Raw genomic sequence first — 115,343 nt, forward strand, 5'->3', positions numbered from 1 at the left:
AAAGGAGACATGCCTATGACGAATGTCCGCAAAAATTCCGCCAAACTGACCCGTGAGGACTTGAAAATCGCGCCCGATTCCCCTACAATGAAATTGTCCGAAACCCCTGCCGTAGAACCTTCTGACCAGACCAGCAAAACCGTCCGACACGCCCCGCTCGTTTACCGGGTGGAGGAGATTGCCCAACTGTTGGCGATCTCCAACCGTGCTGCGTACAATCTGTGCAACACCACGAAAGACTTCAAGGTGATCCGCCTCGGTACCAGCATCCGGGTAAGCAAGCAGAGCTTCGATGATTGGTTTGCTGCGGTCTGAGGGAGGGAACATCTATGGCATCTATTATGAAACGTGGCAACACGTATTCCGTCCGATACAACTACAAAGATCATGCTGGCAAGCCCTGCAAGGGCTGGGAAACCTTCAAGACCAAGGCCGAAGCGCAGGAGCGCAAGATCACGGTGGAGAAGGAACTGCTGGACGGCACCTTCCTCGTGCCCGACACCATGACGGTCGAGGAGATGCTGTACAAGTGGATCCCCATTCAGTCCAGCAAACACAAGTGGTCTCCCAAGACCTACACCCAATCTGTGGCGATGGTGCAGAACCTCATCGTGCCGTATATCGGAAAGCGGAAGGTGCAAGACCTCCGCACCTATGACATTGAGCAGTTCTACGCCACCCTGAGCCAGACCCCTTGCGGCCAGTACGTTCACGGCGAAAAGCAGGAGCTGACGGAAAATCAGAAGAAACGGCTGTTATCCAGCACGTCCATTCACGAAGTCCACACGCTCCTGAAGACCGCCTTTTCGTATGCCGTTGACTGGGATCTGATTCACAAGTCACCTACTCCCCGTGAAGCACCCAAGATCAATACCGAAGAACGCACCATCTGGGATGAGCGCACCATGTTGGCGGCGCTGCAGACCATCGAGAACCCTGCCCTGCATCTGGCGGTGCACATGAGCATGATCCTCTCCTTGCGAGAGGGTGAGATCCTCGGCTTACAGCCGAGTGATCTGGACTTTGACGCAGCAGACGGACGGGGAACCATCTCGGTGAACAAAGCCCTGCAGCGTGCCGACAAGGTCGCCTTGTCCAAGATTGATCCTACCCAGATCTACCACACCTTCCCGGACAGACGGGAGGGGAGCAAGTCCTCGCTGATTCTCAAGCGGACTAAGACCAAAAAATCCAACCGCATCCTGTACATGACCAAGCCCTTGAAAGAGGAGCTTCTGGCATGGCTGGAAAAGATGAAGCAGGACGAGCAGAGCGCCCCGGAAAAGTACAGCAACTGCGGTCAGCTGTTCCGCTTACCAGACGGCTTACCCATTGCCCCGGACGTTCTGACCAAGTGGTATCGTATGTGGCGGGCAGAGCACCCAGAGTTTGAGAAGATCGTGTTCCACGGTCTGCGCCATTCCAGTGCCACCTACCAGCTGCTGCAGTCTGGCGGTGACTTCAAGTCGGTGCAGGGCAACACCGGCCATGCAACCGCCACCGTCCTGATGGACACCTACGCCCACACGCAGGACAAACCCCGGTTGGAGTTGACCGAGAAGATCGAAGCCGACTTCTACACGCAGGATGTGGCCGGTGCAAAGCCGCAGGAACCCCCGGAAAGCAAAACGCCGGTGGCAACAAAAATCACGGGTAAAATGATCCTTGAAGCCATCCGGCAGATGGACGCAGAGGAACGCCGCGAGCTGACGCGGGTGCTCTTCGCGTAAAAGATTCTTTTTTGTGCAGCGAAATACACGCTGTGCAAGCGATGCAAAGAGTTCATGGCTTTTTTGTAAAGTGTGCAGGAGATGTGCAAAAGTGTGCAGACTCTGCCAGAAAAACAAAAAAGCCATGAAATCTTTCGATTTCACGGCATTTTCTGGTGCGATGGAAGGGACTCGAACCCCCGGCCTACTGATTCGTAGCGCACGCCGGGCGATTCCCTCAATTTTTGGAAGTTACGTTTTATCGTTAATTCTTTACGAGGCATCGCAGATTTTTAGCTTCGAGTTTCTGCACCCTTTGTCCGATTTTGCAACGATTTGCACCCTTTGCACGTTTTGAAACCGTGCAAAAACCGTGCAGAAACCGTGCACTTACTCCCGGACAAACTAAAAACCACTTCATCCGACAACGACTTGACGGCATTGGTTCGAGTGACCGCACACCATAAATCAAGTCTTGGAGGATACAACTATGACGAAATTGCTTTCCTGCCGCTACAACATGGACACCAACCGGGTGGAGGCCCGGTTCGAGGATGGCACCACTCTTACCATTGACTGCATCGCCATCGAGGAAGAGTACGGTGGCACCCCGGTACAGCGGGCAGAGCTGGACTGGATGCTCTACAATAAGCCCTTGGAGTACGCACAGATGGTGCTGAGAGGGGAGATGGAGCACTATCTGTCGCTGGGGTGTGACCACGGCAGGCTGGAAGATTGAGCCTTAGAAAACGCGCGGCAAAACCGCTAATCGCGCGGCGCGCATTCTTTTCAGCGTAAATTCAGCGTAAACCATGCCAAGTCAGCGTATTTTCAGCGTAAATCCCGGAAAGTCAGCGTAAGAATCAGCGCAAAATTTTACTTAACGCTTTTATACTTTGTACTTTGGCCTACTCCATCGACCTGTAATAGGCCTTTCTTACATCTCTAACGCAGGATATCATGTAGTAAATTTTATAACCGCCACAGACTAATGAACACCTTTTCGCCGGTCAGTTCTCCAAGGCACCTTGCCCACTGGGCAAGGGTCTGTTCATCCGCATACCAAACGGTATCGTTTTTTCGGCCCTCGGTGTAAGAAAAATACAGTGCCCCGCTGCTCTCATCTCGCTCTGGGGTCACACCCGCTTTTTCTGCCAGCGCCTTTGCCTCTGCCGCGCGGCACTGGGTTGCCGTTGTTCCATCGTTCTCCCAGATATAACCGCCATTGGCCAGCGCATAAGAGATGTTCGGCAACACACGGAATTTTTCGTATATCTGTTGCAAGAATGCAAAATCGGCTTTGGGACCCGGCACGGTGCCATTGCCGTAAAGGTTATAACACATCACCACATATTCTGCCCCTGCCGGGAAATCCAGCTGCTCCACCGGCGTGCTTGGTTCCAGCACGATCCGCACCTTCAACCCGGCATCCTCTGCCAGCAGCAGCAGTTTTTCTTCAAACTTCAGGAACGCCTGCCACAGATCCAGATCCTTACGGATCTTTTCGTAGTCGATCTCAATGCCGTCAAACCCGTTTTCACTTGCCAGCCGAACCAGTTGCTCCGCATGGCTTTGTGCGGCTTCGTCCGTGCCAAGAACTTTTTGCAGGATAGCTGTATCCTTCTGGGTGGTCTTGCCGTTCTCCGTCACATCGTTCACGATGGACAGGTAGACCGTTTTATTTTTAGTCTGCTCCCTGCGCCGGATCTTTTTCAGCATCCGGGTGGTCGGCTCCGGGATCGTCACCTCACCATTCTGGAACGATGCCGCAAACAAGCTGATCTCGTCCACCTTTTCCGCTTCATCCTGCAGCACCTCTATGTCACCGGCACAGTCCCAGTAAGTGCTCCAAATTGTCAGCTGTGTGCTCTCCGGCACCAGCGCCTCCACCTCTTGCACAGTACAGGTATCCGGTTCCACTGTTTCCGGCTCTTCCGCTGTTTTATGTCCCATGCATCCGGTTAGAAATGGCAGACACAGCAAAGCTGCAAGCGCTCTTTCCAAAATGTTCATACCCTCTCCTTACAAGTTCTCAATAAACCAGTTCAGCGTAGCGTTCCACGCATTCTGAATTACATCCAGTACCTTTGCCCAGCCGTGCAGACAGTTGTCGTACAGAGTTATATCCCCGGCGGTGATGGTCAGATTTTTGAACACACCGTCATACACGTCGTCCGCAACATTGCGCTGACTGTAACCCCAGCCGCCCCAGCTTGCGCCCAGTGCAATCCCCCCTGCATCCTGTACCGAAACATCCACTGCGCCGGTCACATCTTCCCCATTCACCAGCACACGCAGGGTATCGCCCTGCAGCTGGATCTTAAGGTTCGTATCGCCCTGCTCGTTGATCTGGATATCCGCCACATATTCTTCAGCGCCCTGCGCCACCGTATCGGCCTGCTGCTGGCCGGCTTTGCGGGCGGCAGCATAAAACACAAGGCTGTCTGCCGCACTGTCCGCAAATCGGCCACGCATCGTGTATTCTGCGGTCAGTGCGTCCCGGTCATCCTCTTCCACAGAGATCCGCTCCTCTGCGGGAACAAGATCGTGCAAATCCAGTTCAAACAGATCACTGCGTGAGCCGCCGTCCTTTTCCGAGACGACCAGATGATCGTTCTGCAGCGATACCATGATGCAGCGGCTTCGTTCCTCGTTTGCCCGCAGATAAATCGTCTGCGTTCCAATTTTGTTGCCTTGTAAGTCCACAGATACCTGTACATCCTCTGCGTCGGCGTTTTTCAAAGTGACAACACCTTCGCCCTGCGGCAGACTGGTCAGGACGATACGACCCGTTTTATACTCCACTGCACCGCTTTTCAGCAGCCAGTTTTCACTTTCCTGCTCTGCAAGAGCCTGACTGCCCTTTACAAAGAGGATGCTGCTCTTCTGACCCTCCGGCAGATCGTCCCACAAGCGCATCAACAGGTGGTTTGTGCTCCAGCAAGCCTGCGGCTGGATGCGGGTAAGATCGTACAGAGAGGATCCCTTGTTGTTGCAGGAATAACCATCCCGGTTGAAGTTCATCTCAAACAGATCTTCGATGTTTTCCGCATTCACAGCGCTGACGCTGGCATTGTTGCCAAAGCGGCCCGTATTGGAGTGCATCAGGCAGTACAGCTTTGGCACACTGCCCAACTGTTCAGTGTAGATCTGCTCCATATAGCGGTAGTCCTGCGTGATGCGGTGCTCCATAGCAGTGCGGCTCTCCACAGGGATGCGATCCTTATCCCTGATATAGTCCATCAGGTAATGGTTGTAGTCCCGGCCAAGGTACTGGTTCACCCGCACAAATTCATCGCTGGTCATCTGTCCCAGAAACCGGCCGTACCGGTCATAGCTGTTGATGTACGAAAGTCGGTAGCCGTTGGTGCCCAGCTCCCAGAAGCCGTTTTTCTCCAGATTTTTTAGATCCTTTGCCGAGAGAAATTTCGGATCCTTTTCCGCAAACTTATCGGCATAGCTCAGGATCGTAGCCTTGAAGTTGTATTTTTCCAAGATCTTGCTGGCAAACAGCGCCGTATCCCGGCGGCCATCCTCAAACATGAGGAACAGCGCCTTATCCGGCAGAGCGGTTCCGTTCTGATAATAGTTCAGGATGTCCTGCTGGCTGACCGTAACATAGCCCAGATCGTGCAGAGCTTTGAGCTGTTCATCCAGCTGTTTTGTCGAGATCAGGGTATCCGTGCCCTGACGATCCACGCCAAAGTAGGACACGACAATAAAGCCGTTGTCCGCTCCGCTGACGATGGCCGGGTTGGAAGGGTCATAGGGCTCGTAGCTCTTACTGATGCTCAGCGCACGGATGGCGGCAAAAAGCACCGCCAGAAGCACCAGCCCTTCCAATATGGTTCGCACGATCTTGATCTTGTCTTTTCGTGTTTCTATTTTATACATTTGCGTGCTTTCCCCGTTTGTTCTCTGCGTGTTTTCCTGCGCTGGGCGCAGCGTGCTTTTCACCGGAGACTGCGTCCGCCTTGGCTCTCGTTCCCTCGTTTTTTTCTATGGCATCCGGCTCAGCTGTATCCACCGGAGCATTTTTGTGCCGCTGACGCTTTTCTTTTTCCTTCACGTCGCTTGGGGTCATGCGCGTTCCCCATGTAGACTTCCAGAAAGTGACCCATGCAAGCGGCATCTGCCACAGCAAAACCACCTCGTAGTACAGGCAGAACAAAAAGCCGAAGTACCATGTAGAGCTCTTGCGGAAAAACAGCTGCGCAATGCTCATCATCAGCGACATCAGAAGCAGACCCACAAGGAAGGTTGTAGGGAAAATGTGCTGCGTGAACGGCACATAAAACAGATTGTATGCCACCACAATGGGTGCAAGAATGGGCACCAGCAGGCCGATGTAGAAATTCAGTGCAGCAAACGGCTCCTTGCGCCACATGAACGCACCTGCCATCAGGGATTCCCGCAACCATGAGCGCTTCCATCGCATCTGCTGCTTGAGAAAAACCTTCTGCTTGTTGGGCACGATGGTAGAGCAGACCGCCGTATCCTGATAATAGGTGCGGTGATGGCTCAGCACAAAATTCGTCATGGCGCGGTCATCGCCGAATGTGGCCTTATGTCCCAGAAATTTCTGGTTCAGCCACGCTTCCTCATGCTCCTTGACGATGGACTTCCGGTAGCAGGAGAGAGGACCAGAAAGGCAGGTGACCGTATCAAACAGTGCCTCGGACGCCTTCATAACGCGGAATGCGATATAATAACGGACAGACTGCATCTTGGTCAGGCTGTTGGTATAGGTGTTGGCCACATCGGTGCGCCCGGCCACGCCACCCATCTTCGGGTCCTTGAACGGCTGCACCAGATTCACCACCGCATAGGGATCCAGAAAGCTGTCTGAATCCACAAAAATCACAAACTCGCCCTTTGCCACATCCACGCCGCGGCACAATGCCGCACGCTTGCCAGCGTTCTGCTCCTGCACGATATAGGACAGCCGGTTTCGGATATCCGTGCGTTCTCCCTCGGCAGAGGCTATTTTTTCAATGGTATCCTTGATCACCTCCACCGAGCGGTCAGTGGAGCAGTCATCCACCACGATCACCTCCAGCTTATCCGGCGGATAGCTTTGGTTCATACAGGAGATGATCGTGCGGCTGATCCATGTTTCCTCGTTGAAGCAGGGGATAATAATAGTCACGCTGGGCTTGAACGCCGGGTCGATCTTTACCGGGCGGTACAGTGCACCGAAGGCATACCGGGTAAGCAGGAACATAGCCGCAATGATGCTGTAAGAGTACATGACGGCATTGTACTTGAAGTAGATCACGCTCTCGCTGCGCATCAGCACTACCATCATGCTGATGAACAGCAGCAGGATCACACTGCTCACATACAGATAGCGATCCTTATGGCGGTGCATATATGTACCCAGGTCCTCAGCAAATTCAAAACCGGCGCAGGTCTCGCCATCCCGCTCAAAAACGCGCACACAGGAAGCTGCCGTATGGATCGACATCTCGTGGCCTTCCGGCATACTTCCGGGCGGGATATCGAACCGCAGCTCTGTTTCTGAAGCTTCCTTCAGCTGCTCTGCATCCTCTTTTTCCAGCCGGACAAGAATACCCGTTTCGGAGATATCGCGGCTCTCGCCCTTCAGCGTGTGTGCCTTGCCGTCCTGATCTCTGAAATCTACTGTGACCGGAAACTTTGACTTATACCGGATGCCGGACTTGCGCTTTTTCATCACCGCATCCACATCGTTTGGATCGTCCACAACACCGCGTCGGTCAAAGGACGTACGCTGTCCGGTGGGATCCGGTACGTCCGGCAGGATACGCCGGTCTAGCCGCTCACTGAGCAGAATGTCCCCGTCAAATGTTTCCAGCGTCACGTTTTTCTTTTTATCCGCGGTATGTTTTTCTGCCTTTTTTCGAAAAAAACTCACGCTTTTCTCCTTATCAAAAAATCCAATATCATCCGACCGTATGTGTTCGGAGATAATCGACCCACAGAGTATATCCAGCAGGCTTGAGGTGATATCCATCTTCCTGTGCGATTTCTGCTTTTAGATTTCCATTTTCATCTGCCAGCACATCCCACAAATCCAGATAGTAGCAATTTTTTTCTTGTGCAATTAAAGCCAATTCCTGATTAACTTGTTTCAATCTTGTCTGATTCAATCCAGGATGCTCCACAGAGGCAGAAAGCTGCACAGGCGTAATAGATTGAATGTAAATCGTTGCCCCAGGCACCGCCTGCGCAACCGCATCCAGCATAAGACGATAATATGCAAGAAAGCCGTTATAATCGCCGTCTGAACCTAATACATTGGTGCCAAGCAAAATATAGACCGCTTTCGGATTTTGTGCCGCAAGCTTTTCCAGCGGTTTCTCCGATGTGCCATCTTCCCGCATACAAGTCATATCGGTTGCAATGGCATTGGGGCCGATGCCCTTATATGCACAGAACTTCGCATTGGGCAAACCAGTTTTATAGGATTCCATTCCAAGCGTCAAACTATCGCCTATAAAAGTAACATCATCGAAATAGTTCAGAGGGACTGCTGTCGTTTCAGGAACTGTTACAACGCCATTCAAAACCTTGCCCAACACGATTTTGACCAGCTTGCACCCGCTTGCGCTGATTGCTTCACTGACCGCATCCGACGCAGTTTCGCTCGGCATCAAAACAACATCTGATTCCGAATTATATCGCCATTTCGCATATTTCTCCCATGCATTCAAGTAATTCATCATTGCGTCAAACGTCTGTGGATAGTCATCTGATGGTTTATATGCAATGCCAATTCTATTTCCTTCTTTTAGTGTTTTCTCTACCGCATCTGGGCAGTTCATAAGTTCATTCAGCGTCAGAAAGAACATTCCTTTGGCATCTGGATCTTTTACTTTAGCGATCGTGCTGACCGCTGCAGCTTTTCCACCCATTCCGTACTGCGAAAATCCCTCCGAACGCTCACTTGTGTAAACCATATTCTCTACTGTTGCCAGCTTGTGGTCATTCTGTTTGCGCAGGGCGCTGAGCTCCTGCGGGGTCAGTGTGGGCAGCGTACCGGATTTTTGGATCACTGTTGCCAGATCTGTCAGTTGCAGTCCGGCCTGCTCTGCCTGCTGCTTCAGGGCGGAAAGGTGCTCTGTGTCCAGTGTGTCCAACAGATACAACGAGCCTGCCTGCATTTGCTCCGGATTTTCCGGCATCACGATCTTTGTGTTCAGCAGACGCGCCGCAACCCGGAGCGAAGTCAGAGCCTCTGCATCGGTCTGCGCATCGGCAAGCACCAGTCCGGAAGCACTTTCAAATGTGCAAAGTGCATCGTACAGCTTATCGAATACTGCCGTGCGGGAAAGGCCCTTCAGCTGCTCTGCAGGCAGATACAGACCAACGCTGCACCCTGCCGCTTCCAGCCTTGCAAGCTCCTCGCTGCGCGCAGCGGCTTCTTCCGCTGTGGCGAAATAGGTCGCAGTTATATTCTGCTGCGTCAGAATTTCCAGTGCAGCATCCATGCCGTCCGCAGACGGCAGTGTTCTGATCGCCACACCTGCCTGCTTTTGATTTGTCAGACAGCTGCGGTAAATCGGAGCCATCTCGGCATCCGCTGCCTCCGCTTCGCTCCGCAGCACATCCAGCCCCTTTACGCGGCTAAAACGGCTTACATATTCCGTTTTCATATCCTGCGCTTTCAGTGCCTGCACCAGCCAGTTCACCTGTGTCAGAATATCTGCTTTTTCGTCTTCCGGCTGCTTGGTATCGTCCAGCTCCGGCTGCTTGTCGATGGCAGGCTTTTCAGCGGTGACAGCGTCTTCGTTCTGTATTTCTTCCGCTACGCCTCGCAGGTTGACCACCACAACGGCATCGCCCTGCAATCCGGCCACAAAGCTCTCCGCATCGGCGGCAGCTTCAAAGCTGCTCTCGCTCAGCACATGGCTGTCTGCCGCCTGCACCACCGCTTCATAGCCACTGACAGACGCCGCCCGCAGCACATCGCCGGTCAATGCGGTACTGCTGCAATACAGCAGCGGAACGCTCTCGTTCGCCGCTGTGGCAATAGCCTCGCGGGATTTAAGCATGGTGCTCACCATTTCCTGCGTGGTCCTGGTATGCAGGTTGCTTTCGCCCGCCGCGCCATTGCTCAGCAGGTCGTTCCCCTCCGCCAGCATATCCGTAAGAAAGTCCTCATTATCCAGTGCCTCGGCAGCTGAAAGGGCAAAGCTAGCCTTCAGTCCATTCTGCTTTATCAGCTCCAGAACAGCATGGTTCGTGTCCGCTTCCTCCGTCAGACCCACGAACACAAGACCCACGCGGGTGGTTTCACCCGGAGCGCCCTGAATGATATCAGCCGGAGCACTCTCGCTCAGACCCTTCAGCGCCAGCTCCACCGCATTACTTCCCGTCTCGATGGTGCCGTCCACATTCGCTACGGCATCCGAAAGATAGGTGCGATTGTGGTAGTACAGCAGCCAGACCACTGCAGCCGCAATGCACAGACCCAGCAGAACGCCCAGCAGCGCCAGGCTGCGGACCCGCCTGCGTTTCGTCACATTCTCCACCATGTAATTTCAAGCTCCTTCAACTGCGACACCGGCCATTCGCCTTTTACATCCAGCAGCACACGCTTTGCCCCGCCATCCGGGCGGAACAGTGCCATCAGTCCGGGCAATCCCATTTCACGGAACTGCCGGTGCGCCACCGCGTGCAGAATGCAGTCGGCGTTTTCCACCTGCTCCAAATCGGTCAGCGCAACGCCATATTCCTTCTGTACCAGCGCCTTGTCTGCACAGGGATCCACTACAACAGGGCAGATGCCGTACTCTTCCAAAGTATGTACAATGTCGGCCACCCGGGTATTACGGACATCCGGGCAGTTTTCCTTAAAGGTGAACCCAAGGATCACCACACGGGCCTGCGCCGGTGCAAGCCCGGCCTGCACCATCTTTTTTACCGCCATCTCTGCCACGAAGCGCCCCATGGAATCGTTCATTCTGCGGCCGGCTGCCACGATCTGACTTTCATAGCCCACCTGATGCGCCTTGTAAATAAAGTAATAGGGATCCACCCCGATGCAGTGGCCGCCCACCAGCCCCGGGCGAAAACCCAGTGCATTCCACTTGGTGTTCATGCCGTCCACAACTTCGTTGGTATCGATTCCAATTTTTTCAAAGACCTCCGCCGCCTCGTTCATGAATGCTATATTGATATCCCGCTGGCTGTTTTCTACCAGCTTGATCGCTTCAGCAGTTTTGATGGAGGAGACCGGGAAGGTACCGGCGTCAATGATCCTGTCGTAGACGTTCTTTACCTTTGTCAGTGTTTCCGCGTCCATGCCCGAAACGATTTTTTGGATGGTGCGCAGCGTATGGACTTTGTCGCTCGGATTGATGCGTTCCGGCGAATATCCGATCTTGAAGTCTGTGCCGCCCTTCAGTCCACTTTCTTGCTCCAGGACCGGCAGACAGAGTTCCTCTGTCACGCCGGGGTAGACCGTGCTCTCATAGACCACCGTTGCGCCCAGCTTCAGGTTACGCCCCACCGTACGGCTGGCCGAAATGACCGGGGTCAGATCTGGGGTATTGTCCGGGTGGATCGGCGTCGGAACTGCCACAATGACGAAATCCGCCTGCCGGAGCTCCGCTTCCTTTGCTGTAAAATGAACAGAGCTGGCCGCAACAGCTGCATCACCAACTTCTGTTGTCACGTCCTCGCCCTTGCAGTAACGTGCAATTTTCTGTGCATCAACATCATATCCGATCACATCCATGATCTCCGAAAAGGCAACTGCCAGCGGCAAGCCCACATAGCCCAAACCGACCACAGCCAGCTTGCCTTCAAAAGCTTCTGTTTGATGACTCATTTTACACTTCCTCCATTTCGAATCACTTGGTACCTTTTGATAGAGCCGATTATTATCTCATGTTCTCCTAAATTTTTTAAACACTGTATTTTTTTCATTATATCGCTTTTTTGCAGATGCCGCAAGACATTTTTTAAGCATCACATTACTTCCATACAGGGAATTCGCTTGTCGTTCCTCTTGTCACGGCCATGGGCCAGCGGATCAGCGCACTGGCCGAGTATGAGCAGCGCAGTTGATGGGCGTTTCTCTTGGGTTTCCAAAGGGGTGCGGGTCGCCAGTGGCGACCTCAAAATGCAGCGCATTTTGAAGCACCTGACCGAGCCGACAGGCGAGAGGCAGTACCCCTTTGGCACACGACTTTGCCTGCAAAGTCTAGTGTGTTACACCTTGGTTCCGGCTGACGCGGAAAAGGGGCTGCGAAAGGCTCCGGCAAGCACCTGTTCTGTGGCAGAAGGATGCGCGGATGGGCGTTGCTATTGACGGTCTCCGCCCGCCCAGCGCAGGCTTGCAGAGGAACCAATGGTGTACGTTCTCCCGTCCTGCCGCAGCAGCGTTTCCCCTATAAGGCGCAGGGCAAATGATCAGCGTCTGTGCTTGCCCCGGTTGCCTGCAAGTGTCCCCGGTTTCAGCATTGCCGTTTTATAAAGAATCTTCTTTATCAGCTTTCTTTCATCTTCTGTCAGCTTATCGTAGTTGATGCCGATCGCCTTCAATGCCGTTCGGATCTTCTTTTCATCCGCAGACCCTTCAAGTTTCTGTGCATCCTCCAGTTCCTTCATCAGGTTGTCGATCATTGCACCATCCGAAGTGGTCTTGTCCTTGCGGTGTTCCGTCTTGATGTTCTTCAGGATAGCCACCAACTCGTCATACAAGACCCGGCCAAAGTACTCATCTTCATCGATCTGCCCCAGCTTCAAGGTGCTCATGTACAGATCATTTTCATCTGCTGCATACTTCTTTTTCAGCATTTGCCGGGTCGCTTCCAGACCAGCATTGAGGTTTTGAATGTTTGCGCTGACATATCCATCCACATAGATTTCCAGATCGGTCATGAACCGCCGGAAATTCTCATGCACGATCAGTTCGCACAGCAGCCGATGATTGAATTTTCCATTCCTTAATACGTCCACTGCGCCATCGCTCAGATGCAAGTCCGAAAGGACTGCATCTGGGCGTTTTTTGTTTTCCGTCACACCCAGCAGGTAGTCGGTGGTCACGCCATAGAACTCAGCCAGCGTTGTCACCGCATAAATGCTGAGGTCGGTCACATCGTCGCTCTCATATTTCGACAGTGCCGATTTGGACAGACCCGTCTGCTCTGCCAGCGTTTCCAACTTCAGATTCCGCTCCACACGCAGGTCTTTGAGCCGTTCTCCCAGTGTCAGCTTGATGTTCATGGTCGCACCTCCGATGTTTTTTGCACAGTATACCACTTCCGGCGGTTCCTGTCCATAAGCGTGGAATTTTGCAGTTTCTGCACCTGTTTTCCGACATTATGGATATACGGCACAGCGGCCATAGAGGTGCTATCCTATAGACAGAAAGAAAACATATTAACTCCCCCGCAGCGAACATATTAAGGGCTTCCCGCGAAAGCCCTCTGAAATATCTTTCATAACAGGACCTTGACAACAGAATGACCGTCCGAACTGCCCAGACCGCCAAGACCTCCCATCGGGGGAGCGAGCGCCCTGCATGGGGCCGACACAAAGTCCAAAAAGATTTCCTGTCGGGAGGCAGCAAGGGAGACCGGCTTCACCGAAGTTCCCATTTGGGGAACACCGGTGACCTCGAACGTGGCAGGGATCAAAACGATCCGTGCCAAAGCCTTTGAGCAAAGGAGAAATTTTGAGTTTACAGAGTATCGAGGTTTTGAATGAACTCAATTTCTTTTCCTAAACTAATCCATTTTTCCTGTATATATTGAAAAGGACTATTTGTGTCTGGAAATCTCATCAACAATCCTTCTAAGAAGGTCGCATAGTTTCTTCTCAGCGGCTTTAACGACCTGTGCATTATTCTGTGATTCAATCCAGAATATGGGTAAAAATAATACCGAATATCAATAAAGCCTAATGCTGACAAATGCACCAGATATTCTTCAATCGCACAGCGGAGAAGATCTTCCTCGGGTGAAAATTTGACCTTTCCCTTCTTTTTCCAAATATAGACAAACTTTGGGTTCAACAGTCCTTCCCGACAGCCCGCAAAATAGCAATATATTCTCGCACTATTCACATCGTCATATTGCCATTGATAGAACACTTTTTCAAATAAAATCGTTTGCCAGATTCTCCGGTCACAATTAAACACGACCTCTCCAAAGACTGGGATATTCAAAAAGAAAGGTATCTCATCTGTTGTCTTAAACCTCAGATTGTAGATTCCCAGACGATTGATGCAATTCAGAACGGCAGTATCCGCCCCTTTGGTTTTAGCCTTGCAGCTCAAATAATACGGTTCATCCGTGTGAAGCCGTTCTACTTCAACATCGATCTGCTCCCGGAGCCTTTGCTGTTCTTGTATCCAACTCTCCTGCTGTTCCTCCCGCTTTTTCCGTTCTTCCTGCTCCTTTAGTATCTTTATGCGATTTTGTTGATATTCTATTTCAAGTTCTCGGTTTCGCTCACAGAGTTTTTTGATTCCCTCATTTTCGCTCGGGTGGTAGATCCATGTTTTGTTTTCAACGTTTTCTACCAGATTGTTCCTCAGTTTTTTCTCAAAATCATTTATCGAGTCTGTTTCTTCCTCTTTATAGTCTTTTATAAAATCAGCAATATTGATTTCTACTGTTGGCATCTGCGCCATTTTTATCTTGCTATATTTTTCCGCATCAACATAGTGCGTTACGGCAATCTCAATAAGGATATTTTTTCGCTCTCGAAAAATGCAAACATCCGGCTTGAATCCATCAAACGGCACTTCTGTTTTAGCATTTTGATAGTGAAGCTTAAACTTTTCTCCCAACAATAATGGCTCTTGCTGTTTATAGTCCTCCACATTGCGATCAGGATCATTTTGTTCCGATATCGTCACTGGGGGCAGCCAAATATATTCGCTCTTGCAAACGATTTCTTTTGCTATTTTATGAAGTCCGCTTTCATTTGCTTCATCTGCCGAACACGTTGTTCTTCCTTCTTCTGCCAAATGTGCAAAGTGTGCAGTCTTTTTTCCGCGCCCCAATTTAGCAACCAAAGGGTGACCGCAACAGAGACAAATGCACTCACACGCCTTTCCTCTATCTTTTTCCACCATCTCAGAGATGTGTACCACTTGATTAGATTCTTCTTTTAAGGCGAAATAAATCATTCCGCTATGATTCAATTCCATATTCTGCACCTCTGCAACGTTCCAAAGAAACCGTTTTTATCATTCTAACATACTTTTTCCTCTTGTCTATCATTTGATACTACTTTTCATGGGCATCGAGCCGCTTGTCCACCCCTGCCCGTAAAAAGTGCATTTTTTCACGGAAGAAGTTCGTACAACCTGTACGGTCTGTACTTGTACGCACCTGTACGGCGAATTGAAGCAAATTAAAACGTGTTATCGTTTATATTTCAGATTTCCGTACACCGTACAGACCGTACGGGTTATTTGAGGTCCGTACAGATTTTTTTGTACACCCCAAGAAGGAGCGTGATCTATGAAAGCCCAATACGGCATTTTAAGGTTCAAAAAGTATAAGGGGCCAGCAATCAGCCCCATCGAAGCCCACAACGAGCGCACCAAGGAGCAGTACGCCAGCAACCCGGACATCGACACGAGCCGGAGCCGCTACAACCTCCATCTGGTGCAGCCACAGGGCAGGTACCGGGAAGAAGCCGACCGCATGATAGCCGCCGCCCACTGCCGTGTCCGCAAGGACAGCGTGCGAGTGGTGGAAGCACTCGTCACCGCCAGCCCGGAGTTTTTCAAAGGCAAGACGCACAGCGAAGTCAAGGCGTACTTTGCGTACGCCCTGAAATTTTTGGAGGGCAGACAGCACCCGGATACCTTTCTCTCTGCCGTTGTCCACATGGATGAGAAAACGCCCCACCTGCACCTCTGTTTTGTGCCCTTGACCGCTGACGGGCGGCTGAGCGCCAAAGAGATCATCGGCAACCGCAAGAACCTTGTGAAGTGGCAGGACGAGTTCTGGCAGCACATGGTCAAGCAGTATCCGGAACTGGAGCGTGGCGAAAGCGCCAGCCAGACCGGGCGAGAGCACATCCCGCCCCGCATCTTCAAGGAGATGACCCAGCTGACCAAGCAGAAGGAGCAGTTGGATGCCCTGCTGGTGGGTATCACCCCCTTCAACGGCAAGAGCCGTGCGGCGGAGATCAGCAAGGTGCTGGACAGCTATATCCCCAACGTGGCACGGATGAAGGACCAGCTGCGAAAGTATAACGTAGCCTTCACCAAGACCGCCGCCGAAAACGAAAAGTTAAAAGAGAAGAACAAGACGCTCTCTGCCTCGCTGGACAAAGCGAAGGAAGGGAGCGTCTTGAAGCGTCTGGAGGATGCCAAGCTGCGGCAGGACTACGAAGCCGCCCTGAAAACGCTGGACAGCATCCCGCCGGAGGTCATTCGTTTTTATGAGAACCGCAGCACGCAGGAATCTGCGATGCGCCACGATAAGTAAGGAGAACTGCCTATGTGTAATAAAATGTACGAGAATGTGAAATCTTTTGATTATACGAAAAAGTCCTTGCAGTCGGACTCTGATCCGGCTACAATGGAGGTGGTCACTCGAACCAATGCCGTCAAGTCTCCGACCAACAGCCCTGAGACCACTAAGCTGGTGTACACGGTAAAGGAGGTCGCACAGATGCTGGCCATCAGCCAGCGCGCCGCCTACAACCTGTGCAACAGCACCACCGAATTCCGTGTCCTGCGGGCAGGCGGAAGCATCCGCATCCCGAAAGACAGCTTCGATGCGTGGCTCTACCGGGCAGCTTGATAAGGAGGCAAATCTATGGCATATATCACGAAACGCGGCAGTTCTTACAGTGTCCGCTACACCTATCAGGACGAGCACGGCAAGAGCTGCGACAAATGGGAAAGCTTTCCCACTAAGGAGGAGGCGGTGAAACGCCAGAAGCAGATCGAGCATGAGCTGGCGACCGGCAATTTCCTGATCCCGTCCGCCGTGACGGTGGCAGAGTTCCTGATGGACTGGCTGCCCAAGCAGTGCAGCAAGCACAAGTGGGCACCCAAGACCTACCAGTCCAATCTGGCGCTCATCCAGAACCTCATCATCCCCTATATCGGGGAGATGCAGATGCAGAAGCTGCGGCCCTACCACATCGAAGCCCTGTACGACACCCTGAGCAAGACCCCCTGCGGGCAGTATGTGGGCGGCAAGCGGCGAGACCTCTCGCCCAAGCAGCAGAAGCGCACCCTCTCCGGCACCACCCTCCATGAAGTCCACCAGTTGCTGCACAATTCCTTTCTGCTGGCGGTGGAGTGGGGCATCCTCATCAAAAGCCCCGTCCCGGTGGAAGCGCCCAAAAAGACCACCCAAGAGCGCAGCATCTGGGAGGTGGAGGAGATGCGGGCAGCGCTGGACAGCATGGAGGACCCCATCCTGCATCTGGCGGTGCACCTGACGCTGGTGGGTGCGCTGCGGGAAGGGGAGGTGGCAGGTCTGACCCCGGAGGACATCGACTTTGATGCTGCCAACGGCATGGGCACCTTCACCGTCAACCGTTCCATGCAGCGGGTGCAGAAGGACACGCTGGCGCAGGTGGACAAGGGCTGCATCCTCCGCATCTTCCCGGACAAGCTGGAGGGCAGCAAGACCTCCCTTATCCTGAAGGACACAAAGACGGAAGCCTCCTGCCGCACCATCTTTATGACCGCTGCCTTGCGGGAGGAGCTGAAGCAGTGGCTGGAACGGCTGAAACGGGAAGAAACCCTCGACCCGGAACGATACCGCAACAGCGGGATGCTGCTGCGGCTCCCCAACGGTCTGGCGGTAGAGCCGGTGCTCATCCGCAAGAAGTTCCTGAAATGGCAGGACACACACCCGGAGTTTCCTCGCATCGTGTTCCACGGTCTGCGCCATTCCAGTGCCACCTACCAGTTAATGATCTCCGGCGGCGACATCAAGGCGGTGCAGGGGACCACTGGTCACGCCAGTGCGGATATGCTGGTGAACACCTACGCCCATATCCAGCAGTCCTCCCGTGTAGAGCTGGGCAAGAAGTTTGAAAGCGGCTTCTATGCCAAGCCCGACACCTCCAGCCCGCAGGCTGTACCCGCCGCAGGCGAACCTACCATCTCCATGACGGCTCTTTTGGAATTGCTGAAGGATGCCGACCCGGAAATGAAGGCAAAACTCCGCTTAGCACTGCTCACCTGATGCAAAAAAGGGCACTGATTGCAAAGCAATACAGCGCCCTACATAATCGGACATGGAAAACACCGACCGTGCAAAAACCGTGCAGAAACCGTGCAGCCATGGCTTACAAAACAAAAAAGCCATGAAATCTTTCGATTTCACGGCATTTTCTGGTGCGATGGAAGGGACTCGAACCCCCGGCCTACTGATTCGTAGTCAGTCACTCTATCCAGCTGAGCTACCAACGCATACGTTCCGTTCGGAACATGATGTATTTTATCACGAAGTGCGGGGTTTGTCAACAGCTTTTTTAAAATATTTTTATATTTTCCAAAAAAGAACGTCTTTTCTTTGATTTTACTGCGTTTTTTCTGTAAACCTTCTGCCGTCCCGGCGCAAAAGCGGCATTTACAGCCGTTTTTCGCCCGCCGGGCGGGGGAGAGCGGGCGTGGTGCTCAGCCCTCCTGCGCCAGCTGGCGGGCAATCTTTACGCCGGTGGGGGTGGCGGCAAGACCGCCCTGACCAGTCTCGCGCAGGTCGGGGGAGAGCAGGCTGCCCACGCGGCCCATGGCATCGATGACCTCATCGCAGGGGATGGCGTAGTCCACCCCAGCCAGCGCCATGTTGGCGCAGGAGACCGCATTCACCGCGCCCACCACGTTGCGCTTGATGCAGGGCACCTCCACCAGACCGGCCACGGGGTCGCAGACCAGCCCCAGCAGGTTGCCCAGTGCCATGGCGGCGGCGGCAGCGCACTGCTCCGGGGTGCCGCCCTTCAGGTTACACAGGGCGGCGGCAGCCATGGCGCTGGCAGCGCCCACCTCGGCCTGACAGCCGCCCTCTGCGCCCGCCAGCGTGGCGCGGGCAGCGATGACCTGCCCGAAGCCCGCCGCAACATACAGTGCATCGCAGACGGTGTCCTCGTCTGCCTGTCCGGCGCGCGCCAGCGGCAGCAGCACCGCCGGCAGCACCCCGCAGCTGCCCGCCGTGGGCGCGGCTACGATGCGCTTCATGCAGGCGTTGCACTCGGCGGTCTTCAGGGCTTCCGCTGTTACTGCGGCCAGATAGTCATCGCCCAGCAGGCGTCCCTGCTGCCACGCCTGCTCTACCTTGGCGGCATCGCCGCCGGAAAGGCCGCTGCGGCTGCGCTGCGCGGGGTCGTATTCCTGACTGGTGGCCTGCATCACCTGCCACAGGTGCCGCATGGCGGCGCGGCTGTGTGCCTCGGTCAGGCGGCTCTCCTCCAAATCGCTGCGCAGCACCGCTTCTGCCAGCGTGATCTTCTGGCTGCGGGCAGCGGCCAGCATCTCTTCACAGGACAAAAATGCCATGGCTCATTCCTCCGTTTCTTCCGGCTCGTCCACGTTCAGGCAGGTCACCTTCAGCAGACCCGGCATTACCGCCAGCTGCCGCTCCAGCGCGTGGGGGATGTGGGAGTCGCACTCCAGCACCATCACCGCATAGCCGCCCGCAGCGGCGCGGAATACCTGCATGGACGCAATATTGATGCGCCGCAGTGCCAGCGCCATGGTCACCTCGGCAATGCAGCCGGGGGTGTCCTCGTTGTGGATGATGAGGGTGTTGCTGTCCCCGCCAAAATCCGCCGGTACGCCGTCAATTTCTGTGACACGGATGCGTCCGCCGCCCACCGACGCCGCCTTGAGCGAAAGCTGCCGCCCGGTGCGGCTGGTCAGGGTGAGCACGGCGGTGTTGGGGTGGGCAGAGCGCAGCTCTACCGGGTGGATGCTGAACTGCATTCCCTGCTGCGCAGCCAGCGCAAAGCTATCCGGCAGGCGGGGGTCGTCCGGGCGCAGACCCAGCAGCCCCGCCACCAGTGCGCGGTCGGTGCCGTGGCCCTTGCCGGTGGTGGCAAAGCTGCCGTACAGGCCGATGTCTGCCTGCGCCGGAACCTCGCCCAGAAGCTTTTGTGCGGTATAACCGATCTTTGCCGCACCGGCGGTGTGGCTGGAGGAGGGTCCGATCATCACCGGGCCCAAAACATCAAATAATCGCATAGGGGACAGCCTTCCTTTCCTGAGGGTTTTCCCACTTTTGCGCGGCAGCTGCTGCCGCAAAACGCGCTTTTTTCCTGTTTGAATGGACAAAAATTGCCAAAACGGCACATTTTTATCAAGTTTATTATACCGCTTTTGCTGCACTTGTGCTATAATAACTTTACTAATGTTTGAAAATGTCCCCAAAATGGCGTTCCGGCTGCTGCCTTGGCAGCGCCGCCCCGCCGCCAAGGGAACAACACGGAGGGTAGATCCTATGAAACTGGTAAGCGTGGAAACTCCTGAAAAGAGTGTCTGCAAAATGACCTTCAGCGCTACGGCTGAGGAACTGGAGGCCGCCTCCAACGCGGTCTATGAGCGCACCCGCGCCACTTACACCATCAAGGGCTTCCAGAAGGGCGAGGCCGACCGCGCACAGATCGAAGCTGACCGCGGCGAGCACACCTTCTGGTACGATGCCATCAACGACCTGATGGATCAGGATGTGCCTGCTTTGTACGAGGCTGCTTTAAAGGAACACGGCTTTGCGCCGGTGGATGATCCCAGCTATGATCTGGTAAGTGTGAAAAAGGATGAGGGCTTTGTGGCTACCGCCACCGTGGCGCTGCAGCCCGAGCTGAAGCTGACCAAGACCACCGGCTTTACCTCCCAGTGCGTCACCCCGGAGGTGACCGACAAGGAGATCGACACGGTGCTGGAGCGCCGCCGCAACTACGCCGCAGAGCTGGTGCCCCACAAGGGCCCCGCTGTAAAGGGCAATGTGGTGCACATGGACTTTGAGGGTCTTTTGGACGGTGTGGCCTTTAAGGGCGGCACGGCAAAGGATCAGTCCGTGCAGCTGGGCAGCGGCCGCATGATCCCCGGTTTCGAGGACGGCATTCTGGGCCACAAGGCAGGGGACGAGTTCGAGATCAACGTCACCTTCCCCCAGAACTACCCCAACAAGGAGCTGGCGGGCAAGCCTGTCGTGTTCAAGATCAAGCTGCATGACGTGTGCGTGCGTCAGCTGCCCGCCCTGAACAGCGACTTTGCCAAGAAGATGGGCAAGGAGACCATGGAGGAGTACCGCGCCTTCGTGAAGCAGCAGTTGTTTGACGGCCGCCACGGCGGTGCGCTGAACCACGCCAAGGACATGATCCTTGGTCAGCTAGCGGATGCTGCAGAGGGCGAGATCCCCAGCATTCTGGTGGAAAACGCCTACCAGCAGCAGATGCAGGTCATCCAGCAGCAGCTGCAGATGCAGCGCATGAGCCTGAACACCTACCTGAGCCAGATCCATGAGACCCGCGAGAGCTTTACTGCCAAGGTGCGTGCCGCCGCAGAAAAGAACACCCGCGCCCGCATGGCACTGCTGCAGATCGCACAGCAGGAGAACCTGCTGCCCACCGATGAGGAGATCGACAAGCAGCTGGCTGAGCGCGCCGAAAAGACCAAAAAGACGGTGGAGGAGATCAAGGCCAGCACCGACGTTGCCGCCCTGCGCCGCAACGAGGGCATCCGCAAGGCTGCCGACTGGGTCATCGACCACTCCACCATCGAGGAAAAGGTAGAGAGCAAGTAAGCGCTGACGGTTTGGAATGCGCTCCGCTTCGCTTTGCGCACACACAGCGGAATTATTATTTTTAATAGAGCAATGCCGGGCGGTCTGCGGACCGCCCGGCATTGCATTTTCACGGGAAAGGCCGTAAAGGAGAACTGCATTCCCTTCTGTGAAAAATGAACCGGGAAAATCCGCAGATTTTCCCGGTTCTCAAATTTAAAATTGTTTTTCCTCTATTGATGCGCAGAGCAGCGCGGCGCGCATTTAAATCGTTTTTCAGGTCAAGAGGTTGAAGCCCATAATGACCACGCCAAGCACCACCAGCACTACGCCGGTGGCGCGATTCAGGGTCTTGGGGGCAGCCTTGTTGGCAAACACGGCGGCAATGCGCGCCCACAGCAGGGTGAACACCACGCACAGCGCCCATACCAGCCAATCGGGCGTGCCGCCGATCATAAAGTGGGACACCGCACCGGTCAGGGCGGTAAAGGTCATGATGAACACGCTGGTGCCCACGGCGGTTTTCAGCTCGTACCCCAGCACGCTGGTGAGGATAAGCAGCATCATCATGCCGCCGCCCGCGCCGATAAAGCCGCAGATGAAGCCGATGAGCACGCCGCACACCACCGACTGCACCGCACGTTTTTGTGCGCTGACCCCCTGCATGGCTTCCTTGGTGGTCATCACCGGGCGCAGGATGAACTTGACACCCAACAAGAAGGTCATGAACACCGAGAAGCCGCCCATAGTGGCCGAGGGCACCTTGCTGGCCACCCAGCTGCCCACCACCGTAAAGGTAAGCACGCTTGCCATCATGATCAGGCCGTTTTTGATGTCCAGATTCTTGTTTTTATGGTAGGTATAGGCAGACACCGCGCTGGCCAGCACATCCGAGGAAAGGGCAATACCCACCGCCATGTAGGGGTCCATGTGCAGAAAGGTGATCAGCATGGGGCTGATGACCGCCGCCGCGCTCATACCGGCAAAGCCGGTGCCAAGGCCGGCACCCATGCCGGCAAAAAAGGTGACAAGCACCGTAAACAGCAAGTGCATTTTATCCATTCTCCTTTAAGATCTCGTCCAGATTTTTCCCGATGACCTCCATGGTGCGGAAAAACGTCTCCCGGGTGGGAGCGTCCGTGTTGTCCAGCAGGCGGGCAAAAAAGCGCTCCTGCACCTCGCGCCCCCGTGCGATGACCGGCTGCGCCTTTTCGGTGCACAGCAGCTGGGTCTTGCGGCGGTCGCCCGCCACGGCGCGGCGCTCCAGATACCCCTCCTGCACCAGACGATCCACGTTTACCGACACAAGGTTTGCTTTGATCTTGCGGATCTCCACGATATCCCGGGCGGTGGTACAGTCCGGGTTGTTGGCTAAAAACATCAGGATATCAAAGGCGGTCTGGGGCAGCTTGAGTTCCTGACACAGCGGCTTGCACATGGCGTTGTACGCCTGCGCAGTCTTGAAGCTGATCTCTATGGTAGGGTTCATGCGGCGCTCCTTTTGTTCTTATATAGACAGTTCATTTTTGAAGTATTATAGTACAGATGAAGGGAGATGTCAAGAGAAAAAAGGGTCCTGAAAAGCCTACGGCTTTTCAGGACCCAAAAATCGAACTAGTATTTCAGAACACCGCCACGACGACCAGGCGCACCAGCAGGGCGCACAGCCATGCCACGGCGCACTGGTTGACCACCATGATGGTAGCCCACTTGCCGCCAAGCTCCCGCTTGACCGACGCCACCGCCGCGATGCAGGGGGTGTACAGCAGGCAGAACACCAGCAGGGGTGCGGCCTGCGCCGGGGTAAGGGCTGTGGTCAGGGCAGCCGTAGAGCCGAAGAGGATGAGCAGCGAGGACACCACGCTCTCCTTGGCCATAAAGCCGGTGATGAGGGCGGTGGAGATGCGCCAGTCCGCAAAGCCCAGCGGGGCAAACAGCGGGGCAATATCGCCCGCGATGCGCGCCAGAATGCTGGCCTGCGGGTCGGCGGTCAGCCGCAGCTGCAAATCAAAGTTCTGCAGGAACCAGATGACGATGGTGGCGGCAAAGATGACCGTAAAGGCCTTCTGTAAGAAGTCCCGCGCCTTTTCCCACAGCAGCTGCGCCACGTTTTTCAGGCCGGGCAGGCGGTAGTTGGGCAGCTCCATGACAAAGGGCACGGCCTCGCCCTTGAACACGGTGCTCTTGAGCAGCAGCGCCGCCAGCACGCCCACCAGAATGCCGGTGAAGTACAGCAGCACCATCACAAGCCCCGCGTACTTGGGGAAGAACGCCGCCGCAAACAGGCTGTAGATGGGCAGCTTTGCGGAGCAGCTCATGAACGGGGTGAGCAGGATAGTCATTTTGCGGTCGCGCTCCGAGGGCAGGGTGCGGCTTGCCATCACGCCGGGCACGGTGCAGCCAAAGCCGATGAGCATGGGCACGATGCTGCGGCCGGACAGGCCGATGCGGCGCAGCAGCTTATCCATCACAAAGGCGACACGCGCCATGTAGCCGGTATCCTCCAGCATGGAGAGGAAGAAGAACAGCACCACGATGATGGGCAGAAAGCTCAGCACGCTGCCCACGCCGGTAAAGATGCCGTCGATGACCAGCGAGTGCACCGCCGCATTGACGTTCCAGTTGGTCAGGGCGGTGTCCACAACGCCGGTCAGGGCGTCGATGCCCATCTCCATGAGGTTCTGGAAGAACAGGCCGATGACATTGAAGGTGAGGAAGAACACCAGACCCATGATGGCGATAAACGCCGGGATGGCGGTGTACTTGCCGGTAAGGAACTTGTCGATACGGTTGGAGCGCAGCTGCTCCTTGCTCTCGTGGGGCTTGACCACCGTCTGCGCCACCAGCTCCTGAATGAAGGAGAAGCGCATATCCGCAATGGCGGCGGCGCGGTCCAGCCCGCGCTCCTGCTCCATCTGCACGATGATATGCTCGATCATTTCTTTTTCGTTTTGGTCCAGCTTCAGGGCTTCCTCAATGCGGGGGTCACCCTCCACCAGCTTGGTGGCGGCAAACCGCACCGGGATGCCCGCCGCCTTGGCGTGATCCTCGATGAGGTGCTGGATGCCGTGGATGCAGCGGTGCACCGCGCCGCCGTGGTCGTCCTCACTGCAAAAATCCATCCGCCCGGGGCGTTCCTGATACTTTGCCACATGGACGGCGTGGTCTACCAGCTCGTCCACGCCCTCGTTCTTGGCGGCGGAGATGGGGATGACCGGGATGCCCAGCATGGCTTCCATCTTGTTGATGCGCACCGTGCCGCCGTTGCCGCGCATCTCGTCCATCATGTTCAGCGCCAGCACCATGGGGATGTCCAGTTCCATCAGCTGCATCGTCAGGTAAAGGTTGCGCTCGATGTTGGTGGCGTCCACGATATTGATAATGCCGGTGGGCTTTTCGCCGATGATGAACTGCCGGGTGACGATCTCCTCGCTGGAATAGGGAGACATGGAGTAGATGCCCGGCAGGTCGGTGACTTCGGTCTCCGGGTGTCCCTTGATGGCGCCGCTCTTGCGGTCCACCGTCACACCCGGAAAGTTGCCCACGTGCTGGTTGGAGCCGGTGAGCTGGTTGAACAGGGTGGTCTTGCCGCAGTTCTGGTTGCCCGCCAGCGCAAAGGTCAGGGTCTTATCCTCCGGCAGGGGATGCTCCCCCTCCTTGGTGTGGTACTTGCCGCCCTCGCCAAGACCCGGGTGCTCCACCATTTTTTCCGCCACCGGGGCGTGCACCGCCGGGGTCTTTTCGGTGGGGGTCACGGTGATCTGTGCCGCGTCATCCAGACGCAGGGTCAGCTCATAGCCGTGGATGCGCAGCTCCATGGGGTCGCCCATGGGTGCCAGCTTTACCAGCGTGACCTCTGCCCCGGGGATCAGACCCATATCCAGAAAATGCTGCCGCAGTGCGCCCGCACCGCCCACAGCATCTACTATGGCGCTTTTGCCGATCTGTAACTCTTTTAACGTCATATCCGTCTGCCTTCTTTTATATGTACTGTTCCTGCATGTTAGTCTGTGTTAACAAATGTAGTATAGGCTAACTGGCAGCGGATGTCAATAGAGAATATGGGGGAGTTGCTCGGCGGGCAGCATCCTCGCCCTCTCCGTCTTTGCTTCGCAAATCCACCTCTCCCAAAGGGAGAGGCCTTGGCAAAGAGATAAACTTTGCGTGGACTGCCAAGGGCTCCCACTTTGGGGGAGCTGGCGCGTAAGCGCCTGAGAGGGCGAGCCCGCTAAAGTTAAAATGGTAACAAAAAAGCACCGCACACTCTCAGGCGAGAATATGCGGTGCTCCGGTTCAAATCATTATTACTTCATGGTATGGTAGCCATCGGGGTTGTTCTTCTGCCAGTTCCAGCTGTCGGCGCACATCTCATCGATGCCGTACTCAGCCACCCAGCCCAGCTCGTTCTTAGCCTTGGTGGGGTCGGCGTAGCACTCGGCGATGTCGCCGGGGCGGCGCGGGTCGATGACGTAGGGGATCTCCTTGCCGCAGGCCTTGGAGAAGGCGTGGATGACATCCAGCACGCTGTAGCCCTTGCCGGTGCCCAGATTGCAGATGAAGAGACCGCAGCCGGTCTCCAGCTTGCGGATGGCGCACACATGGCCCCGGGCCAGATCCACAACGTGGATGTAGTCACGCACACCGGTGCCGTCCGGGGTGGGGTAGTCGTTGCCAAAGACGTGTACCTTTTCCAGCTTGCCCACAGCCACCTTGGCGATGTAGGGCATCAGGTTATTGGGGATACCGTTGGGATCCTCGCCGATCAGGCCGCTCTTGTGGGCACCGATGGGGTTGAAGTAGCGCAGCAGCGCCACATTCAGGCTGGGGTCTGCATGGCAGACGTCCTGCAGAATGCGCTCGGTAAAGGCCTTGGTAGTGCCATAGGGGTTGGTGGTAGCGCCCACAGGGAAGTCCTCGGTGATGGGCACACTGGCGGGGTCGCCGTAGACGGTAGCGGAGGAGCTGAACACGAAGTTGTGGCAGTCATGATGGCGCATCACGTCCAGAATGACCAGCGTGCAGTTGAGGTTATTATAGTAGTACTCGATGGGCTTGGACACGCTCTCGCCCACAGCCTTGTAGGCTGCAAACTGGATGACAGCGGTGATGTCCGGGCACTCGGAGAAGATCTTCTCCACATCCTCATGGCGGGTCATGTCTGCATTGTAGAAGCGGAAGTCCTTGCCGGTGATCTGCTTGACCCGATCCAGAACCACGGGAGAAGCGTTATAATAGTTATCTGCCACTACGATATCGTAGCCAGCGTTCAACAGTTCGATGCAGGTGTGGCTGCCGATGTAGCCGGCACCGCCGGAAACCAAAATTGCCATAGCCGAGTACCTCTCTCACATAGTATTTCTTGCTTTTTCTCTTTGCGCCGGGCGCTGCCCGGTCTGCTTAAAGAATACCGCTTTTTGCCGCCGACTGCAAGGGGCGCTTTCTTTATTCAGATATATTTTTGTTGCATATTCGTACAGTACACATTTGATTGACAGAGATTTTTCGCATTATTCACATGGAGAGAATGCGCCGTTTGTGCAAAACATAGAAATGGAGAGGGAAACTCCCTCGCCCTCTCCGTCACGGCATACGCCGTGCCACCTCTCCCAAAGGGAGAGGCTTTGGCAGTCCACACAAAGTTCCCGGTTTTGCCAAGGGCTCTCCCTTTGGGAGAGCTGGCAAAGCCGACAGGCTTTGACTGAGAGGGCGAGCCCGCTATAAGCAACACCATTTACGCAAAAAACGCCTGCCGGAGCAGACGTTTTTTGCGTGATGTATCCTTTTTAAAGTTTTCCGCACTGCTTGCCGGTGAAGAACCGCAGGGTGGTGGTGGCGCGGAACACCTTGCCTGCGCGCAGCACCGTGGAGGGGAACTCCGGGTGAGAGGGGCTGCACGGATAGTGCTGGGTCTCCAGTGCAAAGCCGCCGTACTTGCGCAGGGGCTCGCCGCCCTTGCCCGGGGCGGGGCAGTCCTGCAAAAAGTTGCCGGTATACAGCTGGATGCCCGGCTGGGTGGTGTACAGCTTCATGCTGATGCCGGTCTTATCGCTGGTAGCCCATGCGCAGATGCTCTGGCTGGAGCCGCGTGCGCGGTCGATGACATAGCAGTGGTCGTAGCCGCCGCCCACCATGGTGGTCTGGGAGAAGCCGGTGTCGATTTCCTTGCCGATAAGCTTGCCGGCGGTAAAGTCCATGGGGGTGTTCGCCACGGGCAGGATATTGCCGGTAGGGCAGGTGGTATTGTTGCCTTCCAGATAGCGGGAAGCGTAGATGCGCAGCTTCTGGTTCAGCACATCGCCGCCGCCATCCAGATTGAAGTAGCTGTGGTTGGTCAGGTTTACAAGGGTGTCGGCGTCCGAGGACACACGGTAGTCCATGCGGAAGGTGTTGTCGTCGGTGAGGGTATAGCGCACCGCGATCTTCAGCGTGCCGGGAAAACCGTCCTCACCGTCGGGGCTTACGGCTTCCATCAGCAGGGTATCGCCGAAGTATTTCACCTCATAGATTTTCCGGGAAAAACAGCCGTGCAGGTGGTTTTCGCCGTTGTTTTTTTCCAGCTGGTAGGTCTTGCCGCCCAGCGTAAAGACGGCGTTTTCGATGCGGTTGGCATAGCGCCCCACAAAAGCACCGCAGCAGGTGCTGCCGGACGAGGTGAAGTCGTTTTCGTAATCTGCCATGGTGTCGTGACCCAGCACCACATCCACCGGGCCGTTTTTGGCCGGGACGATGATATTTTTGATCACGCAGCCGTAATCCAGCACACTGACGGACATTCCGCCGGGGTTCGAGAGGATGTACTCGGTAACATTAGCGCCCTCTTTGGTCACACCGAAGGGCTTAGAACGGATCTGTGCCATTGGGCCTCGCCTCCTAAAGCTTTTTTCGGAAATGCAAAAGGGGCAGACTGCCCCCTTTTGCATTTTGTCTGTATTTATGATTATATCACAGTTTTACAGTTTTGTGTTGGATTCCTTTTAGAATTACCATCCAATTTTTACGGCGATTTTTTGTTGGAATCATCGAAAGTGCCCACAATAGCGCTGCTGGCGGCGCGTCTGCGGAGAAAAAAATTGTTGTATAAGGGTAGCATCCTCGCCCTCTCAGTCATCTCGCTTTGCTCGATGCCAGCTCCCCCAAAGTGGGAGCCCTTGGCAGTCCACACAAACTTCATCTCTTTGCCAAGGCCTCTCCCTTTGGGAGAGGTGGATTTGCGAAGCAAAGACGGAGAGGGCGAGCCCGCTAAAATCCAAATCGTCCCGTCTGCGGGCAGACAGCCAAAAAGCGCCCCGCACTTCCGGTGGAAATGCGGGACGCTTTGGTGATACGGGCTGTATGCCTTATGCTTCCGGCTGAGGCTGTGCCGCAGAGGACTGGGCGGCAATGAACTCGGCGGCATCGTCCGGGATGTCGTCCAAATCCTCGTCGCTGCCGATGTCCACGTTGAGCGGCGGCTTCTTGAACAGGATATCGTACAGGATCGGCACGATATACAGGGTCATCAGGGTGGCGTAGCTCAGACCGCAGATGATGACGATGGCCATGCCGCTCATCAGCTGGCTTGCCATATCGTTGCTGAGCACCATTTGCAGCATCGCCAGCACGGTGGTCAGGGTGGTCATCAGGATGGGGCGCATACGGGTCTTGCCGGTAGCCACCAGCGCGGCGCGGCGCTCCATGCCGCCCATGCGCAGCTGGTTGGCGTAGTCCACGAACACGATGCCGTTGTTGACGACTGTACCCATCAGCACGATGAAGCCCATCATGGAGATCATGGTCAGCTGCTGGCCGGTGAGCAGCAAGCCCAGCAGACCGCCGGTAAAGGCCAGCGGCACGGTAAACAGCACGATGAAGGGGGACAGCAGGCTCTGGAACTGTGCCACCATGACAAGGTACACAAAGGGCAGAGCCAGTGCCATCCACTGGATCATTTCGTCAGTCATATAGTTGACGCTGTCGCTCTCGCCGCCCATGGAGAAGGAGCAGCCTTCCGGCATCTCGTCGGTGAGGGCAAAGGCATCCAGCGCCTTTTTCACGGCACGCGCCTGCACCGTGGTGTTGTAGCCCGGGGCAGTCTCGGCGGTGACGGTAACGTACTGGTTCTGGTTCTCGCTGGTGATGGAGTCCGGCGCGGTGCCGGTGGTCCAGCTGGCGATATCTGCCAGTGTGCAGGTACCGGTGGCGGTGGTGCCGTCTGCGGACATGACGGTGGTCTCAAAGGTCATGTCCATCATGTTTTCCTTGGTCAGCGGGTCCAGATTGTTGCTGATCTGCACATCCATAGTGGTGCCGTCCACGGTAACAGGGGTCTGTGCCGTGGTGGTGGTGGTCAGCTTTGCCGCGATCTGCTGGTACACCTGTGCAACGGTCAGACCGTAGGCACGCACCTTGTCGCGGTCCACCTGCAGGATGATGGTGGAATCACCCGCACCCAGACCGTTGGTGGCATTCTGGAAGCCATCGGTGTTGTTCACGATGTCCATGACCTTCTCGGACAGGGCGGTCAGGGTCTCGGCATCAGTGCCGTAGATCTTGATGGTCAGACCGGTGGACAGCTGGCTGGTCAGGTCATCCGTCATGCCGTACTGCTTGACGGTGGCGGTGCAGTCCGCCACCCCTGCCACGGCTTCCTCCATGGCTTTGCAGGCGGCGTCGATCTTGGAAGAGGAGAGATCCTCGTTGAGCTTGACGTTGATCTTATACTTGCCGTAACCGTTGGCGGCGTTCAGCAGGTCGGTGATGGCAGAGGGCAGGCCGAGGTTGGAAACATCCATGCCCGCCACGGTGTTGTCGGGGGTAATGCCTACCTCCTCCACGCCGTCCACGGCCATCACAGCCTGCACCACTTTACCGGCCACATCGTAGGACTCGTCCTTCGAGAGGGTGTCGGTAGTGGAAAGGGTGATCATGGCCTCGTTACTGGTGCTGGTGGGCAGCAGCACGATGCCCATGGAGACCACCCGCCAGCAGCAGAACACCAGCAGCAGCACAGCGGCTGCCAGCGGCACAAAGCGCTTTTGCAGCGCCTTTTCCAGACTGCGGCCGTAGGCGTCCTGAATTTTATCGAACCATGCCAGCTTTTTGGGCTGGGCGTTCTTCAGCACGGTAGCCGAAGCGGCGGGCACCACGGTCAGTGCCACGATGAGGGAAGCCATCAGGCAGTAGCCGATGCACAGGGACATGGGGCCCATCAGGCTGCGGATGAGGCTGGCAGAGAACACCGCCGGCAGGAACACGCACACCGAGGTAAGGGTAGACGCCACAACAGACATACCCACCTGACGCGCACCCTGCACCGCAGCGCGGGCGGCGGGCACGCCGCGGCCGCGCAGACGATAGATATTCTCGATGACGACCACCGAGTTATCCACCAGCATACCAATGCCCAGCGAAAGACCGGCCAGCGTCATAACGTTCAGGTCAAGCCCGGTGAAGTACATCAGCACCACGGCGCACAGCACCGACAGGGGGATACTGACACCGACCACCAGCGTAGGCTTGACGTCCTTCAGGAAGATGGCCAGCACGATGATGGCCAATGCGGCACCCACCAGCATACTGGTGAGGATGCTCTTGATCAGGATGCTGATGTAGTTGCCCTGATTGGACAGCACCACAACGTGCAGCCCCTCATACTGGGCTTCCAGCTCCTTGAAAGCGTCCAGACAGTTGGCGGATACGTCACCTGCGCTGGAGCTGTCGTCCTTGTAAATTTTCAGCACCGAAGCCTGCTCGCCGTTCAGGCGGGTGTAGCTGTCGGCGGCGTTGTCGATGATCTCCACGTCTGCCACGTCGGAAAGGCGCACGTCGCCGTAGCCCTCCACATGGAGCAGCAGTGCACCGCGGATATCCTCCACGCTGTCGTATTCCTCGCCCACCTTCAGCAGCCACGACTCGCCGCTTTCGTCCTTGACGTAACCGGCGGGCATGGAAAAGTTCTGGGCATAGATGAGGGTGGCAAGGGTCTTGATATCCAGCTGCTTGGTCACATCGGCGCTGGCAAGCGCCTTTTCCTTGGCGGTCTCGTACTGGGTCTTGGCCTCGTTGAGCTGCTTTTCGTACTCGTTCAGCTGCTCGCGGGCTTCGGTAAACTGCATATAGGCAGCCAGCTGCTGCTGGGTAAAGCTGCCCAGTGCGTTGGAGAACTCGGTCATCATGCCGGGCACGTTGTCCATGGCCTTGATGGTGTCCTCCAGCGTCTTATAGATGACATTCAGGCTGTCCTGCAATTGCAGCTCGTCTACCAGATCCTCGGCGCCCTCACCCTGTGCGCCGGTCTCGGTGTTGATGCGGTTCTGCAGGGTCTGCAAAGCAGAGGAAAGCTTATCGGTGATATCGCGCAGCTCGGACACGATCTCGATCAAAGAATCGATATCCCGCATACCGGTGCTGTTGAACTTATCCAGAACGCGCTGCAAGCCGGCCTGCACTTCGATGAGTGCCTGCTGCACCTCGGGCTCCTTGACCACGGCGATCAGGTTGTTGACGCTTTGCAGCAGCGCTTCGGCCTGTTTGCGCACCACCTCTACGGCGCTGCCGACATCAGAGCTCAGGGTGCCCATGACCGTGTTGGACACGGTATTGCCGAAGTTTTTGAACTGTTTATCGTATTCTGCGCGGCCGGCCTTGATCTTGGCCTCGGCATCCTCCAGCTGGGCGTGCGCCGCTTCCAGCTGGCTGTCGATGAGCTCCATCAGCTTTTCGTTGATGGCATCCACCTTTTCCTGATTCAGCTGCACCTGCACCAGCTGCTCCACAAGGCCGCTGGCGGACACGCTGGACACACCGCCCTTGCGCTGGACGTAGGGGGTCATGGTGTTCTTGATAAAATCAGAAAGGTCGTACACCGAACTGCCCTCGCGGCTGACAGCCACGGTCATAAAGGCGTTCATGTTCATGCTGTACTGCACGATAGAAGGAGTCAGTGCGGTCTCCGGCAGGTCGCTTTTGGCCTGATCCAGTTTGTTGGACACCTGCACCAGTGCGCTGTTCATGTCCGTGTCATCCACGAACTGCATCAGCAGCAGGCTGTAGTTTTCGGCCGAGGTGGCGGTGATCTTTGAAACACCGGGCACCGTAAGCGCATTTTGCAGCACGTCCGAGACCTCGGTCTCCACACGCTCCGGGCTGGCGCCGGGATACACGGTGACCACCATCAGGTACGGTGTGCTGACATCCGGCAGCAGGTTGGTCTTCATCTTGGTGATCGACACAAAGCCGAGCATCAGCACCATGATGACTGCAACCAGCACCGTAAATGGTTTTTTGACACTGAATTTTTCCATCTTATCCTACCGTTTCTCTGCCGCACCGCCCGGCGCAACAGTTCCTCCCTCTTTATGGGGCAATGGGTTCCTAACATTCCTATTATACACGCAAGGCGTATGCTTTCAATAGCGGGGCGGCGAATCTTTTGCGAAAGTTCTGTCAAAATCTGCAAAACGCACAACTTTGCCGCCCCAAAACCGGCATTCTGTCTGCTTTCCTCCCTTCTGCCGCCGGACAGAATTCCGACACCTTTCCCGTACTGCATACGGTTGAGCGGGGTGTATCATTGCAGGGGAGGGGAAAAAATTGGGGATGTACCCCGCAAGCGTCCTCGCCCTCTCCGTCACGGCTTACGCCGTGCCACCTCTCCCAAAGGGAGAGGCCTTGGCAAAAAGATGAAGTTTGCGGGGACTGCCAAGGGCTCTCCCTTTGGGAGAGCTGTCACCGTAGGTGACTGAGAGGGCGAGGATGCTAACCGCAGCGCCGCGCTTTCGCAGAAAGCGGCGCTGCAAATGCCGTTTTCCGTTACGACCCCTCCCGTGAAAATGCGTTTGGAGCGCTCCGCAGAGCGCGACAAACGCGAAATTTAAAATATTCTTTCCGCTGAATATGCGCAAAGCGAACGCGGAGGGCATTTCCAATCGTCCCGCCGTGGGGCGCAAAGACTTTTCTTTTTGCATAGAAATGTGCTTTTGATTATGGTATACTAACAGCATACTGAAAAAGTTGCCCCTTGTAAGGGGCTTATCCGATACAAAAACGAGGAACACTATGAAAAAAGTCATTTCGGTCCGTTTTAAGGAAAACGGCAAAAGCTATTATTTTGATCCCGGCGATGCTGCTATCCACACCGGGGAATACGTTATTGTGGAAACTGCCCGCGGCGTGGAGTGCGGCGAGGTGGTGCAGGGCGTGCGGGAGCTGGCGGATGCCGCCGTCCCCAAGGCGCTGAAGCCCATCACCCGCATGGCCGACAGCGTAGATATCCGCCGGATGCGCCAGAACCGCGAGGACGAAAAACGCGCCTTCCACACCTGTCAGGAGTGCATCGTCCGCCACGGGCTGGAGATGAAGCTGGTGGAGGCCGAGTACACGCTGGACCGCTCCAAGATCATGTTCTACTTCACCGCCGACGGACGGGTGGACTTCCGGGAGCTGGTCAAGGATCTGGCAGGCATCTTCCACACCCGCATCGAGCTGCGCCAGATCGGCGTGCGCGACGAGAGCAAGATGATCGGCGGTCTGGGCATCTGCGGTCAGCCTTTCTGCTGCAGCCGCTTTTTAAAGGATTTCCAGCCCGTTTCCATCAAGATGGCAAAGGAGCAGGGACTTTCGCTGAACCCCACCAAGATCAGCGGTGCCTGCGGCCGTCTGATGTGCTGCCTTGCCTACGAGGAAAGCGCCTACGAGTACCTGAACAGCATCATGCCCATGGTGGGCAGCACGGTGCGCACCCCGGACGGTCTGGGCACCGTGCTGGAGGTGAACCCGGTGTCCGGCTACCTGCGGGTGCGCTGCGGCACCGAGAGCCTTGCGCCCCGGTACTACAAGGTGGGCGTGTGCGAGTATGTGAGCGGCGGCAAGCGCCCGCCCCGCCGTCCCGACCCGGACGATGATTACTCCGGCGTGCGCAACCCCGCCCCGGTGGTGGCAAGCTCCGACGACGAAAAGCGCCCCGCCTGCCCCCGCCGCCGCGCAAGTGAAAAGGAATAAGCACCCATAGAGAGCGATTTTCCGGTAAGGGGCTGTTGTTGCACATGGTCAGCGGACTCGCCCTCTCAGGCGCTAACGCGCCAGCTCTCCCAAAGGGAGAGCCTTTGGCAGTCCCCGCAGACTTCATCTCTTTGCCAAGGCCTCTCCCTTTGGGAGAGGTGGATTTGCGAAGCAAAGACGGAGAGGGCGAGCAAGCTAAAGTAAAAGTATCTGCAAATAAATGCTGACTTTCTGGATTTAGGAGCGAATATAAAAGGGACAAGCGTTAAGCTTTGAGATGAACATCCGGGCGGTTAGTATTATAAAACTAACTAGGCTTCGTGATTTTCGCTAAAAATCTCCGGCAATTTTGGCTATAAGTTAGGCCGTGCTTTTGTGCAACCCCACAAAATATTTTATTTTGTGGTTGTGGCAGCACGGTTAGTCTTGCCTTTTCCGGCCTGCTTTGTTAGAATGCAGACAAGGATACAAATTCCGGGGGGCGTGCGTGGCCGTGCCAAGGTACGTTTCTTCATACATTACATCGGCACGGGATAAAAAAGGAGAGTTTATTATGGCACACAAGGTTTCTGACGCATGTGTTGGCTGCGGCGCTTGCGAGGGCGCTTGCCCGGTTGGCGCTATCACCATCGAGAACGGCGCTGCAGTTGTGAACGCTGATTCCTGCATCGATTGCGGTGCTTGCGAGGGTGCTTGCCCCACTGGTGCAATCGCTGCTGAATAATCAGTAGTTTTTGCTGAAAACGCATCAAAAAGGACTGCTGCACATCTGTGCAGCAGTCCTTTTTTGTGGTATCATAAAGTAAATTCATGAAAAACGCAGTTCGGCGCGTCCGCAGACGCGCCGAACTGCTGAATCAAAAACATTTTTCCGCCGCACATGGCCAAAGCACACGCGGTGGCCATTCCAAATCGTCCGCGCCAAAAAAGAGGCACTGCGCAAAACACTGCGCAGCCGCCCCGCTTTTTGTTTCATGCACAAATTCCGCAGGAAAATACCCTGCATTTTTTGGAAGGGAAACGGCACACTGTCTATGGAACATTCTACGGAAGTTTTGTATAATAGAACTATGGTCTACTGCGCCCCGGAGCACCGGTTCGGCTCGGATGCGCTGCTGCTGGCACGCTTCTGTGAGCCGAAACGCGGCCAGAAAGCCGCAGACCTGTGCTCCGGCTGCGGCATCGTGGCGCTGGAATGGCACGACCGGGGGCACCGCGGCCCCTGCACCGCGCTGGAATTGCAGCCCGAGGGCAGTGCCCTGCTGGCGGCAGCGGTGGAAGAGCAGCAGCTTACCCACATCACCCCCGCCTGTGCCGACCTGCGCACATGGCGGCAGGACGAGGGTCAATTTGACGTGTGTGCGTGCAATCCCCCTTATTTTACCGAGGGGCCGCAGAGCAAAAACGCCGCCCACGCCCTTGCCCGGCACGAAAACACCTGCGCTTTGGAGGATGTCTGTGCCTGCGGCTTCCGGCTTTTGAAGGACGGCGGGCGGCTGGCGCTGTGCCACCGCCCCGAGCGGCTGGCTGAGGTGCTTGCCGTGCTGCGCGCCCACCGGCTGGAACCCAAGCGGCTGGCCTTTGTGAAGAACGCCCCGGAAAACGCCCCGTGGCTGTTCCTTGTGGAAGCCCAGAAGAACCGTAAAACCGGCCTGCGGGTGGAGCCGGACGTGCTCATCCGCGCCGGTGCGGCGCTGTACGGACGATAAATTCAGGAGGTAATTATGGCAGGAACTCTCTACATCGTGGCGACCCCCATCGGCAATCTGGAGGATATGCCGCCCCGGGTGGCTGCCACCTTTGGCGCGGCAGACTTTATCGCCGCCGAGGACACCCGCGTGACCATGAAGCTGCTGAATTATCTGGGACTGAAAAAGCCCATGGTCAGCTACTACGAGCACGCTTTGCAGAAGGGCGAAGCCATTTTGCAGCGCATCGAGGCAGGGGAGAGCTGCGCCTTGTGCAGTGACGCCGGAATGCCCTGCGTGTCCGACCCGGGCGAGGTCATCGTGCGGGACGCGCTGGCGCGGGGCATCAAGGTGGTACCCATCCCGGCCGCTTCTGCCTGCGTTACGGCGCTGGCGGTCTCCGGGCAGGACACCTCCCGCTGGGTGTTCGAGGGCTTTCTGCCGGTGAACCGCAAGCAGAAAAAGGAGCGTCTGGCCGAGCTTTTGCAGGAAAAGCGCACGGTCATCTTTTACGAAGCGCCCCACAAGCTGCGCACCACGCTGGACGATCTGACCGCCGCCTTTGGCGCAGAGCGCAGCATTACCCTGTGCCGGGAGCTGACCAAGCTCCACGAGGAGATCTGGAAAACCACCTTGGGCGAAGCCGTGGAGCACTACCGCGCCGCCGAGCCCCGGGGCGAGTATGTGCTGGTGATGGCGGGTGCGCCCGCCGGTGCCGCCGAGGAAGAGGAGCTGACCCTGGAGCAGGCGGCGCAGCGTGCTTTTGCGCTGACCAGCGAGGGCTTCAGCGCTTCTGCCGCCGCCAAGGCTGCTGCACAGGGCACAGCCTATTCCAAGAGCGAAGTGTACAAGCAGCTGCTGCTGTTGCAGCAGGCTGCCGAATGAGTATAGAGGAGGATATCTTTCCGTGACAAAACTACTGGTCCTGAGCGACAGCCACGGCGCGCGTGACGCCATTAAGCGCATTTTGAGCAAAGAGCAGAACAACGTGGATGCCGTGATCTTTTTGGGGGACGGTCTGCGGGATCTGGAACAGGCGCTGGCCTTTTTCCCCCATCTGCGGGTATATTCCGTGGCCGGCAACTGCGATTTTGGTGCACTGGAGCCGCTGGACGGCTTGGCAGGCTTCGATCAGACGGTGGTTTTCTATACACATGGCCATATGTACGGTGTAAAATACGATCTGGATACGTTGGCAGACGCTGCCGCCGCCCGGGGCGCAGAGGTGGCGCTGTTCGGCCACTCCCACATCCCCCACGCAGAGCAGCGGGGCAATGTATTTTTGTTCAACCCCGGCTCCTGCGGGCGCTGCTACACCGGCCCGGACACCTACGGTCTGCTGACGCTGGAAAACGGCGCAGTGACCGCCTATGAGCACAAAGAGGTACCCAAGCAATGAGCATCAACGAGGTGCGCTATCTGCCGGAATGCGGCAGCACCAACGCCTATGTAAAGGAACATTTTGAAGAGTTCGGCCCGGTGGCGGCGGTGTATACCCAAAACCAGACCGCCGGGCGCGGGCGGCTTGGCCGCAGCTGGGTAAACGCCGAGGGCAAGGCGCTGTACTACACGGTGGCCATCAAGGAGCCGCTGGCGCAGCCCGCCACCCTGCCGCTGCTGGCAAGCCTTGCGGTGCGCCGCCAGCTGCAGCTGCGCTATGGCGTGGACTGCCAGATCAAGTGGCCCAACGACCTTTTGCTGAACGGTAAAAAGATCGTGGGCATCCTGTGCGAGAGCGTGAGCTACGGCTACCAGCAGCAGGGGCGCGGCATTTTGTGCGGCATTGGCATCAACCTTGCCCAGCCCCAGAGCTATTTTGACGCCGCCGACCTGCCCCACGGCACCTCGCTGGCACTGCAGGGCGCAGCGGTGGATCTTGCCACCGACCCCGCATGGCTGGCGGAGGGGCTGACAGATTTCGGCTTTGACCGCAATCTGTACACCTTTGCCCGGGACGGCTTTGCGCCCTTCCGGGAGGAGTACAAAGCCGCCTGCATCAATCTGGGCCGCCGGGTCACCTTTGACCTGCCGGACGGCAGTCAGGGCGCAGGCGAAGCCGTGGATGTGGACGCCGAAGGGCGTTTAGTGGTGCGCACCGATGCCGGGGAACAGCACGTTTTCACCGGGGAAGTGTCGGTGCACGGCATCTACGGAGCAGTATAAAGGATAAAAGCGCCTGTCCGGCTTCGCCGGACAGGCGCTTTACGCTTCCTATCTTCTCCGTTTCATCTGGCGGCGGCGCTGGTTGAGGGTCAGCCCGCCGCCGCAGCGCAGGGTGACAAAGCCCAGTGCGCACAAAATCAAAATCAGAGCGCAGAGCAGCAGCAGGGTGGCTTTGATATCGGTGCGGAAGTCCGACACATACTCCCGGTGGGTCACAAGGTCTACCTGTCCCACCTCGTAGCCGTCCAGATAGACGGTAGCGGTGCCCAGCTTCTGACCTTCCTTGACGGTAGCGGAGACGCGCTCGGGCAGGTCGAAGGAATAGCTTACCTTATCATCGCTGTGGCCGTAGCCGCTGACCGGCGCGGCGGCGTACAGCTCCACCACCGGCTCGGTGCGGCACTTGTTCAGGTCTACGGTGGTCAGCACGGTCTTGGTATCCACCAGCGGACGGTCGGCAAAGCTGGCAAACGCCCAGTCGAACAGGTCGTCGCACTCGGTAAACAGGTGCTCCAGCGTGTCGCAGCCAAGGATCACCAGCCCGTAGCTGTGGCCGTCCTGCTGGGCAAAGGCCACGATACAGCGGCCTGCCAGCGTGGTAAAGCCGCCCTTGACCCACTGGACATACTCCCGGTAGTTTGAGCTTTCGCTGTTCATCAGGCTGTTGGAGCTGCTGATGGTACGCTCTTCCTTGCGCAGATTGGTGGCAGGCATCACATAGCTGGCAGTGCCCGCCACCTGTGCAAAGGTCTGGTTCTCCGCGCAGGCGGCGGCGATCTTTGCCAGATCCTGCGCGGTGGACACGTTGCCGTAGTCAAACAGGCCGTGGGCACAGGTAAAGTTCGTGCCGGTGCAGCCCAGTTCTGCCGCCTTGGCGTTCATCTGCTGCACAAAGCCCACCACGCTGCCCCCCACGTCCCACGCGATGACGCTGGCGGCGTCGTTGGCGCTGACGATGAGCATGGCGTTCAGCAGGTCGATGCGGCGCACGGTCTCGCCGATGCGCAGCCCTATGGTGGTGCCGTTGGCGTTCTGGATATCCTTGAACTCCTGCGTCAGGTCGGTGGGCACGGTCACTTCACCGTTCAGGTCCTTGCCGCTTTCCACCAGCAGCAGGGCGGTCATCAGCTTGGTCAGGCTTGCCACATATTTCTGCTGGTCGGCGTTCTGACTCAGGATGGTCTTGCCGGTGTCCGCGTTGAACAGATACACCGACTCGGTCTCGGTAGCGGTCTGGACGGGCATGGGGTATGCCGCAAACCCCGGCAGCGCTGCCGAAAGAGCCACTGCCAATGTGAGCACCAGCGCCGCCAGCCGGCGGCAGAACGTGTTATGAAGCATGAGCGTACCCCCTTGAATCCCGCTCCGGCAAAACCGGCGCGCACATTTTTGTTCCTTACTTATAAGAATACCATAAAAGAACCAAAAGAGAAAGGTGGTTTTTAACAATGTTCTTATCCTTTTGTGGAAAAACGCCCCGCGATGAGGGCGCAGCTTTTGTAGCTCCCAGCGCCACCGTGCAGGGGGATGTGGTTTTAAAGCCCGGCTCTACCGTCTGGTACGGCGCGGTGCTGCGCGGCGATGACGGCACGCTGACCATCGGCAAAAACAGCAACGTGCAGGACAACGCGGTGCTGCACTGCGACATTGGCGGCTGCGTGACCCTTGGCGAAAACGTCACGGTAGGGCACTGCGCACTGGTGCACGGCTGCACCGTAGGGGACGGCAGTCTGATCGGGATGCACGCCACATTGCTGAACCACTGCGTGGTGGGCAAAAACTGCATCATCGGGGCAGGGGCGCTTGTGCCGGAGGGCATGGTCATCCCGGACAATTCGGTGGCGGTGGGCGTGCCCGCCCGGGTCATCAAGCAGGTGAGCGCGGCGCAGGTGGAAGCCAACCTGCACAATGCTGCCCATTATGTGGAGCACGGCAGACTGCACGCGGAGCAGATGAAAAACGGGTGAGAGTGCGGCGCTGCGCGGGGGAATCAACCTCGCCCTCTCAGGCGCTTTCGCGCCAGCTCTCCCAAAGGGAGAGCCCTTGGCAGTCCACACAAGCTTCATCTCTTTGCCAAGGCCTCTCCCTTTGGGAGAGGTGGATGCGAACGCAGTGAGCAGACGGAGAGGGCGAGCACGCTGCCCATCAGAACACGCGCGACTTCTCAAACGTTTCATTTTGTATTTTTTTCGCAGTGCGGTACAAAGTTTCAGGAACTTTTTTGATTTTTCACAAAAATGTAATGACTTTTTTCGTAAAATCGGGTATACTGTATCTTGCAGGGACAGTGGGGCCGCAACCACTTCCCCGCACATGATTCCTCCTCACACCAAAGCAATACCCCAAACAAGAACCCCCTCCGGTGTACCGCAAGCGCCGGAGGGGGTTCTTGTTGTTTCGTTATTTTTTCAAAGGGTACGCAGCTTTGCCGCAAACACCGAGAGCACCACTTTGGGGTTCACCTGTGCGCCCAGCCGCTGCAAGGCGGCATCTGCCAGACGCACCGCCTGCCGCGCCTGTGTGCCCTGCACCGGGGCGCGGGGACTGCTGCGCAGACCAGCTGCTGCCACGGCGCGAAAATCGGTCAGCAGGGCGGCTGCGGCGGCTTTATCCTTTTCGTAAGCGGCAAGCAGCACGGCGGCGGTGTAGCTGTCCCGGGCGGCGGCAGCGCGGGCAAGTTCCAGCGCCTTTTCTACCTGTGCGGCGCGGGCTTCGTCCCGGGCGACCGCCAGCACCGTGCCGATATGACCATCGAACAGCTCACTGTACAGTGCGGCTGTTTTTTTATCCACCCCCTGCGCCGCGCAGTAGCGGGTGCAGTCGGCGGGGGACACCGGTGCCACCGCAAAGCTGACGCAGCGGCTGCGGATGGTGGGCAGCACGCTGGCCAGCGAATCCGCCGTGAGCAGGAACAGCACCCCCTCCGGCGGCTCTTCCATGACCTTGAGCAGGGCGTTGGCGGATTCCTCGTTCATCCGCTCCACATGGTACAAAAGCACCGCGCGCCCCTCGGCGGAAAGGCTGGTGTTGAAAATTTCGCTGCGCATGGCGGTGACCTGACCGACCAGATACTTCCCGCCGCTGCCCATACCGGACACCGAGATGGCTTCCCGCACGATGCCGGTCTCCACCGTGCCGCTGTCGCGCTTACCGGCCTTTGCCACGGCGCGGCAGCACTCGCCGCGCAAAAGGGCTTCGGCGGCGGCACCGCCTGCCGGGTAGAGGTAGTCGGCGGCGATGCAGCGGGCGGCAAAGCCGGTGCCAAGACCGGCTTCGCCCACCAGCAGCACACTATGGGTCAGCCGGCGGGTGGCCAGCATCTGCTGCACGCTGGTTTTCAGTTCTGCGTTGCCTTCCATGCGGTCCAGCATCATGATGGGGGTACTCCTTTTGTGAGACGTAAGACGATTTAAAATGGCTTCCGCTGCGCTCTAGCCATGTTCAGCGGAAAGATTATTTTATATTTCGCAATTCTGGAAAATCTGCGGAGCTTGTCGGGGCAAAGCCCCTCCATCTGCTAACGCAGACCGCTCTGCCGCTTAAAAGCCCCACTGGGGCTTTCATTGCTACGCAAACGCGGATTTTCCAGAATTGCCTTTTCACGGGTAGGGTCGTGGAGGAAAACGGCAGCTGCCGCGCTTGTTTCCTGCGGAAACAGCCGCGCAGTGGGCAGCTGGCTCGCCCTCTCCGTCACGGCTTACGCCGTGCCACACTCCCCCTTTTGTCGCTGCGCGACATCTTCCCCCGGAGCGGGGGAAGTCTTTCCTCAAAGGGAGAGGCTCTGGCGAAACCGGAAACTTTGCCGCTATGCCAAGGGCTCTCCCTTTGGGAGAGCTGGCAAGCCCGACAGGGCTTGACTGAGAGGGCGAGGACGCTTCACGGGAGGATTTACCTTCTATTCTTCCTCTTCCACTGCTCCCGGCGCACCCATGCGCGGAGAGAGCGGTAGGCCATGGGGGCAAAGAAGAGCCAGACGTTGAGCATGGACAGCAGATAGTCCAGCTTGCCGGGCAGGGAAGCGCCCAGAAAGCTGAACACCCACAGCACAGCCGCAAAAATGCCGAAGTACTTCACCCGGATGGGGATGACAAAGAAGAGCAGCAGCTGCACCTCCGGGTACAGCATGGCAAAGGCCAGCAGCAGTGAGAGGGACAGGCAGTAGGTGCTGGCGGTCACGCCGGTGAGCAGACAGCCCAGCACTGTGCCCAGCACGCCGGACAGCAGATACACCGTGTAGCGGAAATCGCCCCACTCCCGTTCCAGCGCCGTACCGACGAACCATGTGAAGTAGATGCCCAGCACCACGCTGAGGATGCTGCCGCCGGAAAAGGGGATGAATATAAAGCTGATCACCCGCCAGATCTGCCCCTGCAGCAGCAGGCTGCGGCTGAGCCCCAGCCAGTAGGGGATGGTGCGGTCAACAAACAGCTCGATGGCCAGCACTAAGATCTGCCCCGCCACCAGAATATTGGTCAGGTTCGGGATGCCATAGCGGCCATACTTGCGCTCCAGCCTGTTCAGCCAGTTGTTCATGTGTTTCGCCTCCGTTGCGGGATGCCCCGCCAGTTTCATGTTACTCCTATTTTACCATGACAGGCCCCCGCATTCAAGAAAATCCACGCGGAAGGCGTTGAAATCAACTTTCGCAGCTTGCCCCAGAGCAAAAGCCTTCACCCCTTGGGGGGAAGGTGGCGCGTAGCGCCGGATGAGGGGTAACTACGGCAACAGCGCCCTCATCAGTCACCTGCGGTGACAGCTTCCCCCGTCCGGGGGAAGCCTTCAGCGGAAAACCGATTTTTTCACCCCGCAGCCGCCGGGGTGTGGAAAAGGCGGAAAAAACACAGCATTCATGCGGGTTTTAAGTCCCAAAACGACAACCGGAAATTGTATAGACTATCCGTTCTGGAATGAACTTTTCACTTTTTCCACCGGGTTTTCCACCGTTTTTGTGAAAAAGAAGCGCAGTTTCCAACGATGTTTTCCACCTTTTCCACATAGTTTTCCACATCCAGTGGAGGAAAGTCCTATACAAGCCGTAATGGATGCCGCCGCATTCTGGAAGTTTCTGGGCTAAAATGTGGGCATTCTGCCTTTTATAAAAAAGAAAGTCGAAGGTTTTTCTTTTGTTTTTACAGTTTACTCCGGCTTACGGTTTTGCTTTTCTCCAATCTGGAATTTTGCCCCGGGCAGTTTTCCACAAACCGCCGGGGAGAAAAACCCGGTGTGGAAAACGGACACAAACAGCGGTTTTCCACACTGGAAAAAGCTGCTGCACAAGGGTAGCATCCTCGCCCTCTCAGTCACCTTCGGTGCCAGCTCTCCCAAAGGGAGAGCCTTTGGCAGTCCACGCAAACTTCATCTCTTTGCCAAGGCCTCTCCCTTTGGGAGAGGTGGATGCGAACGCAGTGAGCAGACGGAGAGGGCGAGGATTCTAAAAAAGCACCCCGGACAAGCGAGTTTGCTTGTCCGGGGTGCAGTAGCTGACAGCTTACATCATATTGCGGAACACCAGCTGTGCGATCTGGAAATAGAGGATCAGGCTGCAGGCGTCCACAATGGTGGTGATGAAGGGGGTAGCCATAATAGCGGGGTCGGCACCCAGCTTTTTGGCGGCAAGCGGCAGCATACCGCCCACCAGTTTTGCCAGAATGACGCTGAAGAACAGCGACACGCTGACCACGATGGCGTAGCCCATCACGTTGGCGTACTGACCGGGGAAGAGGAAGGTGTACATCAGGTAGATGCGCAGGCCGTTCACAACGCCCAGCACCGCGCCCACGATGGCAGACACCCGCAGCTCCTTGGCCAGCACCCGCACAAAGTCGGCGGGCTCTACCTCGCCCAGTGCCAGACCGCGCACCATCAGGGTGCTGATCTGGTTGCCGCAGTTACCGGCGGTATCCATCAGCATGGGCATGAAGGACACCAGCAGCGGCAGGCTGACAAAGGCTTCCTCGTAGTGGGTGGTGACCATGCCGGTAAAAGTAGCGGACAGCATCAGGATCAGCAGCCACGGGATGCGCTGCTTGGCGTGGGTCCACACGCTGGTGCCAAAGTAGGTGGTGGCGTCGTCATCCGGGAGAATGGCGGCCATCTTCTGCATATCCTCGGTGCTCTCGTCGGTCAGAACGTCAATAGCATCGTCGATGGTGATGATACCCACGAACATCCCCTCGTTGTCCAAAACGGGCATGGCGGTAAAGTCGTAGCGCTGCATCTCACGGGCCACGAACTCCTGATCGTCGGTGACCTTCACGGTGACCAGATTGTCCTCCATGATCTCCGTGATGGGGGTCTTGGGGTCTGCCAGCAGCAGATTGCGGGCCGAGACAACGCCCTGCAGCCGGTTGCTCTCCACCACATAGCAGGTGTAGACGGTCTCGGCATTCTCGCCCTGCTTGCGGATGGCGGCAAAAGCCTGTTCCACCGTCATATCCATGCGCAGACGCACATATTCCGGGGTCATCAGGCTGCCGGCAGAGCTTTCCGGGTAGTTCAGCAGCTTGTTCAGGCTCTCGCGGGTCTCCCGGGAGGATTTTTCCAGCACCCGCTTGACCACGCCTGCGGGCATATCTTCCAGCAGGTCGGCGGCATCGTCAAGGCTCATCTCCTCGATGGCGCTCACCAGTTCCACGTCCGAGAAGGCGTTTACCAGATCGTCCCGGGCTTCGTCGGACATATAGGCAAAGGCTTCGGTGGCAACTTCCTTTTTCAGCAGACGGAACACCACCAGACGGTTGTTCTCGTCCAGTTCTTCCAGCAGCTCGGCAAGGTCGGCGGGCTGCTCTTCCTCGGTCACCTCGCGCAGCTTGACGTACTGCTTTTTGATCAGCAGCTTCAGCAGACGGCTCTTGGTCAGCATCTCGGGGTTTGCCTTGACCTCTTCGTCATTGGCTTCCTCCCGCTCTGCCTCCCGCATATCCTGCTTCAGATCCTCGGTGGCTTCCTCGTTCAGATCCTCCGCCAGCTTCTGACGCACCTCGGCGGGAATATCGGCGGGCAGCTCCTGCACCGGCAGGTTCTGTTCCGTGTTGGTTTCCAGCTTCTTTTCTTCCATTTCCATGGGCTACCTCCTCTGGGCACTATACGGCGCGGAGGGCTTTCTCCGCGCCGGAGGATGCAGCAGGTCGGGAAACAAAAAACGCGCCGCCCGGTGCCGGAATGCCGCAAAAGCAGCCGTTTCCGCGCACGCAAAGCCGCGCCTTTCCTATGCCGGGGGCTTTTTATAAGCCGCCGGGGGCAAAAAGGCGAACGCAGTACTTTTTGTTGTCCGATCTACCGCATCGGTGGAGCTACTTCGACTATGATCAGGGTCCATTGTCCTGCGTTCACCTCCCAGTTTTCGTAAATTCCGCAGCCGCAGCACCCGCGCCGGGCGCTGCATTGGCTATATCCTTTTTTATTATAGCGCCGCAAAAAAAGGGGGTCAACCCTAAAGCGAGGTTTTGCAAAGATTTTTATCGCAAGGCAAGAAATCAGTGCAACATTCAAACAGCATATTTGCGATATGCAATTCAACGTTGTTGCCGCTGCATTAAAAAGTTGAATTGCAATACGGCGTCTTACAGAAACAAAACACCCTTCTCCGTGTTGCGGCACACAGAGAAGGGTGTTTTGCTTGGATATTGCCTTGGTGTGAGGAGGAATCATGTTACTTGGGAAGTGGTTGCGGCCCCGCTTCCCATGGCAAAAGTATAACAGCTTTCACCATTCATTTCGTTAAGAAGCTATGAAGAAACTGTAAAAAGGAAGCGGAAAATTCTGGAAGATTTTGTGATAAGCTTTTTGGTTGACGTTCGGTTGCAGAGATGCTAAAATGAAACTGTAAAAGCAGCCATGAAGGAGGTACTCTTATGAGCGATTGTGCATTTTTGAACAACAGCGGTAATTTTACCGCGTTCACCTACAACGGCAGAACCATCCGGTTCCGCACACCTTCTTCGCTGGAACGTTACACGGATATTCTGGAATGGGACAAGGGCTATCTTGTAGTCATGGCAAAATACAAGGGTGCTCCCGCAGAAGAAGAGTATATCGATCTGGTTCCCATCCTGAACAATTTGTATATTGATGCCGATGCTTTTTTAAAGCCGATCCGAAAGGTAGAGTTGCAATATGCCTGATATTTTAAGCGTTGCTGACCACGCAGACATGATCGTAAATGGCTATGCCTTTTCAAAAAGCAATGATTCTGTCCGTGTTTTGAATTTGAATAACCCCGCAAGTGCCTGTGTACTGTCTGCCGATGGAAAGGTACTGGAAACCACCATGGATGATATTGAATTAGCCATTGTTCAGGACTATTACAGCCGGAACCGGAAGCATCTGGAGGAATCGTAATGCCGAAATATTATGATTTCAAAATTTGCGGTTACTATCTTTATTTTACCGCGCACTGCATCATTGAATGTATGCACGTCCATGCCAGTGACCGTAAATTGACTGAGGGCGGTTCTGCAAAATTCTTTGTAAAAAGCAATGGAGACACTGTGATACAAAATCGCGGGGTGCTGACCGACAGGGAACTGAGCAAGATTCAAAGTTTCATCAAAGACAACTATAAGGAAATGTACCTCAAGTGGGCATCTATGAGCGAAAATGGTTTCTTTGGCGAGAACTGATGCAAAATTAAATTCAGCAAGTGCTGCTGCACCGGACAACGTGCAGCAGCACTTGCTGTTTTTTTTTACAAAAAAATACGCCCCGGTCACCTTGCGGTGAGCGGGGCGCTAAAAACTGATGCAGTTTTTTCACTGAGACAAGATCCCTGCAAAGCAGGTCTTATGCCGCAGGCGGAGCAAGGTATCTGCACGCAGACCTTATGCTCCTGACACACGCGGGGTGTGCTCTCAAGGGCCCTCGCGGGCGCTTTGGTATCTCAAGCCCCTGCGCAAAAGGCGGGGAATGAAATCAGGTTTTTCGACCGTTCTGTCAGGTACAGGGCAAAACGTTCAGCCTGTTCTGTGCACGGCAAAGGCAAATTCCACAGTTCCGCACCGCTGCATTGCGCAGTAACCGCCGATGCGGGGCTGCCGCTCTTCACACGGGAAAGAGCAGGAGCCGCTGGTTCATTTGGTGTCTCTGCCGCTGCTTTGAAACAGCTTACTTGTACAGCTCGACCAGACGGGTCAGGTGCTCGTAGCGGTCGTTTGCAACCTCCTGGTTGCGAGCGAACAGCTCCTTAGCACGCTCGGGGAAGGCGCGAGTCAGACGGCTGTAACGGGTCTCGTTTGCCAGCAGAGCCTGATACTTCTCGTTGTCCACAGCCTTGGAGGTCAGGGTGAAGGGGTTCTTGCCCTGAGCCTTGTTGGCGGGGTTGAAGGTGAACAGGTTCCAGTAGCCAGCCTCGACTGCCTTCTTCATCTCGTTCTGGCAGTTGGTCATGCCGCCCTTGACACCGTGCAGCTCGCAGGGAGCGTAGCCGATGATCAGAGAGGGGCCGGGGTAAGCCTCAGCCTCGGCAATCGCCTTGACAGCCTGGTTCATGTTAGCGCCCAGAGCGATCTGAGCAACATAGATGTAACCGTAGGTCATTGCGATCTCGGACAGGCTCTTCTTGCTGATCTCCTTACCCGCAGCAGCGAACTGGCAGACCTCGCCGATGTTGGAGGCCTTGGAAGCCTGTCCACCGGTGTTGGAGTACATCTCAGTATCGAAGACCATCACGTTGACATCCTCGCCGGAAGCCAGAACGTGATCCAGACCGCCGAAGCCGATGTCGTATGCCCAGCCGTCGCCGCCGAAGATCCAGACGGACTTCTTGGCGATGTACTGCTTGCTCTTCAGGATCTCTGCAGACTTCTCGCAGCCGGCAGCAGCAGCCTTCTCCAGCTCAGCGATCAGGGCCTTTGCGGGCTCGTCGTTGGCCTTGGTGTTGTTCTTGGTAGCCATGAACTGCTCGAAAGCAGCCTTCAGCTCAGCAGAAGCCTTGTCGGAACCAGCAACCTCTGCGATCTCCTTGATCAGGTTCTCGCGGACGGTCTTCTGGCCGATGTACAGGCCCAGACCATGCTCTGCGTTATCCTCGAACAGGGAGTTGCACCATGCAGGACCATGGCCGCTGTCCTTGTTGACGGTGTACGGAGAGATGGAAGCGGTGCCGCCCCAGATAGAGGAGCAGCCGGTAGCGTTGGAGATGTACATCTTCTCGCCGAACAGCTGAGTGATCAGGCGAGCGTAAGAGGTCTCGGCACAGCCTGCGCAGGAGCCAGAGAACTCCAGCAGGGGCTGGTTGAACTGAGAGCCCATAACGGTGTCATCAGCCATCTTGGTAGCCTTCTTGGAGATGTTGGCCACGCAGTAGTCAAAGACTGCCTGCTGATCGGCCTGGCTGTCCTGAGGAACCATGGTGATAGCCTTGGTGGGGCAGACGGTGACGCACTCGCCGCAGCCCATGCAGTCCAGCGGAGAAACAGCCATAACAAACTTGTACTCGGGGGTCAGCTTGTTATCGCGGCTCTTGGTCTGGGCAGGAGCAGCTGCCAGCTCGTCAGCGGTCAGCAGGAAGGGACGGATGGTTGCATGAGAGCACACGAATGCACACTGGTTGCAGCCAACGCACTTTGCAGCATCCCACTCGGGGACGTTGACAGCAGTGCCGCGCTTCTCGTATGCAGAAGCGCCCTGCTCCCACTCGCCGTTTGCATTTGCCACGAAGGAGGAGACAGGCAGGCTGTCGCCATCCATACGGGCAATGGGCTCCATGACGTCGCGGATCTGCTTGACCAGTTCCGGACGGCCAGCCAGAGCCTTGGGTGCGGGATCAGCCTCGGGGTTGGACCAGGATGCGGGCACGTCTACCTTGTGGATAGCGTCAACGCCTGCGTCAATGGCCTTCCAGTTCATCTCAACGACGTCCTGGCCCTTCTTGCCGTAGCTCTTCTGAGCGGCCTGCTTCATGAAGTTGATGGCGTCATCAATGGGCATGACGTCAGCCAGCTTGAAGAATGCAGACTGCAGGATGGTGTTGGTGCGCTTGCCCATGCCGATCTCGATAGCCTTATCGATAGCATTGATGGTATACAGCTGGATGTTGTTGTCAGCGATATACTTCTTTGCCTCGGCGTTCAGGTGCTGGCCCAGCTCCTCATCGGACCACTGGCAGTTGATCATGAACACGCCGCCGGGCTTGACATCTTGGACCATCTTCATGCCCATGTGGATGTAAGCGGGGTTGTGGCAGGCCACGAAGTCAGCCTGGTTGATGTAGTAGGGGCTGCGGATGGGCTTGTCGCCGAAACGCAGGTGGCTGATGGTCACGCCGCCGGTCTTCTTGGAGTCATACTGGAAGTATGCCTGAACATACTTGTCGGTATGGTCGCCAATGATCTTGACGGAGTTCTTGTTTGCGCCGACGGTGCCGTCGCCGCCCAGACCCCAGAACTTGCACTCCTTGGTGCCAGCAGCTGCGGTGATGGGAGCGGGCTTGACCTCGGGCAGGGACAGGAAGGTGACGTCATCGGTGATACCCAGAGTGAAACGCTCCTTCGGCTGATCCTTCTCCAGCTCCTTGAACAGAGCGAAGATGGAGGACGGGGGAGTGTCCTTGCTGCCCAGACCGTAGCGGCCGCCGGTCAGAACGACATCGTTCAGGCCAGCCTCACGCAGGGTAGCGGCAACATCCAGATACAGGGGCTCGCCCAGAGAGCCGGGCTCCTTGGTGCGGTCCAGCACAGCCACCTTCTTGGCGGTCTTGGGCAGGACCTTCAGCAGAGCGGAGGACACCCAGGGACGGTACAGGCGGACCTTGATGATACCGACCTTCTCGCCCTTGGCGTTCAGGTAGTCGATGACCTCGTCAGCAACGTCGCAGATGGAGCCCATAGCCACGATCACACGGTCAGCATCGGCTGCGCCGTAGTAGTTGAACAGATCGTAGTTGGTGCCCAGCTTTGCGTTGATCTTAGCCATGTACTTCTCAACAACAGCCGGCAGAGCGTTGTAAACGCTGTTGCAGGCCTCGCGGTGCTGGAAGAACACGTCGCCGTTCTCGTGGGAACCGCGCATCTTGGGGCTTTCGGGGTTCAGAGCCTTCTTGCGGAACTCCTCAACAGCCTCCATGTTGCACATTTCCTTCAGATCAGCGTAGTCCCACTTCTCGATCTTCTGGTACTCGTGAGAGGTACGGAAGCCATCGAAGAAGTTCAGGAAGGGAACCTTGCCCTCGATGGCGCACAGATGTGCGACAGGGGACAGATCCATAACTTCCTGCACGCTGCTCTCGACCAGCATTGCAAAGCCGGTCTGGCGGCAAGCCATAACGTCGCTGTGATCACCAAAGATGTTCAGGGACTGGGTAGCAACGGTACGTGCAGAAACATCGAACACGCAGGGCAGCTGCTCAGCAGCGATCTTGTACATGTTGGGGATCATCAGCAGCAGGCCCTGAGAAGCGGTGAAGGTGGTGGTAACAGCACCTGCACCCAGAGAGCCGTGGACAGCACCAGCGGCGCCGGCCTCGGACTCCATCTCAACGACCTTGACCTGGTTGCCGAAGATGTTCTTCTGGCCGGCTGCAGACCACTGGTCCACAGAGTCAGCCATCGGAGAAGACGGGGTAATGGGGTAGATGGCAGCCACGTCCGTGTAGGCATACGCTACATGGGCGGCAGCGGTATTGCCATCCATAGTTTGCTTTGCTCTAGGCATTTTTCTTCCTCCATTATTCAGAATTTGGTACCTTTTGCGCGGGGCAATATGCCCGCTGGGACCGGAGAACCCCATAAAAGGCACTATTGCTTGTATACTATAATAGCAGATTCCGGCAATAAAGTAAACGCAAACCGCCCGACAAACGCACCAAAAATTAAGAAATTTTTTAGCGGTTTTGTACTTTCTTTAGTGCGCTAAAGCAAGCAGTGATGCTGATTTTCGGTTTTTGCCCACCGTCGCTTCCAGAAATTGTGATTTTTTTCGCGAAAGGAAACTCCCTCAGTCAAAACCTGACGGTTTTGCCAGCTCCCTCGGGGAGGGAGCCTCTGGCGCGCCCGCAAGCTTTTCGCTTTAGCCGGAAACTTTGCCGCTATGCCAAAGGCCCCATCTTAGAGGGGGCTGGCATCGCGCAGCGATGACTGGGGGAGTTCAGGCAAGCGTCCTCGCCCTCTCCGTCTTTGCTTCGCAAATCCACACTCCCCCTTTTGTCGCTTTGCGACATCTTCCCCCGGCGCGGGGGAAGTCTTTCCTCAAAGGGAGAGGCCTTGGCAAAGAGATGAAGTTTGCGGGGACTGCCAAGGGCTCCCACTTTGGGGGAGCTGGCAAAGCCGACAGGCTTTGACTGAGAGGGCGAGCCAGCTAAAGGTTTTCCCTCTCCTCTTGTATTTATCATATCTTTATTGACAACAAACCGCACTTTGCCGTAAACTGAGAGCATAAAACCGGCGCTGCGCCGGAAAAGGGGCGTAAAACAAATGAACGATACCGTACACTTTGAAAAAACTCTCTCCAGCGAGACCCTGTTCGAGGGGCGGGTCATCACCCTGACCAAGGACACCGCGCTGCTGGAAAACGGCAAGACCGCTACCCGCGAGGTGGTGCACCACCACGGCGGCGCCTGCATCCTGCCTTATTTTGCAGACGGCTCCATCTGCATGGTGCGGCAGTTCCGCTATGCCATGCAGCAGCAGCTGTGGGAGCTGCCCGCCGGTAAGCTGGAAAAGGGCGAGGACCCCTTTGCAGCTGCCAAACGGGAGCTGGAAGAGGAGTGCGGTCTGACCGCCGACAACTACATCTCGCTGGGCGAATTCTACCCCACCGTGGGCTACGATACCGAGGTCATCTACACATGGGTCGCCACCGGTCTGCACGAGACCAAGATGCACCTTGATGCGGACGAGTTCCTGACTCCCGACCGGGTGCCGCTGGAAAAGGCGTATCAGATGGTCATGAGCGGCGAGATCAAGGACGGCAAGACCATTGCGGGCATCCTGAAGCTGAAGGCTCTGCTGGCCGAGGGCAAGCTGTGATCTTATACGAGGATGCCGCCCTTGTGGTGCTGGACAAGCCTGCCGGGCTTTCCAGCGAGGAGGGCGTGCCCGCCGCGCTGCGCGCCCACTGGAACGCGCCCGATGCCTTTGTGGGGGTGGTGCACCGGTTGGACACCGGTGTGTCCGGGTTGATGGTCTATGCCCGCACCCCGGCAGCTGCCGCCGCCCTGAGCCGTCAGGTCACCCAAAGTCAGGACGCCTACGCCGTGCAGGATGGCCGCGCCGAGGGCAAAGCCGCCGCGCCGCAGTTCGTCAAGCAGTACCGCGCCGTCCTCGCCGGTGTGCCGGACGCGCAGCTGCCCGCCGCCGGAGTGCTGCGGGACTACCTGTTCAAGGACAGCCGCAAGGGCAGGGTGTTCCCGGTCAGCCGTTCCCGCAAGGGGGTGCGGGAGGCGGTGCTGGAATACCGCATCCTTGCCACGGCAGGGGAGAACAGCCTTGCCGAGATCACCCTGCACACCGGGCGCACCCATCAGATCCGGGTACAGTTTGCCAGCCGCAAACACCCGCTGTACGGCGACGGCAAATACGGCAGCCGCCAGAAGGGCAGCATCGCCCTGCAAAGCTGCGGCCTGCGCTTTGTGCACCCGGACACCGGCAAGCCCATGGCCTTTTCTCTGCCCCTGCCCGCCGCCGCACCGTGGAAGGAGTTTTTGGAATTAGGTGAGTGATATGGAACAGCAATACAAGACTGATGCCGAAATTTACGCCGTGCTGGAGCGGGAGATCATCGATCTGACCATCCGTCCCGGTTCTGCGCTGAGTGAGAATCCGCTGTGCACCCGGTTCGGTGCGCCGCGCTCCATGATCCGGGTGGTGCTGCAAAAACTGCAGGAAAACGGGCTGGTGCGCATCGTGCCCTACAAGGGCACCACCGTCACCCGGCTGAACCGGCGCATCGTGGACGAGCTGATCTACGAGCGCACCGCTGTGGAGGGGCGCATCCTGCGCGATTTTGCCCCCATCGCCACCCCGGCGCAGCGGGCGCAGATCCGTGCGCGGGTGGACGCATACGAAGCCCTTGCCCGCGCCGAGAACCCGGACTTCAACAAGCTGTACGAAGCCGACTGCCGCCTGCACGAGACGTGGTTTTCTGCCATGGACAAGATGTACCTGTGGAGCACCCTGCAGAACGCCCACGCCGATTACAGCCGTTTCCGTATGCTGGACACCATGACCACCGGCGGGTTGGACGAGGTGATTGCCGACCACCGCAACCTGCTGAACGCCATCGAGCGGTGCGACCTTGCCGCCTTTGAGCCGCTGGTGGAGCGGCACCTATACGGCGGTATCCGCCGCCTTGGCAGCAAGCTGACCAAGGAATACGCCGACTTTTTTGAGCCGGAGACCGTGAAATAATGCCAAATTGTTCCACGGGGAACAAAGACGAAAAACTCCCCCAGTCATCGCTACGCGATGCCAGACTCCCCCTTTTGTCACCTGCGGTGACATCTTCCCCCGGAGCGGGGGAAGTCGTCCTCTGGGATGGGGCCTTTGGCATGGCGATAAACTTTCCGGTCAAACCGTGAAGTTTCCGGTTCCGCCAGAGGCTCCCTCCCCGAGGGAGCTGTCGCGGCGTATGCCGTGACTGAGGGAGTTAAAGCAAAAAGCCCGGAGTGTCCGCAGACGCTCCGGGCTTTTTATATTCAGAACACCCCGGTGATGAAGATCTCCAGTCCGATGCCGATAAGGATGACGCCGCCCAGGATATTCGCCTTGCCGGAAAGCTGTGTGCCGAACTTTTTGCCGATGCGCAGACCCGCCATGCAGAGGATGAAGGTGACCACCGCAATGATGATAGCAGCGGTGAGCGCCATCAGCCAGCCGTATTCCGAGATGGTAAAGCCCACCGAGAGCGCATCAATGCTGGTGGCGACACCCTGCATGAACAGCGCCCCGGCGCTGAGCTCTGCCGCTTCTTCGGCTTCCTCGCCGTGGATACCGTCCATCAGCATCTTGCCGCCGATGTAGCTCAGCAGCGCCAGCGCGATCCACGGGATCAGGGTCTCGAAGGACGCAAACAGCTCCACGATGGTATGCACGCACACCCAGCCGATCATAGGCATTGCGGCCTGAAAAATGCCAAAAGTGCCCGCGATTTTGCACATCGTGCCCTTGTTCATTTTAGGGTCGTGCAGGCCGTTTGCCATGGACACCGAAAACGCATCCATCGCAAGCCCCACGCCCAGCAAAACGCTGTTGAGAAAAAACACAAAACTCCATTCCATTCTGTCTGCCTCCTGTTTGTTGACCGTAATCCAAACCAAAACAAAACCCGGCCCCGGGCGCATTGTACGTCCGGGACCGGGTGATTTTTTGAGATCCACTCCATGTGCACGGGCGCAGCAAACACGCACCAAAACACATGAGTCTCGCAAATGAAAGCAAGCCAGACTGAAACAGTCATTATGTTGACTTGCTGCGCTCTGCAAAGCGCCTGCTACTCCCCCACGGGTATTGTGATTTCGTTTATTCTAGCACAGTTCCAAGGGGAAGTCCAGACAAACCTGACGGTAGGAACGCGCAAAAAATGCGCTTTCCACCGGGCGAGACGATTTAGAATGCCCGCCGCGTGCGCTTTGGGCATTTTCAGCGGAAAAATCATTTGATATTTCGGGTTTCAGGAAAGTCTGCGGACTTTCCTGAAACCCATTTTCACAGGAGAGGGCGTAGAGGAAAACGGCAGTTGCAGCGCCGCTTTCTACGAAAGCGCGGCGCTGCGGGAAGCGTCCTCGCCCTCTCCGTCACGGCTTACGCCGTGCCACCTCTCCCAAAGGGAGAGGCCTTGGCAAAAAGATGAAGTCCGTGTGGACTGCCAAGGGCTCCCCCTTTGGGGGAGCTGGCAAATCCGAAGGATTTGACTGAGAGGGCGAGCCTGCTTCAGTAAAACAATCAACAGCAAAGAGTTCCTGTTTCAGCTCAATTATTCCTTCTCCTCGGGGTCTGCCTCCGGGGCTTCGGTGGCGGCAGCAGCATCGGCGGCTTCCATCTCGGCCAGCTGCTCGGCGGTGGGCTCGGCATCGGCTTCGGAAGCATCGATCTTCTCGGTCTGTGCTTCGTCGTCGTGGTCGGTGCGTGCCAGCACCATCACCTTGTCGTTCTCGCCCAGACGCATCACCCGCACGCCGGAGCCGTAGCGGCTCTGCAGCGGGATCTCGTTGGCGTGCAGGCGGATGATGATGCCCTCCTGACTGCTCAGCAGCACGTCATCCACGTCATCCACGATCTTCACGGCGGCAACCTTGTCGCGGCTCACATCGTAGTTGCGGATGCCCTTGCCGCCGCGGGCGGTGATGCGGTAGGTGTCGATATCCGAGCGGCGTCCCTTGCCGTTCTCGGTCACGGTCAGCACCGTGCCGCCCTCGCGGCAGATGCACACGCCGACAACTTCGTCGCCCTCTGCCAGACGGATGGCGCGCACGCCGTGGCCGTTACGGCCCATCGGGCGGGCGTTTTCCTCGTTGAAGCGGATGGCCTGACCGTTGCGGGTGGCAACGATGAGCATATCGTGGCCGGAGGTCAGGCGGGTCCATGCCAAGGCATCGCCCTCGTTCAGGGCAATGCCGATCAGGCCGCTCTTGCGGATGTTGGCGTACTGCTCCAGCGGGGTGCGCTTGATCAGACCCTGCTTAGTGACCATGGTCACATAGCCGCCCGACTGCTCGGCGTCCTTGCTCTGGCAGATCATATTGGTGACCTTTTCGCCCTCCGCCAGCTGCAGCAGGTTGACGATGTTCATGCCCTTGCTGGTGCGGCTGCCCTCGGCGATGGTGTAGCCCTTGATGCGGAACAGGCGGCCCCGGTCGGTGACAAAGAGCACATAGTCGTGGGTGGAGCCTACGAACATCTCCTGCACGATATCCTCTTCCTTGCGGGTCATGCCGGAGATGCCGCGTCCGCCGCGGCGCTGTGCCTGATAGGTGGCCTTGAGCTGACGCTTGATATAACCGGCTTCGGTCAGGGTGTAGACGCACTGTTCCTCGGCGATCAGATCCTCGATATCCACCTCACCGGTCACGGACTGGATCTCGGTGCGGCGCTCGTCGCCGAAGCGCTTCTTCATTTCCAGCAGCTCGTCCTTGACGATGGCAAGCACCCGGGCGTCATCCGCCAGAATAGCTTCCCAGTCCTCGATCTTGGCGCGCAGGCCGGCCAGTTCTTCCTCGATCTTCAAAATTTCCAGACCAGCCAGACGGCCCAGCTGCAGCTTGACGATGGCGTCTGCCTGCGGGTCATCAAAGCCGAACTGCTCCATGATGGCAGCCTTGGCTTCTGCCATGCCGCCCTTGCAGGCGCGGATGGTGGCGATCAGCTCGTCCACGATATCGGTGGCCTTCTTCAGACCTTCCAGAATGTGGGCGCGCTCCTTGGCCTTTTTCAGGTCGTACTGGGTGCGGCGGCGCACCACTTCATCCTGAAACTCCACATACTTCTGCAGCATCTGCTTCAGGGTGAGCACCTTGGGCACCTTATGGTCGATGGCCAGCATAATGACGCCCACGGTATCCTGCAGCTGGGTGTACTGGTACAGCTGGTTCAGGATGACCTGTGCATTGGCGTCCTTGCGGATATCCACCACGATGCGCATACCCTTGCGGTTGGTCTCATCGTTCAGGCCGGTAATGCCCTCGATGCGCTTTTCCTTGACAAGGTCTGCCATGTGCTCGATGAGACGCGCCTTGTTGACCATATAGGGGATCTCGGTAATGACGATCTGGGTGCGGCCGTTCTTGGTCTCCTCAATGGTGGCGCGGCCGCGCAGGGTGATCTTGCCGCGTCCGGTGGCGTAGGCGGCGCGGATGCCGCTGCGTCCCATGATGATGCCGGCAGTGGGGAAGTCCGGTCCCTTGATGTGCTCCATCAGGCCGGGCAGGTCGATGTCCGGGTCATCGATATAGGCGATGCAGCCGTCAATGACTTCGCTCAGGTTGTGGGGCGGGATGTTGGTGGCCATACCGACCGCAATGCCCTGACTGCCGTTGACCAGCAGGTTCGGGAAGCGGCAGGGCAGCACGCTGGGCTCCTTTTTGGTCTCGTCAAAGTTGGGGTCCCAGTCGATGGTATCCTTCTCGATATCGGTCAGCATCTCCACCGCCATGCGGCTCATGCGGGCTTCGGTGTAACGGTAAGCAGCCGGGGGGTCGCCGTCCACAGAACCAAAGTTACCCTGACCATCCACCAGCGGATAGCGCAGCGAGAAATCCTGTGCCAGACGTACCATGGCATCGTAGACCGATGCGTCGCCGTGGGGGTGGTAAGAGCCCAGCACTGCACCAACGGTATCGGCAGATTTGCGGTATGCATGGCTGGGGTCGTTGCCGCGCTCATGCATGGTGTACAGAATGCGGCGATGGACGGGTTTCAAGCCGTCCCGCACATCGGGCAGGGCGCGGGACACGATGACCGACATGGAATAATCCAGGAAGGCCGTTTCGATCTCCTTTTTGACATCGCGGATGATCTTTTTGGTTCCGCTGCCCGGTATCATCACATAATCTTCTTCCATTTGTTCCTCCGTAGGGTTTGACCCTCTCTTTTGTACAGGAAAGGGATTTTTTTCTCGGAAAACAGCCTCGCCCTCTCAGGCGCTTACGCGCCAGATTCCCCCTTTTGTCGCTGCGCGACATCTTCCCCCGGCGCGGGGGAAGTCTTTCCTCAAAGTGGGAGCCCTTGGCAGTCCACGCAAAGTTTATCTTTTTGCCAAGGCCTCTCCCTTTGGGAGAGGTGGCAGTGAGCGAAGCGAACTGACGGAGAGGGCGAGCACGCTTACACGTCCAGCTTTGCGTACTGGGCGTTGGTCTCGATAAAGCGGCGGCGGGGCTCCACCTGATCGCCCATCAGGATGGTAAAGGCTTCGTCAGCCTTTTCGGCATCCTCGATGGTGATCTGCACGATGACCCGGTTGTCCGGGTTCATGGTGGTCTCCCACAGCTGCTCGGGGTTCATCTCACCAAGGCCCTTATAGCGGTTCACCTTTGCGCCGGGCATCTCCTGCGAGAGGATGGCCATTTCCGCATCGTTGTAGGCGTACTTGATGGTGTTGCCCTTCTGCACCTTGAACAGGGGCGGCTGTGCCACATACACATGCCCCTGCTCGATGAGGGGGCGCATATAGCGGAAGAAGAAGGTCAGCATCAGGGTGCAGATGTGGGAACCGTCCACGTCCGCATCGGCCATGATGAACACCTTGTCATACCGCAGCTTGGAGATATCGAACTCGTCACCGATGCCGCAGCCCAGCGCCAGCACCACCGGCATCAGCTTGTCGTTGCCGTAAATTTTATCGGCGCGGGCCTTTTCCACGTTCAGCATCTTGCCCCACAGCGGCAGAATGGCCTGAATGGCAGAGTCGCGTCCCATCTTGGCAGAGCCGCCTGCAGAGTCGCCCTCGACGATGAAGATTTCGGTACGGCTGGGGTCTTTTTCGCGGCAGTCTGCCAGCTTGCCGGGCATCCGGCTGGTCTCCAGCGCGCTCTTGCGGCGCACCAGTTCGCGCGCCTTTTTGGCGGCGGCGCGGGCGCGGGCGGCCTGCGTTGCTTTTTCAAAAATAGCCTTTGCCACGCCGGGGTTCTCCTCAAAGAACTCCATCAGCTTGGAGTAGACCATGTTGGAAACGAGGGTGCGGATCTCGGTATTGCCCAGCTTTGCCTTGGTCTGGCCTTCAAATTCGGCTTCCTGCAGCTTGACCGAGATGACGCAGATCAGACCTTCGCGCACGTCTGCGCCGGACAGGTTCTCGTCCTTGTCCTTCAGCAGGCCGTGGCTGCGGCCGTAATCGTTGAACACGCGGGTCAGGCTGGCCTTGAAGCCCTCTTCGTGGGTACCGCCGTCCGGGGTGTTGACGTTGTTGGCAAAGCTCAGCAGCAGCTCGTTGTAGCTGGAATTGTACTGCAAGGCGATCTCTGCCACGCCGCGGTCGGTCTGCCCCTTGAGGTAGATGACGTTGGGGTGCAGCACTTCCAGCTTGCGCTTTTCGCCCAGATAGGTGACAAAGCTCTTGATGCCGCCCTCGTAGCACATCACCTCGGAGCGGTAGCAGGGGTCGCCCTCCTGACCGTCCTCCAGCACGGGGGTGTACAGCTGACGCTCATCGGTCAGGGTGATCTTGACACCGGCGTTCAGGAAGCTTTCCTCCCGCAGGCGCTTTTCCAGCGTGTCGAAGTCGTAGACGGTGGTGTCCTTGAACATCTCCGGGTCGGGCTTGAAGGTGACCCGGGTGCCGGTGACGCCCTCGGCTACCGTGCCGATGCATTTGAGTGCGCCGTCCGGGTCGCCGCGCCGGAAGGTCTGCTCGTACTCCTTGCCGTCGCGGCGCACATTGACGGTGAGCCACTCGGAGCAGGCGTTGACTACCGAAGCGCCCACGCCGTGCAGACCGCCGGCCACCTTGTAGCCGGAATTCTCGCCGCCGAACTTGCCGCCGGCGTGCAGGATGGTGTACACCACGGTGACGGCGGGCAGACCGGTATCGGCCTGAATGTCCACGGGGATGCCGCGGCCGTTATCGGTGACCTGAATGATATTGTCCTTCAGGATCTTGACCTCGATGTGGTCGCAGTAACCGGCCAGCGCCTCGTCAATGGCGTTGTCCACGATCTCGTACACCAGATGATGCAGACCGCGCTCACCGGTGGAGCCGATATACATACCCGGGCGCTTGCGCACCGCTTCCAGACCCTTCAGCACCTGGATCTCGCTGGCGTTATACTCGTGGTCGGTCGCGGTATCGGCATTTGTACTGGTAATGATTTCTTCTGCCATATCCTTTCTCCCTTTTGTTCATTTTTGCGTTTGTTTTTTCAAATTATAGCAAAGCGGGAACCGGTACACCATGGTGTACTTTTTTCTCGCCGTTTTGTTGTGTTTTCACGCGCTGCCCGCAGCGGGCGTTCCGGCTGGCACGGTGCAGCTTTCCGGGCAGTTCCGGGGCTTTCCCATCCCTCTTTTTTCTGTGGATCTTCCGCCCGTTTTCCGCAAATTTCACTCCACCATCTTTTGCGCTCTGCGGCGCATGGCGGCGCTGGACAGCTCCGAAAGATACACCGCATCCACCAGCCCTCCGTCTGCCAGCACATAGCACTGGGGCAGCTCGTCCGAAAGACTGACCACCGCCCCGTTCTTCTGGGCGTAATTCAGAAACTCCCGCCCCCGGGGAGAGGTGGTGGTGGTCTCCAGATCAAAGATGCCAATGATATCACGGTCGTTCAGGACATAGTCCCGCCCCAGATGAATATACATACTGTATTTTCTCCCGTGTCTTTTGTTTGCATAAAATCCGCGAAATTGTAGTTTTTATGCAATGCTTTCTGCAACATTCCTCTATGCCGTCAGACCCGGTTCAGCACCCCGCCGTCCATGCGGTACACCTCGCCGTCGGTCTTTAAAAAGTCCGTGTCATCGCAGCTGGTCACAAAGGTCTGCTTTTCCTTCATGCAGGTGAGCAGATACTGCTTGCGCCCTTCGTCCAGCTCGCTCAGCACATCATCCAGCAGCAGTACCGGGTGCTCCCCGGTGATCTGCGCCGCTGCTGCGGCTTCCGCCATTTTCAGGCTCAGCACCACGCTGCGCTGCTGTCCCTGACTGGCATACACCCGGGCGGGTTGGTCGTCCAGCAGCAGCTCCAGGTCCTCGCGGTGGATGCCGCACAGGCTCTGCCCGGCGCGCAGCTCCTCCTCCTGCCGCTGGCGCAGCAGTGCGGCAAGCCCGCCCGGTGCAAACTGGGCGGCATAGCGGATGCTCATCCGCTCCGCCCCATGGGAAAGTTCTGCATAGTTGGCACAGGCGCGGGGAGCAAGCAGTGTCAGATACTCCCGCCGCCGCTGCTGCAAGGCCTCGCCCTGCGCGGCAAGCTCGGTATTGAGCACCTCCAACAGGGTGCGCTTTTCCGCATAGGGGCGCTCCTGCCCGTTTGCAGAGTGGCGTAGCAGCGCATTTTTTTGCTGTAATACCCGCACATAGCGGCGGTAGCTGGCCAGATACCCGGGGTACAGCTGGCACAGCGCAGCGTCCAGAAATTTACGCCGCCCTTCCGGAGCCCCCTTGACAAGGCTCAGGTGGCCGGGGTCGAACACCACCGCCGGAAAGCTGCCCGCCAGTGCTGCCGCCCGCTTGGGCGCTGCGCCGTTTACTGCCGCATAGCGGCCGGGCTTTGCGGCTTCCGGGGTGCCCACGGTCATGCGGATATGGGCAGGCTCAGCGGGCTCGCAGCCCTCGGGCCGGTCCCGCTGGGTGTCGGCTTCCAGCACCGCGAATGCTTCTCCCCGGCGCACAAGCTCGGCATCCTTGCCGCCCCGGAAGCTTTTGCCGCCGGTCAGCAGCCAGATGGCTTCCAGAAGGTTCGTTTTACCCTGCCCGTTGTTGCCGCAGATGACGGTAAGCTCCCGGCCGGGCTCCAGCCGTGCCGCACAAATATTGCGATAGTTCTGTACTTCCAGCGAAAGCAGACGCATTTACTGACCCTGCCCGATCTCTACGCTCTGCCCGTCCAGCTCGATGATATCCCCGGCGCGGCACTTTTTGCCCCGCATGGTGCACACCTCGCCGTTCACTTTCACAGCACCGCCCTGCACCAGCTCCTTGGCTTCGCCGCCGGTCTCGCACAGGCCGGCAAATTTGAGCAGGGCATCCAGCTTGATAAACTCGGTATGAATAAGAATCTTCTGCATAAAACGCGCTCCTTAGTCGTTTTTAAACCGTACCGGCAGTACCAGATACAAAAAGTCGTTGCCCTCTACCGGCAGCACCTTCACCGGGCTCAAGGGGCCGCTGATCTCCATGCGCACCTGCTCGGTGCGGGCGTTGCGCAGCGCATCCAGCAGATAGCGGTTGTTGAAGCCGATCTCCACCTCATCGCCCTCGCAGGCGGCGCTGAACTCGTCCACCACGCGGCCAAGGTTCGTCTGGCAGCGCACCACGACTTTACCCTCTGTAAAGGAGATGCGGAGGGGATTTTTTAAACGCTCTGTAATAATCAGGGAAGCACGCTCGATGGTGGAGATGAAGTCCTTGGTGTCGATGGTCACCCGGGTGCGGCTTCCGGCGGGGATGACGTTGCGGTAATTCAGGAACTCGCCCTCGATCAGGCGGCTCATGATGGTGTAACCGGCGGTGGTGAACACCACATAGCGGCGGTTGGCACTGATGTGCACGTCCTCCTCGTCATCGTTGGCCAGCAGGTGGGACACCTCGGTCATGGTCTTGCTGGGCACGATGATGCGGATATCCTTCACGGCGGTGATGGGACGCTCCACGATGGCAAGGCGGTAGCCGTCCAGCGCCACCATAGTCAGCTTGTCCAGCTCGATCTCGAACAGCTCGCCGGTGTGGGCGGGTTTTTTCTCGTCCTGACTGACAGCGTACAAGGTGCGTTCGATCATGTCCCGCAGCACGCCGGTCTTGATGGTCAGGGTCTGCTCCGCGCCGGTGTTGGGCAGATCCGGGAAATCGGTGGCGGGCATGGACTGGATCTCGAACTGTGCCACGCCGCTCTGGATGGTGGTCTTGCCGTTATCGGCAGCCACAATGCTGATCTGACCTGCCGGCATCCGGCTGATCATGCTGCTGAGCAGCTTTGCATTCAGTACGATCTCGCCGGGCTCCTTGATGTTGGCTTCGATGGTGGTCACAATGCCCATTTCCAGATCGTAGCCGGTCAGGGTGAGCTGAAAACCTTCGGCCTTCAGCAGAATGCCCTCCAGCACCGGGATGGACGAGCGCATGGTGACAGCTTTGGAAACGCCGTCGATGGCTGCACTGAGCAGCGTTTTATCGCAGACGATGTTCAAAACAGTATCTCTCCTTTTTTCACACTTCCGGCGGAATATCTGTCCTTTGGGCTGCTGCCGGAAGGCAGTAATATATTGAACTTGTTGTAGTAACCGTAGTAGGGGGTGGGGAAGATGTTGAAAACCCGGAAATGTCTTGCCGGGATGCGGGGCTTTGGCTTTCCACCGGGTTGTGGAAGGCTCGTGAAGGAAATGTTGAAAGGTGGGGAACGGTGTTTCTTTCCACAGCCGATGTGAAGAACTGATGTTAAATGTTGAAAACTAAGTGGAAAGTGTGGAAAGCTTCGCCTTTTTGCCACAAGATATAGGCGTATTTTCCCCTTTTTGTTCCGGTTTCTCCCCATATTTTGGGGTCACACCCTGAAATGAGTATGACTTTTGTCCAGTTTTCCCCCGGTTTAAGCCTTCACGTTCTTGATGATATCGCTCACGGTCTCCCGCAGATGCTGGTCGTTCTTCATGTCCCGCTCCATGGTCTTGAGGGAGTAGACGATGGTGGAGTGGTCGCGGCCGGAGAATTCCCGCCCGATCTCCTCCATGCTCATGCCGGTGACTTCCCGCAGGATATAGATGGCAACGCGCCGGGCGGAAGCCACGTTGGCGTTGCGCTTGGTGCCCCGGATGTCGGCAGGGGACACGTTGAAGGTGCGGGATACCTCGCCGATGATCTTTTCGATGGTCACCGGCACCGGCTGGGTCTCGTTGAGGATATCCTTGATGGCGTTCTGTGCCACGCTGATCACCGGCTGGATGCCCTCCAGCATATAATAGGCGTTCAGCTTTTTCACTGCGCCCTCCAGCTGGCGGATGTTGTTTTTCAGGTGGTTGGCAATGAACTCTGCCACGTCCTCGGGCAGGTCCAGATGCAGCAGCTCTGCCTTGCGCTTCACGATGGCAACGCGGGTCTCAAAATCCGGCGGCTGCACATCGGCGGTCAGACCCCACTCAAAGCGGGTGCGCAGACGCTCCTCCAGGCTCTTGATCTCCTTGGCGGGGCGATCGGAAGCGATGACGATCTGCTTGTGGGCGTCATGCAGGGAGTTGAAGGTGTGGAAGAACTCTTCCTGCGTGGACTCCTTGCCCGCGATGAACTGGATATCGTCCACCAGCAAAAGGTCTGCCACGCGGTACTTCATGCGGAAGTCCTCGGTGCTGCCGGCGCGGATGGCAGCGATCAGCTCGTTGGTGAACTGCTCGCAGGTGACATACATGATGACGAAATCGGGGTGGGTGCGCTTGATCTCGGTCTGAATGGCGGTCAGCAGATGGGTCTTGCCAAGGCCGGAGCCGCCGTAGATGAACAGGGGGTTATAGGCCCCGGAGGGGTTTGCCGCCACAGCCTGCGCAGCAGCAAACGCAAACTGGTTGGACGGCCCCTTGATGAAGTTTTCGAAGGTGAACTCGTAGTTGCCCTGCGGGGAGGCGGGGTTTGCCTCGTACTGCTGGGCCAGCACTACTTCGTGGGGCGGGGTGCTGGGCACCACAAGGGTGATGTCCACATCAAAGCCCAGCACGGACTTGAAGGCCTCCTTGAGCAGGCCAAGGTACCGGTCGGTGACGATCTTGCAGATAAAATCGTTGCGCACCGACAGGGTGATATGGCTGGAGTCCTCAAAGCTGATGGGCTCCAACCCGTCGATATAGAGATTGTACGTTGGCTCGGCCATCTGCGCCTTGCAGTACATCTGGGCCGCTTCTAAAACGTCCTTGAAAGAATCCATAAAACATCCACTCCATTGAATCGGTCGAAGTTTTCAACAATGCTGCTGATACCACGTTAGTATACCACAAAAATCTCCCTGCGTCTATATTACTATAATGTAATTTATAATACATAAGATAAGATGGTACAGCAGCCTTGTGGAAAAACGCCAAAAAGACCACAATATCTGGTAGAAAAAAGTTTTCCACAGCAAAATGGTGAAAAAGTTGAAAAGCTTTTAACAGAAAAATCAGAAAAAAGTTTGCAGAAAACTGCAAAAAATGCTTGACAGAACGTCATACTATGCGATATACTGTTGAATTGCAAGCCTGTCCCCAATCTGGGACCGATCAAGACCCCATACCGGGGATAAGTTTTTACGGAGGATACAACCATGAAGAGAACTTTTCAGCCCAAGAAGCGTCAGCGCAAGGAAGTTCATGGCTTTCTGACCCGCATGAGCACCAAGAACGGCCGTAAGGTCATCAATGCTCGCCGTGCAAAGGGCCGCAAGAGCCTGACTGTCTGATCTCTGCCTTGCAGGTGAGATCCGGCGCAGAAATGAATATGCGCACAAAAGACCGCTGATATCCCATTGGCGGTCTTATTTTTTTACCCGTCAAAAGTTTTTTCGTAAAAATGCCCGGATGGGCTTTTAAACTGCAAAAATTTTTGATATACTGGCTAAAGAGTGCACCCATGTGCACCCGGACGAAAGGAGGTGCCGATGTTATGCGTTATCGTCCGATCCGCCGCAACAGCGAGTTTGGCCGTGTGTACGCCCGCGGCAAGTCCTATGTGAACCCGGCACTGGTACTGTATGTGCTCAAGACCCGCGGCCGCAACACCCGGGTGGGCCTGACCGCCACCAAAAAAATCGGCCACGCCGTGCAGCGCAACCGCGCCCGCCGCGTGATGAAAGCCGCCATCGACGAGCATCTGGATCACAATATCGGCGGCTACGATCTGATCTTCGTGGCCCGGGGCATGACCCCCAAGCTGAAAAGCTGGCAGCTGAGCAGCGTTGTGGCAAAGCTGTTTGCCCAGGCCGGTCTGCCGGATAAGGCCAAGCGCCCGGACGCAAAGCCGCCCGCCACCGTGCCCCCTGCCCGCAAACAAAAGCCGGAGCCCCGCGTGTGAACCGGCTGCAAATGCTCTGCCGCAGGGCGCTGTGCGTGCCCATCCGCATCTACCAGTACACCCTCAGCCCATGGATCGGCCGCAGCTGCCGGTTTTCGCCCAGCTGCAGCAACTACACCATGCAGGCCATCCTGACCCACGGCTGTGTAAAGGGCATTCTGCTGGGCGCATGGCGCATTGCCCGGTGCAATCCGCTGGGCAAGTGGGGTTACGACCCCGTGCCGCCGCCCGGCCGCTGGCAAAGCCCCGCCCGCAACCTGCAGCCCGCAAAGCTGTTTTACACACGGCACAAGCGAAAGGTGGAAAAATAGAGGTTTCCTGCGCAGAGCGTAGTCGCGTGTTTAAAATTTAATGCTTTTTGCAAAGTGCATCGCCGCCGGGTATGTACTCTTTTGCGCGCACAAAAGAGTACCAGAAAAGCGCCCGCTACTTTCGAAGCGCGGGAGGCACGAACCAGGGGCTGCTCGCCCCTGGTAACCCCAAAGCGGTTGGGCTCCATACAAAAAATCCAAGCCGCTGCGCTAGAGGATTTTTTGTGTTCCGCCGGTTTGAAGTCGCTGCGCGACGGCCACAGCCGGCCGCAGCAAATGCCGTTTTTCGTTACGACCCTCTCCGGTGAAAATGCAAATCGAAAAAATCCGCAGATTTTTTCGATTTGCGAAATTAAAATTTTATTTCCGCTATTTATGGCCAGAGCAAAGCGGCGGCCATTTTAGATAATAAAGCTTCTTATGACGCGCTGCACTGTGGGCGGCGTGTCCTACGATAAAAAATAATGCGTCCCGGGCCACAGCCGGGGCAGAATGGACAAAGGTATGAACTTCTTTTACATCCTGAGCGGTCCTCTCGGCTATGTCATGGAGTGGATCTACAAGCTGCTGCCGAACTACGGCTGGGACATCATCCTCTTCACCCTGCTCATCAACATCGTCAAGATCCCCCTGCAGACCAGCCAGCAGAAGAGCATGGCGAAAATGTCTGCTTTCCAGCCCATGATCGCGGAGATCCAGACCAAGTACAAGGATAAGCCCGAAAAGCAGCAGGAAGAGCTGATGAAACTGCAGCAGGACTTTGGCTATAAGCCCACGGCCGGTTGCGTGCCCATGCTGCTGAATTTCCTTGTCATGTTTGGTGTTATCGGCGTGGTGTATAACCCGCTGGAGCGTATTTTCCACATCAGCGCCGCTGCACTGGCCAGTGCAGGTGAGGCCTTGACCGCCGCCGGCATCTCCTTTACCGCCATCACCCGCGATACCAACATCATCGCCGAGGTGGTTGCCGGCAACAGCGGCGTGCTGGGCTGCTTTACCGCACAGCAGATCGCTACCATCACCGAGTTCAGCCAGCACATGAACTTCCTTGGCATCGACCTGACCCGCATCCCGCAGATCGGTCTGTCTCTGGACATCGTGCTGCCGCTGCTGTCGGTCATCACCATGTTCCTGTCCACCCATATCAGCATGAAGGCCTCCGGCCAGCAGATGCAGGGCAGCATGAAGCTGACCATGTACATGATGCCGCTGATGTACCTGTTCTTCTGCTTTACCTTCCCTCTGGCATTCTCTCTGTACTACGTCATTTCCAACATCGTTATGACCGTACAGACTCAGGTCATGCGCAAGTTCTACGACCCCGAGAAGATGCGCAAGGAAGTGGAAGCGGAGATCGCCGCCAAGCGCAAGCAGGAAAAGCGCGGTGTGAAGAACACCACCATCACGGTGACCGACCCCAAGACCGGCAAGAGCGTGGAAAAGAACCTTTCCGCCAGCGAGATGAACAAGCGTCGGCTGGAGTATGCCCGTCAGCTGGACGCCGAGCGCTACAAGGACGAGCGCACCGTGCCGCTGAGTGAGCTTGACAAGCAGGATAAACAGTAACAAGGGAGGTAAACGGTTATGATCCGTACACAGGAATCCACCGGCAAGACGGTGGACGAAGCCCGCGCCAAAGCCTGCGCCCTGCTGGGCGTGCAGGCCGACGATCTGAATGTCAGCTATGAAGTGCTGGAAATGCCCCAAAAGACCGGTTTTCTGGGCTTAAAGACCACCCCCGCCAAGGTGCGCGTGAGCGTGGAACTGCCGGATGCCCCCGCTGCTGCACCCGCAAAGCCGGTGGAGCCGGTGGCAGAGCAGCCTGTTGAGACTGCCGCCCCCGTGCAGGAGACTGCTCCCGTGGCAGAGGAAACGCCCGCTGCTGTGGCAGAGCCTGCCGCTCCCGCCGCAGAGCAGCCCGCCGAAGCTGCCGAGGAGGCAGAAGAGGTGGAAGTGCCCATCGTCATCGAGGAGAACGCCAAGGTGAAGGCCGCTGTGGACTATCTGCGGGAAGTCATCACCCTGATGGGCGTGGAGAACGTGACCTTCAGCGCCGTGCAGAAGGGCGAAGCCACCATCATCCGTCTGGACGGTGAAAAGCTGGGCGCCCTCATCGGCCGCCGTGGCGAGACCATGGAGAGCCTGTCCTATCTGGCAAGCCTTGTGGCAAACCGTCTGGAAGGCGATTACATCAAGCTGGGTCTGGACGTTGCAGGCTACCGCGATAAGCGCGAGAGCGACCTGACCGCACTGGCACAGCGCATTGGCGCCAAGGTGCGCAAGACCGGCCGCAGCTTTGCCATGGAGCCCATGAACCCCTACGAGCGCCGCATCATCCACTCTGCCATCAGCAAGATGGAGGGTGTGCGCAGCGAGAGCAAGGGCGAGGGCCGTGACCGCCGCGTGGTCATCTACTCCACCGCACCGGATGCTCAGACCGAGAATACCTACGGCGAGCGCCGTGGCCGTGGCGGCAACCGGAATGGCCGTCGTCCCGGCGGCAACCGCAATGGCGGTTATCGCGGTGAGCGCCGCAGCAATGGCGGCTACCGTGGCAACCGCAGCGGTGCACCCCGCGGCCCGCGTCCGTCCAGCGTGCCGGAGCGCACCTACGCCCCCCGCGACGCCGAGAGCGCAGCACCCGTAGCACCCAAGCGCACCGAGCGCGTGGACGACTTTGCAGATTTCAGCTTCGGCAAGATCGAGCTGTGATCGGCAGGTTTCAATAAAACCATGCAGCGCCCCGCATTTCCACCGGAAGTGCGGGGCGCTTTTTGATATTATGAGCGCACGCCGAGGGATGTTCTCTTTTGACACCAAAAGAGAACCAGAAAAGTGCCAGCGATTTCGACGCGCTGGAGCCACGAAAAAGGGGCTGCTCGCCCCTTTTAACCCCAAAGAAGTGGGCTACGCCGGAAAAAACTGAAGATTCACGCCTGTTCGGCGTGAAGATCTTTTAACCGTTTTTTCCGGCTCCGCCGATTTATAGCCCCTCAGTCGCTGCGCGACAGCTCCCCCAAGGGGGAGCGGGTACGCCCGCAAGCTTTGCGCTTCAGCCGGAAACAGTGACGCCATGCCAAAGGCTCCCTCCTCGAGGGAGCTGGCGAGCGGTAGCGAGACTGAGAGGGTTCGTTCTCAGGCAAGCATCCTCGCCCTCTCCGTCTTTGCTTCGCAAATCCACCTCTCCCAAAGGGAGAGGCTCTGGCGAAACCACAAACTCTGCACTTGAGCCTGAAACTATACCGCTATGCCAAGGGCTCTCCCTTTGGGAGAGCTGGCAAGCCCGACAGGGCTTGACTGAGAGGGCGAGGATGCTGCCCGCCATTTTCCATCCTTTTTTCCACAAACATTTTGGAAGATGTGGAAAAACCGCGCGGCGGGTGTATCTTTTTGCGCAAAAACGTGGTAAAATAAACTGTAAAATCAGAAAGTGTGCGCTGCGGCAGGTCTGCCGTACCAGGCGCACCAGCATAGCGCACCCGTAAGACGGGTGCGCGGAAAGGATGCAGTATGCAGGGATCGACCATTGCCGCCATCGCAACGCCCCCCGGGGCGGGCGGCATTGCTGTGGTGCGCCTGTCCGGCGCAGAGAGCTATGCCGTGGCGGCCCGGGTGTTCCACCCGGCAAACCCGGCAAAAAAGGTGGAACAGGCTAAGGGCTACACCGCACTGTTCGGGCATTTCGTGGACAGGGAAGAAGCCTTTGACGAGGGCGTCGCCCTGTTTTTCCGCGCACCCCACAGCTACACCGGCGAGGACGTGGTGGAGCTTTCCTGCCACGGCGGCAGCGCGGTGGCGCGGCGGCTGGTGGAAGCCTGCCTTGCAGCGGGCGCGCAGCCTGCCGCCCCCGGCGAGTACACCCGCCGTGCCTTTCTGAACGGCAAGCTGGGTCTGACCCAGGCCGAAGCGGTCATGGACTTGATTGCGGCAGACGGGCGGCAGGGGGCAGCGCTGGCTAACGCCGCGCTGGGCGGTGCGCTGGCGAAAAAGATCAACGCCCAGAAAGCCCAGCTGACCGCCCTGCAGGCGCATCTGGCTGCTTGGGTGGACTTCCCGGAGGAGGATGTGCCGGAGCTGGACCCCGCCCATCTGCGCACCGTGCTGGGCGCAGTGCAGCAGGAGCTGGACGGCCTTATCCGTAGTTACGATGCCGGTGCGGTGCTGCGCGAGGGTGTGGACTGCGCCATCGTGGGACGCCCCAACGCGGGCAAGTCTACCTTGCTGAACCTGCTGGCAGGCTTCGACCGTGCCATCGTCACCCCGGTAGCGGGCACTACCCGCGATGTGGTGGAGCAGGCGGTGCAGCTGGGGGATATCCGGCTGAACCTCTTCGACACCGCCGGTCTGCGGGAGACCGAGGACGCGATTGAAGCCGAGGGCATTCGCCGCAGCTGGGAAAAACTGGAAGAAGCCGGGCTGATCCTTGCCGTCTTTGACGGCTCCGAGCCGCCCAGCCGGGAGGACTTGGCGCTGGCGCAGCGCTGCGCCGGTCGTCCCGCCATCGCCCTTGTCAACAAGGAGGATAAGCCCACCCAGTTCGATGCGGAGCTCATCGCCCCGTATTTTGCCATGGTGCTGCCGGTCTGCTGTCGGGAAGAGGGGAGCCGCAAGGTCATCGCCGCTGCGGTGGCGCGGCTGCTGGGCACGGGCAGCATCGACCCCCACGCCGCCAGCCTGTCCGGGCAGCGGCAGCTTTCTGCCGCCCTCCGCGCCCGGGACGCCGTAGCCGGTGCACTGGATGCCGCCGGCGGCGGCTTTGGTCTGGACGCCGTTTCGGTCTGCGTGGATGACGCGCTGGACGCCCTCTGCGACCTGACTGGCGAAAACGCTTCGGAAGCCGTCATTGAACAGGTGTTCGAGCGGTTCTGTGTGGGGAAATAAATTCAAATCATTGATTAGAGGAAACCCGAAAGTATATGAACCACTTAGGAGATTATGATGTCATCGTCATCGGCGCTGGCCATGCGGGCATCGAAGCCGCCCACGCAGCTGCTGTGCTGGGCGCAAAAACGGCTGTCTTTACCATGAGTCTGGACGCCATCGGCAATATGCCCTGCAATCCCAGCATTGGCGGCACCGCCAAGGGCACGCTGGTGCGGGAGGTGGACGCGCTGGGCGGCGTGATGGGTCTGGCGGCAGACGCCACCTATCTGCAAAGCCGGATGCTGAACAAGGGCAAAGGCCCCGCCGTGCACGCGCTGCGGGTGCAGACCGACCGCCGCCGCTACAACGAATACATGAAGCACGCGCTGGAACAGACCCCGGGGCTGGCCATCCATCAGGCCGAGGTGGTGGCGCTGGAAGTGGAAAACGGCCATGTGAAGGGCGTTGTCACCCAGCTGCACGGCGAATACACCGCCAAGTGCGTGGTGCTTGCCACCGGCACGAACCTCGGCGGCAAAATTTTTGTGGGCGATGCGTGGTATGCCTCCGGCCCGGACGGCATGCACGCCGCCAACGCCCTGACCGACAGCCTGAAAGCCGCCGGTCTGCCGCTGCGCCGGTTCAAGACCGGCACCCCCGCCCGGGTGCACCGCCGCAGTATTGATTTTTCCAAGCTGGAATGCCAGCCCGGCGACCCGGACAGCGAATTGCAGCCTTTCAGCTTCCTGACCGATGCCCCCATGCACAACAAGGTAGAGTGCTGGATCGCCTACACGAACCCCGAGACCCACAAGATCATTCTGGACAACATCCAGCGCAGCCCGCTGTATGGCGGCATGATCGAGGGCGTCGGCCCGCGCTACTGCCCCTCCATTGAGGATAAGGTGGTGCGCTTCTCCGGGAAAGACCGTCACCCGCTGTTCGTAGAGCCCTGCGGCGAGAACACCGAGGAAATGTATTTGCAGGGTGCATCCAGCAGCCTGCCGGAGGATGTGCAGAACGCCTTTTATCACAGCATCAAAGGCTTTGAGCATCTGGAGATCATGCGCCCTGCCTACGCCATCGAGTATGACTGCGTAGACCCCACCAGTCTGGAAGCCACGCTGGAAAGCAAGGTGGTGCGGGGTCTGTACGGGGCAGGGCAGTTCAACGGCACCTCCGGCTACGAGGAAGCCGCCGCGCAGGGTCTGCTGGCGGGACTGAACGCCGCCCGCAACGCGCTGGGCTTAGAGCAGCTGGTGCTGCCCCGGCACACCAGCTATCTGGGCACACTGGTGGACGACCTTGTGACCAAGGGCGTCATGGACCCCTACCGCATGATGACCAGCCGCAGCGAGTACCGGCTGACCCTGCGGCAGGACAACGCCGACCAGCGCCTGACCCCCATCGGCAGGGAATACGGCCTTGTGCAGGATGACCGCTGGGCAAAGTACCAGCACACCCAGAACATTTTGGAAGCCGAGCGCCGCCGCCTGCACGAGACGCATCTGCGCACCGCAGACCTGCGCGCCGCCATGGAAGCCGCCGGTCTTGCCCCCGCCGCCGAGGGCGGCATTGCCGAGGAGCTGCTGCGCCGTCCCGAGATCAGCTACCCGCTGGTGGCGGGCATCATCGGCTGGGGAGAGGAGATCACCCCCATGCTGGCGGAGCGGCTGGAAACGGAAATCAAGTACGCCGGTTACATCGCCCGGCAGGACCGGATGATCCGGGAGGTGGCACGCCACGAAAAGACCCTCATCCCGGAGGATTTCGAGTATGCCGCCCTGACCGGCCTGACGCTGGAAGCCCGGGAAAAGCTTGCCCGCATCCGTCCCCGCAATCTGGGGCAGGCGGGGCGCATCCCCGGCGTTTCACCCTCCGATGTGGCGCAGCTGAGCATCGCACTGGCAGGGAAACAACAAAAATAATACGAAATTGCGATAAAATAAACGATTGTGCTACCCCAACCACCCGACAGAAAGGAAAACACCAATGATCGACAAACAGCGTCTGGAAGCAAAATGTTCCACATGGAACATCACCCTTACCGGCACCCAGCTGGATCAGCTGGACGCCTTTGCCCAGATCCTTGTAGACTACAACCAGAAGGTCAACCTGACCGCCATCACCGACCCGGAGGGCATCGAGGATAAGCATTTCCTCGACAGCCTGCTGTTTGCCAGCCAGCCGGAGGTTGCCGGGCGCATGGTGGACGTGGGTGCCGGGGCGGGCTTTCCGGGCATCGTGACCAAGATCTTCAAGCCGGAGCTGGAACTGACCCTGATGGAGCCCACCGGCAAGCGGGTGGAATTTTTGAAGTACGCCTGCGCCCAGCTGGGTCTGACCGGGGTGGAGTTTGCCAAGGAGCGCGCCGAGGAAGCTGCCCGCAAGATTTGGCGGGAACAGTTTGATCTTGCTTCTGCCCGCGCCGTGGCAGCCCTGCCCATGCTGGCAGAATACTGCCTGCCGCTGGTAAAAGTGGGCGGCAACTTCCTTGCCATGAAGGGCGCATCCGGGGAAGAGGAGCTGACCGCAGCCCGGGGTGCTATCAAAAAGCTGGGCGGCGAGTACCGCGAGACCCGCACCCTGCACCTGCCCGGCGGCGACACCCGCACGCTGATTTTGTGCAAAAAGATTTCGCAAACTCCGACAGCATACCCCAGAAACGGCGGTAAAATTGCAAAAAGCCCGCTGAAATAACGCATAACCTGACGCAACCTGTAAGACCCTGCCGAACGAAATTTCTGGCGGGGTCTTTCTTTGTGTGCTACACTGAAGCTGAACAGGTTTTCCACGATTTCCCGGAGAAATGTGGAAAAACCGAAGGCTTATTTCACAGGAAAGGGGCAGCATCATGTTTGAACGCAAGAAACCGTCCGGGAAATTACTCTCTCTGCCCATCGACCAGATCCACCCATCGCCCTTTCAGGCGCGGAAAAGCTTTGACGAGCAGGAGCTGACGGCGCTGGCGCAGAGCATCCGGGAAAACGGTCTGCTCCAGCCGGTCACGGTGCGCAAGGCGGCAGAGGGCTACGAGCTGGTGGCAGGGGAGCGGCGGCTGCGCGCCTGCCAGCTGGCAAAGATGACCACCATCCCCGCCATCCTGTGCAGCTACGCCGACGACCGCACCGCTGCGCTGGGTCTGCTGGAAAACATCCAGCGCGCCGACCTGAACCCCTTTGAGCAGGCGCAGGGGCTGCGGGATGTGATGGTGCTGTGGGACTGCACCCAAGCCGAAGCCGCCAAGCGTCTGGGCATGGCGCAGCCCACCTTTGCCAACAAGCTGCGGCTGTTGCAGCTGACGGCAGACCAGCGGCAGTTCGTGCTGGACAACAACCTCACCGAGCGCCACGCCCGGGCGGTGCTGCGCCTGCCGGAGAACCGCCGCAGCGAAGCGCTCATCACCATTGCCAAGCGCCGCCTGAACGCCCGCCAGACCGACAGCTACATCGAGCAGCTGCTGAACAGCCCGCCCAAGCCCGGGCACCGCATCTCCATGGTGCGGGACGTGCGCATCTTTGTCAACACCATCGACCACGCCATCCGGCTGATGACCGACAACGGCGTGCCCGCCACCGCCCACCGGGAAGAGAAGGACGGCTACATCGAGTACACCGTCCGCATCCCCACCGCCGCCGCGGAGAAGTGAATTGTTCCATGTGGAACAGGGAAGGAAAGGTTTCTGCTTGCCGCAAGCGTGCAAAGACGCTCCGCTGGGCCAGAGGCAGGGAGGGGTGTTCCGACTCCCCCCTCCCTACCTCTGGACTCCACCCACCCCGCAACGGGCCAAGGGCTGCACGCCCTTGACAATCCCAAAGAAGAAGTCGAAGCACAAAAAAGCTAGAGCTGCGGCAGTCGGCGCTATCGCTTTAACGCTTTTTTCGCTTCTCCATCCATAGCCCCTCAGTCGCTGCGCGACAGCTCCCCCCGGGGGAGCGAGCGCACCCGGAAGCTTTGCACTTCAGCCAGAAACTCTCCCGCCATGCCAAAGGCCCCATCCCAGAGGGGGCTGTCTGCGCAGCAGACTGGGGGAGTTTTGGCAGATACCCCCTCAGGCGCTACGCGCCAGCTCCCCCAAGGGGACGCCTTTGCGCTATGCCGGAAACTTTATCGCCACCGCTAAAAGCCGTCCTCTTGGGGAAGCTGGCATCGCGCAGCGATGACTGGGGGAGTTTTCTCCCGCGCAAAGCCTTTTTTCCGCTTTCCCACCCCCAAAAGTTAAAAATCCAGCTGAAAAACGCTCCAGATGGTTCAAAAAACAATTTGGATGTGTTATACTAGAAGCCAAGGTGCCTGCCGGACGGGGAAACCGGCGGGCACGACTGCGTGTTCCACGTGGAACAAATCTTTCCCCGGGAGGAAGAAAAGCGCGTGGCAAAAATTGTAGCGATCGCAAACCAGAAGGGCGGAGTGGGCAAAACCACCACCGCCGTCAACCTTTCGTCCTGTGTAGCGGCACTGGGCAAAAAGGTGCTTATCGTAGACCTTGACCCGCAGGGCAACACCACCACCGGCTATGGCATCCCAAAGCGCAGCGTGGAAGCGGGCACCTATGAGGTGCTCATCGGCAGGGCAACGGCGGCGCAGGCCATCCGGCACACCGAGTACCGCACCGATGTCATCGGCTCCAACACCCGGCTGGCCGGTGCCAGCTTGGAAATGATCGACCTGCCCGGCCGCGAGGGGCGTCTGCGCAAGGCGCTGGCTGAGGTGCAGAAGGACTACGACTTCATCTTTATCGACTGCCCGCCCAGTCTGGATCTGCTCACCCTCAACGGCCTGAGCGCCTGCGACAGTGTGCTCATCCCGGTGCAGTGCGAGTACTATGCGCTGGAAGGATTGTCGGAGCTCATCAGCACCCTCAAGACCATCCGCAAAAAGTATAACCCGTATCTGGATATCGAGGGCGTGGTGTTCACCATGTTCTCGCTGCGGTACAACCTGACCGTGCAGGTGGTGGAGCAGGTGCAGAAGTACTTCGGCTCCAAGGTGTACAAGACCACCATCCCGCGCTCCATCCGCATTTCGGAAGCGCCCAGCTACGGCCAGCCCATCAATTTCTACGAGCCGAAGGGCAAGGGCAGCGAAGCCTACATGGACTTGGCAATCGAATTTGTCAAGCACAACCGCCCGCAGGAACCTAAAAAGTCCCGCGCAAAGGCTGCACCCGCCGCAGAGCCGGCGAAAAATGCTCTGGAAGATTAAAACAGGGGGAACAAGGTAAACAATGGCAAGAGGAAAAGGAGGGCTCGGACGCGGGCTGGACAGTCTGTTTGAGGACGCAGCACCGGTCTTTGAGTCAGAGCACGCAGCGGTGGAAACATTGCCGCTGCGCGAGATCGAGCCGGACCCCGACCAGCCCCGCAAGACCTTTGAGCAGGAGACCCTCAGCGAACTGGCTGCCAGCATCGCCGAGCACGGCTTATTGCAGCCCATCGCGGTGCGTCCGAGACCTATGGGCGGCTACAGCATCGTGGCGGGCGAGCGCCGCTGGCGCGCCTCCCGCATGGCGGGTCTTACCGAGGTGCCGGTGGTCATCAAGGACGTGTCCGACGAGCAGGCCATGGAGCTGGCGCTGGTGGAAAATTTGCAGCGGGAGGATCTGGACCCGGTGGAAGAAGCTGCCGGTATCCGGGAGCTGATGACCCGCTGCGACCTGACACAGGAGCAGGCCGCCCGCAAGCTGGGCAAGAGCCGCAGCGCACTGGCAAACAGTCTGCGTCTGCTCAACTTACCGGAAACGGTGCTGGAGCTGCTGAAGAGCGGTTTTATCAATACCGGCCACGCCAAGGTGGTGCTGGGTCTGCCCACACCGGAATTGCAGGCCGAAGCCGCGCAGATCATCGCGGACAACCAGCTGAACGTCCGTCAGGCCGAGGCGCTTTGCAAAAAGATGGCAAAGCCCGCCAAGGAACCCCGCGAACCCGCACCCCGCGGCACTTTGCCGGTGGAGGTGGAAGAGAGCCTGAAACAGGTGCTGGGCAGCGAGGTGAACGTGGCCTACCACGGCGGCAAGGGCAAGCTGACGGTGCATTTTTACTCCGACGAGCAGCTGCGCGCCTTTGCAAACCTGCTGGGACAGTACCAGATGGAAACCGAATAATCATGCGATCCAAGGCGGGAACAGCCGCCTTTGAACGGCAGCGGAAAGCCGCAAGTGCACCGCTGCAAGCCCAATAGAGTTAAGGAGAGTCAATCATGCTGGATATCAAATTTGTCCGCGAGAACCCGGACGCCGTTAAGGAAAACATCAAAAAGAAGTTTCAGGATGCAAAGCTGCCGCTGGTGGACGAGGTCATCGAGAAGGATGCCAAGTACCGTGCAGCCCTGAAGGAAGTGGAGGCCCTGAAGGCCGCCCGCAACAAGCTGAGCAAGGCCAACGGCCCGTTGTTCGGCCAGCTGAAGAAGTGCACCGACGAGGCACAGAAGGCTGAGCTGCAGGCACAGATCGATGCCAACAACGCCGCCGTCAAGGCTGACGCTGACAAGATGGCAGAGCTGGAGAAGGAAGAGGAGGAACTGTCCGCCCGCATTCAGGAGATCATGTACTCCATTCCCCAGATGATCGACCCCAGCGTGCCCATCGGCCCGGACGATACCTATAACGTGGAAGCCCAGCGCTTCGGCGAGCCTGTCGTGCCGGATTTCCCCATCCCGTACCACACCGAGATCATGGAGAGCTTTGACGGCATTGATATGGACGCCGCAGGCCGTGTGGCCGGCAACGGCTTCTACTACCTGCTGGGCAACATTGCACGCCTGCACGAAGCTGTGCTGGCCTACGCCCGCGACTTTATGATCAACAAGGGCTTCACCTACGTCATCCCGCCCTTCATGATGCACGGCAACGTGGTGCAGGGCGTCATGTCCTTCCCTGAGATGGACGCCATGATGTACAAGATCGAGGGTGAGGATCTGTACCTCATCGGCACCAGCGAGCACACCATGATCGGCCGCTTCATCGACCAGACGCTGGACGAGAGCAAGATGCCCCTGACCCTGACCTCTTACAGCCCCTGCTTCCGCAAGGAGAAGGGCGCACACGGCATCGAGGAGCGCGGCATCTACCGTATCCACCAGTTCGAGAAGCAGGAGATGATCGTGGTCTGCCGCCCCGAGGAGAGCGCCGACTGGTACGAGAAGCTGTGGCAGATGTCCGTGGAGCTGTTCCGCAGCATGGAGATCCCCGTGCGCCAGCTGAACTGCTGCTCCGGCGATCTGGCTGACCTGAAGGTCAAGAGCTGCGATATCGAAGCTTGGAGCCCCCGCCAGCAGAAGTACTTCGAGGTCTGCTCCTGCTCCAACCTGGGTGATGCACAGGCACGCCGCCTGCACATCCGCATCAAGGGCAAGGACGGCAAGACCTATCTGGCACACACCCTGAACAACACCTGCGTGGCACCTCCGCGTATGCTGATCGCCTTCCTGGAGAACCATCTGCAGGCCGACGGCAGTGTGACCATCCCCGAAGTGCTGCAGCCGTACATGGGCGGGCTGAAGGTCATGGTCCCCACCAATAAGAAGGACTAAAACTGCACCGGGTTTTCCACAACCGGGCAGAAAAAGGTTGAAAAAAGCACCGCTTTCCGCACAGGGAAGCGGTGCTTTTTTCGTGGGAAGCGGGAGCTTAACTCCCTCAGTCAAAACCTGACGGTTTTGCCAGCTCCCTCTGGGAGGGAGCCTCTGGCGCGCCCGCAAACTTCGCACTTTAGCCGGAAACTTTGCCGCTATGCCAAAGGCCCCATCCTAGAGGGGGCTGTCGAGCGCAGCGAGACTGGGGGAGTTTTTCCCGCAAAACTGACAAGAAATCCTATATTTCAACGCACCTATGCAAATAAATTAAGAATATCAAAAAACTGCAAAATTTTTTGAAAATATGTGTTGACAAAAGGGGCATCTATGGATATAATAATAAAGCACCGTTCAAGTGCAAGCTAAATATGTGGCGGTATAGCTCAGTTGGCTAGAGCATTCGGTTCATACCCGAAGTGTCACCGGTTCAAATCCAGTTACCGCTACCACGTTACAGAGTTTCGCTAAGATAAGGGGGACGGTCGTCCGCAGTAGTGGACGATGAAAGTCGGAGGTTTTAGCGAAGCTCTGTATTTGTAAGGCCCGTTGGTCAAGCGGTTAAGACACGGCCCTTTCACGGCTGTAACATGGGTTCGATTCCCGTACGGGTCATAAAAACGCCTTTGCGCATTGCGCAAGGGCGTTTTTAATTTGACCCGTACGGGAATCGAACAGGGCGGCGGTGCGCAGCACCGCAACCAAAGCCCCAGTGGGGCTTTGGTTAGCCCGCGGGTCCCAATCAGTAGGAATGTCTACCGTGGATGCTGCAGCCCGCCTTTACGCCCTTTCTGTGAAAAAGGTGTAGCGGAATGTCCGCAGATATTCCGCTACACCGAACTATAAAATATTTTACCGGTTCCTCTCCTGCACATACCGCAGGATATCCTCCGGCACCTCTGCCAGTGCATCGGCACCGGCGGCGGTCAGCTCGGCGCGGCCGCGGAAGCCCCACAGCGCGCCCATGGCGGGCAACTGGGCGTTGTGCCCGGTGAGGATATCCACGTCGCTGTCGCCCACAAAAAGGGTGGCGGCGGGGTCTGCGCCCAGCTCAGCCATCAGGGCATACAGCCCGGTGGGGTCGGGCTTGGTGGGCACGCCCGGGCGGTTGCCCCGCACGGCGTCAAAGCGGCCGGTGCCAAAGTAGTGGGCAATGATGCCGCCGCACAGGGCATCCGCCTTGTTGGAGAACACCGCGCACTGGATGCCCTCGGCCTTCAGTGCGTCCAGCAGCGCCGGAATGCCGGGGTAGGGGGCGGTCTTGTCCTCCTTGTGGGCATCGTACCGGGCGGTGAACTGCGCCAGCGTAGCCGCCAGCTGCGCCGGGGTGCGGGCGTCAGCGGGGGAGAACCGATCCACCAGCTTGGGGATGCCGTTGCCCACCATCATCTTGAACTGCGCCACCGTAAAGGTGGGCCAGCCATTTTGGGCACACACCCAGTTGCCGGCATCGGCAAGGTCGTCGATGGTGTTCAGCAGGGTGCCGTCCAGATCAAATAATACAGTCTTTATCATAAAATAATCTCCGTTGATCTGTGATACAAAAAATGCCCCGCCGACCGTAGGTTCAGCGGGGCATCGCAAGTATACTTCTATATCTCCAGAAAATCAAGAGCCGCCAGCGGCACGCTGCGCACCGTGACCTTTTCTTTGCCGGGGAATACAAGGGTCAGATTGGCGCGCTGCACCGTCACCGCCCAAGGAGATTGCAACGCGGTAAAGCCGGTGTCCGGGTGGAATACGCACAGCTGGTGCAGATGGAACCGGTGCTGCCGACAGAGCAGCAGCTGTCCCTGCTGCTGCCATACGCCCTCCCGGTGCCAGCCCACGGCGGCAGCGCCCAGCAGCGCGGCAAACACCCCGGTGGGGATGAGCAGCGGCAGGGTAAGGGCAGGCAGGGTAGTGCGGGAGACCGCCGTCAGCAGCAGACAGAGCCCCAGCGGGATGCCCGCCGGCAAAAAGAACACCATGCTGCGGTCGGTGGTGTCGGCGCGGGTGTCCGGGGGCAGCTGCGCCATCTCGGGCAGCAGCTCCCGCAGCAGCGGGGTGCCCTCCCGCCAGACGAACAAAGGCAGCTCCGGGCGGCACGCCCCTGCCGAGACGAACACCGGGCAGTAATGCAGCGCCCAAGTGGCGGGGGAGCGGCGCAGGTCGGCGTAGTTCAGCTGGCTGAGCCGTAACCGCATCTCGTACCGGCGTACAAGCCCGCCTCGGCTGCCAAGCTGGGTATCGGTGCGCCAGACCGTATAATGCACCGCCTGCAAAGCGCTGCGCACCAGACTGATGCAGAACAGGGTGCCCGCCAGCACCAGCAGCCACGCCGCGCCCAGCGGCAGCCAGCGGGCGGCAAGCGCCGCCAGCTGTCCCAGCTGCGCAAGGGCAGCGGTCTGGGCGTCCGGGGCGTAGCTCTGGGTCTGGTGGATAGCCAGCCACCACAAAAACAGGGTGGACAGGCCGTTGGCACCCAGCACCGTAAAGGCCAGCTTTTCGCCGCCCTTGGGCGCGTGCCACAGCGGGTCTGTCACCGGCAGCAGCACATCGGCAAGCTCCTCGGCCTGCTGCCGGGTAAGATATAGGGTAATGGTCTGTGTCTGCCCCACAGGGTACAGCACCACCCGGCAGGCACCGGTCAGGCGGTAGACCAGCGGCTGCTCCAGCACCAGCGCCGCCAGTCCCTCGGTGCGCAGGGCGCGGTCCAGCCGCACGCCAAGCCGCCAGCTGACGTGCACTGTGCCCTCGGCATCCACCTGCCAGCGGCTGCCGTAGTACACCGCCCAGCACACGGCGCTGATAAACACCAGCAGCACAAGCTCCTGCCGCAGCGCCGCACGCAGGGCGTCCCAGTTGCGGTCAAAAAGCACCTGTACCAGCGGCAGAAGGTACACAAGCAAAGTCTTGCGCAGCAGATGCAGCGCCGCCAGCGGGTGGAAGTGCTTTTCCCGGTTCATACATTGCCCTCCATCAGCACCGCTGCCAGCGCGGTGGCCTGTGCGGCGGGGATGCCGGGCAGCACCAATTGCAGCCCCGGGCTGCGCACAAGGAGCACAGTGCACCCTGCCGCCCACAGCAGCGGGGTGCGCAGCAGCTGCACCCCGGTGACCGCCCGGCGCGGGATGCGGTGCAGCACAGGGATAGCCACTCCGGCCTGCACCGTGACGCTGTCTGCCGTCAGGGCGGCGACAAAGCTGCAGCAGCGCGCCCGGACAAGCGCCACCAGCGCCGCCCATACAGCGCAAAAGACCGCGCCTGCCCACACGCTCTGCCAGAAGGCAAAGGGCGCGCAGACCAGCCCGGGCACAGCTGCCCAGACGCAGAGCACCCGGCGGGCGCGGGGCGGCAGCACCAGCGCAGTGCGCAGCAGCTCCTGCTCGCTCATTTGTGGGAGGAAAGACCCCACGCATCCATCAGCAGATGCAGGGTGTCGTCCTGTGTCAGGCACAGCAGCCGGTCCCACGGCAGCAGCACCGTGCTGCCGTGAGGGATGATGAACTCGGTATCCCGGGTGATGCTGACCAGAATGGCATCGCCGGGAATGGGGATCTCCTTGATCTCCTTGCCCGCAAACTGAAAGTCCTCCGGCAGCAAAATTTCATTCAGGCTGGCAGTGCCGCCGCCCAGGGACAGCAGCTGCCGGATGGTGTCGGTCTCGATCTCCCGCTCCAGAATGTGGCTCAGGTTGTCGGTGCCGCACACCACGGTATCTACGCCCAGCGTGTGCAGGATGTCCCGGTTTTTGGGGTTGGAAGCGCGCGCCACGGTGCGGTTCACGCCGAACTCCCGCTTGGCGATCTGGCACGCCACCAGATTGGTCTCGTCGGTGTTGGTCACCGCCACAAAGGCGTCGCAGCTGGCCACATCGGCGGTGCGCAGGGTGTCAAAGCTCAAGGAGTCGCCGCAGATGACCGGGATATCCAGCGTATCCGCAAGGGTACGGCACAGCGCCTCCTGCGGCTCGATGATGGTCACCTTATGGCGGTGGGACAGCAGGCTTTGGGCAAGATACATGCCCACCCGGCCGCCGCCGGCAATACAAACTTTCATATCGTTACCTCATTCTACGGTCTGTAAAGCAAAAACAGGCTGTTTTACTTGGAAAGTGCCCGGAACACCGACTGCTCGGTCAGCACGGTGGGGCAGATGGTCTCCAGCTCGTAGGCCTTGTGGTATAAAATTTGCAGATGCGGGTCGGACACCCGGCAGATGACCTTATCCCGGCGGAAGATGTTCTTTGCCAGCTGCGCCGCCATCAGGTTCACCGAGTCCTCCTCGGTCACCGCCGCCACGGCGTCGCAGTTCTCCACGCCGCCCCGGCGCAGGGTGTCCGGGTCGGTAGGGTCGCCCACAAGGGCAGTGCCGTGAAAGGTATAATCGTCAAAGGCATCCAGACGCTTGAGCTGCTCGGGATCCTTTTCCACCACCGAGATATCATGGCCGATGCGTTCCAGATCGCGGATCAGCGCCGCACCTACCTGATCGCAGCCGATCACCAGTATGTTCATGAAGGTTCACCTCGTTGTTCTCAGAGCTTTCTGCGCCGGGCGCAGAAAGCGGACAGACTTCTTATTTTTATAGTATAGCACATTTCCCGGGGCAGATAAATACAGCGCCCGGGGGAAAATTTCTATAATCTGTATGCACAGCGGCTCATAGTATGGTATACTGGAACTGCTTTTGAAAAAACTACGCACCCAGCGGGGTGCTGCAGGAGGGATTTATTACGTTTTTCGAGATCATCAAAGCGATCCTGATGGGTATCGTGGAGGGCATTACCGAGTGGCTGCCCATCTCCTCCACCGGTCACATGATTTTGGTGGAGCAGGTCGTCAAGTTCAATGCCAGTGAAGAATTCATGTCCATGTTCCGGGTGGTCATCCAGCTGGGTGCCATTCTGGCCGTGGTGGTGCTGTTCTGGAATAAGCTGTGGCCCTTCGGGCTGCGGCAGGGCAAGGTCATCTCCAAGCCCAGCGTGTGGAACCTGTGGTTCAAGGTGGTAGCTGCCACCCTGCCGGTGCTGGTCATCAGCCCACTGGACGATTGGATGGAGGCACACTTCTATAACTACATCACCGTAGCCGCCATGCTGATCCTGTACGGCGTGCTCTTCCTTGTGGTGGAGAACCGCCGCACCACGCCCCGGGTCACAAAGCTGGAACAGATCAGCTACCGGGACGCGCTGCTCATCGGCGTGTGGCAGTGCCTTGCCATCATCCCCGGCACCTCCCGCTCCGGCGCTACCATCGTGGGTGGTCTGCTGCTGGGGCTCTCCCGCGCCTGCGTGGCAGAGTTCACCTTCTATCTGGCCATCCCGGTCATGGCGGGTGCATCCCTGCTTAAGGTGGTCAAGTTCGCGATTTCCAGCGTATCCATCACCGGCACCGAGATCGCTGTGCTGCTGGTGGGCTGCGTTGTGGCCTTTGTGGTCAGCCTTGCAGCCATCCGCTTCCTGATGGACTACGTCAAGCGCCACGACTTCAAGTTCTTCGGCATCTACCGCATCGTGCTGGGTGCCATCGTGCTGGCTGTGGCGGCCATCACCGCGCTGGCATAAGATATGATAAAACAAGGGGCTGTTGCTTGCGCAACAGCCCCTGTTTTGATAGGAACGCTCACTCTTCCGCTTTTTTCACCTTTACGCGCCACTTGTGGGACATATACTCCGAGCGCAGCTTGTTGGTAACAAAGGTCTGGCTGCTGTACAGGCCGTGGTGGCCGGAGAGCATAAAGCAGATACCGCAGCCCAGCGCGATGAGCTCCAGCCCCGCGCCGCTGAACAGCTCAAAGCCCAGCAGGATGGAGGGGATCAGGACGTTGGTGGCACCGCAGAAGATGGACACCAGCCCCACCGCCGCCGCAAATTCGGCGGGCAGACCCAGCAGCGGGCCGACCACGCAGCCGAAGGTAGCGCCCACAAAAAAGCTGGGCACCACCTCGCCGCCCTTGAACCCGCAGGCAAGGGTCAGCGCGGTGAGGAAGATCTTGCACAGAAAATCCCACGGCAGCGCCTGTCCCTGCTCCACGGCAGCAATGATGACGCCCATGCCCGCGCCGTTATAGCGCCCCACGCCGAAGAGATAGGAAAAGCCGATGACCAGCACGCCGCCCGCAAAGACCCGCACCCACGGGTTCGGGAGAAGCTTTGGCACAGTGTGCTCCATGAAGTGGAGGGTGTAGCAGAACAGGCGGGAAACGGCAGCGCAGGCCACACCCAGCACGATGACCAGCAGGGCGGTGCGGACATTCAGCTCCGGTGCAGTGAGGGCAAAGTGGGTGGGTGCGATGCCAAAGGCCAGCGAGCAGCCGTAGGCGATGAGGGCAGAGGTAAAGGCCGGGACAAAGGCAGCGGTAAAGGTCAGGCCCACATCCTCCACCATCATGGCAAAGCAGGCCGCCGCCAGCGGGGTGCCGAACAGGGCAGAGAAGAACGCAGCCATGCCGCTGATGGTGGCGGTGCGGCGGTCGTGGTCTTTCAGCCGCAGCAGGGTGCCGAGGTTCCAGCCGATGCTGCCGCCCATCTGCAGCGCAGCGCCCTCGCGGCCGGCAGAGCCGCCGCACAGGTGGGTGAGCACCGTGCCCAGAAAGATAGCGGGCACCAGCAGGATGCTGACCGGCTCGCCGCTCTGCACGGCGCGGAGAACGTTGTTGGTGCCCACACCCTCGCACTTTGTTACCTTATAAAGGGCATTGATGAGCAGACCCGCCACAGGCAAAAGGAACAGCAGCCAGGGCTGCGCGGCGCGCAGCTCGGTGGCGTGCTCGACAGCAAGGTGGAACAAGGTGCCCAGAAATCCACAGAGCAGACCCATGGGGACTGCCAGAAAGAACCATTGCAGCGCCACCCGCAGGGCGGCTTTCGCTTCGTGCCAGAATGTATCAAAATCGTTCATAGACATAACTCCTGTATCTTGACGTCCGTTCCGTTTTTTGGAACCGCTATAAGATAACACCGCAGGGCAGGGCTGTCAACCCCAAAATGGGCAGAGAAAAACGGCGCTGCTCCATTTTCTGTTTACACCGCTCGCCCGGGTGTGCTATACTGAAGGCAGTACCGCACAATTCCCGCCTGACGGCTCAAGCACCGTTCCGGCGGCTGCGGCACGGCATCTGCGTTGCCAAAATGCTCGATAATACACAAAGTATTATCTGCGCTTTTGGCTTAGCATCTGCCGCACCTCGCTCGCCGTATCGGCACTTGGAATCATGTGGTATTGCCTGAACAAAAGAGAGCCCGCGCGGCAGACGCCGCCGGAAAGATATGGGAGGAAAAACACCATGGAAGCATCCAAAGTTTACTATACGGATTTCCGCTGTCCGGTGGGCACCAGCCTGCTGGAAAAGCTGCGCCGGGTGTGCATTGCCGCCGGCATCAAGGACATCGACATGGACGGCCGGTTCGTGGCCATCAAGATGCACTTCGGCGAGCTGGGCAATCTGGCTTTTCTGCGCCCCAACTACGCCAAGGTGGTGGCAGACCTGTGCAAGGAGCAGGGCGGTATGCCCTTCCTGACCGACTGCAACACCCTGTACCCGGGCAGCCGCAAGAACGCGCTGGAGCACCTGAGCTGCGCCCAGCTGAACGGCTTCTGGCCCATGACCACCGGCTGTCAGGTGATCATCGGTGACGGTCTGCGCGGCACGGACGAGGTGGAAGTGCCGGTGCCGAACGGCGAATACTGCAAGACCGCAAAAATCGGCCGCGCCATCATGGATGCGGACGTGTTCATCAGCCTGACCCACTTCAAGGGCCACGAGTCCACCGGCTTCGGCGGTGCGCTCAAGAATATCGGTATGGGCTGCGGCTCCCGCGCGGGCAAGATGGAGCAGCACGCCGCCGGCAAGCCCGCCGTGCAGGAGGGGCTGTGCCGCGGCTGCCACCGCTGCGCCAAGGAGTGCGGCTCGGATGCCATTACTTACAATGCCGAAAACAAGGCGGTCATCGACTACGACAAGTGCAAGGGCTGCGGCCGCTGCATCGGCGCGTGCAGCTTTGACGCCATCTATTCTCCCAACGACTGTGCCAACGAGCTGCTGGACCGCAAGATGGCGGAGTATGCCGCCGCAGTCTGCCACGACCGTCCCTGCTTCCATATTTCTCTGGTGCAGGACATCAGCCCCAACTGCGACTGCCACTGCGAGAACGATGCGCCCATCCTGCCGGATATCGGCATCTTTGCGTCCTTCGACCCGGTGGCGCTGGACCAGGCCTGCGTGGACGCCTGCCTGAACTCCGCCCCGCTGCCCAACAGCCAGCTGGGCGCAAACCTTGCAAAGCCGGGCTGGAACTGCTACCACGACAACTTCAAGGACTCCAACCCCAACATCGAGTGGAAGGCCACCCTTGAACAGGCCGAGAAGGTGGGCATGGGCACCCGCCAGTATGTGCTGAAAAAGGTATAAAAATCAGAAACAGAAGGGATGCTGCACATGGTCAGCATCCTCGCCCTCTCAGCCATCGCTTCGCGATGCCAGCTCCCCCAAAGTGGGAGCCCTTGGCAGTCCACGCAGACTTCATCTTTCTGCCAAGGCCTCTCCCTTTGGGAGAGGTGTCACCGTAGGTGACGGAGAGGGCGAGCCCGCTAAAGAAAAAGCATCTGCAACAAAATCGCTGATTCTGAAATTCAGAAGCGATGGTTGCAGATGCTTTTTTGTTTTATTAAGCTTCGCCGTTCGTCTCCGGCACGATATCGTCCAGCACAGCTTGCAGCGCCTGCCAGTTTTTCAGGGTACAGCCGGGCAGGGTGTCAGCGTCCAGCCCTGCATCCGCGATGCGGTCGGTCATGCTGTCCTTGTCGCTGAGCAGATCCAGCGCGGCGTCCTTGATCAGCGGCCATGCTTCGGCAAAGCCCTCCTGCTGGTTGTCGGTCAGGCCGTCGTACCAGCTGTAAAAGGCATCCTGAATGGCCTCCGGGGAGCGGCTGGACATCCGCGCGTCCTCGGCCCAGTGCAGCAGCGATGCCGCCGCGATGACCGATTTCAAGGAGCAGCCGGATACGCCGGGCCCCCAGCCCAGACAAGGCGCAAAGGCGTTTTCTGTGTCGGTGATGGAGAACACCGAGTTCTCGTCAAAGTTGCCGGGGTTCAGCTCCCCGGTGTTGGCTTCTGTGGTGGAGGAGGGCAGCGTGCTGCTGCCGGAAGCGGATGCGCTGTCCGAGGCGGGCGCAGCGCTGGATGCGGGGCTGCTTGCAGAGCCGCCGCAGGCTGTCAGCAGACAGCCCAGGAAAGCGGCGCACAGCAGCAGCGCAAGGGAGCGGATATATTTCGATGTCATAAGAAAAACCTCCGTAACTGGTGCTCCGGCAAGCCGCCGGAGCAAAGCGGGATCTACACCCTAAGTATACGTTCTGCGCACGGCGTTGTCAATCGTTCTGCGCAGGACGAATTTCAAGCAGCACCTGTGCAGGATATACAAAAATGCAGCTTGAATTTCGGGCAGTTCCACGCATTGACATTCTCCGCGCTGGCTCGTATAATCAAAAGCAGACAAGTGAATTTATCAGTGCGTGTAACTGTTCGATCAGGCATGAGCATCAGAGGGAAGGCGGCAACGGCATCCCTTTGGTTCTTGTGCCCTTTTCTTTTTATAAAAGCTGCGGCATGGAAGCGGAGGAGTGCGGCGATGCAGGCTGTAAAGGTATTCAATAACAATGCGGTGTCGGTGGTCATGCCGGACGGCAGGGAAGCCATTCTCGTGGGCAACGGGCTTGGGTTTGGCCGCCGCCCGGGGGACGTGATCGACAAAAGCCGCGTTTCCAAGGTGTACTATGTGCAGAACGAGCTGCAGACCAAGTTCCTCAAGATGCTGGATAACGTTACCCCGCAGGTGATGCAGGCCGCCGAGCGCATCTCGCTGGCGGCAGAGGAGCAGGGCATCCTGCTCAGCAGCAAAAGCACCATCTCGCTGGTGGACCACATCAGTTTTGCGCTGGAACGTGTGGAAAAGGGCACCTTTCTGCCTAACCTCATGCTCTCGGAGACCCGGATGCTGTACCCGAAGGAGTACGCAGTGGGGCAAAGGGCGCTGGAACTTGTCCGGCAGTTCTGCGGCGTACAGCTGCCGGAGGACGAAGCGGGCTACATTGCCCTGCATCTGGTAGCCGGTGCGGCGGACGGTGCGCTGGCCTATGATACCGTAAAGTTCGTCAAGGCGGTCAAGGAGATCATCTGCGATACCTATCACTGCACCTTTGAGGAAGAAAGCCTTGAGACCACCCGCCTGACCGTACACCTCAAGTTTCTGGCGGCGCGCATTCTGCGGCACACTCCCTGGCAGGACGCCGGGCTGGAATCCATGTATACGGTGCTTTTGCAGCGCGACAGCCGCAACGAGGTGTGCTTACAGCGCATCAATGCCTATCTGCGGCAGGAATTTGATTACGAGCTGGATCATCAGGAGCAGGTCTATCTGCTCATCCACCTGACCAAGATCGTTGGCTAAAATGCTTCAACAGGGCGTCCGGAAGCCCTGCGGAATAGAAATCATCCCCCAAAACCGTCAAGTCAAAAAGTGAGGAGTATTACACGATGAAAGAAAAAGTCATGAATGGCTTGGAAAAGTTCTCCAAAGCCATGCTCTCACCGCTGTCGTATATCTCGGCAGCAGGCCTGATCCTTGTGCTGGGTGCATTGCTTACCAGCACAAGCCTTAGCGCGATGATCCCCGTTCTGCAGTGGACCCCCATCAAGCTGCTGGGACAGCTGATCTACAACTGCATCATGGTCATCATCAACAACCTCAGCCTGATGTTCTGCGTGGGCATCGCAGCAGCGCTTGCCAAAAAGAACAAGCAGCAGGCTGCCATCATCGGCCTGATGAGCTATTTTATGTACCTGACCGCCGGCAATGTCACCCTGACCCAGCTGGGTATGCTGGCAGAGCCTGACCCGATGGTGGGTCTGTACGGCACCGGTCAGTCCACCGTGTTCGGCATCCAGACGGTGGATATGGGCGTGTTTGGCGGCATCCTGCTGGGTCTGGTCTGCGGCTGGGTGTACAACCGCACCTGTGAAAAGCAGTTCAAGGGCATCATCACCCAGATCTACTCCGGCAACCGCTGGTCCTTTACCTGCATGGTGGTCTTTTCCATCCTGTTCGGCTTTGGCTCCTGCTTCTTCTGGCCGCCGGTGCAGAACGTGATCAGCGCACTGACCGACCTGATCGCCACCTCCGGCAACTTCGGCCTGTTCCTGTACGGCTTCTTGGAGCGCTTCCTCATCCCCACCGGCCTGCACCACCTCATCTACACCCCCTTCCAGTTCTCTGCACTGGGCAACAGCCTGACCGTGGGCGATGCCACCTACACCGGCTCCTACATCGTCATGATGATGGAGTACAGCATGGGTCTGCCCTTCTCGGACGGCATCGTGTGGATGTACACCGGCTTCACCAAGACCTTCGGCTACTTTGGCATCGTGGCGGCCTTCATCTTCTGCGCCCGCAAGGAGAACCGCAAAAAGACCGCTGCCGTTCTGGTGCCGCTGGCCTTTACCGCTTCTCTGGCTTCCATCACCGAGCCGCTGGACTTTATGTTCTGCTTCACTGCTCCCATCCTGTGGGTGGCACACGCCTGCATTTCCGGCTTGTTCATCGTGCTGCTGCACATCTTCCATGTCACCGGCTTTACCACCAACCTCCTCGGCTCGGTGCTGATGAACCTTTCCGCCGGTGCAGATAAGACCAACTATCCCACCCTGTACCTGCTGGCGCTGTGCCAGATCGCAGTGTACTTTGTGGTGTTCACCCTGCTGATCAAGGCCTTTAACCTGCACACCCCCGGCCGGGAAGAGGTGAGCACCGAGACCGCGGGGAGCGATGCACCCGCCAAGAAGGCAAGCGTGAAGAACGCTGCCGAGGTGCAGTGCGTCATCGATGGTCTGGGCGGCAAGGAGAACATCCTGTCGGTGGACAACTGCTTCACCCGTCTGCGGGTAAACATCAAGGACCCCGCAAAGCTGGACGAAGCTGCCATCAACAAGCTGCCGAACAGCGGCATCGTGAAAAAGGGTACCGATATCCAGATCGTTTACGGTCTGCAGGTAGCCGATATCAAGCGTGCTGTGGAAGCACAGCTGGAAAACCAGTAAACCGCTTTTCCGTGCCCCGGCGGACTGCGCCGGGCTAACCTGAAAATACAAAAAAGGAGCGTTTATACTATGGTCATTACCATCGCTGGCGGCGGTAGCACTTTTACCGCCGGTATCGTCAAATCCATCGCCCTGCGCCGGGAAGAACTGGAAGTGGACGAGATCCGTCTGTTCGACATCAACAAGGAGCGGCAGGACAAGGTTGCCGTTGTGGTGGACTGGGTCCTGCACAAGGAACTGAATACCGACATCAAGCTGGTGGTCACCACCGATGTGCAGCAGGCTTACACTGACACCTCTTTTGTGTTTGCCCAGATGCGCGTGGGCGGCTACGCCATGCGGGAGCAGGACGAAAAGATCCCCCTGCGCCACGGCTGCGTGGGACAGGAGACCTGCGGCTGCGGCGGCATGGCCTACGGAATGCGCACCATCTTCCCCATGATCAAGCTGATCGACGATGTGGAAAAGTATGCCAAGAAGGACTACTGGATCCTGAACTACTCCAACCCCGCCGCCATCGTATCCGAAGCCTGCCGCAAGCTGCGCCCGAAGGCACGGATCATCAACATCTGTGATATGCCCATCGCCATCATTGACGTGGTGGCAGCTGCCATGGGCATCCAGAACAAGAAGGAGATCGTTTACGATTACTTTGGTCTGAACCACTTTGGCTGGTTCACCTCCATCCAGTACCACGGCGAGGATCTGATGCCCAAGCTGCGCGCCTACATCAAGGAGAACAAGATCCTTCTGCCGGAAAGCTACCTCAAGGGCATGGGCGCGCTGACCTCTTCCAGCAGCCAGAACCGCCACACCAAGGGCAGCTGGTACTATGTGTGGAAGGGCGAGTACGAGATCATGGAAAACTTCCCGGAGTACCTGCCCAACACCTACCTGAACTACTATCTGCAGGCCAAGGAGTTCGTGGAGCACTCGGACCCGAACCACACCCGCGCCAACGAGGTGGAGGAGACCCGCGAAAAGAACCTGTTCGACGGCATCGACCACTACCTCAAGACCGGCGAAGTGGACGCCAACACCTTCTATGCCGGCAGCCACGGCGACTGGATCGCAGATCTTTCCGCTGCGCTGAAGAACGACACCAAAGCACGCTTCCTCATCATCACCGAGAACCGCGGCGCTATCCCCAATATGCCCTATGACGCAATGGTGGAGCTGCCCGCCTACATCGGCAAAAACGGCCCGGAGGTCATTGCCCGGGACAACATCCCGCTGTTCCAGCAGGGCTTGATGATGCAGCAGCTCAACAGCGAAAAGCTGCTGGTGGAGGGCTGCGTGGAAGGCAGCTACGAGAAGGTGCTGCAGGCCTTCACCCTGAACAAGACTGTGCCCAGCATGAACGTTGCCAAGGCCATTCTGGACGATATGATCGAAGCCAACAAGGGCTACTGGCCGGAGCTGCACTGAGCAGCCGACCTTACAGCCGCCGCAGGCATTGCCGCCTGCGGCGGCTTTTTTGTGTGCATTGACCTTTGCACAGCAAGGGCTTATAATGAGAAAAAACCAGTAAAAGCGAAAGGAAGCACACCCATGCAAAACCAAGTCCCTGTATCCCAAAACCGCCCGGTCACCGGGCGCTTTGCGCCCAGCCCCAGCGGACGGCTGCATCTGGGCAATCTGGCGTGCAGCCTGCTGGCGTGGCTCAGCGCAAAAAGTCAGGGCGGGCGCATCGTGCTGCGCATCGAGGACCTGGATGCCGAGCGCTGCCCCCGCGTTTATGCCGACTTGCTGGAACAGGATCTTGCATGGCTGGGGCTTACATGGGACGAGGGCGGCAGCACCGGCGGCGCACACGCGCCCTATTACCAGAGCGAGTGCGGGGACATCTATACCCAAAGCTACCGCAAGCTGGAGCAGAGGGGGCTAGTGTACCCATGCTTTTGCTCCCGCTCCCAGCTGCACGCCGCCAGCGCACCCCACACCTCGGACGGCAACGTCATCTACCCGGGCACCTGCCGGGGGCTGACGCCGGAGGAAATTGCGGAAAAGCGCAAAAAGAAAGCCCCTGCCTACCGCCTGATGGTGCCGGACGAGGCCATCACCTTTACGGACGGCTGCATGGGCATCCACACGGAAAACCTGCTGCGGGATTGCGGCGACTTCTACCTGCGCCGGGCAGATGGCGTGTTTGCCTATCAGCTGGCGGTGGTGGTGGACGATGCCCGTATGGGCGTCACCGAGGTGGTGCGGGGGGCAGACCTGCTTTCCTCCACGGCGCGGCAGCTGTACCTGTACCGGCTGCTGGGCCTGCAGCCGCCCCGCTTTGCCCACTGCCCGCTGCTGCTGGCAGCGGACGGGCGGCGGCTGTCCAAGCGGGACGGCGACCAGAGCCTTGAAAATCTGCGGGCAAAATACACCGCCCCGGAGATCATCGGTAAGCTGGCGTATGCCTACGGCTTGCAGCCGGAGCCCGCGCCCCGCACCCCGGAAAGCCTTGTGCCGGACTTTGCGTGGGCAAAAGTCCCCAAGCAGGATATCTGCCTGCCCGAGGGGCTGTTTTGACGATTTTGAATGGCCGCCGCGTGCACTTTGGCCATGTTCAGCGGAAAAATTATTATTATAATTTGTGGCTCAGAAACGCCTGCGGGCGTTTCTGAGCCACTTTTTCAGCGTGAAAAAAGGCTTCCAAAAAGTCCGCAGACTTTTTGGAAGCCAAAATAAAAACGATAATTCCGCTGATTATGCCCAGAGCAGCGCGGAGGGCATTTCAAATCGTCCCACGCTGCCGAAAAAAGAGTTTTATGCTCTCCGCACCTGGGGCAGCTGGCTGCGCTCGGCGGCGGTAAAGGCACTGTCCAGCACCAGTGCCAGCAGCGCACCCAAGGCTACGTCAATGCAGCTGTGCTGCTTGAGCAGCACGGTGGAGCAGACGATGGAAATGCACAGCACAGCGGCTGCGGGACGCATCCAGCGGCGGCGCGGTGCATCAAAAATGCGGCTGCGGTAGTACGCCAGCAGCAGCGTTACCGAGTTGAACACATGGATGGAAGGGCAGACGTTGGTGGCGGTGTCGGTGCGGTACAAAAAGCGCACCACCCGCGCAAAGATATCGCTGCCCGGCACCCAGTAGGGGCGCAGGTCCAGCGCTGTGGGCAGCACCGCGTAGCAGGCCAGTGCAATGGTCATGCCGGAGAACAGCGGCAGGCACAGCCGCCAGAAGTCCTCACGCGGGGCTTTCCACAGCAGATAGAACAGGGTGAAGGGGATCCATACGAACCATGCAAAGTAGGGGATCACCGCATATTTGCAGAAAGGGATCAGATCGTCCAGACAGCAGTGCACCAGAATGCTGCGCAGGGGGACGTTTGACTCCAGATAGTGAAAGACGGAAAGATAAAATATAGAATACAGCGCCATGAACCCGACCGGGTGGCGCGCAAGCCAGCTGCGTTTCATAGAATAGCCTCCTTTTGCAGAAGAGCAGAACTCGATAGCATTGAGAAATTATACGCCCGAACGATGAAGATTGCAAGAACGAAAGGTGAAAACTTTGTCAAGCGCTGAAAAAATAATTTGTGGAACTTGTAAAAAATACCATCGCTCTTCTGCTGATAATACGAATCAGAGCGGCGGTTTCCTGCAAAAAAGAAAAAATCAGATCACACTCTGCTCCAGCCAGCTGCCGCGGCGGAAGCGCAGATAGAAGCACAGCGAGCGGAACACCCAGTCCAGATACATCCCCATCCAGATGCTCAGCAGCCCGCCGCCGAAGCACAGCACGGCCAGATAGCAGAAGCCCACCCGGAACGTCCACATGGACACGATGCTCACGGTCATGGTAAACCGGGCATCACCGGCGGCGCGCAGGATGTTGGGCAGGGTAAAGCTGGACGGCCACACGAACAGGGAAACGATGTTGAACCACACCATGATGTCCAGCGCCATGGTCTGCGCTTCCGGCGAGAGGTTGAACAGGGACACCGCGAACCGGTTGGCGAAGAAGAAGGCCGACAGGTTCATCACCCACGCACCGCAGTAGGCGGTCAGCATCAGGCGGCGGGAGTAGTACACCGCCTGTTCCTTTTCGCCTGCGCCCAGACACTGGCCTACCACGGTCAGGGCAGCCATGCCCACGGCGTTGGCGGGGATGTTCAAAAAGGTGGTGGTGGTATTTGCCACCGCATTTGCGGCAATGGCTGCCGTGCCAAGGGTGGAGGTCAGGCTGGAGACCGACAGCTTGCCGATCTGGAACATCCCGTTCTCGATGCCGGCAGGGATGCCTACCCGCAGGATGCGCCGGATCAGCCCGCCGTTCGGAGCCATCGCCCGCAGGCTGTCCACCCGCAGCGCGCAGTCCGGCTTTTGCAGCAGATACAGCACCACCGCGCAGGCAATGGCGCGGGACACAAGGCTGGCAAGCGCCGCGCCCATGACCCCCATGCCGAAGCCGTAGATCAGCACCGCGTTGCCGCCGATGTTCACCACGTTCATCACCAGACTGGACAGCATACTGATCTTGCTGTTGCCCTGCGCCCGGAACAGCGCCGCACCGGCGTTGTACAGGCCGATGAAGGGGTAGCTCAGCGCCGAAAGTAGAAAATAGGTCTCGGCGTAGTGCATCACGTCCGCATCAATGGAGCCGAAGATGCCCCGCAGGATGGCGTGCCGCCCGCCGATGACCACCGCCGCCACCAGCACACTGAAACTGGACAGCACGAATAAGATCTGCGCAGCCGCCGCCTTGGCGTTTTTTGGCTCCTGATGGCCGATGTACTGGCTGGTGACCACCGCACCGCCGGTGGCCAGTGCGCTCATGATCTGGATCATCAGGGTGTTGAAGCTGTCCACAAGGCTCACGCCGGACACAGCGGCTTCGCCCACAGAGGATACCATCAGGGTATCTGCCAGACCAATGGTCACGCTGAGCGCCTGCTCCGCGATCAGCGGCAGCAGCAGCGCCACCAGCGCCTGCCGTGGAAACAGGGGAGTGGATGTGAATTTGGACGATTTCATGCTGTCCTCCGTTGCAAATAACAAAAAAGCTCGAATACCCCTATCATACAGCGGATGCGGTCGAAATGCAAGTGATGTATACAAGAATTTCCCTGCTCAGGCAAATTCTTTGCTGGGCACGGCAGGGTAGCCGTAGTAAACAACGTAGTCAAAGGGCACTGCCGGGTCAGCATTCCACTTGCCGGTGCAGCTGCGCACACTGGCGGCAAGGCTTGCCGGGGTAGGCGGGGTGCCGGGGTCTACCTTGTCGGTGCACACGGTGTTCCACACCGCCGCGCCAAAGGCGGCGCAGTTGTGCCATGCCGACCACTTGTCCGCCTTGGCAAGGGCGGCGTTCACAGCTGCCAGCTGCTCCGCGTTCATGGACAGCTGCAGACAGGTCAGGTTGACATAAAAATCCGGGAGATAGTGCGTATTATAGCTTTCGACGTTGTACCACAGCCCGGCGTGCTCCCGGTTGTTGCCCCGGGTGCCCATGGTAATGCTGGTGCCCGGCGCAATGGAAAGCCCGCCCACCGCAAGGTCGGCGTCAGTGTTGTTGGTCACCGCAAGAAACACATGACCGTCAATGTTGACGGGCGTATCCTTTTCCACATAGGTGGTGTAGAGCCGCAGCACCGCCACGGCATCCTCGGCAGGGGCGGTACCGGCGGCGTCTGCCGGGGTCTGCACCGCGCAGGGGGCAAAGCGGTAGGCTGTGCCGTGCTGGGCAAGGAAGGCGTAGGCGTTCCACAGCGAGGTCTCGGTGCCGGTGCGGGCGGTCAGGGTGCGGGGCTCCTTGGCTGTGGGCTGGGCAGCGGGCGCATCCTCGGCATAGGCGGTAAGGCTTATGCACAGCGCAAGGCCGAGGACAAGCAGCAGGCGGGAAAGCTTTTTCATGGGGGATTCCTCCGTATCAGCAATATTTTCTATAAGCTTAAAGCATTCTGTCGGTCAGGTCAAGCCGTTTGTTGCCCTTTACCCCCGGACGCAGTTGTGTTAAAATAAGGTTGCAGCCCGCCCCGCTGTGCAGGAGAGGGACGCTGCCTTGGTAAATGATAAGATATATGATAAGAAGGTAAGACCCATAAGGGGGTAAACTATGCAGCAAACTGCGCACAAGGTCGTTGTCATCGGGCACCGCAACCCGGACACCGACTCCATCTGCTCTGCCATTGCCTATGCAGAGCTGAAAAACAAGACCAGTGATCTGGTCTGCGAAGCCCGGCGTGCGGGCAAGATGAATCAGGAAACAGAATTCGTGCTGAAAAAGTTCGGGGTCACGCCGCCCCGGATGTGCACCGATGTCAACCCTAAAATTCGGGACGTGGATTACCGGCAGGTGCCCGGCATCTCTGGCTCCACCAGCCTGCGCAAGGCGTGGGAGATCATGCGCGACCAGAAGATCGATACCCTCCCCGTGACCAGCGAGGAGGACGAACTGCAGGGCGTCATCACGGTGAAGGATATCGCCACCGCCAACATGGACCTGTTCGACACCGGCATCCTTGCCAAGAGCCGCACCAGCTACCGCAATATTCTGGAAACACTGGGCGCTACCATGGTGGTGGGCAGCGAGGACGCAGTGTGCACCACCGGTCACATCCGCATTGGCACCGCCACCCCGGAAATGCTGGAAAGCAGCATGGAAAAGGGCGATATCGTCATCCTGACCAACCGCTACGAAAGCCAGCTCTGCGCCATCGAGAAGGAAGCTTCTCTCATCATCATCTGCAACGGCGCAAAGGTAGGCCGCACCATCCAGCATATCGCCGCCGAGACCGGCGTAGCCATCATGAGCGCCCCCTGCGATACCTATGCGGCGGCAAAGCTCATCAGTCAGTGTGCACCCATCTCCTATTACATGACCCGGGACAATATCATTAAATTCACCCTCGTCAGCCCGGTGGCAGACGTCACCCGCGTGATGGCAAAGGTGCGCCACCGGTATTTCCCCATTCTGGACGCAGACGGTAAGTACTGCGGCATGATCAGCCGCCGCAACATCATCAACCTGCGCAAGCGCCGCATCATTCTGGTGGACCACAACGAAGCCACACAGGCGGTGGAGGGCTTTGATCAGGCCGAGATCCTGGAGATCATCGACCACCACCGCATCGGCAGTCTGGAGACCAGCGGCCCGGTGTACTTCCGCAACCAGCCGGTGGGCTGCACCGCCACCATCGTCACCCAGATGTACGATGAAAACGGCGTGACCATCCCGCAAAAGACAGCCGGTCTGCTGCTGGCCGCCATCCTGTCGGATACGCTGGTATTCCGCAGCCCCACCTGCACCCCCATCGACGTGAACGCCGCCAACCGTCTGGCGAAAATTGCCGGGGTGGACATCAACGAGTTTGCCAACGAAATGTTTGAAGCCGGCGAAAAGCTGGACGGCAAGACCGCCGAAGAGGTCTTTTTGCAGGACTTCAAGGTGTTCATGTGCGGCGATATCCGCTTTGGCGTGGCGCAGGGCAGCTATATGACCCGCAAGAACCTGACCGCCGCCGAGGCGCTGCTGAAGCCGTATCTCGAGGAAGCACGCAACAAGCAGAACGTGGAAGATATCTATATGCTGCTGACCGACGTGCCCAAGGAGGAGAGCGTGGTCATCTGCAACGGACGCTATGCCGCCGAGGTGCTGTCCGACGGCTTTGACACCCAGCCCGCCGCCGATGCCAGCTGGACGCTGCCGGGCGTGGTGAGCCGCAAAAAGCAGTTTATCCCCGCTCTGATGACCGCTTATCAGGAGCTTTGAGGGAAAGGAAAGCTTCCTCGCCCTCTCAGTCTCGCTTTGCTCGACAGATTCCCCTTTTTGTCGCTTACGCAACATCTTCCCCCGGTGCGGGGGAAGTCTTTCCTCAAAGGGGGAGCCCTTGGCAAAACAGCAAACGTTGCATGGACTGCCAAAGCCTCTCACTCTGGGAGAGGTGGCATTGCGGAGCAATGACGGAGAGGGCGAGCCCGGTAAAGGTTTAAATGCTATGTTCAACTTTTCAAACAAAAAGGACCGCACCCCGCCCGTTCTGCCGGAAGGCACAGTGCGGCGGCGCTACACCATCACCGGACAGGTGCAGGGAGTGGGCTTCCGCTACCGGGCGCGGTACGCCGCGCAGACCCTTGACCTGACCGGCTGGGCGCAGAACGAGGATGACGGCAGCGTGACGATGGAAGTGCAGGGCGACCCGGACAAGTTCATCACCCTGTTCGCCATGATCCAGAAAAGCGACTATATCCAGATCACCGGCATCCGACAAAAGGACATCCCGCCCGACCCGTGGGAGCGCGGGTTCTCGGTAAAGGGGTATTAAAAAAGACGATTTGAAATGCGCGCCGCGTGTGCTGTGCGCATAAGCAGCGGAAAAATTATTCTAAATTTGCAATGCCGGAAGATCTATGGATCTTCCGGCATTGCCTTTTCACGGGGAGGGGCGACCAAAGGGCGTGACTGAGCGGGTGCAAGGCGCAAAAAGCCCCGGAGGGCGATTGCTCTCCGGGGAAAGATGTTGATATTATCAGGTCTTGGGGTAGTTGAGGTTCTTGACCTGAATTGCGATTGCAGCATAGCTGCCCTTTTCATTGGTTCTGACAACGACAGCAGCCTTTGCCCACTCGGTGTCGAGCTTCACGTTGCTGTTAGTAGCATCGATTTTGCCAAGCTTCTCAGTAATCAAATTGACAAAGCCGGCCACGAGACCTGCAGTCTTATAGTCTGCCGACAGGGTAACAGTCACATACTGCTCTGCAGGATTGACGCCCTTGACATCAAAATCAACAAGGAGAATGCCAAATGCACTGGTTTCAGCCTTGATTCGAGCATCCAGCAGTTCTGCAGTTTCTTTGTAGAGCTTGCTGTCATTCTTGACCTTGCCATCGTTATCGCACAGCTTTACAGCTTCGGCCTTTGTACCGAGCTGCTTCCGGATCGCTTCTTCCTTCTGTGTGTCTGCGCTGCCGCCACCGCCGGAACAGGCAGTAAACATCAGCATGGCCATTGCGCCTGCAAGCAGCAGAGCGACGATCTTTGAAAGTTTCTTCATAAGGGTATCCCTCCAATCAGCTTTTTGTGGTTATGTTTCTTTTTTCGGAAAGACTTTGCGTAACCGTTGTCGTCTTTCTGCCCTGATTATATCCGACCGGTGACGGTTTTGTCAATCGGGAATATAGCTAAACTTCCTGAAACAGTTTCGTGAAAAAGGATGAAAACAGGTCGGGTTTGTTGCAGTTCTGGTATATTTTCAGGCTGATTTTGTCGACAACTTTTCAAACGCCCTTGTCCCCGCCCCGGCGGCGTGGCTTTGCCGGGCACGGAAATACTTAAATTTGGACATATGTTGTGTCGAACCTCTATTTTGCCTTTTTACACATTTTCACCACGTTTTGGTGGTAAAATCATGTCCAGATTGAAACGAACTCGGAGGAAGTACCCATGCAACACTGTCCCGCCCGCGCGGCACAGCGGCTGGCGGCGGCAGTTCTGGCGCTGGTTTTGCTGCTGTGTGCCTTTTTGCCCCGTGCCCACGCCGCTGAGCTGAAGGAGAAAAACGGCATCCGGCTGCTCAGCTTTGACACCAGCCACATCCTTTCCATCGGCAACCAGACCTCCGGCAAGTGCAGCTTGTACGCACTGCGCTACGCCCGCACCATTCTGGACGGCAAGGTCTGCTCCGGCAGCGGGATGTGGTCAAACGGTGCGGTGTGGTCCGCTGCGGGCTACACGGGGTACGCCGGCACCCGCGCCGAGTGCCTGAAAAAGCTGTACAACGAGCTTGCCGCCGGGCGTCCGGTGATCGTGCACCTGAAAAATACCACGGTCAGCGGGGTAAAGCGCCACGCAAACCGCACCTCTACTTATGAATACCACCTGACCTCCTCCGGCTGGGACGCGGTGAACTACCCCCACATTGCCACCAGCAGCACCTACGGCCACTGGGTGTGCGTGGCGGGCATCTCGCCCACCGCCGACCCGGAAAACCTGACCGAGAGCGACTTCTACGCCCTTGACCCTGCCCGGGTCACCGCCAATGGCCGCCTTGCGGTCACCCGCCTGCTGGACGATACCCTATGGGTGGAAAATTCTCCCCTCAAAGTGCTGGGGTGAAATACGCTCCCAAAGCCCGCCTGCCCGGCGGGCTTTTTTGCGTGCCCTCTCAGGCGCTCCCGAAGAAACTCCCCCAGTCTCGCATTCGCTCGACAGCCCCCTCTGGGATGGGGCCTTTGGCATGGCGGTAAAGTTTCCGGCTAAAGCGCAAAGTTTCCGGGTGCGCCAGAGGCTCCCTCCCCGAGGGAGCTGGCAAAGCCGTCAGGCTTTGACTGAGGGAGTTTGCTTTTTTTCGCCTTTTTGTGACAAACCCCGCCCGCTGTGGTACAATAAAAGGGTATCGAACTCACACAGAAAGGACGTTTCCATGCAGCTGTTTGAACTGGTCAGCCCACGGCTGTTCCGCCCGCTGGCGGGGCCCAACCGGGCGTTTTATGCAGAGCTTTTGCTGCTGCTCTGGGAAGAGTGCCGCCATACGGCAGATTACAGCATTTCCCGCGCCGAAGCCGTCTCCCGCGCCGAGGATTATTTTGCCGCGCTGGCAAAGCCGCTGGCGCTGGACGCCGACGGTGCGGGCGATGAGGACGAGCAGCCCACCCGCGACCCCCACACGCTGGCGGTGGGCTTTTTGCTGCGCCTGCGCCGCACCGGCTGGCTGGAAGAGCAGCCCGGCAGCTACGAGACGGAGCCCACCCTTGCCTTTATGCCGGAGGTCACCCCGCTGCTGGATGCGCTGGAAGAGATCCTGAACCCCCGGGTGGTCACCTACACCGGCAAGCTGTACAAGGCGTGGCAGCTGCTGGGCAGCATCGGGCAGGAAAAAAGCCCCTACGAGAACGTGCTGCGGGAGGTGGCGGCAGACCTTGAGACCTTGAACAAGTCCCTGCGCGCCCTCAACGCTTCCATCGGGCATTATATCGACCGCCTGACCCATAACCGCACCCCGCAGGAGGTGCTGGAGCTGTTCGACCAGTACGAGGAAAAGGTGGTGGCGGCGGCGTACCATCGCTTTAAAACCAGCGATAACCTGTTCAATTACCGCGCTTATCTGGAAGAAGAGCTGGACGACTGCGAGCAGAACCAGCTGCCGCGCTTAGCGCTGGATTACGCCCGGGTGGAGCGCTGCGCCCCCGGCGAAGCTGCACCCCGGGTGCGTGCCCTCATCCAGCAGCAGCGGGACGCGCTGGAAGAGATGAGCACCCTGATGAAGGAGATCGACGCCAGCCACATCCGCTACCGCAAGCGTGCGGTGCAGCGGGCACAGTTTTTGCTGCTGAGCGACCGCTCGGCGCAGGGCAGCGTCACCGCCCTGCTGCGCCGCTATGCGGAGGACATCCGCAGCCCGGAGCAGCTGTTTGAGCCGGACGATGGCCCGGTGGCAGCGCGACTGCACCTGTACCCGGCGGCAGTGTTCGGCACAAAGCCGCTGTATCCCCCCGCCGCGCCCCGCACCGAAGCACCTCTTGCCCCGGTGCGCACCGAACCCCTGGACCCCGAACGGCTGCGGCAGGAGCAGCAGCTGCTGCTGGATTACGCCCGCCTTGCCGTCACCGAGGAAAACGTGGCGCTGCTGGCGCGGCAGGCACTGGCTGCCCGCGGGCAGGTGAACGCTTCCACCCTTGTGGAGGAATACCCGAACGACTTTACGGGCATCATCGGCCTGCACACCTATTCCCAGTCGCCGCACCGGGAGTATGATATCACCCTGACCGGAAACTGGGTGGAGCGCGGCGGCTTCCGGTTTCAGGATTTTGTCCTGACCCGCCGCAAGGAGGTAAACACGGATGGCAACCATTGATCTGCTGGAAGAGACCGCAAACTATCTGCTCAACCACTGCTTCGTGCTGGGCTGCGTAGAGGAACAGCGGGCAAAATATCTGTATATTCAGGATCACCTCAACGAGGTGCGCGCGGTGTTCAAACCCTTGGGCTACGCGGTGCTTTTGTACCCCGCGCCCATGCAGGCGGCGGCGCTGGTCAACGAGCACGAGGGCAGTCAGGCACGGCTGCTCAAGTACGAAAGCATTCTGCTGCTGGTGCTGCGGCTTTTGTACCTGCAAAAGCGGGAAAGCCTTGCCGCCAGCGCAGACGAGGTGCTGGTCACGGTGGAAGAGGTACAGGCAGAGCTGCAAAAGATGAACCTGCCCCGCAAGCTGGATCAGCAAACGCTGGAAAAGCTCATGCGCACGTTGCGCCGGTACAATCTGGCGCGTCCGGTGGGACGGCTGTCCGGGCTGGACAGCCGCATCGAGGTGTTCCCCACGGTGCTGCTGGCGCTGCCGGACGCCGACCTTGCGGATGCCGCCGCCGAGAGCGCCCGCACCCGCACCGAGCTTGGCCTGTATGAGCGCCCGGAGGGGGCAGACACGGAAGCAGGGGAGGGTGAAGCATGATCGAACTCAAACGCCTGAAACTTATCAACTGGCACAACTTTGAAAATACCACCTTCGACTGCGCCCGCCTGACCTATATGATCGGCGTGAACGCCGTGGGCAAGACCACCATTCTGGACGCCATCCGCTACTGCTTGACCACCAACCGCAACTTCAATGCGCTGGGCAATAAGAAAAGCGGCCGCACCCTGCAAGGCTCTGTCCACGCCAAGCAGCGCGGCGAAAACGCCTACCGCCGCCCGGGGCACACCGTGGCGTATATCGGGGCAGAGTTCTGGGACAGCGTCAAGCACACCAGCTTTGTCATCGCAGTGCGGGTGGAGTCCGAAGGCCCCATGCAGGAGCTGCACCCCGGCGACCAGACGTGGTATATCTCGGAGGACGGCATCACGCTGGAACAGCTGCCCTTTATCGACCCGCGCACCGGTGCGCCCAGCGCCAAGGAGGACTTCAAGCCCGCCGAGGGGCGGCTTTCCTACACCCGCAGCCCCAGCGAAGCGCGGGACCGCATCTGCCGCGCACTGGGCATCGGACGCGCAGCCAGCCCGCTGGGCAAAAAGTTCAACGAGGTGTTCCAGATGGGCACCAGCATGGACGAGATCCCGAATTTCCGGGAGTTTCTGTACCAGTACATTCTGCCCCAGCCGGAACTGGACTTGGAAGCCTTGCAGGGCGACCGCTTGGAGCTGGAAAACCTGCACGCCGTTCTGGCGGAAGCCCAGACCCGCGCCGATGCGCTGGACGAGATCGTCCGTTTTGGCCGCGAAGCCACCGAAAAACAGACCGAAGCCCTTGTGAACCGGGGTGCCGCCCTGCTGGCGCGGGCTGCTGCCGATGCCGGGGAAAAGGCTGTCTGGCAGGAGCGGGTAGACGCCGGACGCCGCCAGCAGGAGACGCTGCGCACCCGCTACGCCGAAGCCAAGACCGCCGAAGCGGAAGCCCGCCGCGCCTACCTGACCGCCCACAGCGCCGCCGGTGCCAGCGGCGAAGGCCGCGCACTGGACGCCCTCAGCGAGGAGCTGGCGCACCGGCAGACCGCACTGGATGCCGCCGCCCGCCGCGCCGATACCGCCGAAAAAGCCGCCGAAAAGACCGGCAACCTGCTGGCTGTGCTGCGCCGCAGCGGCTTTGCCGCCGGGCAGAAGCTGGCAGACCTGACCCCCGACACCCTGCCCGCCCTGACCGACTGGCTGACCGCACAGGAAAAGCCGCTGGAAGAAGCCTATTTTGCCGCCCGGCAGCACACCGCCGCCCTGCAGCGGCAGCAGACCGAGAAACGCGCCGAGCTGGACGCCGTGTCCGGCGGCAAGTGGGTGTACCCCCACGGGGACGCCGCCACCCGGGTGCGGGACGCCGTGAATGCCGAGCTGAAAAGCCGGGGCATGGAGCCGGACGCCCGCATCTTCTGCGAGCTGCTGAACGTGGAGGATGAGAGCTGGCAGGACTGCGTGGAAGCCTGTCTGGGCGACCGCCGGTTCGATATCCTTGTGCCGCCCGCCCACTACGCCGCCGCAAAGAGCGCCTTTGTGGCGCTGAAAGAGAAAGTCGGCCCCATCAGTCTGCTGGACACCCCGGGTCTGCGCAAGGCCAACCGCCGCGCCGACACTGCTCCCGCCGACAGTCTGGCGGCACAGGTCACCAGCGAAAACCCGCTTGCCGCGCAGTACGCCGACACCATCCTGCGCCGCATCGTCTGCTGCGACACCCCCGACACGCTGGAAAACTACCCCGACAGTGCCACCCGCGACCTTCTGCGCCACCACCCCTTCCGGTTGGAGCGTCTGCGCACTCCGCAGCGCTATATCGGCTTGGAAGCCCGCCGCGCCCGCGCCGGGGCACTGGCAGGGGAGATGAACGCCCTTGCCGAGGAGGTGCGCGCCGCCGCACAGGCGGAGCAGAACCTGAAAGCCGCCTACAGCCAGTACCAGACCCTTTTGCGCGGCACAACGCTGGAAGAGCTTGCCGCTTTGTGGGATGCCCGCGCCGCCCTGACCGCCGCCCGCGCGGCGGTGGAGGGACAGGCCGCAAAGCTGGCGGAGTGCCGCGAGAACCCGCTTTTGCAGCAGCTGTATAAGGAGGAAGAGGTGCGCGAAGCCGCATGGGAAGCCGCCCGCACCGCCGTGGAGCAGACCGGCGGCGACCTGCGCGTATGCGAAAAACAGATCTCCTCCTGCGAGACGGAGCAGCAAAAGGCGGTGGACACCGCCGAAAAGAGCGCACAGGCCGCAGAAAGCTTTTTTGCCGCCCACCCGCTGGTGGAGCCGCTCTCCCGCAGCCGTCAGCAGGCTCTGACCGGGCCGGATAAGTCTCCCCGCGCCGCCGCGCAGGCTGCCGAAAAGGCACAGGCCAAGCTGGACGATGCCCTGACCGTCTACCTGAACAGCACCCTGGAACCGGCGCAGCGGGAATACAACCGGCGCTACGTCTGCGATTACCCCTTGGGGCTTGCCGGGCTGGAACAGTACCGCGCCCAGCATGAGAGCCTTGTGCGCATCGACCTGGAGCGCTACGCCGCCCGCCTGGAGCAGGCGCAGCGGGACTGCAAGGACCGCTTCCGCAAGGATATCCTGTTCCGCATGAAGGACGATATCTTCAACGCCCGGCGGCAGTTCCGGGAGCTGAACAAGGTCATGGAGCAGCTGACCTACGGCGAGGAAGTCTACCGCTTTGAGCTGGAACCCAACCGCGACCCGCAGCTGGCGGCGTTCTATCAGGTCATCGTGGATAAGGGCAACCAGCAGATGACCGAGGGTGATTCTCTGGATAACCTTGCCGCCACCGCTGACCCCGCCTACGAGCGTCAGGTGGATGAGCTGATGGAAAAGATCATGGCAGACGTGGACGAGAACACCCGCGCCCGACAGGAGGGACGCACCGCTGCCGGTGTCACCCTTTCGGACTATGTGGACTACCGCACCTATCTGGACTACGATATCAAGGTGACCAATCAGGTCACCGGGCAGCAGGCGTATCTTTCCCGCGTCAGCCGCGATTCCTCCGGCGGCGAGAATCAGGCACCCTTCTATGTGGCCATCTGCGCAAGCCTTCTGCAAATTTACCAGAAGAGCGAAAACAGCATCCGTCTGGTGCTGCTGGACGAGGCCTTCAGCAAGATGACCAGTGACCGCATCCGCCCCATGATGGAACTGTTCCGCCGCCTGCAATTGCAGGTGCTGCTCATCTCCACCGTGGAAAAGAGCACCGCCATCCAGCCCTACTGCGATATCACCTACTCCATCGTCCGCCACGGCGATGCCAACGCCATCGCGCCCTTTGTCCGCGTTGCGGCGGAGTGAGGTGCATAGCAGAATAAACAAAAAAGAAGCACGCAGCCGCGTGCTTCTTTTTTGTTTTACGCCTTTCGGTAATGGAACGTCTTATCCTTTGTAAGAAACATCGCCACGGTCACCGCCAGCGTGGCCAGCTCGGCGGCTGTGACGGCCAGCCACACGCCGTCAATGCCCCAGAGGGCGGGCAGGACGAGCAGCGCGGCCATCTGGAACAGAAACGTGCGCAGAAAGGAGATCAGGGCGCTGGTCACGCCGTCGCCCAGCGCTGTGAAGAAGGAGGACGCATAGATGTTGAAGCCCTTGATGAGGAAGCACAGCGCATACAGCCGGAAGGCGCGGCTGGTCAGTGCCAGCAGTTGGACGTCGTAGCCCACAAAGATGCGCGCCACATAGGGAATGATCACCATGGACGCCGCCGTCAGGGTCACAGACACCACAGCGATGAGGCGCAGGCTCTTCTGGTAGAGGTTGTGCACCTCGGCATGGTTGCGCGCACCGTAATGAAAGCTGACGATGGGTGCGCTGCCCACGGCATAGCCCACGAACACCGCCACGAACAGGAAGGCGGCATACATGATGACGCCGTAAGCCGCCACGCCGTCTTCCCCGACCAGCCGCAGCAGCTGGAAGTTATACAGGATATTGACCAGCGACATGGAAAGGCTTGTCATCAGTTCAGAAGAGCCGTTGATGCAGGCATCCCATAGCACGCGGCCGTAAAACTGTGTTCTGCACAGGTGCAGACAGCTGGTGTTGTTGTGGTCGATAAAATAAAACACCGGCAGCACGCCGCCCACCAGCTGGCTGATGAGGGTGGCAAGGGCAGCGCCCTCCACGCCCCAGTGCAGCATCCCCACCATTACCACGTCCAGCACCATGTTGGTGCAGCCTGCACCTACGGTGAACCAGAAGCCCAGAAGCGGCTTTTCGGCGGTGACAAAAAAGCTCTGGAACAGATTCTGCAAAGCGAAGCCCGGCAGCGCCAGCATCAGGATGCGCCCGTAGCGTACGGCGTAGTCCAGCAGCTCGCCCTTTGCGCCCAGCAGCACGGCGACCGGCCGCAGAAACACAATGCCCAGCACGGCCAGCACACCGGCCGAGACGAGCGCTGCCCACATAAACATGGAAAAATAGCGGTCGGCTTTTTTCCGGTCGCCCTCGCCCAGCGTGATGCCTACGATGGCGCTGCCGCCGGTGCCCAGCATAAAGCCGACAGTGCCCAGCATCTGCGGCAGCGGCATGATGAGGTTGATCGCCGCAAAGGCCGTTTTGCCCACAAAGTTGGAGACACACAGACCGTCCACGATGCCGTAGATGGAGGTGAACAGCATGGTACCGATGCATGGCAGCACGAACCGCAGCAGGCGGGAATAGGTAAAGTGGTCGGACAATTGGATGGCTTTCTTTGGCATAAAAATCCTTTCGGTTATTTATCGGGAAAAGCCTTAAAAGGTATACTCCACCAGCTGGCAGTTTTTGATGCCCGCAGCGGCGTATTCCTCGTTGGTCATATCGTAAAAATAGGAGTGCACCACCCGGGCAATGCCGTTGTGCGCTACCAGCAGGTAGGTCTTGCCGGTGTCGGCTTTCAATTCGTCCAGCAGGTTGTAGATGCGCTGTGCCAGCTGCATCATGCTTTCGCCGCCCACATAGCGGTCGGCAAAGTGGGTCTTGGAGATGCGGAACTCCGCACCGTCCCGGGGCGTGCCCTCGTACTTGCCAAAGCACTGCTCCCGCAGGCGGGGCTCGCAGCGGGCGGGCAGACCGGTAGCGGCGGCAATGGCCTTTGCGGTGTCGGCGGCGCGGGAGAGGGGAGAGTACAGGATCTCGTCGATGTGCAGGCCGCTGTCCCGGACAAGCGCGCCCAGCTGCCGTGCCTGCTGTTGCCCGCGGGCGGTCAGCGGGCTGTCGGTCATGCCGCAGATCTTATTTTCCACGTTCCATACCGTCTCGCCGTGGCGGGTGAAATAGATATTATGCATAAAATTACTCCTTACAGCTTGTGCAGGGTGCCGTCCGGCAGCAGACAGACGGTGTCCCCCTCGTCGATGCCCAGACGCGTCAGTTCTTTGTCCGGGTAGGGCAGAATGCGGGCAGCCCCGGCGGCATCGGTCAGGGTCACATCGCACAGCACCGGCTGCCCGGCGGGCAGCTCCTCGCAGCCGTACAGCTGCTCGTCAATGCGCAGCACGCGGTATTCCGGCATGGTACAGCCCCTCCTTTGTGTTTTTCCTTATTATATAGCACCCGGGGGCTTTGGTGCAAGGGGGAACGAACTCCCTCAGTCAAAACCTGACGGTTTTGCCAGCTCCCTCGGGGAGGGAGCCTCTGGCGTGCCCGGAAACTTTGTGCTTTAGCTGGAAACTTCACCGCTATGCCAAAGGCCCCATCTCAGAGGGGGCTGGCATCGCGCAGCGATGACTGGGGGAGTTCGTCCCCCCGCTTGACAGCGGCGCGGAGAAATTGTTACAATACGATTACGACTGCAAACCACGCGGAGGGGTTCATGAATATTACGGAATTGCGGTATCTGGTAGCCATCATGAAATGGGGGTCGGTGTCGGCGGCGGCAAAGCAGCTGTACGCGGCGCAGCCCAATGTCAGCAAGGCGCTGAAAAATCTGGAAGAGGAATACGGGGTGCGCATTTTCGAGCGCTCCTCCACGGGCATGATCCCCACCGAGCAGGGCAAGCGGTTCATCGCGCAGGCGCAGCGGGTGCTGCAGCAGGTGGACGAGCTGAAGCAGGAGGCGCACCAGCAGCGCAGCTGCGCCGAGCTGCGGGTGGTGCTGACCCATGCCACCTACGCCTCCTATGCGGCGGTGGACTTTTTGCAGCAGGCAGCCCGCAGCGAGCAGCTGCGGGCACATATCCGGGAGAGCGGTGCCATTGAAGCCTTGGACTTTGTGCTGCGGCAGGGCTACCACATGGCGCTGCTGCGCTATGCCGCCGAGGACGAGGACTACTACCTGCGCTACTGCCAGCGCCACGGTCTGCGGCAGGAGCCTATCATGGAGTTTTCCTATCTGCTGCTCACCAGTCAGGACAGCCCGCTGGCACAGCGTCAGGTGCAGAACCTTGACGAACTGAACGATTACATCGAGGTGCTGCACGGCGACACCCATCTGCCCGGGGACGAGAGCACCGCTTCCCGCTGGGAGGTGAACCCCAACCGCCGCATCCATGTGTACGAGCGGTGCAGCCAGTTCTCCATTTTGCAGAACCTGCCCACGGCCTATATGTGGTCGTCCCCCATGCCGCAGCGCGCGCTGGAGCAGTACCATCTGGCGCTGCACGGCTGCCCGGCACAGAAGCAGCAGATGCGGGACGTGCTGGTGTACCCGGAGCGGGAACCCCTGCAGCCGGAGGAGCAGCTGTTTGTGCAGCTGCTGCACAAGCAGGCGGATGCCACCATCAAGGACAGCGGGTGGAAGAAGATTTGAAATGCGCACCGCGTCTTCCGGGTTGCGGCACCCAGCATCCGCATCGTGCCTTGGGTGGCACGCGCGTCTTGCTGGCCGCTGCCCCAACAACTCCTCCCTGTTTCCGCCGCAGGCGGCGGTCGTCGTTGTTGCAGCGGAAGAATTGTTTTTATTTTCGGGCTAGCGGAGCGTCTGCGGACGCTCTGCTAGCCCATTTTCACGGGTGCCCCGCCTGAGAGGGCGGATTTCCCTTCTTTTCGTCCCAAATTCCACGTTTTGGGGAGAAAATCGCAAACGATTAAGCAAAATGCACAAAAAGGCGGCGCAAAGTTTGGCGGGGACGCTTTTGACCGTTCCTAGAAGAATGTTTTTGAGAAACAACAGAGAAAATTAAAACGAATTATCAATATAAAATGCAAGTTTGAATAAACAAACAAAATAAGCGGCCATATACTTTTTGATATGGGAACCATACCTAAAAAATATTAACACAATTATGAAAAAGGTGTTAACATGAAGCCAGAGATCGGTCATAGCCGCAGTATGGCATAAGCTGTCGGCGGCTGAAATTCAAAAGGAGGTTTCTGGTATGATTAGTTTCTTACTGTGTCTGGCGCTCCTGATCGTAGGCTACTTTGTCTATGGTAAGATCGTGGACAACACGTTCGGACCGGACGACCGCGAAACTCCTGCTGTGCGCATCAACGATGGCGTTGACTACGTTGTGATGCCCCAGTGGAAGCTGTTCCTCGTCCAGCTGCTGAACATTGCAGGTCTGGGCCCCATCTTTGGCGCACTGCAGGGTGCTCTGTGGGGTCCCGTGGTGTTCCTGTGGATCACCTTCGGCACCATCTTTGCCGGCGGCGTACATGACTACTTCTCCGGCATGATGAGCGAGCGCAACGACGGCGCTTCCATCGCTGAGGTCACCGGCCGCTATCTGGGCCCCGTGATGCAGAACATCATGCGTGTGTTCTCTGTGGTGCTGCTGATCATGGTCGGTACCGTGTTCGCTGTCGGCCCCGCAGGTCTGATCGTTACCCTGTGCAAGAACGGCGGTATGTCCGGTGTGATGACCACCACTCTGTTCTGGCTGATCATCATTCTGGTGTACTACTTCATCGCAACCTTTATCTCCATTGATGCCATCATCGGTAAGATCTACCCCCTGTTCGGCATCTGCCTGATCATCATGGCTGTGGGCGTTATCTTTGGTATCTTTACTAACCCCGCTTACACCATCCCCGAGATCTGGGCAAACTTCAGCAATATGCACCCCTCCAACACTCCTATCTGGAGCTTCATGTTCATCACCGTTGCCTGTGGTGCTATCTCCGGTTTCCACTCCACCCAGTCGCCTTTGATGGCTCGCTGCATGAAGAGTGAGAAGCAGGGTCACTTCGTATTCTACGGTGCAATGGTCAGCGAGGGCATCATCGCTCTGATTTGGGCTGCTGCCGGCTGCGCACTGTACACCATCACCGATGGCAAGATGGTCGGTCTGGCCGAGGCTCTGGCTGCCGGTCAGTCTGCCGCTATCTACGACGTCTGTCTCAAGACCATGGGTAAGGTTGGCGTGGCACTGGCTATGATCGGTGTCGTTATCTGCCCCATCACCTCTGGTGATACCGCCTTCCGTTCCGCTCGTCTGACCTTGGCTGACTGGCTCAAGATCGATCAGGACAGCTACGCAAACCGCCTGAAGCTGTGCATCCCCGTGCTGGGCGTTGGTGCCTTCCTTGGCATCGGCAACGCACTGGGCTTCATCAACTACACCGTCATCTGGCGTTACTTCAGCTGGACCAACCAGACGCTGGCTATGATCGTCCTGTGGGCTGCTTCCATGTACCTGTTCAAGGAGAAGAAGAACTTCTGGATCACCGCCGTGCCTGCAACCTTCATGAGCGCTGTGTCCTGCACCTACTTCGTGCTGGCTCCCGAGTGCCTGGGCAAGATGATCAACACCTATGCGGACGGCAAGCTGGTGGCTTACAACACCGCTGTTGCTTACCCCATCGGCATCGTCTTTGCCATCGCAATGCTGGCTCTGTTCCTCCATGCTACCAAGAAGCATACTGCTTCTAAGGCATAAGGAACTGACGGCTCCATATTTCCGTAAGTAACCTGCGCCCGCCGCTGCCTGACCGTACAGCGGCGGGCGCTGTTTTTTAAGCATTCAACGCAGCGCTTTCCCACCGCCGCAAAAAGCCGTCCCCTTGGGGAAGGTGGCACGGCGATAGCCGTGACGGAAGGGGTGGCCTTGCAAGCGGCTTTACGTTTTAGCTGGGAGCTTGTACCGTTGCTGAAGCCTTCCCCCAGCCGGGGGAAGGTGGCGCGCAGCGCCGGATGAGGGTGCGGGCAAGCAGCCGCTGCCGGTGCGCCCCCAACCGTCCGGGGAAAGCCATAACGCGAAATGTTTTTTGAAAAAATCAGGGCTTGCAATTGCCCCCGTCCCGTGGGAAAATAGGGGCGTAGAATTTAAAGCAAAGAAGGGAACTACCCATGATTTTCAAACCCGCACAGCTGGGCATGGCAAAGCTTGACCCGCAGGAGCTGGAGGCAGACAAAAAAGCCTGCCGGAAGATCGGCCCCTGCGGTGTGGGCAAAAAGGCGCTGTACCTGAACAGCTTTTACATCGACCGCCGCTATTATTTGCCTTACGGCAGCATCACCCGGGTGTTCAAGCGGGTGGCTATGAGCTCCGGCGGTTTTTCCGGCAAGGGCGTGTTTGCCTCCATGGCCTATCTTGTGGTGGAGTACGATGGCGGCAAGCAGAAGCAGTGCAACTTCAAGGACGAGCGGGACGTGGACGCCCTGCTGGCAGTGCTTGCCAAGGAGCAGCCGCAGCTGCACCTGCTGAGCGCTGCCGGAGAGCAGGCGCTGGAGAAAAAGGCTGCAGAAAAGGCCGCCCGCAAGCTGCCGGAGCTTTCCGAGGACGCACAGCACAGCCTTACCGTGCTGCGCCGGGCAAAGGAGTATCTGGACGCAAAGCCGGAGCTTTCCGCCGAGCTGAGCGCTGCCCAGCGCCGCAAGCGTGCGCAGCTGCAAAGCAAGCCGGTGTACCGCTATGTGGCGCTGGCCATCTTTGTGCTGGGCGTTGCAGCTGCGGCCTACGGTCTGTATTCCGTGTTCAGCCACACCGGCAGCTACGGCGTGTACTTTGCGCTGTTCGGCTTTGCGGCCATCTTCCTGTTTTCCAGCTACAATATGCTGCCCACCGCCCACAATAACAACAATGCCATCATGAAGCGTGCGGACAAGGCGGAAGCCGCCATGGCGGAGTATGTCAAGCACTACCCCCACGGCGCATTCCCGGTGGCAAGCTGGTACGCCCACCCCATCGTGCTCAAGCGGATGATGGACGCTATCGAGGAAGGCAACGCCGTCACCGTGCCGGAAGCACTGGATGCGGTGAAGGCGCGCCTGAAGAGCCTGAACGCGGACGTGCAGGTGGAGCAGGAGGAATACGACGAGGTCGTGGTCATCAAGGCCCTGTTCCTCAACCACGATTATCAGTAAAACCTTGTGATGACACAAAGCCGGACAGTCCGTAGACTGTCCGGCTTTGTGCTTTTTCACGGGAAACTTTTCCGTTATACCAAAAGGCACCCCCTTGAGGGCCGACTTTCCCCGCGCCGGGGGAAGATGTCACCGCAGGTGACAAAAGGGGGAATCTGGCGCATTAGCGCCTGAGGGGGTTTAAATCAGCGTCTCCATCAGCAGCGGGTCGTGGGGATGGGCGTACTTCTGCTTGGCGATCTCGATAAAGGACTGCACCTCCAGCCGGGGCGCGTGGCGCATGGCGGCGATCTCCACCGTCACCGGGGGAAAATCCAGCAGCGGCACCTTGACGATGCCCGGGATCACCGCCGTGGACAGGCAGGGCACGATGGACATGGCAGTGCCCATCTGGATCATGATCAGCGCACCCTCAAAGCTGGGAGAGATCTTGCTGCAATCCACCCCCACCTGCGCCAGCTGCTCCAGCGAGGGTCCCTGACAGGCGGACAGAAAGTTGTCGAACGCGCCGGAGGACACCACGCTCTGTCCTTTCAGGTCGGCCAGATGCAGCGCCCGCCGGTCGGCAAGGGGAGAGTTGGGGTTCATCAGCACATGATACCCCAGCGAGAACAGGGGCGTAAAGGAGATATCCCGGTCGCGGGAGTGCTCGGTGGCGTAGAAAAAGCCGATGTCCAGCTGCCCGGAGCGCAGCTGTTCCAGCGGGCGGCGGTTGTCCTGCGGCACAACGTCCACGCAGGCGTTGGGGAACTGGTGCTGGAACTCGGCAAGAATGCTGGAAAAAGTGCCGTAGTCGAACAGCTGCCGCAGACCCACCGTCAGGCGGGAGCGGTCGGCTTCCTGAATATCCTGCGCCTTTTTCAGCGCCTGCCTGCCAAAGCTGGTCATCTGCACCATGTCCAGATAAAAGGACTGCCCGGCGGCGGTCAGCTTGGTGCGGCGGGTGGTGCGCTCGAACAGGTGCAGCCCGGTCTCCTTTTCCAGCGCGTTGATCTGGTAGGTGATGGCGGGCTGGGTGGTGAACAGCCGCTCGGCGGCGGCGCTGAAATTCAGCTCCTCCGCTACGGCAATAAAGCACTCTAACTGGTAAATCGTCATAGAACGGCGCGCCTCCTTGGGTAAAAAGATGGTCATCTTTATTATACAGGATTGCTGACAGGCCGTAAAGAGAATCGATTTATAAAGAGATTTGATAAATGAGGATGCAAATTTGTATTTCACACTGGAACGAAACTTTGCTATAATCGTATCAATGTTCAAAATGCACGAAGGAACAGGAAAAACGCAAAAAAGAAGAGAAAAGAAAAAGAAAGGCGAACCTTATGGCTAAGATCTCTCGTCGCAACTTTATGCGCGGTGCCGCTGTGGGCACCATGGGCGCAGCTGCTGCCGGTCTGCTGACCGCCTGCGGCAACTCCGCTTCCAGCACCACCAGTGCTCCCGCTTCCTCCGCAGCTTCCTCTGCTGCTTCCTCCGCTGTGACCAAGCCCTCCTCCCCGGTAGACGGCAAGTACGTCACCAAGGCTATGGGTCACGAAAGCTGGGTGCACGTAGCTACCACCTTCTTTGACGGCAAGATCACTGCCTGTGAGGTGCTGTCTCACGAGGAGACCATCGGCATCGGCAACTACGCCTGCTCCCGCATCCCTGCCGCTATCGTAGAGCACCAGAGCGTCAACGTGCCCAACCTGCGCGGCTCCTCCATCACCTCCATGGCTGTCAAGGCAGCCGTGAAGGAAGCCATCGAGCTGGCCGGCTATAACGTGGACGACTTCTCCAAGGAAGTCACCATTGCAGCTTCCAACGAGGTCATCGAGGAAGAGGCTGATGTCGTCATCATGGGTGCCGGCACCTCCGGCCTGACCTGCGCCTGCCGCCTGCTGGAGGCCGGCTACAGCGTCATTCTGGTGGAGAAGCGCGATATCCCCGGCGGCTCCATGTCCATGACCTACGGCGGCGTTGCCACCGCAGGCTCCAAGCTGCAGTACAACTACGATGTGGACGGCAGCTTCCGCAGCTCTGCCATGGGCACGCTGGAGGGCATGATGAACTTCTGGCA

The 115,343-nt window shown here is 58.5% G+C and carries 94 protein-coding genes and 3 tRNA genes (1 of these 97 running past the window's edge); 53 read left to right on the plus strand and 44 right to left on the minus strand.

The genetic code is table 11. The features are described 5' to 3' along the window. Nucleotides 1–9: 9 nt before the first annotated feature. The 3 genes from C4N24_RS10840 (at nt 10) to C4N24_RS10850 (ending at nt 2,448) form a co-directional block, all read left to right on the plus strand. The gene (locus C4N24_RS10840; RefSeq protein ID WP_112091500.1) at nt 10–315 is read left to right on the plus strand and encodes a helix-turn-helix domain-containing protein; all 306 of its coding nucleotides are present in this window, start codon (nt 10–12) and stop codon (nt 313–315) included. Nucleotides 316–329: 14 nt separating this feature from the next. Further along, nucleotides 330–1,730 (plus strand): site-specific integrase, encoded by a 1,401-nt coding sequence (locus C4N24_RS10845; RefSeq protein WP_112091422.1) that lies wholly within the window; start codon nt 330–332, stop codon nt 1,728–1,730. Nucleotides 1,731–2,199: 469 nt separating this feature from the next. Beyond that, entirely contained in the window at nt 2,200–2,448 is a 249-nt protein-coding gene (locus C4N24_RS10850) for a DUF6061 family protein (RefSeq protein WP_112091423.1), read from the plus strand. Between the two features lie 233 nt (nt 2,449–2,681). On the opposite strand, the gene C4N24_RS10855 is transcribed toward C4N24_RS10850, so the two are convergent. From C4N24_RS10855 to C4N24_RS10885, 7 genes are all read right to left on the minus strand, one after another. Continuing rightward, nucleotides 2,682–3,629 carry a glycosyl hydrolase family 18 protein gene (locus C4N24_RS10855; protein ID WP_181573083.1) on the minus strand — a complete coding sequence of 316 codons (948 nt, stop codon included), beginning with the start codon at nt 3,627–3,629 and terminating at the stop codon, nt 2,682–2,684. 102 nt (nt 3,630–3,731) lie between these two features. Then, nucleotides 3,732–5,603 carry a polysaccharide deacetylase family protein gene (locus C4N24_RS10860; RefSeq protein ID WP_112091425.1) on the minus strand — a complete coding sequence of 624 codons (1,872 nt, stop codon included), beginning with the start codon at nt 5,601–5,603 and terminating at the stop codon, nt 3,732–3,734. Continuing rightward, complete coding sequence (locus C4N24_RS10865) at nt 5,596–7,605, minus strand: glycosyltransferase (protein ID WP_242983245.1); 2,010 nt, start codon at nt 7,603–7,605, stop codon at nt 5,596–5,598. Before C4N24_RS10865 ends, C4N24_RS10860 begins: the two co-directional genes overlap by 8 nt. A gap of 28 nt (nt 7,606–7,633) precedes the next feature. After that, nucleotides 7,634–10,228 (minus strand): GDSL-type esterase/lipase family protein, encoded by a 2,595-nt coding sequence (locus tag C4N24_RS15680; RefSeq protein ID WP_242983246.1) that lies wholly within the window; start codon nt 10,226–10,228, stop codon nt 7,634–7,636. After that, a complete protein-coding gene (locus C4N24_RS10875) occupies nt 10,213–11,526 on the minus strand; it encodes a nucleotide sugar dehydrogenase (protein ID WP_112091427.1) in 1,314 nt (437 codons plus the stop codon). The genes C4N24_RS15680 and C4N24_RS10875 overlap by 16 nt, the downstream gene beginning before the upstream one ends. Before the next feature lie 584 nt (nt 11,527–12,110). Next, entirely contained in the window at nt 12,111–12,926 is an 816-nt protein-coding gene (locus C4N24_RS10880; protein WP_112091428.1) for a helix-turn-helix domain-containing protein, read from the minus strand. Nucleotides 12,927–13,383: 457 nt separating this feature from the next. Beyond that, the gene (locus C4N24_RS10885; RefSeq protein ID WP_112091429.1) at nt 13,384–14,859 is read right to left on the minus strand and encodes a hypothetical protein; all 1,476 of its coding nucleotides are present in this window, start codon (nt 14,857–14,859) and stop codon (nt 13,384–13,386) included. Between the two features lie 316 nt (nt 14,860–15,175). Between C4N24_RS10885 and mobV the strand changes: the two genes are divergently transcribed. Genes mobV through C4N24_RS10900 form a run of 3 tightly spaced genes read left to right on the plus strand, consistent with a single transcriptional unit; the run spans nt 15,176 to nt 17,875 of the window. After that, on the plus strand, nt 15,176–16,153 hold the full coding sequence (gene mobV / locus C4N24_RS10890) for a MobV family relaxase (RefSeq protein ID WP_112091430.1): 978 nt from the start codon (nt 15,176–15,178) through the stop codon (nt 16,151–16,153). A 24-nt stretch (nt 16,154–16,177) separates the two neighbouring features. Next, nucleotides 16,178–16,471, plus strand: a complete 294-nt coding sequence (locus tag C4N24_RS10895; protein ID WP_112091502.1) for a helix-turn-helix domain-containing protein — start codon at nt 16,178–16,180, stop codon at nt 16,469–16,471. A gap of 15 nt (nt 16,472–16,486) precedes the next feature. Further along, complete coding sequence (locus C4N24_RS10900; protein WP_112091431.1) at nt 16,487–17,875, plus strand: site-specific integrase; 1,389 nt, start codon at nt 16,487–16,489, stop codon at nt 17,873–17,875. 150 nt (nt 17,876–18,025) lie between these two features. Here C4N24_RS10900 and C4N24_RS10905 read toward each other — a convergent pair. The 3 genes from C4N24_RS10905 to sdaAB form a co-directional block, all read right to left on the minus strand. Beyond that, nucleotides 18,026–18,102: transfer RNA gene (locus C4N24_RS10905), tRNA-Arg, on the minus strand. 207 nt (nt 18,103–18,309) lie between these two features. Further along, nucleotides 18,310–19,185, minus strand: coding sequence for an L-serine ammonia-lyase, iron-sulfur-dependent, subunit alpha (gene sdaAA, locus C4N24_RS10910; protein ID WP_112091432.1), 876 nt, complete (start codon nt 19,183–19,185; stop codon nt 18,310–18,312). A gap of 3 nt (nt 19,186–19,188) precedes the next feature. Next, nucleotides 19,189–19,869, minus strand: coding sequence for an L-serine ammonia-lyase, iron-sulfur-dependent subunit beta (gene sdaAB / locus C4N24_RS10915; RefSeq protein WP_112091433.1), 681 nt, complete (start codon nt 19,867–19,869; stop codon nt 19,189–19,191). 256 nt (nt 19,870–20,125) lie between these two features. On the opposite strand from sdaAB, the gene tig reads away from it, so the two are divergent. Then, nucleotides 20,126–21,430: a trigger factor gene (gene tig / locus C4N24_RS10920; RefSeq protein ID WP_112091434.1), complete on the plus strand. Its 1,305-nt coding sequence runs from the start codon at nt 20,126–20,128 to the stop codon at nt 21,428–21,430. A 255-nt stretch (nt 21,431–21,685) separates the two neighbouring features. Here tig and C4N24_RS10925 read toward each other — a convergent pair whose 3' ends face one another. The 6 genes from C4N24_RS10925 to C4N24_RS10955 all read right to left on the minus strand — a co-directional run bounded on the left by C4N24_RS10925 (nt 21,686) and on the right by C4N24_RS10955 (nt 32,691). Then, nucleotides 21,686–22,462 carry a sulfite exporter TauE/SafE family protein gene (locus tag C4N24_RS10925; RefSeq protein WP_112091435.1) on the minus strand — a complete coding sequence of 259 codons (777 nt, stop codon included), beginning with the start codon at nt 22,460–22,462 and terminating at the stop codon, nt 21,686–21,688. Nucleotide 22,463: 1 nt separating this feature from the next. Next, nucleotides 22,464–22,898: a MarR family winged helix-turn-helix transcriptional regulator gene (locus C4N24_RS10930; RefSeq protein ID WP_112091436.1), complete on the minus strand. Its 435-nt coding sequence runs from the start codon at nt 22,896–22,898 to the stop codon at nt 22,464–22,466. 133 nt (nt 22,899–23,031) lie between these two features. After that, entirely contained in the window at nt 23,032–25,374 is a 2,343-nt protein-coding gene (gene feoB, locus C4N24_RS10935) for a ferrous iron transport protein B (RefSeq protein ID WP_112091437.1), read from the minus strand. Between the two features lie 339 nt (nt 25,375–25,713). Next, complete coding sequence (gene galE, locus C4N24_RS10940) at nt 25,714–26,739, minus strand: UDP-glucose 4-epimerase GalE (RefSeq protein WP_112091438.1); 1,026 nt, start codon at nt 26,737–26,739, stop codon at nt 25,714–25,716. Between the two features lie 453 nt (nt 26,740–27,192). Continuing rightward, nucleotides 27,193–28,266: an aldose epimerase family protein gene (locus C4N24_RS10950; protein ID WP_112091440.1), complete on the minus strand. Its 1,074-nt coding sequence runs from the start codon at nt 28,264–28,266 to the stop codon at nt 27,193–27,195. Nucleotides 28,267–28,746: 480 nt separating this feature from the next. Further along, nucleotides 28,747–32,691 (minus strand): efflux RND transporter permease subunit, encoded by a 3,945-nt coding sequence (locus C4N24_RS10955; RefSeq protein WP_112091441.1) that lies wholly within the window; start codon nt 32,689–32,691, stop codon nt 28,747–28,749. A gap of 754 nt (nt 32,692–33,445) precedes the next feature. Between C4N24_RS10955 and C4N24_RS10965 the strand changes: the two genes are divergently transcribed. The 6 genes from C4N24_RS10965 to C4N24_RS10990 all read left to right on the plus strand — a co-directional run bounded on the left by C4N24_RS10965 (nt 33,446) and on the right by C4N24_RS10990 (nt 38,238). Then, entirely contained in the window at nt 33,446–34,387 is a 942-nt protein-coding gene (locus tag C4N24_RS10965; protein ID WP_112091443.1) for a PSP1 domain-containing protein, read from the plus strand. 553 nt (nt 34,388–34,940) lie between these two features. Further along, a complete protein-coding gene (locus C4N24_RS10970; RefSeq protein WP_006735241.1) occupies nt 34,941–35,111 on the plus strand; it encodes a DUF362 domain-containing protein in 171 nt (56 codons plus the stop codon). Nucleotides 35,112–35,421: 310 nt separating this feature from the next. Continuing rightward, nucleotides 35,422–36,096, plus strand: a complete 675-nt coding sequence (locus tag C4N24_RS10975; protein ID WP_242983247.1) for a tRNA1(Val) (adenine(37)-N6)-methyltransferase — start codon at nt 35,422–35,424, stop codon at nt 36,094–36,096. Between the two features lie 15 nt (nt 36,097–36,111). Beyond that, nucleotides 36,112–36,960 (plus strand): 16S rRNA (cytidine(1402)-2'-O)-methyltransferase, encoded by an 849-nt coding sequence (gene rsmI / locus C4N24_RS10980; RefSeq protein WP_112091445.1) that lies wholly within the window; start codon nt 36,112–36,114, stop codon nt 36,958–36,960. 22 nt (nt 36,961–36,982) lie between these two features. Then, the gene (locus tag C4N24_RS10985; RefSeq protein ID WP_112091446.1) at nt 36,983–37,474 is read left to right on the plus strand and encodes a metallophosphoesterase family protein; all 492 of its coding nucleotides are present in this window, start codon (nt 36,983–36,985) and stop codon (nt 37,472–37,474) included. Then, a complete protein-coding gene (locus C4N24_RS10990; RefSeq protein ID WP_097778953.1) occupies nt 37,471–38,238 on the plus strand; it encodes a biotin--[acetyl-CoA-carboxylase] ligase in 768 nt (255 codons plus the stop codon). Before C4N24_RS10985 ends, C4N24_RS10990 begins: the two co-directional genes overlap by 4 nt. Nucleotides 38,239–38,286: 48 nt before the next feature. On the opposite strand, the gene C4N24_RS10995 is transcribed toward C4N24_RS10990, so the two are convergent. Beyond that, a complete protein-coding gene (locus C4N24_RS10995; RefSeq protein WP_112091447.1) occupies nt 38,287–39,579 on the minus strand; it encodes a D-alanyl-D-alanine carboxypeptidase family protein in 1,293 nt (430 codons plus the stop codon). Nucleotides 39,580–39,686: 107 nt separating this feature from the next. Between C4N24_RS10995 and C4N24_RS11000 the strand changes: the two genes are divergently transcribed. Next, the gene (locus C4N24_RS11000; protein WP_112091448.1) at nt 39,687–40,205 is read left to right on the plus strand and encodes a gamma carbonic anhydrase family protein; all 519 of its coding nucleotides are present in this window, start codon (nt 39,687–39,689) and stop codon (nt 40,203–40,205) included. 441 nt (nt 40,206–40,646) lie between these two features. Here the strand turns inward: C4N24_RS11000 and C4N24_RS11005 are convergent, their stop codons facing one another. From C4N24_RS11005 to mgtE, 3 genes are all read right to left on the minus strand, one after another. Beyond that, a complete protein-coding gene (locus C4N24_RS11005) occupies nt 40,647–41,612 on the minus strand; it encodes a hypothetical protein (protein ID WP_112091449.1) in 966 nt (321 codons plus the stop codon). Between the two features lie 514 nt (nt 41,613–42,126). Continuing rightward, on the minus strand, nt 42,127–42,771 hold the full coding sequence (locus tag C4N24_RS11010; RefSeq protein WP_242983248.1) for a rhomboid family intramembrane serine protease: 645 nt from the start codon (nt 42,769–42,771) through the stop codon (nt 42,127–42,129). A gap of 955 nt (nt 42,772–43,726) precedes the next feature. Continuing rightward, entirely contained in the window at nt 43,727–45,301 is a 1,575-nt protein-coding gene (gene mgtE / locus C4N24_RS11015; RefSeq protein WP_112091451.1) for a magnesium transporter, read from the minus strand. A 790-nt stretch (nt 45,302–46,091) separates the two neighbouring features. Between mgtE and C4N24_RS11025 the strand changes: the two genes are divergently transcribed. Genes C4N24_RS11025 through C4N24_RS11035 form a run of 3 tightly spaced genes read left to right on the plus strand, consistent with a single transcriptional unit; the run spans nt 46,092 to nt 46,859 of the window. Further along, nucleotides 46,092–46,361, plus strand: coding sequence for a DUF7724 family protein (locus tag C4N24_RS11025; protein ID WP_112091453.1), 270 nt, complete (start codon nt 46,092–46,094; stop codon nt 46,359–46,361). Further along, a complete protein-coding gene (locus C4N24_RS11030) occupies nt 46,354–46,578 on the plus strand; it encodes a DUF7723 family protein (RefSeq protein ID WP_112091454.1) in 225 nt (74 codons plus the stop codon). Before C4N24_RS11025 ends, C4N24_RS11030 begins: the two co-directional genes overlap by 8 nt. Next, nucleotides 46,578–46,859 carry a DUF4160 domain-containing protein gene (locus C4N24_RS11035; protein ID WP_112091455.1) on the plus strand — a complete coding sequence of 94 codons (282 nt, stop codon included), beginning with the start codon at nt 46,578–46,580 and terminating at the stop codon, nt 46,857–46,859. The genes C4N24_RS11030 and C4N24_RS11035 overlap by 1 nt, the downstream gene beginning before the upstream one ends. Nucleotides 46,860–47,340: 481 nt before the next feature. Here C4N24_RS11035 and nifJ read toward each other — a convergent pair whose 3' ends face one another. Next, complete coding sequence (gene nifJ, locus C4N24_RS11040; RefSeq protein WP_112091456.1) at nt 47,341–50,886, minus strand: pyruvate:ferredoxin (flavodoxin) oxidoreductase; 3,546 nt, start codon at nt 50,884–50,886, stop codon at nt 47,341–47,343. A gap of 758 nt (nt 50,887–51,644) precedes the next feature. On the opposite strand from nifJ, the gene C4N24_RS11055 reads away from it, so the two are divergent. The 3 genes from C4N24_RS11055 to C4N24_RS11065 are packed head-to-tail and all read left to right on the plus strand — an operon-like array spanning nt 51,645 to nt 53,579. After that, nucleotides 51,645–52,199, plus strand: a complete 555-nt coding sequence (locus C4N24_RS11055; protein WP_112091458.1) for an NUDIX domain-containing protein — start codon at nt 51,645–51,647, stop codon at nt 52,197–52,199. Beyond that, on the plus strand, nt 52,196–52,891 hold the full coding sequence (locus C4N24_RS11060) for an RluA family pseudouridine synthase (protein ID WP_112091459.1): 696 nt from the start codon (nt 52,196–52,198) through the stop codon (nt 52,889–52,891). The genes C4N24_RS11055 and C4N24_RS11060 overlap by 4 nt, the downstream gene beginning before the upstream one ends. Nucleotide 52,892: 1 nt before the next feature. Then, the gene (locus tag C4N24_RS11065) at nt 52,893–53,579 is read left to right on the plus strand and encodes a GntR family transcriptional regulator (RefSeq protein WP_112091460.1); all 687 of its coding nucleotides are present in this window, start codon (nt 52,893–52,895) and stop codon (nt 53,577–53,579) included. 287 nt (nt 53,580–53,866) lie between these two features. On the opposite strand, the gene C4N24_RS11070 is transcribed toward C4N24_RS11065, so the two are convergent. The 8 genes from C4N24_RS11070 to dnaA form a co-directional block, all read right to left on the minus strand. Continuing rightward, complete coding sequence (locus C4N24_RS11070; protein WP_112091461.1) at nt 53,867–54,448, minus strand: manganese efflux pump MntP; 582 nt, start codon at nt 54,446–54,448, stop codon at nt 53,867–53,869. A gap of 695 nt (nt 54,449–55,143) precedes the next feature. Then, entirely contained in the window at nt 55,144–57,726 is a 2,583-nt protein-coding gene (gene gyrA / locus C4N24_RS11075; protein ID WP_112091462.1) for a DNA gyrase subunit A, read from the minus strand. 260 nt (nt 57,727–57,986) lie between these two features. Beyond that, nucleotides 57,987–59,981: a DNA topoisomerase (ATP-hydrolyzing) subunit B gene (gene gyrB, locus C4N24_RS11080; RefSeq protein ID WP_015537091.1), complete on the minus strand. Its 1,995-nt coding sequence runs from the start codon at nt 59,979–59,981 to the stop codon at nt 57,987–57,989. A gap of 219 nt (nt 59,982–60,200) precedes the next feature. Beyond that, on the minus strand, nt 60,201–60,458 hold the full coding sequence (gene remB, locus C4N24_RS11085) for an extracellular matrix regulator RemB (RefSeq protein ID WP_005924242.1): 258 nt from the start codon (nt 60,456–60,458) through the stop codon (nt 60,201–60,203). An 89-nt stretch (nt 60,459–60,547) separates the two neighbouring features. Continuing rightward, nucleotides 60,548–61,669 carry a DNA replication/repair protein RecF gene (recF, locus tag C4N24_RS11090; RefSeq protein ID WP_112091463.1) on the minus strand — a complete coding sequence of 374 codons (1,122 nt, stop codon included), beginning with the start codon at nt 61,667–61,669 and terminating at the stop codon, nt 60,548–60,550. After that, complete coding sequence (locus C4N24_RS11095) at nt 61,670–61,885, minus strand: RNA-binding S4 domain-containing protein (RefSeq protein ID WP_015537089.1); 216 nt, start codon at nt 61,883–61,885, stop codon at nt 61,670–61,672. Between the two features lie 12 nt (nt 61,886–61,897). Next, the gene (gene dnaN, locus C4N24_RS11100; protein WP_112091464.1) at nt 61,898–63,004 is read right to left on the minus strand and encodes a DNA polymerase III subunit beta; all 1,107 of its coding nucleotides are present in this window, start codon (nt 63,002–63,004) and stop codon (nt 61,898–61,900) included. Nucleotides 63,005–63,402: 398 nt separating this feature from the next. Beyond that, the gene (dnaA, locus tag C4N24_RS11105; RefSeq protein ID WP_005924255.1) at nt 63,403–64,725 is read right to left on the minus strand and encodes a chromosomal replication initiator protein DnaA; all 1,323 of its coding nucleotides are present in this window, start codon (nt 64,723–64,725) and stop codon (nt 63,403–63,405) included. Nucleotides 64,726–64,848: 123 nt separating this feature from the next. On the opposite strand from dnaA, the gene C4N24_RS15380 reads away from it, so the two are divergent. From C4N24_RS15380 to C4N24_RS11175, 16 genes are all read left to right on the plus strand, one after another. Further along, the gene (locus C4N24_RS15380) at nt 64,849–64,995 is read left to right on the plus strand and encodes a hypothetical protein (protein WP_181573084.1); all 147 of its coding nucleotides are present in this window, start codon (nt 64,849–64,851) and stop codon (nt 64,993–64,995) included. A 105-nt stretch (nt 64,996–65,100) separates the two neighbouring features. Next, nucleotides 65,101–65,235, plus strand: coding sequence for a 50S ribosomal protein L34 (gene rpmH / locus C4N24_RS11110; RefSeq protein ID WP_005924258.1), 135 nt, complete (start codon nt 65,101–65,103; stop codon nt 65,233–65,235). 203 nt (nt 65,236–65,438) lie between these two features. Continuing rightward, the gene (gene rnpA / locus C4N24_RS11115; protein ID WP_097785147.1) at nt 65,439–65,846 is read left to right on the plus strand and encodes a ribonuclease P protein component; all 408 of its coding nucleotides are present in this window, start codon (nt 65,439–65,441) and stop codon (nt 65,844–65,846) included. Next, nucleotides 65,843–66,157 (plus strand): membrane protein insertion efficiency factor YidD, encoded by a 315-nt coding sequence (gene yidD / locus C4N24_RS11120; RefSeq protein WP_242983249.1) that lies wholly within the window; start codon nt 65,843–65,845, stop codon nt 66,155–66,157. The genes rnpA and yidD overlap by 4 nt, the downstream gene beginning before the upstream one ends. 504 nt (nt 66,158–66,661) lie before the next feature. Next, nucleotides 66,662–67,723: a YidC/Oxa1 family membrane protein insertase gene (locus C4N24_RS11125; RefSeq protein WP_242983250.1), complete on the plus strand. Its 1,062-nt coding sequence runs from the start codon at nt 66,662–66,664 to the stop codon at nt 67,721–67,723. 18 nt (nt 67,724–67,741) lie between these two features. After that, nucleotides 67,742–68,869, plus strand: a complete 1,128-nt coding sequence (jag, locus tag C4N24_RS11130) for an RNA-binding cell elongation regulator Jag/EloR (RefSeq protein ID WP_112091466.1) — start codon at nt 67,742–67,744, stop codon at nt 68,867–68,869. A 98-nt stretch (nt 68,870–68,967) separates the two neighbouring features. After that, nucleotides 68,968–69,117, plus strand: coding sequence for a hypothetical protein (locus C4N24_RS15385; protein ID WP_179859740.1), 150 nt, complete (start codon nt 68,968–68,970; stop codon nt 69,115–69,117). 550 nt (nt 69,118–69,667) lie between these two features. After that, nucleotides 69,668–71,038 carry a tRNA uridine-5-carboxymethylaminomethyl(34) synthesis GTPase MnmE gene (gene mnmE, locus C4N24_RS11135; RefSeq protein WP_112091467.1) on the plus strand — a complete coding sequence of 457 codons (1,371 nt, stop codon included), beginning with the start codon at nt 69,668–69,670 and terminating at the stop codon, nt 71,036–71,038. A 35-nt stretch (nt 71,039–71,073) separates the two neighbouring features. Then, nucleotides 71,074–72,948 carry a tRNA uridine-5-carboxymethylaminomethyl(34) synthesis enzyme MnmG gene (mnmG, locus tag C4N24_RS11140; protein WP_112091468.1) on the plus strand — a complete coding sequence of 625 codons (1,875 nt, stop codon included), beginning with the start codon at nt 71,074–71,076 and terminating at the stop codon, nt 72,946–72,948. Between the two features lie 64 nt (nt 72,949–73,012). Then, a complete protein-coding gene (gene rsmG, locus C4N24_RS11145; RefSeq protein WP_112091469.1) occupies nt 73,013–73,720 on the plus strand; it encodes a 16S rRNA (guanine(527)-N(7))-methyltransferase RsmG in 708 nt (235 codons plus the stop codon). Nucleotides 73,721–73,874: 154 nt separating this feature from the next. Beyond that, a complete protein-coding gene (locus tag C4N24_RS11150; RefSeq protein WP_112091470.1) occupies nt 73,875–74,669 on the plus strand; it encodes a ParB/RepB/Spo0J family partition protein in 795 nt (264 codons plus the stop codon). Between the two features lie 722 nt (nt 74,670–75,391). Further along, complete coding sequence (locus C4N24_RS11155; RefSeq protein ID WP_170126605.1) at nt 75,392–76,225, plus strand: ParA family protein; 834 nt, start codon at nt 75,392–75,394, stop codon at nt 76,223–76,225. A 22-nt stretch (nt 76,226–76,247) separates the two neighbouring features. After that, a complete protein-coding gene (locus C4N24_RS11160) occupies nt 76,248–77,123 on the plus strand; it encodes a ParB/RepB/Spo0J family partition protein (RefSeq protein ID WP_005924304.1) in 876 nt (291 codons plus the stop codon). Between the two features lie 95 nt (nt 77,124–77,218). Beyond that, complete coding sequence (gene serS / locus C4N24_RS11165; RefSeq protein WP_097778933.1) at nt 77,219–78,550, plus strand: serine--tRNA ligase; 1,332 nt, start codon at nt 77,219–77,221, stop codon at nt 78,548–78,550. Between the two features lie 414 nt (nt 78,551–78,964). Then, nucleotides 78,965–79,041, plus strand: a tRNA-Met gene (locus C4N24_RS11170). Between the two features lie 91 nt (nt 79,042–79,132). Next, a tRNA-Glu gene (locus C4N24_RS11175) sits at nt 79,133–79,204 on the plus strand. A 237-nt stretch (nt 79,205–79,441) separates the two neighbouring features. Here the strand turns inward: C4N24_RS11175 and C4N24_RS11180 are convergent. From C4N24_RS11180 to C4N24_RS11200, 5 genes are all read right to left on the minus strand, one after another. Further along, a complete protein-coding gene (locus C4N24_RS11180; RefSeq protein ID WP_112091471.1) occupies nt 79,442–80,104 on the minus strand; it encodes an HAD family hydrolase in 663 nt (220 codons plus the stop codon). A gap of 77 nt (nt 80,105–80,181) precedes the next feature. Next, a complete protein-coding gene (locus C4N24_RS11185) occupies nt 80,182–81,537 on the minus strand; it encodes a PH domain-containing protein (protein ID WP_112091472.1) in 1,356 nt (451 codons plus the stop codon). After that, nucleotides 81,534–81,965, minus strand: a complete 432-nt coding sequence (locus C4N24_RS11190; protein WP_112091473.1) for a hypothetical protein — start codon at nt 81,963–81,965, stop codon at nt 81,534–81,536. Before C4N24_RS11190 ends, C4N24_RS11185 begins: the two co-directional genes overlap by 4 nt. Further along, a complete protein-coding gene (locus tag C4N24_RS11195; RefSeq protein ID WP_055186401.1) occupies nt 81,962–82,630 on the minus strand; it encodes a potassium channel family protein in 669 nt (222 codons plus the stop codon). Before C4N24_RS11195 ends, C4N24_RS11190 begins: the two co-directional genes overlap by 4 nt. Before the next feature lie 44 nt (nt 82,631–82,674). Continuing rightward, entirely contained in the window at nt 82,675–83,088 is a 414-nt protein-coding gene (locus tag C4N24_RS11200; RefSeq protein WP_112091474.1) for a potassium channel family protein, read from the minus strand. 197 nt (nt 83,089–83,285) lie between these two features. On the opposite strand from C4N24_RS11200, the gene C4N24_RS11205 reads away from it, so the two are divergent. Beyond that, nucleotides 83,286–84,137, plus strand: a complete 852-nt coding sequence (locus C4N24_RS11205) for an undecaprenyl-diphosphate phosphatase (RefSeq protein ID WP_207657275.1) — start codon at nt 83,286–83,288, stop codon at nt 84,135–84,137. Nucleotides 84,138–84,195: 58 nt separating this feature from the next. On the opposite strand, the gene C4N24_RS11210 is transcribed toward C4N24_RS11205, so the two are convergent. Then, nucleotides 84,196–85,473 (minus strand): chloride channel protein, encoded by a 1,278-nt coding sequence (locus C4N24_RS11210; RefSeq protein ID WP_112091475.1) that lies wholly within the window; start codon nt 85,471–85,473, stop codon nt 84,196–84,198. A gap of 385 nt (nt 85,474–85,858) precedes the next feature. Between C4N24_RS11210 and C4N24_RS11215 the strand changes: the two genes are divergently transcribed. Continuing rightward, entirely contained in the window at nt 85,859–86,983 is a 1,125-nt protein-coding gene (locus C4N24_RS11215) for a DUF362 domain-containing protein (RefSeq protein WP_112091476.1), read from the plus strand. Between the two features lie 256 nt (nt 86,984–87,239). Here the strand turns inward: C4N24_RS11215 and C4N24_RS15685 are convergent, their stop codons facing one another. Continuing rightward, complete coding sequence (locus C4N24_RS15685) at nt 87,240–87,854, minus strand: hypothetical protein (protein WP_242983251.1); 615 nt, start codon at nt 87,852–87,854, stop codon at nt 87,240–87,242. Between the two features lie 143 nt (nt 87,855–87,997). Between C4N24_RS15685 and C4N24_RS15390 the strand changes: the two genes are divergently transcribed. The 5 genes from C4N24_RS15390 to gluQRS all read left to right on the plus strand — a co-directional run bounded on the left by C4N24_RS15390 (nt 87,998) and on the right by gluQRS (nt 93,190). Further along, nucleotides 87,998–88,228: a hypothetical protein gene (locus C4N24_RS15390; protein ID WP_181573085.1), complete on the plus strand. Its 231-nt coding sequence runs from the start codon at nt 87,998–88,000 to the stop codon at nt 88,226–88,228. After that, nucleotides 88,203–89,021, plus strand: coding sequence for a PRD domain-containing protein (locus C4N24_RS11225; protein ID WP_015537071.1), 819 nt, complete (start codon nt 88,203–88,205; stop codon nt 89,019–89,021). Before C4N24_RS15390 ends, C4N24_RS11225 begins: the two co-directional genes overlap by 26 nt. Nucleotides 89,022–89,107: 86 nt before the next feature. Next, nucleotides 89,108–90,667, plus strand: coding sequence for a PTS transporter subunit EIIC (locus C4N24_RS11230; RefSeq protein ID WP_112091478.1), 1,560 nt, complete (start codon nt 89,108–89,110; stop codon nt 90,665–90,667). Between the two features lie 69 nt (nt 90,668–90,736). Beyond that, on the plus strand, nt 90,737–92,095 hold the full coding sequence (locus C4N24_RS11235) for a 6-phospho-alpha-glucosidase (RefSeq protein WP_112091479.1): 1,359 nt from the start codon (nt 90,737–90,739) through the stop codon (nt 92,093–92,095). 123 nt (nt 92,096–92,218) lie between these two features. Further along, nucleotides 92,219–93,190, plus strand: a complete 972-nt coding sequence (gene gluQRS, locus C4N24_RS11240) for a tRNA glutamyl-Q(34) synthetase GluQRS (protein ID WP_112091480.1) — start codon at nt 92,219–92,221, stop codon at nt 93,188–93,190. Nucleotides 93,191–93,427: 237 nt separating this feature from the next. Here the strand turns inward: gluQRS and C4N24_RS11245 are convergent, their stop codons facing one another. From C4N24_RS11245 to C4N24_RS11255, 3 genes are all read right to left on the minus strand, one after another. Further along, nucleotides 93,428–94,084, minus strand: a complete 657-nt coding sequence (locus tag C4N24_RS11245; protein ID WP_112091481.1) for a phosphatase PAP2 family protein — start codon at nt 94,082–94,084, stop codon at nt 93,428–93,430. A 198-nt stretch (nt 94,085–94,282) separates the two neighbouring features. Continuing rightward, complete coding sequence (locus C4N24_RS11250; RefSeq protein WP_112091482.1) at nt 94,283–95,641, minus strand: MATE family efflux transporter; 1,359 nt, start codon at nt 95,639–95,641, stop codon at nt 94,283–94,285. A gap of 96 nt (nt 95,642–95,737) precedes the next feature. After that, nucleotides 95,738–96,520, minus strand: coding sequence for a hypothetical protein (locus C4N24_RS11255; RefSeq protein ID WP_112091483.1), 783 nt, complete (start codon nt 96,518–96,520; stop codon nt 95,738–95,740). A gap of 202 nt (nt 96,521–96,722) precedes the next feature. On the opposite strand from C4N24_RS11255, the gene C4N24_RS11260 reads away from it, so the two are divergent. Continuing rightward, nucleotides 96,723–98,378, plus strand: coding sequence for a putative manganese-dependent inorganic diphosphatase (locus C4N24_RS11260; RefSeq protein WP_112091484.1), 1,656 nt, complete (start codon nt 96,723–96,725; stop codon nt 98,376–98,378). Between the two features lie 226 nt (nt 98,379–98,604). Further along, nucleotides 98,605–98,931: an acylphosphatase gene (locus tag C4N24_RS11265; RefSeq protein WP_112091485.1), complete on the plus strand. Its 327-nt coding sequence runs from the start codon at nt 98,605–98,607 to the stop codon at nt 98,929–98,931. A 204-nt stretch (nt 98,932–99,135) separates the two neighbouring features. On the opposite strand, the gene C4N24_RS11270 is transcribed toward C4N24_RS11265, so the two are convergent. After that, entirely contained in the window at nt 99,136–99,660 is a 525-nt protein-coding gene (locus C4N24_RS11270; protein ID WP_112091486.1) for a hypothetical protein, read from the minus strand. A gap of 389 nt (nt 99,661–100,049) precedes the next feature. Here C4N24_RS11270 and C4N24_RS11275 point away from each other — a divergent pair, with 389 nt between their 5' ends. From C4N24_RS11275 to C4N24_RS11290, 4 genes are all read left to right on the plus strand, one after another. Beyond that, nucleotides 100,050–100,721, plus strand: a complete 672-nt coding sequence (locus C4N24_RS11275) for a hypothetical protein (RefSeq protein ID WP_112091487.1) — start codon at nt 100,050–100,052, stop codon at nt 100,719–100,721. Between the two features lie 307 nt (nt 100,722–101,028). Beyond that, nucleotides 101,029–102,459 carry a Wadjet anti-phage system protein JetA family protein gene (locus C4N24_RS11280; protein WP_112091488.1) on the plus strand — a complete coding sequence of 477 codons (1,431 nt, stop codon included), beginning with the start codon at nt 101,029–101,031 and terminating at the stop codon, nt 102,457–102,459. Beyond that, nucleotides 102,446–103,054 carry a DUF4194 domain-containing protein gene (locus C4N24_RS11285; RefSeq protein ID WP_005924397.1) on the plus strand — a complete coding sequence of 203 codons (609 nt, stop codon included), beginning with the start codon at nt 102,446–102,448 and terminating at the stop codon, nt 103,052–103,054. The genes C4N24_RS11280 and C4N24_RS11285 overlap by 14 nt, the downstream gene beginning before the upstream one ends. Beyond that, nucleotides 103,051–106,350 (plus strand): ATP-binding protein, encoded by a 3,300-nt coding sequence (locus C4N24_RS11290; RefSeq protein ID WP_112091489.1) that lies wholly within the window; start codon nt 103,051–103,053, stop codon nt 106,348–106,350. Before C4N24_RS11285 ends, C4N24_RS11290 begins: the two co-directional genes overlap by 4 nt. A 56-nt stretch (nt 106,351–106,406) precedes the next feature. Here the strand turns inward: C4N24_RS11290 and C4N24_RS11295 are convergent, their stop codons facing one another. The 3 genes from C4N24_RS11295 to C4N24_RS11305 are packed head-to-tail and all read right to left on the minus strand — an operon-like array spanning nt 106,407 to nt 108,550. Continuing rightward, complete coding sequence (locus C4N24_RS11295; RefSeq protein WP_112091490.1) at nt 106,407–107,756, minus strand: MATE family efflux transporter; 1,350 nt, start codon at nt 107,754–107,756, stop codon at nt 106,407–106,409. 33 nt (nt 107,757–107,789) lie between these two features. Continuing rightward, nucleotides 107,790–108,326, minus strand: a complete 537-nt coding sequence (locus tag C4N24_RS11300) for a histidine phosphatase family protein (RefSeq protein ID WP_112091491.1) — start codon at nt 108,324–108,326, stop codon at nt 107,790–107,792. 11 nt (nt 108,327–108,337) lie between these two features. Then, entirely contained in the window at nt 108,338–108,550 is a 213-nt protein-coding gene (locus C4N24_RS11305) for a hypothetical protein (RefSeq protein ID WP_112091492.1), read from the minus strand. 300 nt (nt 108,551–108,850) lie between these two features. Between C4N24_RS11305 and C4N24_RS11310 the strand changes: the two genes are divergently transcribed. The 3 genes from C4N24_RS11310 to C4N24_RS11320 all read left to right on the plus strand — a co-directional run bounded on the left by C4N24_RS11310 (nt 108,851) and on the right by C4N24_RS11320 (nt 113,284). After that, the gene (locus tag C4N24_RS11310) at nt 108,851–109,786 is read left to right on the plus strand and encodes a LysR family transcriptional regulator (protein WP_112091493.1); all 936 of its coding nucleotides are present in this window, start codon (nt 108,851–108,853) and stop codon (nt 109,784–109,786) included. Between the two features lie 568 nt (nt 109,787–110,354). After that, nucleotides 110,355–111,857 (plus strand): carbon starvation CstA family protein, encoded by a 1,503-nt coding sequence (locus tag C4N24_RS11315; protein WP_112091494.1) that lies wholly within the window; start codon nt 110,355–110,357, stop codon nt 111,855–111,857. Between the two features lie 410 nt (nt 111,858–112,267). Next, nucleotides 112,268–113,284, plus strand: a complete 1,017-nt coding sequence (locus C4N24_RS11320; protein WP_112091495.1) for an ATPase P — start codon at nt 112,268–112,270, stop codon at nt 113,282–113,284. Between the two features lie 180 nt (nt 113,285–113,464). Here C4N24_RS11320 and C4N24_RS11325 read toward each other — a convergent pair whose 3' ends face one another. Next, complete coding sequence (locus C4N24_RS11325) at nt 113,465–114,382, minus strand: LysR family transcriptional regulator (RefSeq protein ID WP_242983252.1); 918 nt, start codon at nt 114,380–114,382, stop codon at nt 113,465–113,467. A 224-nt stretch (nt 114,383–114,606) separates the two neighbouring features. On the opposite strand from C4N24_RS11325, the gene C4N24_RS11330 reads away from it, so the two are divergent. Then, nucleotides 114,607–115,343 carry the start of an FAD-dependent oxidoreductase gene (locus C4N24_RS11330; protein ID WP_112091497.1) on the plus strand. The gene runs 1,177 nt beyond the window's last position, so 737 of the gene's 1,914 nt are visible here — the first part of the coding sequence; its start codon is at nt 114,607–114,609; the stop codon falls past the right edge of the window.

It is taken from the genome of Faecalibacterium prausnitzii (genome assembly GCF_003287405.1).
GTDB lineage: Bacteria > Bacillota > Clostridia > Oscillospirales > Ruminococcaceae > Faecalibacterium > Faecalibacterium intestinale.

Coding starts and splice junctions, on each gene's coding strand:
- C4N24_RS10840 (WP_112091500.1), top strand. CDS start 10: ATGCCTATGACGAATGTCCGCAAAAATTCCGCCAAACTGACCCGTGAG.
- C4N24_RS10845 (WP_112091422.1), top strand. CDS start 330: ATGGCATCTATTATGAAACGTGGCAACACGTATTCCGTCCGATACAAC.
- C4N24_RS10850 (WP_112091423.1), top strand. CDS start 2,200: ATGACGAAATTGCTTTCCTGCCGCTACAACATGGACACCAACCGGGTG.
- C4N24_RS10860 (WP_112091425.1), bottom strand. CDS start 5,603: ATGTATAAAATAGAAACACGAAAAGACAAGATCAAGATCGTGCGAACC.
- C4N24_RS15680 (WP_242983246.1), bottom strand. CDS start 10,228: ATGGTGGAGAATGTGACGAAACGCAGGCGGGTCCGCAGCCTGGCGCTG.
- C4N24_RS10875 (WP_112091427.1), bottom strand. CDS start 11,526: ATGAGTCATCAAACAGAAGCTTTTGAAGGCAAGCTGGCTGTGGTCGGT.
- C4N24_RS10880 (WP_112091428.1), bottom strand. CDS start 12,926: ATGAACATCAAGCTGACACTGGGAGAACGGCTCAAAGACCTGCGTGTG.
- C4N24_RS10885 (WP_112091429.1), bottom strand. CDS start 14,859: ATGGAATTGAATCATAGCGGAATGATTTATTTCGCCTTAAAAGAAGAA.
- mobV (WP_112091430.1), top strand. CDS start 15,176: ATGAAAGCCCAATACGGCATTTTAAGGTTCAAAAAGTATAAGGGGCCA.
- C4N24_RS10895 (WP_112091502.1), top strand. CDS start 16,178: ATGTACGAGAATGTGAAATCTTTTGATTATACGAAAAAGTCCTTGCAG.
- C4N24_RS10900 (WP_112091431.1), top strand. CDS start 16,487: ATGGCATATATCACGAAACGCGGCAGTTCTTACAGTGTCCGCTACACC.
- sdaAA (WP_112091432.1), bottom strand. CDS start 19,185: ATGGCATTTTTGTCCTGTGAAGAGATGCTGGCCGCTGCCCGCAGCCAG.
- sdaAB (WP_112091433.1), bottom strand. CDS start 19,869: ATGCGATTATTTGATGTTTTGGGCCCGGTGATGATCGGACCCTCCTCC.
- tig (WP_112091434.1), top strand. CDS start 20,126: ATGAAACTGGTAAGCGTGGAAACTCCTGAAAAGAGTGTCTGCAAAATG.
- C4N24_RS10925 (WP_112091435.1), bottom strand. CDS start 22,462: ATGCACTTGCTGTTTACGGTGCTTGTCACCTTTTTTGCCGGCATGGGT.
- C4N24_RS10930 (WP_112091436.1), bottom strand. CDS start 22,898: ATGAACCCTACCATAGAGATCAGCTTCAAGACTGCGCAGGCGTACAAC.
- feoB (WP_112091437.1), bottom strand. CDS start 25,374: ATGACGTTAAAAGAGTTACAGATCGGCAAAAGCGCCATAGTAGATGCT.
- galE (WP_112091438.1), bottom strand. CDS start 26,739: ATGGCAATTTTGGTTTCCGGCGGTGCCGGCTACATCGGCAGCCACACC.
- C4N24_RS10950 (WP_112091440.1), bottom strand. CDS start 28,266: ATGGCACAGATCCGTTCTAAGCCCTTCGGTGTGACCAAAGAGGGCGCT.
- C4N24_RS10955 (WP_112091441.1), bottom strand. CDS start 32,691: ATGGAAAAATTCAGTGTCAAAAAACCATTTACGGTGCTGGTTGCAGTC.
- C4N24_RS10965 (WP_112091443.1), top strand. CDS start 33,446: ATGAAAAAAGTCATTTCGGTCCGTTTTAAGGAAAACGGCAAAAGCTAT.
- C4N24_RS10970 (WP_006735241.1), top strand. CDS start 34,941: ATGGCACACAAGGTTTCTGACGCATGTGTTGGCTGCGGCGCTTGCGAG.
- C4N24_RS10975 (WP_242983247.1), top strand. CDS start 35,422: ATGGAACATTCTACGGAAGTTTTGTATAATAGAACTATGGTCTACTGC.
- rsmI (WP_112091445.1), top strand. CDS start 36,112: ATGGCAGGAACTCTCTACATCGTGGCGACCCCCATCGGCAATCTGGAG.
- C4N24_RS10990 (WP_097778953.1), top strand. CDS start 37,471: ATGAGCATCAACGAGGTGCGCTATCTGCCGGAATGCGGCAGCACCAAC.
- C4N24_RS10995 (WP_112091447.1), bottom strand. CDS start 39,579: ATGCTTCATAACACGTTCTGCCGCCGGCTGGCGGCGCTGGTGCTCACA.
- C4N24_RS11000 (WP_112091448.1), top strand. CDS start 39,687: ATGTTCTTATCCTTTTGTGGAAAAACGCCCCGCGATGAGGGCGCAGCT.
- C4N24_RS11005 (WP_112091449.1), bottom strand. CDS start 41,612: ATGATGCTGGACCGCATGGAAGGCAACGCAGAACTGAAAACCAGCGTG.
- C4N24_RS11010 (WP_242983248.1), bottom strand. CDS start 42,771: ATGAACAACTGGCTGAACAGGCTGGAGCGCAAGTATGGCCGCTATGGC.
- mgtE (WP_112091451.1), bottom strand. CDS start 45,301: ATGGAAATGGAAGAAAAGAAGCTGGAAACCAACACGGAACAGAACCTG.
- C4N24_RS11025 (WP_112091453.1), top strand. CDS start 46,092: ATGAGCGATTGTGCATTTTTGAACAACAGCGGTAATTTTACCGCGTTC.
- C4N24_RS11030 (WP_112091454.1), top strand. CDS start 46,354: ATGCCTGATATTTTAAGCGTTGCTGACCACGCAGACATGATCGTAAAT.
- C4N24_RS11035 (WP_112091455.1), top strand. CDS start 46,578: ATGCCGAAATATTATGATTTCAAAATTTGCGGTTACTATCTTTATTTT.
- nifJ (WP_112091456.1), bottom strand. CDS start 50,886: ATGCCTAGAGCAAAGCAAACTATGGATGGCAATACCGCTGCCGCCCAT.
- C4N24_RS11055 (WP_112091458.1), top strand. CDS start 51,645: ATGAACGATACCGTACACTTTGAAAAAACTCTCTCCAGCGAGACCCTG.
- C4N24_RS11065 (WP_112091460.1), top strand. CDS start 52,893: ATGGAACAGCAATACAAGACTGATGCCGAAATTTACGCCGTGCTGGAG.
- C4N24_RS11070 (WP_112091461.1), bottom strand. CDS start 54,448: ATGGAATGGAGTTTTGTGTTTTTTCTCAACAGCGTTTTGCTGGGCGTG.
- gyrA (WP_112091462.1), bottom strand. CDS start 57,726: ATGGAAGAAGATTATGTGATGATACCGGGCAGCGGAACCAAAAAGATC.
- gyrB (WP_015537091.1), bottom strand. CDS start 59,981: ATGGCAGAAGAAATCATTACCAGTACAAATGCCGATACCGCGACCGAC.
- remB (WP_005924242.1), bottom strand. CDS start 60,458: ATGTATATTCATCTGGGGCGGGACTATGTCCTGAACGACCGTGATATC.
- recF (WP_112091463.1), bottom strand. CDS start 61,669: ATGCGTCTGCTTTCGCTGGAAGTACAGAACTATCGCAATATTTGTGCG.
- C4N24_RS11095 (WP_015537089.1), bottom strand. CDS start 61,885: ATGCAGAAGATTCTTATTCATACCGAGTTTATCAAGCTGGATGCCCTG.
- dnaA (WP_005924255.1), bottom strand. CDS start 64,725: ATGGATTCTTTCAAGGACGTTTTAGAAGCGGCCCAGATGTACTGCAAG.
- C4N24_RS15380 (WP_181573084.1), top strand. CDS start 64,849: ATGGTACAGCAGCCTTGTGGAAAAACGCCAAAAAGACCACAATATCTG.
- rpmH (WP_005924258.1), top strand. CDS start 65,101: ATGAAGAGAACTTTTCAGCCCAAGAAGCGTCAGCGCAAGGAAGTTCAT.
- rnpA (WP_097785147.1), top strand. CDS start 65,439: ATGCGTTATCGTCCGATCCGCCGCAACAGCGAGTTTGGCCGTGTGTAC.
- C4N24_RS11125 (WP_242983250.1), top strand. CDS start 66,662: ATGAACTTCTTTTACATCCTGAGCGGTCCTCTCGGCTATGTCATGGAG.
- jag (WP_112091466.1), top strand. CDS start 67,742: ATGATCCGTACACAGGAATCCACCGGCAAGACGGTGGACGAAGCCCGC.
- mnmE (WP_112091467.1), top strand. CDS start 69,668: ATGCAGGGATCGACCATTGCCGCCATCGCAACGCCCCCCGGGGCGGGC.
- mnmG (WP_112091468.1), top strand. CDS start 71,074: ATGAACCACTTAGGAGATTATGATGTCATCGTCATCGGCGCTGGCCAT.
- rsmG (WP_112091469.1), top strand. CDS start 73,013: ATGATCGACAAACAGCGTCTGGAAGCAAAATGTTCCACATGGAACATC.
- C4N24_RS11150 (WP_112091470.1), top strand. CDS start 73,875: ATGTTTGAACGCAAGAAACCGTCCGGGAAATTACTCTCTCTGCCCATC.
- C4N24_RS11160 (WP_005924304.1), top strand. CDS start 76,248: ATGGCAAGAGGAAAAGGAGGGCTCGGACGCGGGCTGGACAGTCTGTTT.
- serS (WP_097778933.1), top strand. CDS start 77,219: ATGCTGGATATCAAATTTGTCCGCGAGAACCCGGACGCCGTTAAGGAA.
- C4N24_RS11180 (WP_112091471.1), bottom strand. CDS start 80,104: ATGATAAAGACTGTATTATTTGATCTGGACGGCACCCTGCTGAACACC.
- C4N24_RS11185 (WP_112091472.1), bottom strand. CDS start 81,537: ATGAACCGGGAAAAGCACTTCCACCCGCTGGCGGCGCTGCATCTGCTG.
- C4N24_RS11190 (WP_112091473.1), bottom strand. CDS start 81,965: ATGAGCGAGCAGGAGCTGCTGCGCACTGCGCTGGTGCTGCCGCCCCGC.
- C4N24_RS11195 (WP_055186401.1), bottom strand. CDS start 82,630: ATGAAAGTTTGTATTGCCGGCGGCGGCCGGGTGGGCATGTATCTTGCC.
- C4N24_RS11200 (WP_112091474.1), bottom strand. CDS start 83,088: ATGAACATACTGGTGATCGGCTGCGATCAGGTAGGTGCGGCGCTGATC.
- C4N24_RS11210 (WP_112091475.1), bottom strand. CDS start 85,473: ATGAACGATTTTGATACATTCTGGCACGAAGCGAAAGCCGCCCTGCGG.
- C4N24_RS11215 (WP_112091476.1), top strand. CDS start 85,859: ATGGAAGCATCCAAAGTTTACTATACGGATTTCCGCTGTCCGGTGGGC.
- C4N24_RS15685 (WP_242983251.1), bottom strand. CDS start 87,854: ATGACATCGAAATATATCCGCTCCCTTGCGCTGCTGCTGTGCGCCGCT.
- C4N24_RS15390 (WP_181573085.1), top strand. CDS start 87,998: ATGCAGCTTGAATTTCGGGCAGTTCCACGCATTGACATTCTCCGCGCT.
- C4N24_RS11225 (WP_015537071.1), top strand. CDS start 88,203: ATGCAGGCTGTAAAGGTATTCAATAACAATGCGGTGTCGGTGGTCATG.
- C4N24_RS11230 (WP_112091478.1), top strand. CDS start 89,108: ATGAAAGAAAAAGTCATGAATGGCTTGGAAAAGTTCTCCAAAGCCATG.
- C4N24_RS11235 (WP_112091479.1), top strand. CDS start 90,737: ATGGTCATTACCATCGCTGGCGGCGGTAGCACTTTTACCGCCGGTATC.
- gluQRS (WP_112091480.1), top strand. CDS start 92,219: ATGCAAAACCAAGTCCCTGTATCCCAAAACCGCCCGGTCACCGGGCGC.
- C4N24_RS11245 (WP_112091481.1), bottom strand. CDS start 94,084: ATGAAACGCAGCTGGCTTGCGCGCCACCCGGTCGGGTTCATGGCGCTG.
- C4N24_RS11250 (WP_112091482.1), bottom strand. CDS start 95,641: ATGAAATCGTCCAAATTCACATCCACTCCCCTGTTTCCACGGCAGGCG.
- C4N24_RS11255 (WP_112091483.1), bottom strand. CDS start 96,520: ATGAAAAAGCTTTCCCGCCTGCTGCTTGTCCTCGGCCTTGCGCTGTGC.
- C4N24_RS11260 (WP_112091484.1), top strand. CDS start 96,723: ATGCAGCAAACTGCGCACAAGGTCGTTGTCATCGGGCACCGCAACCCG.
- C4N24_RS11265 (WP_112091485.1), top strand. CDS start 98,605: ATGTTCAACTTTTCAAACAAAAAGGACCGCACCCCGCCCGTTCTGCCG.
- C4N24_RS11270 (WP_112091486.1), bottom strand. CDS start 99,660: ATGAAGAAACTTTCAAAGATCGTCGCTCTGCTGCTTGCAGGCGCAATG.
- C4N24_RS11275 (WP_112091487.1), top strand. CDS start 100,050: ATGCAACACTGTCCCGCCCGCGCGGCACAGCGGCTGGCGGCGGCAGTT.
- C4N24_RS11280 (WP_112091488.1), top strand. CDS start 101,029: ATGCAGCTGTTTGAACTGGTCAGCCCACGGCTGTTCCGCCCGCTGGCG.
- C4N24_RS11285 (WP_005924397.1), top strand. CDS start 102,446: ATGGCAACCATTGATCTGCTGGAAGAGACCGCAAACTATCTGCTCAAC.
- C4N24_RS11290 (WP_112091489.1), top strand. CDS start 103,051: ATGATCGAACTCAAACGCCTGAAACTTATCAACTGGCACAACTTTGAA.
- C4N24_RS11295 (WP_112091490.1), bottom strand. CDS start 107,756: ATGCCAAAGAAAGCCATCCAATTGTCCGACCACTTTACCTATTCCCGC.
- C4N24_RS11300 (WP_112091491.1), bottom strand. CDS start 108,326: ATGCATAATATCTATTTCACCCGCCACGGCGAGACGGTATGGAACGTG.
- C4N24_RS11305 (WP_112091492.1), bottom strand. CDS start 108,550: ATGCCGGAATACCGCGTGCTGCGCATTGACGAGCAGCTGTACGGCTGC.
- C4N24_RS11310 (WP_112091493.1), top strand. CDS start 108,851: ATGAATATTACGGAATTGCGGTATCTGGTAGCCATCATGAAATGGGGG.
- C4N24_RS11315 (WP_112091494.1), top strand. CDS start 110,355: ATGATTAGTTTCTTACTGTGTCTGGCGCTCCTGATCGTAGGCTACTTT.
- C4N24_RS11320 (WP_112091495.1), top strand. CDS start 112,268: ATGATTTTCAAACCCGCACAGCTGGGCATGGCAAAGCTTGACCCGCAG.
- C4N24_RS11325 (WP_242983252.1), bottom strand. CDS start 114,382: ATGACGATTTACCAGTTAGAGTGCTTTATTGCCGTAGCGGAGGAGCTG.